Origin of the sequence: Acinetobacter sp. PK01 (genome assembly GCF_022819285.1) — a bacterium.
Taxonomy (GTDB): domain Bacteria; phylum Pseudomonadota; class Gammaproteobacteria; order Pseudomonadales; family Moraxellaceae; genus Acinetobacter; species Acinetobacter tandoii.
Genome location: NZ_CP094643.1, coordinates 2,479,872 through 2,595,214, shown reverse-complemented (window position 1 = coordinate 2,595,214; position 115,343 = coordinate 2,479,872). Strand labels below are relative to the sequence as shown.

Below are 115,343 nucleotides of genomic sequence, written 5' to 3'. Positions count from 1 at the left end.
GATTGCTGTATTGGCAAGCTCGGAGCTGCTTAAAGATTTTTTAACCCGCGAATTTGACAGTGTTTATTTCTATCAAAAAATTCGCCAAGTAAAAAAAGGCAGTAAGTTCTATTACCGTAAAGTGATTGAAACACTGCTCCCGCACCATCGTCGTTCGTTGGGGAAAATTCTCAGAAATAATGACATGCAGCTCGACAGCCAGTTCTTTGATGCCAAATTGAAACAAAGCATTATTCGTCAGTTACTCAGTAATCGTCAGGTCAGTGAACAAGATCTGTTGAAATTGGGTATTCAGGTGAATTTGCCACAGGAAAGTAACAGTCAGTTGTTGGACAGTTTTGGGCATGGTTTAGTATTTAACGTGATTACCCAGAAAATTGAAAGTTATGCGCAAAATGCGATTAACCTAAACCATAAGTTCCTGATTCCGATTTTTGCCAAAGGTACAGGCATGGTACAGATTAGCCTCAACGATGAACGCTATATGATTGCCATGAATGACCGCCATGTGATGAAACTGTTCAAAGAACAGGATGAATTATCTGCGGGAATGCACCCGTTGGTGTTAAAAAAATATAGCGACTATTATTTGCTCAGCTATAAGCAATTTAACCTCAGCAGTGATGAATATGGTGGCAATGACTTTATCGAAGATACGCCTGAAACTGCCAAGTTCATGACTCAACCAGAAGAATCTGAGGAAGCCGAATAAGCTTAAGAATTAAGTGAATCTTATTCGATTTGGATAGCTTGATTTTTAACTAAATTGGTTTAAGATCGAAAGAGTGGATAAAAAATATCCACTCTTTTAAATGTCTCACTTAAGGTCAGGTTGTATGAATAGGATATTTATACCTGCTGTACTTTTGTCTATCTTACTGATCTTCAGTTTTATTTATCTTATCAATCAAGGTCTTGATTTGGCAGTCATCATTTTTGCTAGTGGTGTACTGGTGGTGCTAATGTTGGCCAGTTATGTCTATCAGCAAATTCGGCTTTCTGTCCGTGAGTGTATAAAAGAATCCACAAAATAGTGGATTTTTCTTTTTCTATACATGTATTGAACCAAAACCCGCTTTGGCTTTTAATGAACTGCATACAGATGATGAGAAAAATCAGCAGGAGCACCGAATGAAAGCGGTATTTTTAGATGTAGAGTCTTTAGATCAACATGATCTGGATTTGAGCCCCTTAACTACTGCTTTTGATACACTCAACTTATATCCAGCCACGAGCAGTGATCAGGTACTGCAACGCGTGCAAGATGTTGATGTCATTATCACCAATAAAGTACAGATTTCTGCGCAAGTGATGCAGCAATGTCCGCAGTTAAAGCTGATTTTAATCTCCGCCACAGGCACGAATAATGTCGACTTGGTGCAAGCTAAAGCACAGGGCATCGTGGTGTGTAATTGTCAGGGCTATGGTACTTCAGCGGTAGCACAGCATACCTTGGCGCTGATGTTGGCCTTGGCCACCTCATTATTAAAATACGACCATGCGGTGAAACAGGGTGCATGGAATAACGCCAAACAGTTCTGCTTGTTGGATTTCCCCATTGTGGAGTTGGCGGGTAAAACATTGGGTATCATCGGCTATGGTGAGTTGGGGCAGGCCGTGGCCAAACTGGCACAAGCCTTTGACATGCGTGTCTTGATTGCAACGTTGCCAGACCGTTCACAGCCTGAAGGTCGTTTGCCCTTGGCAGAATTATTGCCACAGGTTGATTTTCTCACGTTACATTGTCCACTAACAGATTCTACCTGTAACTTAATCAGTACGGATGAGTTTGAACTGATGAAAGCCAGTTCCTTTCTGATTAACTGCGCACGTGGTGGGATTGTTGATGAAGCTGCTTTGGCACAGGCTTTGCGTGAAGGGTGTATTGCAGGTGCTGCGACCGATGTATTAACAGTAGAGCCACCGAAAGATGGTAATGTATTGCTGGCAGCAGATATTCCAAATTTAATTATCACGCCACATAGTGCGTGGGGCAGTGTCGATGCACGACAGCGTATAGTGCAGCAGATGGTAGAAAATGTGACTGCCTTTCAGCAAGGACAGCCGATTCGCCAAGTCGCCTAACTAAAGACGAAAAAAGCGCAGTCTTTAGGCTGTGCTTTTATGGTTTTAAAAATAGTGTGATTTAGTTGAGCTGTTCATTCTGAGCGGGAGTAGTGCTAGATTGGCTCAATGGGTGCGATTCAATAGGTGCAGGTGGACTATTAGGATCACCTAAAACACTGGCTTTGGCTTGCTTCCATTTTCTATTGACCGTAGCTGCGGCTTTCTGAGAATTTTCTTTGGCAATTTCTGTTTGTTCTTCGCTATAGATTTTGGTTTCATGCCAAGTTTCAGCCACTTTCGGTTTGACTTTGGCAATGCCTTTTTGCGTGCCACGATCTACTGCATTGGCAGCATCTTGAGCAGTGTCTAAGGTTTTTTGTCCTAAAACTTCAAAAATGTTCGGGTTATCTCGGTAGCCTTTTTTCTTGCTGCTTTCTGCGGCATGGGCAGATAGAGCCATAGCCATGAACATCGTACTGGAAATTAAAACTGCTTTCATCAACTGCATGCACATCGTCCTCTATTGCTGTTCACTATTTTGTAGAAAGCACGCTGTAGGCTGACATGCTTTCTATAGTGTCACTCTCGATGGGATACTTCATCTTCTGCTGTATCCCATCGGACGTCAAGAATTTTCATTGAATGCCCAAGTACTGCTTGGTTTAAAAATGTGTCTACACCAATCGATTGGTAGCATTATTGTGCTGTGTTTACTGCTGTTTGTGATGAAACCCCAAGCTGAGTTTTGGCAACAGGGGTATGTACACCCACCTGTGCGTTCACATCTGCCTGTGCAGTTGTATGGAGTGCAGTTTTGGTTTTGTTCCAAGTTTGTTGAGTCGTTGCTTTGCCTTGACGCATTTTTTGCCCCAAATAGGCTTGGGTTCTCTCGGCTTTTTCCGCACTGGAGTCTTTAGCTTTAGTTGCAGTTTGATTTACATTTTGCGTTTGTTCTGCACTGAACTGTTTAGTGTTATTCCATACTGCTTTACTGGTAGATTTAGTTTTTTGAGCACCATTTTCAATGCCTTGACCGACACGTTCAGATGCTGTGCTGAGTCCCTTTCCAACTTGAGTGGAAGTATGTTGAATGCCATGCCCAACATTTTCTGTCGCTGTGCTTAAACCATTGCCGACTTTTTGGGCGGAAGTCGTTACACCTTTATGAATATTGTGTAATACACCATGAGCATTGCTTTGTGCTTCAGCAGAGGCATTGACCTGTCCATTGACTGCAACATTTGCAAAGACTGAAGCAGAAGCAAAAAATGCGGTGGTTATTAATGCTGTTTTTATCATATTCATGTTGGATCTTCCTCTATCATTGCCCCGTTATTGGGAGGGATGTGAGGCATCATAAACAGATTCAATAGGCATTTTGGCGTTTGAGATGAAACTTACACAGTTCAATACAGCAGCTTAACACTCGCTACAACATTGTAGAGATACACGCCTACTATAGGATATTGATGTATCTGAATACTGCCATTTGTGGATATCGGCAAAGTTGTGTAAGTGCGGGGAAGTTGTGGAAAATGAATTTATGGTTTTGAATTTTAAGGATTATTAAAAAGCTTTGCGTCATATGGACGCAAAGCCGCTATGTTGCTTAATTACATTGTGCAACGGCATCTTTAGCGAAGTTTTTACGTAATTTAATAAAGTTTTGTTGTACTTGGGCATTGTTCAGGTCGAAATTGCTGGCTTGACTGGTGCCATCTTTCGCGAAGGTTGCTGTACCACCTGTAATGAGGGTATTGCCTCTAAAAGACCATTGCTCGACGACTTTGTTGCCGTCTAAGTTCCCTGTAAATTCGATGATGCATTTGTCTACAAATTTGGTCAGTTTGGCTTTATTGTCTGTTGTATCTGGATATACATCTAAGTTTTGAACTTCTTGCAGTACGCCTGTTTCCAGTTGTGGAATTTTAGGAGATGAAGTACATGCTGTAAGTGCTGCGCAAGTGAAGCCCGTAAGTAAAAGTGTTTTTAATTTCATATTAACGTTCTTTCTTGTTGAGTGTTGTTAGCTTGAGTATAGGGAATTGAGTTTAAAAATCCTACCCATTTTAATCATATCTTCATTTTATTGTTTATATTGATTCTGTGAAAATAATTGAATATTTTTAGGTGGGATCAGTAGAGAAGAATTAATACTTTTTGATATGTGGTTATTTTTTAAAAATTATATTAAGAGGGTTGAAAAGCCTTTAAAATAAACTAAATATCTAGGTTTTTTAATAAGAAGATGAATTTTATAGCATCTTCTTATTTTTCATAATATTGTGAGTATTATTGTTCTACTATAAACAATAGACCTTCAAAGGCTTTCCCTTTATTATCTTTTAAAACACCGATACATAAATCATTTGGAGCATCTAAGAAACTTAAATTTTGCCCATCTTTATTGTTCTGACAAGTTTTTTGCTTTATCTCACTAAAAGCATTTAAGTTTAATTGATGTTGGGCATCTAGAAGAAAAGCTTTAGCTAAAACATTAAAAGCTTGATCTGCTTTTTGGTTAAAAAGAGCATTATTATTGGTATCCCATTCACTTAATGGCACATTTGTTTTGCCCATATAACTATAAAAGCGTTTTGCTGAGGATTGATTATCTGCCGAATTTTTAAATTCAGTTTTTAAGCCAAAATTGACTGAAACCAGCGGTTTTTCTTTGAATGAAATACGCGCATACGGTACAACTTTAATTTCCGATGTTTGGTTAATTTGAAGAATTTTTAAAGATGGATCAACGGCATTCTCTTTTTGAGCTTGATTGATTTTAGTATTAGTTAGTTCATCAAACTTGATAGCCTGTTTTAAGCTGCTTTTAGAGATAGCAGAGGCATTTGCACTTTTTTCTATCGTTGTTTGCAATACCTACACCTATTAAACCAAATGCTCCGGCAGCAGGATTAGAAGTTGCTTTACTCGCATCTCCAACAGTAATTTGGCTGTCACTAATAAAATAATCTCCAGCTCCTGATTCGGTCATCGCTGAAATCTGGTCGGATGATACGGAAATAGTTGTGTTTTGACCATTCGCAGGATATTTGATGGATTTTGTAGTGGTGCAGCCTGTGATGATGAGCGTGGTTGTGACCAAAGAAAATATAAACTGAGATTTCATGTAAATTAACTATATTGAAGTTTAAATTGTAAAGTTTATAACTCACTATTTTTAGAGAGTTATATGCGGTCGAATAGTAGAAGTAAGATGATTTAATTGCAATATTATAGTGAATTACTCTTATTGATTTCTCTGAGAGCAAACAAATAAAAAAACCCGCTTTAAAAAAGCGGGTTTTTTTTGTTTTAATTATTCAACTTAGTGCTGCAACACTGAAATATCTGCAACACTTGTAAACAAGCCACGTAACTGCGCCAGTAAACGTAAACGGTTTGCTTTCAGTTCAGCATCATCCGCCATCACCATTACACCATCAAAGAAGGCATCAATTGGCGCGCGAAGGGCAGCGAGTTTAGAAAGCGCTTCTGTGTAGTCTTTCGCAGCCAATAATGGCTCAACCACTGGGGTAATCGCTTGAAGCTCTGCGAATAATGCTTTTTCAGCATCTTCTACTAACTTCGCTTCAACTACCGCATCTTCAGGAGTCGCTTCTTTTGCAAGAATGTTGGCAACACGTTTGTTTGCCGCAGCCAAAGCAGTAGCTTCAGGCAAATTACGGAAGTGGTTGACCGCATTTACACGCTTGTCAAAATCAAGTGGAGATTTTGGTGACAAGGCTTGAACCGCTTGAATCACATCAACCGCAACACCTTGGTCTTCGTATTTCGCACGGTAACGACCTTCTAAGAACGCAACTGCATCTGCCAAAGTCTTGTCGTGATCTTTCAATACATCGCCATAAGCCGCTAGAGCCAACTTGATGAGTGCTTCAATTGAAACATCAAGGTTGTTTTCAGTCACTAAACGCAAAATACCAATGGCAGAACGACGTAATGCAAACGGGTCTTTAGAACCTGTTGGCGCTTGACCAATACCAAAAATACCAGTAAGCGTGTCTAAACGGTCTGCAAGGGCAATGGTCGTTCCTGTTTTAGTTTTTGGTAAAACATCACCAGCGAATTTCGGAAGATACTGCTCACCTAAAGCTTCAGCCACTTCGTCATTTTCGCCTTCAAGACGTGCGTAGTAAGTACCTGCAATACCTTGAAGTTCTGGGAATTCACCCACAAGCTCAGAGGTTAAGTCACATTTTGCCAGAAGTGCTGCTTTTTCAGCATCAGCAACGGTTGCACCTGTAATTGGCGCAAGGGCTACCGCCAATTTGGCAATACGTTCAGATTTGTTCCAAAGCGTACCCAATTGTGCTTGGAATACCATATTCGCCAGTTTTTCTTTACGAGATGCAAGCGGTTGCTTTTGGTCTTGTAAGAAGAAGAACTCAGCATCCGACAAACGTGGACGAACCACTTTCTCATTACCTTCAATAATTTGCGTTGGGTCTTTAGACTCAATATTGGAAACAGTAATGAAGTAAGGCTGTAACTTATTGTCGCTATTTACCAAGCAGAAGTATTTTTGGTTGTCCTGCATAGTCGTGATCAATGCTTCTTGAGGCACAGCAAGGAAACGCTCTTCAAAACTTGCACGAAGCGCAACTGGCCATTCCACCAATGCGGTCACTTCGTCACGAAGATCCGCAGGCACAATCGCAATCGCATTGACTTCATCCGCCAAAGCTTTCACTTGCTGGTCGATGATCGCTTGGCGTTCTTCAAAATCCGCCACAACTTTCGCTGCACGAAGTGCATCTAAGTAAGCATCTGTATTGGCTAAAGTAATTGCTTCAGGCGCATGGAAACGGTGACCATAAGTCACGTTGCCTGCTTTGTGATCCTGAATCGTCGCTTCAACAACATTATTGTCTTTAAGCAACACAACCCATTTTACAGGACGTACAAATTCAGTACGGCTTGCCGCTGAACGCATACGTTTTGCAATTGGAAGGTTATCCAAAGCCGTCTGTAAAATTTGTGGCAAGAGTGCTTCAAGGCTTTGACCTTTCACATCTTTCAAGAAGCAGACTTTTTCAACTTTACCTGCTTGGAATGTCGAAACTTGATCTGCTGTAATGCCTTGACCACGCATAAAGCCTTCTAAAGCTTTGGTTGGTTTGCCTTCTGCATCGTAAGCTGCTTGAACCGCAGGACCATCAAAACGCTTTTGTGTATCCGCTTGTGCAGCATCTACATTGACAATTTTAAGGGCTAAACGACGTGGTGCTGCATAGGCTTCAATCGCGTCAAATGCCAAGCCCGCATCTTTTAAGCCTTTTTCAGTTTCAGCTTTTAAAGCATCACGTAAAGTTTTCAAGCTTTTTGGTGGAAGTTCTTCACAGCCAAGTTCAAATAAAACAGTATGTTTAGACATTATTTGTTCTCCGCTGCTTTTTCAGCTTGAGCAGCTTCTGCTTCAACCTGAGCTTTTAATTGCGCTAAAACTTCATCACGTAAGTGAGGCTCTGCCATTGGGAAGCCCAATTCCGCACGCGCTTGTACATAGCTTTGTGCAATTGCACGTGCCAAAGTACGCACACGTAAAATGTAACGTTGACGTTCAGTTACCGAAATCGCACCACGTGCATCAAGCAAGTTAAAAGTATGTGATGCTTTAACCACTTGCTCATAAGCAGGAAGAGATAATTTCGCTTCGATTAAACGGTTCGCTTCACCTTCATAAAAATCAAACAGTTCAAATAGTTTTTCAACTGGAGCGTATTCAAAGTTATAAGTCGATTGCTCAACTTCATTTTGATGGAATACGTCGCCGTAAGTTACAGTACCAAATTGGCCTTTGGTCCAAACAAGGTCATAAACCGAGTCAACACCTTGAAGGTACATCGCAAGACGTTCTAAACCGTAAGTGATTTCACCTGTTACTGGATAACACTCAACGCCACCAACTTGTTGGAAGTAAGTGAACTGAGTCACTTCCATACCGTTGAGCCAAACTTCCCAACCTAAGCCCCAAGCACCGAGTGTTGGAGATTCCCAGTTGTCTTCTACAAAACGGATGTCATGAACCAGTGGGTCAATACCAATCGCTTTTAATGAGTCAAGATAAAGCTGTTGGATGTTATCTGGGTTAGGCTTCAACACCACTTGGAATTGGTAATAGTGCTGTAAACGGTTCGGGTTTTCGCCATAACGACCATCTTTTGGACGACGTGAAGGTTGTACATAAGCCGCGTTCCATGTTTCTGGCCCTAATGCACGAAGGAATGTAGCAGTGTGGAAAGTCCCTGCTCCCATTTCCATATCGTAAGGTTGTAAAACCACACAACCTTGTTCAGCCCAGTAGTTTTGTAAGGCAAGAATTAAGCCTTGAAATGTATCAATATGCGATATGGCGCGACTCATGGTGCATCCATTAAAAATTAGAGAAAAATTGCCCCTAAGTATAAGGATTTTGCAGGGGAGTGGCAAAGGGTTCAGCTTGAATCATCAATTTAAAATTTATACATGTATTTGCAGCAGCTTGAACACTATTGGATGAACTGAACTGCTGAATTTAGATGCTTTAAATCTGAGTTTTAAGCTTGATGATCAATTGTGTGGATTGGGGGATCGTTAAGCATTTTGTTATAGTGACGGCAATTTATGACAACAAAAGTTGCAAGTTATGCTGAAATTTATTTTAACCACCAGTGCATTGGTTTTTGGTGCTATTGGATTGGCGTGTGCTCAACAGCCGACAACTGAGTCGGATCCGTATAGTGAATGTGTTGAGCAAACCATTCAAGAACAACAACTGGCAGGGATTAACAACAGCGTGGTACAAATTTGTGCGGATCAGGCCAAACAAGGTTATGAAAAGCAAATTGTAGCATTACTCGATCAAATTCGGGTGCAAAGTGCAGAATGGAAGCAGCCCGAACGTTACCAAGCTATTTTAAAGTCACAGCGTTTGTGGAAGGCGTATGTTGATCAAGAATGTGATAATGCAGGGCAGTATATTGGTTCACCCATGTATTCATATTGCCCAATGCAGCATTATGCTGAGCGGGTTGTACAGTTACAGCAATATATTTAACAGGTTATTCAACAGAATTACTCATAAAAGTAAGATATAAAATAAATGCATCTTATTGGTAAGACCACGTATAATTTTGCACCAGTTAAGTGCGAAAAAGTAGAAGGGCGGCTGTGTTTCATATGCAACTTGAATGGTTAAATACCTTAAAACCAAATTTTAAAGTGTTGCCGCTAAAGGAAAGAATACTCTGTGGTTTAGGTGCATTGTTGGGCTTGGCACTTTCCTCGCTCATTAGTTGGTGGGTATTGGGTGATATTAATGTATGGTACATTGCCCCAATGGGCGCCTCTTCTGTATTGCTGTTTGCTGTACCCGCCAGTCCTCTGGCGCAGCCATGGAACATGATTATTGGTAATACTTTGGCAGGTTTTATCGGTGTCACTTGTGCATTATATATGCCGAATTTAACTGAAGCATTCAGTGTTGCGGTGGCGTTTTCGATCTTTTTGATGATGACCACTGATTCTTTACATCCACCCAGCGGTGCAGTCGCTATTACTGCGGTATTGGGTGGTAAAAGCGTACATGAACTAGGTTATGCTTTTATTGCCTATCCTGTGTTGTTGAATTCATTATTGCTACTGATCATCGCTATTATTTTTAACCGAATGTTGGGGCGCCAATATCCGCAAACGGCACAGCTAAACTCACGTTCCATCGATCCAACACCGACTCAAAAAGTCACCATTCAGCCGCAAGATATTCATAATGTGTTGGAGCATCAGCCACAGTTGCTCGACATTAGTGAATATGATTTACAAAAGATTATTCTCAAGGCGCAGGAAATTGCCAACGCACGTGCAGTGAACGAACTAACCTGCCAAGACCTGATGTCTAAAGATGTACTGATGCTGAATGAGCAAGATGATATTCATCTGGCCTTAGATAAATTTAAACAGATTAATTTAATGAGCTTGCCTGTGGTCAATAACGCACGGCAGTTGGTGGGAACTCTAGCACTGTATGAAGTCGTGGAATGGTTTAAACGTGCTGCCGACCCGAAAGCCAGTTGGGAGCATCAGGTGAAACAGATTATGAATCGACAAGTGGTGACGGTACAGCCGAGCCAGCCGATTCAAGATTTGGTGCCGTATTTTGTTGAGCGTTCGTTTAACTACATTCCTGTGGTTGAGCAGCAACAGTTGGTGGGAATGATCAGTCGTGCAGATATGATTGCGGCATTAAACCAGCAATTAATTCAATTGAAAAATCAAAAATAAGTGAGCTAAATAAAAAAAGCTACGACTCTTTGGGGAAAAAGCCGTAGCGACCAAAATGGTAGGTCAAAAGATGTTGTTTTAAAATCTATAATGGCGTCTTGTTGTTATTCACAGTACGTATAGGGCGGTGGTAATTTGATGCATCTGAATCCATCGCTTCTACCCGTTTTGGAATGACGAGCCATAAAATCAAATAAACTAAAATGCCTGGAAATGCGGCACTCATGACTGAAACCAAAAAGAAGATAATTCTTAATAAGTTTGCATTCCAACCAAAACGTTCAGCAATACCGCCCATAACACCTGCAATTATATTTTGGCGATTCGAACGATATAAACCAACATTGGCCATTCAGGTCTCCTTGAAAATAGAATGAGAGATATTTTGTAATCTCATAATTAAGAAATGGTGATGCAATTCAATTTTTAAAGCAAAGCCAGCACGAAAATAGTTAAGTTATGTAAATACATATAGGCGTTCAGCCGAGCTCTACATAAAATGTGATCAAATTTACAGATACCTTTGTTTTTGATAAGTAAATACAGGTACTTGCAATGCTATTGCTGAATTTAAGGATAAATGACGCAATAACATTTTTTACCCTTTGGGTGCTCGGTTAAATAAATGTGGGTTGTGTATTAACGTGATGAAATGGAAAAGTGTACGACTTCATCAGAAGTTCGGAGAGACGTTATTGGGGTGTTTATGCATCAGTCTAATTTTGACAGCATGTAGTCGTTCAACTCCTTCAGATGCTGATCAAACAGCATCTGCTTCTGAAGCACAGCCTACATCTACTGTCCATTCACAACAGTCGGGCAAGAAACTCACAGAATTGGCGGGGCAGGCAAGTATGCCTAACGAGTCGGTATCAAAAGTGCAACAAGATTTAGTCGATGAACAAGCTCCCTATGTCGGGCGTTATCATGTGAAGATTTCCTGTAAAGATGATTTTGTACAATGTTCCGAAGGTTCAGCAGAATATATTCTGACTTTGGCTGCCGATGGTTCTGCCTATCGGAGTATTGTTTATACGGGTAAGCTGTTTAGTGAAAAAATGGCTGAAGACAGCAATATTCGAACCTATCGACGTGATACGTGGTCAGTGAACCCAGAAGATTCCGAATTGGTGGTGCATTTAGAAGAGGGGGCAGAATTTTATTATCGGGTAGATAAACAGCATAATCTTATTTTAGATTTGGATCGAACTTTAGATCTGGACAATCAAATTAATCAGCATTTATTTGCAACGGGCTATCCGATGCCAACACAAGCCTATCGTTTAATTAAAGATAAGTAATTTTTTATATGAAACTTAAAACCAATCTAAATAGCGGTACAAGTAGAATAGCGTTTAGGGAAATATTTTAGATATTTTGCAGTAAATGGTGGGTCGTCCGCGACTCGAACGCGGGACCAACGGATTAAAAGTCCGCTGCTCTACCAACTGAGCTAACGACCCATTTAGAATGCTTTCACATTATGACAGCTTTTAGATAAAGCTTAAAGATGGTGGGTCGTCCGCGACTCGAACGCGGGACCAACGGATTAAAAGTCCGCTGCTCTACCAACTGAGCTAACGACCCATTTAGAATGCTTTCACATTATGACAGCTTTTAGATAAAGCTTAAAGATGGTGGGTCGTCCGCGACTCGAACGCGGGACCAACGGATTAAAAGTCCGCTGCTCTACCAACTGAGCTAACGACCCATCAGGAATCAAAATAAGTGGTGGGTCGTCCGCGACTCGAACGCGGGACCAACGGATTAAAAGTCCGCTGCTCTACCAACTGAGCTAACGACCCATCTCGTTTTGATGGAGCGTATTGTAGCAAGATATCGAACGAGCGCAAGAGAAAAATCGCAAAGTTGTTGATGTTTGATTATAAATACAACAACTTTGCCTGATTTTATGCAAAAAATTGCCAAAATTTCAATTTAGAAGCGATATTGATACTGCTGAATATTGCTGTAAATTTCAGTACTCATATGGCAATAGGCACTGCTATTTGGCAATAAGACCAATATTTGCTCATCGGTTTTTTCTGGATTGAAGGCTTGTTCTTTTAGCTTGTTCTTCTGATATTTAAAGGTCCCTGTGGTTTCTACTTGTTTCTGGACTCTTAAAAATACAGGAATCGCATAGGCAGGTAGACTCTTTTTGAAGCAACTGAGCATGGCTTGCAGGTCTTGTTCATTCAGTTGGGCTTGCTCTGCTAAGGTGATGGCTGCCATGCCTGCACGTCCATTGGTGTGTGGAATTTCCACGCCATACACCACAGCTTCGACAATCTTTGGATATTCACACAACATATTCTCAACTTCGGTGGTGGAAACATTTTCCCCTTTCCAGCGGAAGGTGTCGCCAAGACGATCTACAAACTGTGCATGACGGAAACCAATATCACGGACTAAATCACCCGTATTAAAGTAGGCATCCCCGTTCTTAAACACATTGGACATAATCACAGATTTGTTTTTTTCAGGGTCGGTATAACCATCAAAAGGGGAGCGACGTGTAATTTTACCGATCAACAAGCCGACTTCGCCTTTACTTACTTTTTGGCACCAACCATGTGCGTCTCGAATAGGTTCATTTTTCTCTTTGTCGAATTGAACAATGGCATACGGTGTTGGGGAGAATCCGACAGTATTGTCGAAATTAAATACATTGCTAAAGCCAACGTTACCTTCACTAGATGCATAGAGTTCAAGTACTTCTTCTACACCAAAACGTTGTTTAAATTTGTCCCAGATATTCGGGCGCATGCCATTGCCAATCATTTTTTTGACACGATGGGCATGGTCTAACTCCGATGCCGGTGCATCCATTAAGTAACGGCATAGCTCTCCTACATAGCCAATCGCAGATGCGTTAAATTTTTGCACATCTTTCCAAAACGCAGAGGTCGAATATTTGCGTCGTAATGCCAAAGTCGCACTACTTGCAATCACGCCACACCAGCACACCACAATGCCTGTCGCGTGGTAGAGCGGTAAGGTAACGTACATAACATCGTCACTGTTTAAATCCAGCACGTGTCCATAAGTGCCATAGGCAAGTGTCCAGCGACTATGGGTGAAAATTACCGCTTTCGGTAAGCCAGTGGTGCCCGAAGTATAGATGTAAAATAAGCCATCTTTGCCTTTCACGCTATGTGTAGTTGGCGTGTTAAAGGTCGGAAAGGTGATGATTTCATCGGCTAAATTGAGATAATGTGCGGGAGCTGTACCTGCATGTTGACGTGTTTCTTGGTCGGTAAACCAATGAAAACGCTGCTCAGCCAAGTTAAGCTCTTGACGAATTTCATCTACGGCAGCGCGGCATTCTTCACCGACAATCAGTGCAATTGGGTTGACCAAATTAATACTATGGGCCAAGACTTTGCCAACTTGTGAAGTATTCACTAAAGCAGCAGTTACCCCAATTTTTGCCAAGGCTAAGACACTGGCAACTAGTTCTGGGCGGTTTTCAACCATCACAGCAATGACGTCACCTTTTTGTGCGCCAATCGACAGATAATAATGTCCGATTTGGTTTGCCCAATCATTGAGTTGCTGGTAGGTGTATTTCTGTTCTTCAAATAATAATGCATAACCATGTGGATTACGCTTTACTGCTTTTTCAAACGCAATACCTAAGCCCGCGGGTGAGTTCGGGGTACGTAAATATGCTTGTTTCAACCCTGTAACCAGATGCGGAAGTTTTCCAATAAATTGTGGGATTTTAGCAGCGACGTCTGTAATTCCAATAAGATCGCTCTGTGTGGTTTGGCTCATAAGAATCCTATTTATTTTTCGTGTCCAATACGATGTCTTTGTCTACAGGTTGAACGAAGTAATTTGTACAGTTGTCCTTTTAATCGTTTCTTTCTAGTGCAATCAACCTAATCTGTTCAAAATAACAAAAAAAACCTAGCCATCGAAATGACTAGGTTTTAATTATTTTACAACAATTGGGTAAATACTTACTCTGCTGTAGGTGTGGTTTTTTTCGGTGGGCGACCACGTGGACGACGCGGACGAGCTTTTTCTTTCTCTTCCTTTTCAGCCGCAGTTTCTTCTGTCGCTGTATCTTCGATAACATCTACAGCCAACTCAGTCTGTACAGGTTCTGCTTTCGCTTTGGCTTTCGCAGGCGCCTTTGTTTCAACCGTTACATCTTCTGCTACTACTGGTTCAGCAACAGCTTCGGTTACAGTAACTTCAGTAGCTACTTCGACAGGTTCAACCACCTCAGCAACGTTTTCAACTACTGCCACAGCAGTTGGTTTAGCTGCAACTGGTGCTTCTTCCGCTTGTGCTTGCTTTGCTTGTGCTAGAGCTTGCTCAGCGGCTTGTTTTGCTAAACGACGACGTTCACGCGGGTCATTGGCAACACGCTTTTCTGACTCAGGCTTTGGTGGTGTTAAGTCCAGCACTGGCGCAGGTTCAGCTTCAGGGGTAGCTTTCGCAACTTCGACATCACGCGTGACAGGTTTTTTCTCAACTTCAATGTTTACAGTGCTGGTATTGAGGCTCGCTGCATATTCAGCAGTGAACTTTTCTAATGCACGGTTGAAGGTTGGAATCAAACCAAATTGCTCAATCAGTACGGCACAGTCTTCACCATATACTTGTCGAATTAAGCTACCTACCGTGTATTGTGATAAAGTCGGCACTTGTGATGGATTAAGCTTAGGCGCTTGCACTTGTTTAGCTTGAGCATCACGTTGTTGACGACGACGCATACGCGGGTCATTGCTCGCACGTTTGCCATCAGAGCGAGGTTTTTGCTCCTCTGTTTTAACTTCAGCAGTTGGTGCTTGAGTTTGAACTTCAACTTTTGCTTCAGGTTCAACCGCTACAGGAGTTGCCTTAACCACTTCCGATGTTTCAGTGGTGGTAGGTTTTGCTGCTTCAACGGCCTTTGCGGTTGAGGTCGTGTTGATGGCAATGATTTCACTTTGAGCTTGATCAACATTCACCACAAGTGCTGTCGGCAGGATGTCTTGACGCGGAGCATCAATCACTTCTACCTTGACCTGTTGCTCATCGACCACGACTGGAGCAGGTGCAGCTACCGCAGCTTGCTGTTCATTGAATACGCTTTGGTCGCGATGGCGATTGGGGCGATTTGGACGCTGTTGGTTGTTACGGTCACGACGTGGTACAGCTTGCTCAGCATGAATTTCGTTCTGTTGATCTTGCTGTTGAGGGTGACGTTGTTGCTGACGTTGGCGCTTTTGCTCACGCTGTTCTTGGCGTTGCTCTTGGCGCGTCATTTGCACAACTTCTTCAACCACTTGGTTTTGTTCTTGTGGTTGCTCACGTTGTTCACGTTGCTTGTTGTTGTTACGCTTTTTGTTGTGACGTTGCGATTTTTCTTCTTTCTCAGAATTTTTTTCTACAAAGTCACGTTGCTCCACTTTTTGTGGAGCAGGTGTCGCTGATAAGTACACGTTGTTGCTGGCTACAGGCGTAGGCGCAACAGCAACAGGTGTAGTCACTTGACCAAACTGGCCGCGACTGACAGCACCACCATTCACCATTTGCTCAATTGCAGCTGCTGCATTATTTGCTGTACGTGCTTGATCTACAGTTGCAGCTTGCTTTTGAACAAACAAGTTTTCTAACCATGCACATGGGCTGCTTGATGCAGTTGGTGCAGCAGCAGGGGTTTGCTGTTGTTGTTGAGCCACTTGCTGTGGCTTTTTCTTGCCATGTTTGTCAGCAACTGGTGCAACACTTGGTTGTTGATCGGCATCTTCTAAGTGCCAATCTGAAGCTTCATAACCCAATTCTTTTTCGCTAGAACGAGTTGCTTCAGTACGTTCATAGCTGGTTGGCGCGAAGCCTTCAGGGTTATAAGAAATCTCGTAATGAGGCGTTTCTAAGTGTGGGTGTGGCAATACCGTTACACGCACATTTGACGTTTGTTCTAAGTAAACTAAGCTATGACGCTTTTCATTCAATAAGAATGCTGCAATTTCTACAGGCACTTCAACTTGAACTTCACCATGACGTTCACGTAGAGCTATTTCTTCCACTTTACGCATAATTGAAAGTGAAAGTGAGCGCAAGTCACGCACCATACCAGTACCGTGGCAACGTGGGCAAACATAACCAGTGGCTTCTTCTAAAGATGGACGTAAGCGTTGACGGCTCATTTCCATTAAACCGAAGCGAGACAATTGACCAAACTGAATACGCGCGCGGTCGCTTTGGGTGGCTTCACGTAATTTCGCTTCAACCATACGTTGGTTACGGTCTTTGGTCATGTCGATGAAGTCGATCACTACCAAACCGCCAATATCACGCAAGCGAAGTTGACGTGCAATTTCTTCTGCGGCTTCAAGGTTGGTATTGAGTGCGGTTTCTTCTACATCGTGTCCACGAGTCGATTTTGCCGAGTTAATATCGATAGAAACCAAAGCTTCTGTTTGGTCAATCACGATTGAGCCACCAGAAGGCAATTTCACTTCACGCTCGTAAGCCGTTTGAATTTGGCTTTCGATACCAAAATGAGCAAATAAAGGCTCATTCAAAGTATAGGTTTTTAACTTGTCGATTTGACGAGGCATCACCGCTTTTACGAAGTTATAAGCTTCGTTATAGGCTTGCTCAGAGTCAATTAAGATTTCAGCCACATCATCACGTAAGTAATCACGGATGGCACGTGTCACGACACCTGCTTCTTGGTGCACCAACATTGGTGATGGACCAGAACTCGCTGTATTTTGAATTTGTGCCCAAAGGTCGAGAAGGTGCTGTAGATCGAGTTGTAATTCTTCTTGAGAACGACCAATACCCGCAGTACGTACAATCACACTCATGCCACGAGGCACATTGAGTGATGCCAGCATTTCTTTCAATTCTTCACGAACCGAACCCGAAATTTGACGGCTGATGCCACCACCTTTTGGATTGTTAGGCATGAGGACTAAATAGCGACCTGCCAAAGAAATGAAAGTAGAAAGTGCAGCACCTTTGTTGCCACGTTCTTCTTTTTCAACTTGAACTAAAAGTTCAGTGCCTTCAGTAATCAGTTCACGGATATTCGAAGTCTGACGAGGGTCAGCTTTATAGTATGAATTTGCGATTTCACGCATCGACAAGAAACCTTGACGCCCCGCACCGTATTCAACAAATACGGCTTCTAGAGAAGGTTCAACGCGAGTCACGTGACCTTTATAGATATTCGATTTTTTTTGTTCACGGGTACGATTTTCTAAATCAAAATCGTAAAGACGCTGACCTGTAACCAGTGCAACGCGGATTTCCTCGGCATGTGTTGCATTAATCAACATACGTTTCATGGGTGTAACACCTTATAGTGATACACAGCAAAAAATCGCTATACACGTAGCGAACATCAAACATCACGGATCAAACTCAGATCTCAAATAAACCAATTGTGGTCTGAGGGTTTTCACTGGCCTTTTTAAAGATGGGCTCCAGTTTTGATTCACGTATTGATGATGGCAATACGGCTTCAATCTTTAAACGATTAAAGTCACCTGCACACTTCACTGGCGGACAAGCGGTGCATTGGATGTGAGTAACTTTCACTGTCACATTGCTCGAAGAGCATCCCTACATAAGAGTGTCTTGATACGGAATTATCGTCGTATCTTTACAAATTGTGCAGATCCAATGCATCAGACGCTGTAGCCTGAATGTGGTTTCAGGGTGCGACTAATCTGATGTGTATCAGTTTACGTTTAAAAACCAACTTGAGGTTGGCGACATATTTTTTCAGGCAAACTGATTTATGTACCTGAGGTACAATTAAACGCAACAGTTTGCAGTTTTGCCGATATAATAAGCCTTCGGCGTCGGCATAATTCTTTTGGGACCTTTCCGAGTTTATAATCAAAATTTCAGCCATATTTCAATATGAATATAATTGAAATGTGTTGATGATGATTCACTTACGGTGGTTTCCGTGCGCTGACTATAGCAAACCTTGCATCATCTGCCTATGGGCTAAGCTTACGTTTCTAGTGAAAAGTATAGCCTAAATGATCAGTTTTTAATCAATTTTAGTATTTTTTTAGGTCACAGTATCTGTATGAATTCTACGCAAGAATGGCAAAGTGTCACTTGGTTTGAAGTGGATGAGCATCAAGCGGGTCAACGCATCGATAATTTTTTATTTAGCCGACTCAAAGGTGTACCGAAAAGTCGCATTTATCGTTTGATTCGTGAAGGGCAGGTGCGCGTGAACAAAAAGCGCATTAAAGCCGAAACTAAATTGGCGATTGGTGACCAGATCCGTGTTGCACCGATTCGTTATGAACAAAAAGATGAAACGGCTGCGCCTGTATCGGACAAAGTAGCACAAAGTTTACTGAGTCGTGTGGTGTATGAAGATGAAGGTTTGATGGTGGTGAATAAGCCTTCGGGCATCGCGGTACATGGCGGCAGTGGCGTGGCTTATGGTCTGATTGAAGGCTTACGGGCTGCGACGGGTAAAAAATATTTGGAACTGATTCACCGTATTGACCGTGATACATCTGGCTTGGTGATGATTTCTAAAAAACGTAGTGTGTTAAAAACTTTGCAAGATATGCTGCGTGAACACAAAATTAAAAAGACTTATGCTGCTGTGGTCAAAGGTGTTGTGAGCCTTGATAAACAGTTGATTGATGCGCCTTTACATCGTTATGAACTCTCGAACGGTGAACGTCGTGTGCGTGTCTCTAAAGAAGGGAAAGATTCGAAAACTCAGTGGAATGTCGCTGAGCGTTTTATGCATGCGACTTTGGTGTATGCTTCACCACTTTCGGGTCGTACCCATCAAATTCGTGTGCATGGTTTAAGTATTGGTCATCCCTTGGTTGGTGATGATAAATATGGTCATGAAACTGAGTACAATGGCCCTAAACCGCGTCGATTATGTTTACACGCTATGCGTTTGGATATTCCTGGTTATCCACCAATTGAAGCGCCTTTACCTGAGGATATGCAGAGTATTGTGGCGCAGTTAAGAGCACAGAAAAAGGACTAAACCTTTTCCCTCTCCTTTGGAGAGGGTTAGAGAGAGGTAATAAAATAGGACCTCTTTTGTCGTGATTAACTGGAAATGATGCTGTATTGGTCATTTTTACTTTTCAAAGATGAAAAGTAACAAAAATCTTTTGTTGAGCTGATGGAACGTCCTGAACGCGCTTTAAGCACTGCTTTAAAGCGAAGTGCAAGTCAGCTCAACGGCGACATCCTTGTCGCCATCATGTAGCAAATGCATCGTGTAAATTTTCTTCATAAAAGCAAATATTGGAACCCCAGCATGCAAAAACCTGTAGAACTGATTATCTTTGATTGGGATGGCACATTATTTGATTCAGTGGGGCAAATTGTAGATAGTCTTTTGTTTGCAGCGCAGCAATTTGAACAACCCCTAACTCCTGAAGCGGCAAAAAGTATTATTGGTTTGGGTTTGCCTGAAGTCGCTCAAGTTTTATTTCCGGCAGTGCCTGAATTGCATACTGATCTTTTGAAATGTTATGGCGATCATTATGTTGCGCATTCGAAGGATGATGCTTGGTTTGCGGGTATTGCTGAAATGTTGTACGGACTCAAAAATCAGGGTGCACGACTTGCGGTGGCGACAGGTAAAAGCCGTAGAGGTTTGGATCGTGTGCTGGCTCAAACCAATAGTCATGATTTGTTTGAGATTACGCGTGCAGCAAGTGAAACTAAGTCTAAACCTGATCCGTTGATGTTGCAGGAAATCTTACAGTTCACAGGCTTACGCCCAGAACAGGCAATTATGGTCGGGGATACTTCTTATGATTTGGAAATGGCACAAAATATTGCCATGCCAAGAGTCGGCGTCGCCTATGGTGTACATACTAAAAATATTTTGCAGCAGTTTAATCCGTTGACCATTGCCGATGATGTCGCAAGTTTAGATCAGTTTTTAAATCTGCAAGTCAATGCTTCTGATGTCGCTTAAGCAAAGTTGATTATTTTTCAAGGCGTGTAAGGATATACGCCTAAAATTACTTTTGAATAACAAGAAAATCCGCTATGAGTCGTTCTATTCGATTACTTCATTTATTACAGCATCTTCGTGAACAGCGTTATCCTGTTACTGCGCAACGTTTGGCTGAACATTTACAAATCAGTGTGCGAAGTGTTTATCGAGATATTGAAAGTTTACGTGATCAAGGGGTCAATATTGAGGGAAGTGTTGGTGTAGGATTTCAATTAAAAGAAAACTTTCTTCTTCCACCCATGAGTTTGGATGAATCAGAAATTGAAGCCATGTATTTGGCATTACAATGGGCTAAATCTATTCCTGATCAAGCATTACAACAGGCTTCACATTCGGTATTAAGCAAATTAAGAGCTGTATTACCGCAAAGAAAACAAGAATTTTTAAATGATACCTATCTAAAATCCATTCATTCGTGGATTGAAGTTGATCAAAGCATTGTTGAACAAGTTCGTATTGCCATTCGTTTACAAACTAAAATCCAGATTGATTATATTGATGAACAAAAACAGATTTCACACAGGCAATTATGGCCGTTTGCATTGGGATATTTTAACGACAAAATGTTGTTGGCTGCGTGGTGTGAATTACGGGAAGATTTTAGAAATTTCCGTTTAGATCGAATACAAACGCTCATATTAACTGAACAAGTCTACCCTCAATTTAAACGTCATTTATTTCAGCAATGGTGTCAAAAGGAATTTTCAAATTCATAAAAATGCCTCAACACTACTGACAAAAACTGACACAGCATCGTTCTATTCTAAAAAAACAATAAACACAGAGGATAGAACAATGGCTTTAACTTTATATACAAATCAGCAATCTCGGGGCGTTGTGGTGGATTGGCTGATTCTTGATTTGGGGATTGAGGTTGAACGTATAGAAGTCGCTTATGGCGAGGAAATGAAATCAGCCGAATTTTTACAACTCAACCCTTTTGGTAAAGTGCCAGTTTTGGTTGATGGTGATGTGGTGATTTATGAGTTGGATGCCATTTGTGCATATTTGGCAGATAAATTCTTTGAAAAAGGTTTAGCGCCTGCACTCGATGATCCGAAAAGAGGTTTATATTATCGCTGGTTATTCTTTGGTGCAGGCCCGTTTGCAGCCGCTTCGGACAATGAGCATTTAAAAGTTCAGGTTGCACCAGAGCAAAAAATGTTTATGGGCTATGGTGATTATCAGGATACCTATCAAGCCTTGGTTCAAGGTTTGGAACAGGCAAGCCCGTATTTATGCGGTTCACAGTTTACGGCAGCCGATATTAGTTTAGGGGCAATCATCATGTGGCAATTAAAAATGAATTTATTAAAACCACATCCTGCAATTGACCGCTATGTATCGGCCATACAGCAACGTGAAAGTTTAAAGAAAAATCCTGCTTTGTTTGCAGCATAAGGTCATTTGACTCAAAAAAGCCTCTGATGAAAGAGGCTTTTTTTAGTTGTAGATTTATCCCCAGAGACTGCTCACGTATTATTTTTTAGTCGTAGGTGAAAAAAATTAATCCACTATATAAAGCCCAATTCTGAATGATTTGCACATTTTTCTCTTTGATTTTTCTACACTGTTTATTTTGATGGATAAAACAAAAAAGATTTATAAGTTCTAACTATTGTAAAAAATAAAATAAGTATTGGCGTAAAGCCGTCATTTTTCCGATGCTTGAACTGTTTATACACATACGCGTTTTATAGATGATCAGACAGCGTTTGTCTGTCGCAATTGCTCTAATCGATCTGAGTTTTAAATCTGACTCAATCATTTTTCATCTAAAACAGTATCCGTCCATTTTTGCAGTTTAAGGAAATCTAGATGTCGAATTCTGCTGTTTTTGAATCTGTTGCGCAGGCTTTACGTAACGCTGAGCTTACACAGACTGCGATAGCACCCATTCGCCCACAACTGGGTGCTGAACAAGCAGACGTCGATAGTGCCTATGCGGTTCAGGAAGTAAATACTCAACGTGCCTTAAAAGAAGGGCGTCGCTTAGTCGGGCGTAAAATTGGCCTGACGTCTAAAGTAGTACAAGCGCAACTTGGGGTCGACCAACCTGACTTTGGCATGTTATTCGCAGACATGGCTTATGGGGATGGCGAAGTCATTCCAGCAGGAGTATTGATTCAGCCGAAAGTAGAAGCTGAAATTGCGTTGGTGATTAACAAAGACTTAACCCAAAAAAAACACAGTTATGCAGACATTATCAGTGCAACTGAGTATGCCTTGCCTGCGATAGAAGTCGTGGATAGCCGTATTGAAAACTGGAAAATTTCATTGATTGATACTGTGGCGGACAATGCGTCTTCTGCGGCGTTTGTGTTGGGTTCACGTCCAGTCAAATTAGATCAACTTGACTTGGTCAATTGCAAAATGACCATGACTTGTGGGGATGAAGTGGTTTCGCAAGGCATCGGTAAAGCCTGCTTAGCGAACCCTTTAAATGCCGCAGTTTGGCTTGCCGATGAAATGGTGCGCCGTGGTCGTCCATTGCTTGCTGGCGACATCATCTTAACGGGTGCTTTAGGCCCAATGGTGATTGTACAACCGGGTGATGAATTTAAAGTTGAAATTGAAGGATTTGGTTCAGTAGTCGCTGCGTTTGCTGCGGAATAAATTGGATTTTTGAGAGAGTAGATGCATGAAAAAGATTAAATGTGCATTAATCGGTCCGGGAAATATCGGAACAGATTTATTGTATAAGTTGCAGCGTAGCGAATTCCTTGAGCCTGTATGGATGGTCGGGATTGATCCAAGTTCAGAAGGTCTGACCCGTGCTGCGAGTATGGGGCTAAAAACCACAGCAGAAGGTGTGGATGGACTACTGCCACATGTGCTTGCGGATGAAATTCAAATTGCCTTTGATGCGACCTCAGCTTATGTTCATGCGGAAAATAGCCGTAAGTTGAACGAATTAGGTGTGCAGATGATTGATCTGACGCCTGCTGCGATTGGTCCATTCTGCGTGCCGCCTGTCAACCTTCAAGAACTCTTGGATGCTGGTGAGTTGCCGAATGTGAATATGGTGACCTGTGGAGGTCAAGCGACCATTCCAATGGTTGCAGCGATTTCCCGTGTACAACCTGTGAGTTATGGTGAAATTATTGCAACCGTTTCAACCAAGTCGGTTGGCCCTGGTACACGTAAAAACATTGATGAATTTACGCGTACTACTGCGGGTGCAATTGAAAAAGTGGGTGGTGCAAAACAAGGTAAAGCCATCATCATTATTAACCCAGCCGAGCCACCATTGATGATGCGTGATACGGTGCATTGCTTGGTTGAAGGTGAGCCAGATCAAGCAGCAATTACAGCATCTGTGCAAGCCATGATTACCGAAGTACAAAAATATGTACCTGGCTACAAATTAGTGAATGGTCCAGTATTTGATGGTAACCGCGTATCAATGTTCCTTGAAGTGGAAGGTTTAGGCGACTTTTTGCCGAAGTACGCAGGGAATTTGGATATTATGACTGCGGCAGCTGCGCGCACTGCGGAAATGTTTGCGGAACGTTTATTGGCTACGGCTGAAGTATAAGGAGCAACCCATGTCTAAGATTATTGTGCATGATATGACTTTGCGTGATGGGATGCATCCTCAGCGTCATCAAACTACTGTTGAGCAAATGATTGCCATTTCAACCGCTTTGGACGATGCAGGTGTGCCACTGATCGAAGTGACGCATGGTGACGGTTTAGGTGGTTCATCGGTGAACTACGGTTTTGCAGCAGCAACGGATGAAGAGTATTTGTCTGCTGTTGTTCCGCGTATGAAAAATGCCAAAGTTTCAGCATTGCTGTTACCTGGTATTGGTACAGTCGATCATTTGAAAATGGCCCATGAAATTGGGGTGTCGACCATTCGTGTGGCAACTCACTGTACCGAAGCGGATTGTTCAGAACAGCATATCACTGCTGCGCGTCAGCTTGGAATGGACACTGTAGGTTTCTTGATGTTGGCACACATGGCATCACCTGAACGTCTTTTAGAAGAAGCGAAAAAGATGGTGTCTTATGGCGCGAACTGTATTTATGTGACTGACTCTGCGGGTTATATGCTGCCGCAAGATGTGACGGACCGTGTTGGTTTGCTGCGTCAAGAACTGGACAGCAGTATTGAACTGGGTTTCCACGGGCATCATAACTTGGGTATGGGCGTGGCAAATACAGTAGCTGCAGTTGATGCAGGTGCAATTCGTGTCGACTTGGCATCTGCGGGCTTGGGTGCTGGCGCGGGCAATACACCATTAGAATTGTTCATTGCAGTCGCCAACCGTATGGGCTTAGAGACAGGTGTGGATCTGTTTAAAGTACAGGATGTGGCAGAGGATTTGGTGATTCCAATGATGCTGAACCCAATTCGTGCTGACCGTGATGCAGCCACTTTAGGTTATGCAGGTGTCTATTCATCGTTCCTATTATTCGCAAAACGTGCAGAAGCCAAATATGGTGTGTCAGCACGTGAGATTTTATTGGAATTAGGTCGTCGTGGTACGGTCGGTGGTCAGGAAGACATGATTGAAGATTTGGCTTTGACTATGTCGAAAGCGAAGGCTGCTTTGGTTTAATTTATTAATTAAAGTGAAGAATCGAAAGCATTTAATGTCTATAAGTTAAGGAGTTTCTCGTAAACTCCTTAACTTTTTTCTTTTCATAATTTTATTGAGTCCCTCAAGAATCATATATTGGGAGCTCGTATGTTACTTTGGATAAGCCCAAAGTAACCAAAAGCATTTGTCATTCGCAAAACTCGTCATATAGTTGTTATTAAATAATGACTCGCAGAAACTTTACTTGCAAAATACAGTTTGCCTCAAACAATTGCGAATGCCATTTTCGCGTATCAAATAAAAATGAGGATTCCAAAGGAAAGCTAATTTTATTTTTAACGAATTCACAATGAACCAAGTCATGATTGTTAAATAAGCTAGTATGAAAAATACATTTCTTCCTTGATCTAATTGCATATTCATCAGGTTTTTAGGCTGTTCCTTACACGCTTTTAAATATAGAAAAAATCTGTGATATGAGCGCTTTTTCTTATAATTCTGCAACTAACTTAGAAAATATGATCTTAAAATTTAAACAAAAAAACACTTAAGAATTGCCGTAATTCAGAGAATAAATCAGATTTGGCGAATAAAAACGTTATAGATTCAATCTTTCATCACATCTTGCGAAATCTGCTAAAGAGTGAGTTATTGTAATTTTATCTTAATCAAAAAAATGCGAGGTCTATTCAGTGGGTTAAGTCGGGTTGAAGCGTATTTTCTTAAGACTGTGGTCGGATTTTTTCTCTTCGATGAGTTCCGCATGATGGTGTCATAGTTTAATGTGATCATTGGAATGAATATCATGCGTCGTCAAACTTTATGGACAGCCATCTGTGTTGCAATTGCAGCATTAGGTACAACTGCAACGAATGCAGAATTTATCGACGATAGCCAAGTCCAGTTAAAATTCAGAAATTTCTACTTAGACCGCCAGTATGAAACTGTGCCACAAAACAACTGGGGCAGTTGGTCACAGGCCATCACCTTAGATGCCAAATCAGGATATGCCGAATTAGGTGGCTTGCAATTGGGCGCCGATCTTTTGGTACAACATGCATTTCGTCTAAATGGCCGTGACAAAAATGCGGATTGGGTACTTCCGCATAATGGACAGGAACAAGCCAGCAATTTTGGCAAAGTGGGTGCGACTTTAAAAGCCAAAGTGTCACAAACAGAATTGAAAGTGGGTGAGTTATTGCCTGTTTCTCCAGTTTTAGTATTTGATCCATCGCGTCAGTTATTGACCACGTATAGCGGTGCATGGTTGGAGTCTAAAGAGCTGAAAGGTACCAAACTGAGTTTGGCCTATATTGATGGGATTAATGCACGTTATGACAATCAGTTTCAGGACTTAAGTTTATTTCCGAATAATAACCCAAATACTGCTAAAGCCGCGGACGGGATGTATATCGCAGGGATTGATCATCAGTTTAATCCTGCGATTGGAGCAAGCTATTGGTATGCCGATGTCAAAGACATTTATCAGCAGCATTATGCAGGTATCAATTACAACACCACGCTGGGTTCGAAGACTAAGCTGACCAGCCATGTTCGTTATTTTGATAATTCTGAGTCAGGCGATAAATTGTATGGTGAGATTGATAACCAAGCCTTGTCGATTGGGGCAAAATTCAATCATGGTGCACATACGTTTGGTCTGGGCTATCAACAAATGTTTGGGGAAAATAATTTCCCAACATTGGCAGGTTGGGTACCACAGCCTTATTTGGTAAATTGGTCTGTTGCAACCTTTACCAATGCCAAAGAGAAATCTTGGAATATCTCCTATGGGTATGACTTTACCGAATTGGGGCTAAAAGGCTTAAATGCCAATGCCATTTACTTTGCAGGCTTTGATGCCAAAGCGGGCGGAAAAACGAATCAGGACGAACAAGAGCTGAACTTGATTGTGAATTACACGGTACCTGAAGGCAAATTCAAAGGTTTGGGCGTTCAGGCAATGTATATCGATACCGATTATGACTGGAAAAGCGACCTGAAAGAGTACCGTATCGCGACCACCTATAGCTATAAATTCTAAGTTTAAAACTGCCATCGAGCGATTTGGTCACACATCGCTCTTATTATTTCAGTGTAGCGTAAACTGTTTACTGTGAGCTGACGATTCGTTTTTAATTAAAAATATTGTTTTAAAACATAATGTTAAATAATCGTTTTTTTATAGTATGTGATCGAAAACAAGTATCAGTACAAGGCTTTTGAACAGGTAAGATGGAGCAGTAAAACCTGTCGAAATGAATGAATTGACCTGTCCTGAACACAGAACATCAGACAGGTCTTAGGCTGTACGAGGAGTATGTATGAGCACGGTCCAAATCCCGAATTACACCACTGACCCATTTTTTGGCTTGGAAGATAAATGGATTGAAACGGCTGAAGGTGAGTTAACCCATTACCATGAAGTGGGTCAAGGAACGCCGATTTTATTTTTACACGGCTCTGGAACGGGTGTTTCAGCAGCAGCAAACTGGTGGTTGAATTTACCGCAAATTGGTGAACAAGCCCGTTGTATCGCCATCGATTCGATTGGCTATGGTCAAACAGTGGTGGCGGATGGTACAGCGTATGGCATTCGCGCATGGGTTGATCATGCGGTGCGTACCCTCGATGCGTTGGGCATTGAAAAAACGTGGCTAGTCGGAAATTCATTGGGCGGTTGGTTAGCCTTCCAAATGGTGTTGGATTATCCTGAACGTGTGTTGGGCATTGTATCGATGGGTACAGGCGGTGCGAAGCAAACTGCTGCACTCAAAGCACATGCCAACCCAGTGTTGACCGAAGAAGGCATTAAAAACACCTTGTCGATGTTTGTGGTGGATAAGAGCCTGATTACCGATGAATTGGTCAAAGTCCGTTATGAAGCTGCGAAAAATGATTATGCTTCAGATCGTTTAATGGATGTCGTGGGTGCACGTGACCGAGACCGTTTTGAATTCCCGCTCGATTTTGAAAAAATGAAAGACATCCAAGTGCCTGTATTGTTGATTCATGGCGTTCAGGATGTGGTAATTCCCGTTTCACGCACATGGGATATCTTAAATACTGTTCCATTTGCCGATGCACACATTTTTAGTCAGTGTGGACACTGGTCGCAAGTGGAAAAAGCCGAAGAATTTAATACGGTGATTAAAGATTATTTGACCGCGCGTGGCGTGAAATAATCTGATCGAAAAGAAAAGGGATGCTTGAGTCATCCCTTTTTTATGTCAGAAATTTCATCGTAGTCAAACAAATTTATAGTGTGATAAAACCTGCGGCAACATTAATGCTGATGGCTAAAATGGAAGTGTTAAAACCATAAGCCAGAATAATATGCACAATATTTAAAATCCGCATGGAGCGGGAAGTAATCGAAACATCCGCAGTTTGCGCAGAGGTACCAATCACATAACTAAAGTATAAGAAGTCGGGATAGGTCGGATATTGGGTCTTAGGAAAATCGAGTCCCGCATCTTGAGCATCATCTACAGCAAGGTAATAGTCATGTGCATAATGAATCGCGAAAATGGTATGCATAAAAAACCATGCGCTGATAATGGTCAGCAGTGAGAGTAATAGATGCCCAAATGTCAGTGCAGTATTATGCGGTAGATGCGTAAGTTCAATGACGATTGCGATCAGACACATTCCTAGCGTCAAAATCACCAGCAATAAAATAATCCATTTACTGGCATCCTGTTGTTGAGCATGTTGCAGAATATGCTGATGATCTATAGACCAAAGAGTGGTCATGGTTTTAATGAGATAACTGGAAACGGCAATATTCCAACTGATGAGTAAACTGGTTGACCATGTCCAGTTGGTAAACAGCGTGAGTAAGCCGAACAATAGTGCGGTCAGCAAAAAAGTAATAAAAAAGTAAGGGCGAAATTGCATCCCAGTTTTTAAGCGATGTAAGGTGGGCATAGGCATGATTTTCTCCTTTTTAGTTTTACTTTTTTGTGCAACTCAGGCATTCATATTTATTTGAATATAAGTTTAAGTTTAGACTTAAGTTGTAGGTAAAACCTGACAAAAAATTGGCTTGTGATTAGTATTCTTTTGCTTGAAAAGCAGGCAAAGTAAAAACGTGGAATACGATGCGCATTACTTAACACAAAAGGGCGAAAATTCGCTGGCGATATAGGGTATTTTGCCATGAAAAAGGCACACTATTATTTATTCAGGAAATAATGGTGCGCCAAATTGAGCAATTCATCTGGACCGTATGTGGATTTATTCGCGATTAATATCTAAATAAAAAACTCGGGTCAGCAATTCTAAAAATTTATTTACTGCCAGTGAAGAGTTGTTTTTACGATAGCTCACATACAAATCTAAATAGGGTAGCTCAACCTCAAGTGGACGAATTACCGTGTTGCTCATGGTCAGTGGGGCAATGTAACCGGGTAAAATGGTACAACCAAGCCCCATGCCAATAGAGTTGATATTAAACAAAATGTTGTCAGCTTTTTGCACGATGTTAAATTCGATATTCTGTGCCTTGGCAAACTCTAAAATGGTATGGTGCAAGGTCTGTGATTGCTCGACTGCAGGAATAATAAAATCAATACCATTTAAAGCCTTAACAGGGATGCGTTCGTACTTTGCTAGAGGATGATCTTTCGGAAGCAGAAAGATGAGCGGCTCACGCAGTACAAACTGACTTTCGATTTCATCACTATGAAAATTATGTCGAGTAAAGGTAATGTCCAGTTCACCTTTCTTGAGCAAGCGCATTTGCTCGGTATTGTTCATACTGAGCAATTCAATTTTTAAGTCTGGGTTTTGTACCCGCAAATTCGGCAGGACATAAGGGAAAATTTTCATTTCTGCGACGGGGACAAAACCAATGCGTAGCATTTGCTGCTTGGCTTGTGACACCTGACGTGCCATAGCAATTGCTTTGTCTGCTTGTGCTAAGGTTAGGCGAGCCTGTTCTAGAAAAATCGCCCCTTCTTCTGTGAGTTCCACTTTTCGCTTGGTTCGATACAGTAACTGTACCCCAACATCTTCTTCGAGGTCTTTGATTTGCTGACTTAAAGAGGGTTGGGCAGTATACAGTTTGAGTGCGGCCTTACTGAAGTTCAGTTCTTCAGCAACGGTAATGAAATAGCGAAGGTGTCTAAGTTCCATATAAATAACCCACAGAGTAATCCAAAAAATGTCTTACCACGACTACGGCAAAGTATAATCTATAAACAACTATGCCGTGAAGATGATTCAAGTATTTAGAAAATAAATGGTCTTGAACCGAGTGCGGAGATTTTAATATAAGAAATAGCTTTTCCAATAATTGCTAAAACGTATTAATTGAAACAAAAAAAATATTTCCCTAAAACCGTCTAAAAAATCATGATGCCTCAAAAGTTGAGTCTATTTACGTTGTGCCGTGTATTGGTCGCAGGAGAGCTTTTCATGAGTGGAAAAATTGATGTGCGTGAAATCGACGCTTTGGTCGATGCACAAAATGGACGTATCTCGCCATCCATCTATACAGACCCAGATTTATACGAATTAGAACTGGAACGCGTGTTTGGGCGTACATGGTTATTTCTATGTCATGAAAGCCAAATTCCAAAGGCAGGCGACTTTTTCAATACTTATATGGGTGAAGACCCGATTATTGTCGTACGTCAAAAAGATGGCTCAATCAAAGCACTTTTAAACCAGTGCCGTCACCGTTCTATGCGTGTCAGCTTTGCTGATTGTGGCAACACCCGTGCCTTTACCTGCCCATATCATGGCTGGTCTTATGGAGTTGATGGTTCACTCAAGGATATTCCCTTAGAAGATCGTGCTTTTCCACAGGGCGCATGTAAAGAAAAATGGGGTTTGATTGAAGTTAACCGTGTCGAAAGCTACAAAGGTTTAATTTTCGGTTGTTGGGATGAATCTACGCCTGACCTCGTTGAATACATGGGTGACATTGCTTGGTATTTAGATGGTGTACTTGACCGTCGTCCTGGCGGAACGGAAATTATTGGTGGGGTACACAAATGGGAAATCGAGTGTAACTGGAAATTTGCTGCGGAACAGTTTGCATCGGACCAGTACCATGCATTGTTTTCACATGCTTCTGCCATTCAAGTTTTGGGTGCAAAACCCGACGATGACTCATCTAAAAAACTCGGTGCAGCACAAACCGCACGTCCAGTTTGGGAAACCGCTAAAGATGCCATTCAATACGGTTCACGTGGTCATGGTTCAGGCTTCTTCTTTACAGAAAAGCCCGATGCAAACGTCTGGGTGGATGGTGAAGTAGCGAACTACTTCCGTGAAACCTTTGAGGAAGTTAAAGAGCGTTTGGGTGAAGTACGTGCACTACGTCTTGCGGGGCATAACACCATGTTCCCGACCATGTCATGGTTAAATGGAACGGCAACGCTTCGAGTATGGCATCCGCGTGGTCCAAATAAAACTGAAGTCTGGGCGTTCTGTATCGCCGACGCCGAAGCTTCTCAAGAAGTGAAAGAAGCCTTTGAACGTTCCGCAACGCGTGCTTTTGGACCTGCAGGTTTCCTTGAGCAAGATGACTCGGAAAACTGGATTGAAATCCAAAAAGTACTCCGTGGTTATAAAGCGCGTAACAATCCGTTGATCATGGAAATGGGCTTGGGTAATGAAAAAGTCCGTGAAGATGGCATTCCAGGCATCACCAACTACATTTTCTCTGAAACAGCAGCACGAGCAATGTACCGTCGTTGGGCAGATTTGTTGATTCATGAAACATGGGAAGAAGTCGAAAAAGCCGCGGAAGACTATGAAAAGGAGTTGATGAAATGAGTCAGATCAGTTTAGAACTTCAACATCAGATCAGTCAGTTCCTTTATCGTGAAGCAAAATTGCTCGACGACTGGAAATTCCGTGAGTGGTTGGATGTCTTGGCAGATGATATTGCCTATACCCTACGCACCACACCGAATGCGCAAACTCGTGACCGTCGTCGTTCGGTTGAACCACCGACGACGTGGGTATTTAACGATACTAAAGACTTGTTAGAACGTCGTGTCGCGCGTTTGGAAACAGGGATGGCATGGGCAGAAGAACCTCCATCACGCACTACGCATATGGTTTCTAACATCATGGTAGAAGCGACTGAAGTCGAAGGTGAGTATGACGTTTACGTGACGTATTTACTCTACCGTACCCAGAAAGAAAAAGATGTCACCATCTACTGCGGTAAGCGTCATGACAAGATTCGCAAAGTGGATACTGAGCAGGGTTTCCAGATTTTTAACCGTAAAATCACTTTAGACCAAGTGACTTACAACTCCCATAACCTGAGTGTGTTCTTCTAATGAATAAGATTTTTGTTTGCCAAATCGATGAATTAGATGAAGGCGAAGCATTGAAAGTGGACTGCGGTGTGAACGGTATCGAAGCACTGGCTGTATTCAACAATGGTGGTGAGTTCTTTGCCATGAATGACCGTTGTTCACATGGCAATGCATCCATGTCAGAAGGCTATTTGGAAGAGGACGGCACGGTGGAATGCCCATTACATTCTGCGCGTTTCTGTCTAAAAACAGGTCAGGCTTTATGCCTACCTGCGACCGATTCTATTCAGACCTTTCCTGTGATTGTGGAAGATGGGCAATTGTTTGTTGAAATGACAGGGGGATAAGCATGGGCTGGCTACAAGGTGAAGTTGCCCTGATTACGGGAGGCGGTTCTGGTCTGGGTTGGGCTTTGGTTGAGCGCTTTTTAGCAGAAGGTGCACAAGTGGCTGTTCTACAGCGTTCACAAGCCAAAGTTGAGGCATTACAGGCACATTTTGGTGATCGCATTCTTGCCATTGCGGGTGATGTGGCTTGCTATGAAGACAATGTCCGTGCCGTGAATGCCACGCTTGAGCGTTTTGGCAAACTGGACTGTTTTGTCGGTAATGCAGGTATTTGGGATCATTATGCCGATATCGTCAATACTTCGGGTGAGCAGTTAGACAAAGCCTTTGATGAAATTATGGGCATTAACACCAAGTCGCTCATCTTGGGGGCAAAGGCTGCACTGGATGCATTGATAGCTTCTGAAGGTTCTATCATATTTACTTTGTCTAATTCAGCCTTGTACTCAGCAGGCGGAGGTCCCGTATATACAGCCTCTAAGCATGCAGGGGTAGGTGTGATGAAAGAATTGGCCTATGAACTTGCGCCTAAAGTACGAGTGAATGCGGTGGCGCCGTCAGGTATGAATGTCAATATCAAAGGGGCGGCATCTTTAGGTCAAGAAAATTTGGGGCTACTCGATGCACGTGACCCTGAAAAGATTGCTCGTGGTATGCCACTGAATTTCTTGCCTGAACCTGAAGAGATGACGGGTTCATACGTTTTATTGGCATCGCGTCAAAACAACCGTCCACTGACTGGTGTTCTGATCAATGCTGAATGTGGTTTAGGCATTCGTGGTTTACGCCAACCTCGTGCAGGGTTCTTTGATGAGTGATTTGGGTGTGCTGCTTTGTTTTTGATTAGCCCAGATTTAAATTAAATGAAGCACAGCCTCAAATAAATGCGAAAGTTTAGATGGTTTTTCGGAGGCATTTCCTTACTTTTGACGGATCAAAAGTAACAAAAATCCATTGTTGGGTGAGAGGTTCATCCCTGAAACCTCCACCCAACGGCGACGTCCATGTCGCCAACCGTGATAGTGAATAGCATCGTGAATTCTATATTTCATTTGAAACCACTCACAATGATTTAAGCCATTTGCTAAAGACTTTACTGGGCAGCTGTCTTTTTAGTAGATATTTTTATTTTGGAGTCACACATGGCCGTTAAACTCATTTGTGCATCGCACAGTCCCTTAATGGAATTTGCTTCACCGCAAGAACAGCGTAAAGAACAGATTGTACGTGATACTTTTGCCCAACTTTCAGCAGAAGTCAAAGCGTATGACCCAACCCTCATCATTACCTTTGGTCCAGACCATTTTAATGGTTTTTTCTATGATTTGATGCCAAGTTTCTGTGTGGGTATTCGTGCAACTGCGGCAGGTGATTGGGACTACGGCAAAGACAACGACAAAATTAATGTCCCTGAAGACACTGCGATTGTTTTAGTGCGTCGTGTACTTGATGAAGGTGTCGATGTTGCCTATTCCTACCGAATGCAAGCCGACCATGGCGTGACGCAACCACTACATTTCCTGTGTGATGGTCAGCTAGATCGTTATCCAACCATTCCGATTTTTATTAATGGCGCAGCGGCACCGATGCCCACCACCAAGCGTACTGTTGCTTTGGGACGTGCCGTTGGACAGTTTATTCAGTCATTAAATCTTGAAAATGAACGGGTGTTAATTTTAGGAACAGGTGGGCTTTCACATGATCCTCCGACACCACAAATGGGCGCTGTACCGCCAGAAGTGGAAGAGTTTTTGATTTGTGGACGTAACCCATCTGTAGAGTCGCGGAATAACCGTCAAGCCAAAATTATTGCTGTTGGGCAGAAATTGGCTGCGGGCGATCAATCTGTTGCTGTGCCACTCAATCCAGAATGGGATCGTGCATTGCTTGAAACATTTGCCAAAGCAGACTTCGCCACAATTGAAGCGATGACTGAAGCAGACATTCGCCGTGATGGTGGGCGTGGTGGTCAGGAAGTCCGTTCTTGGATGGCGGCATTTGCTGCATTACATGAACTCGGTGAATACGAGATGACCACGCATTGTTATGAAGACATCAGCGAGTGGATTGCGGGCTTTGGTATTGTATCGGCAGAGTTAAAAGGGTGAATCAAATGAGCAATATTGAAACGGTTGTCATCGTCGGTGCCGGACAGGCGGGTGCGAGTGCGATTTTAGAACTTCGCGGTAACAAGTATGAGGGCAACATTATCCTGATTGGGGATGAAGTTCATTTGCCTTATGAGCGTCCACCTTTATCCAAAGATGTGATTTTAAAGCCTGAAGAAACCAAGGTTGAGATTTTGTCTGAAGAGAAATTGGCGACCTTGGGTGTAGCTCATATTCGTGGCAATGGCGTAGTCAAAATTAACCCAGAGGCAAAAACCGTTGAATTGCAAAAGGGTGATGTTGTTGCTTATGACAAACTGTTGCTTGCCACAGGGGGCGCAGCGCGCCGCTTGCCGAATTTCGATGCTTTAGGTAAACACGTTTATACCTTACGTAATCTGGAAGACTCTCAAGCACTAGTGCCTGTGCTACAAGCTGGACAGCGAATTGTCTTGATTGGTGGAGGGGTAATTGGATTAGAACTGGCTTCCTCTGCGCGTTTTAAAGATTGCCAAGTGACCGTGATTGAAATGGAACCAATGGTAATGGGGCGTTCATCCCCGCAGATTTTGAGTGAGTTTTTATTGGCACAGCAACGTCTTGCGGGTGTCGATGTGCGTTTGAATAGCGCCATTAATCACTGTCATTTAGATGGTGAAACTGTGGTAATTACCCTTGCAACAGGGGAAGAGTTACGTGCAGATGCCGTGATTTATGGCATTGGCATTGTCCCGAATGCACAGCTCGCGCTAGATGCTGGCTTAGCAGTGGAGGGCGCGATTCAGGTCAATCAAAACTGCCAAACTTCACATTCCGATATTTATGCCGCAGGTGATGTCGCGACTCAATTACGTGATGATGGGCATTACCGTCGTGTGGAAACATGGGAAAATGCCAATTTACAGGCTGGAATTTTTGCACGTCACGTGATGGGTGTGGAGCATCCAAAACCAAATCCTGCATGGTTCTGGACGGATCAGCTCGATATTAACTATCAGTTTGTGGGTGATATGCAGGCAGTAGAATGGCATGTTCGCGGTGAAATGGATGCCACTTTAGGTTCAGCTTGTTCTTGTGTGCTGTTTGGTGTAACCAATGGCATCATTGTGGGGGGGATTACAGTAAATGCAGCCAAAGAGATGCGTCACTTGAAAAAGTTGATTGCTAAAAATGCAGCATTTGACGCAGAAAAGTATTTAGATCAGGGTTTAGATTTACGCAAAATTGCTTAAATTTCTGGGTTTACAACCTCGGCAGACTGGGCTGAATTCCAGTCTGCCGCTTTTTTTTCATCAAATTTTGGTATGACCACGCGCGTTACTATCTCACCCGACGCCATCGAAGACTAAGGCGTATATTTTACAGTTTGGCTTGAATTACCAAACAGAGTATCTACAATAAGAAACACGCCAATCTCGACATTCATGTTATTGCAGTGAATGTGATATTTCTTATAGATAATGACAGTACATGAAGCAGAACTTAGAACAACCACATTTTCAGATTAAAACCCAAGAGTGTTGGTCACATACTTGGCGTAAACCCGCTTTTCAGTATCTTGAATCTGCCCACTTTAACGGCACGCGTTTTTCGAATCCTTTGCATGCACCAGAGGGGCGTAGTCATTTTGATTTGTTCAAGTGGTTGTTAAAACGAAAGTCATCGACTTGGGACAAAGAAACCCCATTAGATGCTGCTTCTACCACCCCACGTGTATTGCCACAAAGTCGTCCCAATGCAGCACTGAATGATTGGCAAGTCTGGTTTGTGGGACATGCCACCGTGTTATTACAGATTGGCCCTTATAATTTTCTCACGGATCCTGTTTGGGCTGAATTTGTCAGTCCGAAACAGGGCCGTGGGCCGAAGCGGTTTTGTCCCGCAGGGATTGCGCTAGAAGAATTACCGCCTATTCATGCTGTTTTACTCAGCCATAATCATTATGATCATATGGATTTGGCAAGCCTGAACTGGTTGCATGACAAGTTCGCCATGCCGATTTACACAGGCTTGGGTAATGGCTGGTATTTACCGAAAAGTATGCATGTGATTGAACTGGACTGGTGGCAATCTGCACAGTTTCATGAACTGGAATTGATTTATACTCCCGCACAACATGGATCTGGTCGTGGAATACGTGATCAGAACATGGCGCTTTGGGGTGGTTTTGCAGTTAAACAGGGACGTGAATATAGTTTCTTTGCGGGCGATACAGGCTATTCACCCCATTTTAAGGAAATTCATACCCGTTTGGGGCCTCCACGCATTGCCTTATTGCCGATAGGTGCTTATGAGCCACGTGAGTTGATGCGTTATATGCATATGAACCCTGAAGATGCTTTTCAGGCACATAAAGATTTGCATGCCAGATGTTCATTGGCCATTCATTACCGTAGTTATCAATTGACCGATGAAGCACGTGAGCAGCCTGAACATGATTTACATGTAGCGATGCGTGGTTCGTCAAAATTAATGAATCCGTTTTATTGCATTCGGGAAGGTAAGCGTTTAATTGTTTAAAGCATCACCCGTGTTTTAAAGTGTTTATTCTTGATCTTTTATGAGGCGAATGGCGGTTAAGGACAAAGCCAGCATTGCAATATTCATCACAAAGGGATTAAAGGCTTGGGTGAAATAGTGTGGGTCGACAATCAAAATTAAAAGGCTTAATCCGAGCATACCGACAATATTGAGATAATGGAGCGCTAAGGTTTTATAACCCGTTAAAAATAATGCTCCGAAGATGATTTCGATTGCGCCAGAACATTGCATCAGGCTAATTGCAGCTTGATCATTAAATCCCTGTAACATCCAAATACGGCGTTCATCATCGGCTTGAAATAGAATTTTGGGAATCAGACCTTGATAAATCCACAGTATTGCTAGGCTCATATGAATGGTTTGAAGCGTCTTTTTATTGAGTCGTTGACTATTCACGGATGACCTGTTCTAGAAAATGATGTTTATTTTCTTGGGATGGAATGAGGCAATGATCAGTTTTACCAAAAAGGGTATAGCGATTGAGTGCAACCCGACGATACAAAAAATCCCGAAATGGTCGTGGAATAAGATAACCCGTTTTCATCAGAGAGAAAGGCAGACCGAGTCGAGCCAGTACTTTTAATAAGGCGGTAGATTCTGTAAATAATTGCCCATCGATAATCACAATCATAGTGGTGTAATGTGTGGTCGACATCCCATAATATTCAAGAATTTTTTCTCCCAAAAGGGACTGGGCTGAAGCGAGTTTGAATTGAGCCTGCGGATCATGTTGGATGAGAAAACGTGCCCAACCATTACAGATAACACAAATGGCATCAAATAAGATGATGTCATATTGTTGAATGATGTGATCGAGATCATTCTGCATTTTTTATATTCTAAAGTTCTCATCTGTTCAAAATAACAGAAATTACTGGCTATATGTAGCCTATATTTTATTCAAAATCATGCTGTTTGAAATGCTAAATGGTACGAGTGTTACGAAGCCCACAGACATCAAATGTGTGTCTATAGCCATTTAAAAATCTTTTTTTCTTCAATGCTTATATAGAAGAATTCGATTGTTTTGATTAGTAAATACCGCTTTAGCTTGTCTAGAAAAAAGGCTATGTTGATAGTCGAACACTACTTTTACACGGTTCAATAATAAACATTGAAAGACTTGAGTTTGGAGACATAACATGGACAATAATTCGCAAGCCTCGTCAGGTAAGTGCCCATTTTCACATGGTGCCAATACCTCCGCTGCCAGCTCAAATACCGATTGGTGGCCAAATTCACTTAATTTAGACATCCTTTCACAACACGATACCAAAACCAATCCGCTCGATCCTGACTTTAATTATGCTGAAGCCTTCAAATCTCTCGATTTAGAAGCCGTTAAACAAGATATTCGCGACCTGATAAACAGTAGCCAAGATTGGTGGCCATCAGATTATGGCAGCTACATCGGGATGTTTGTACGTACGGCATGGCATTTGGCGGGTTCGTACCGTAAGCAAGATGGCCGTGGTGGTGCCAACACGGGTAATCAGCGTTTTGCCCCACTGAATAGCTGGCCAGATAACGTTAATACGGATAAAGGCCGCCGTTTACTTTGGCCAATTAAGAAAAAATATGGCAACAAACTGTCTTGGGGCGATTTAATTGTTCTTGCAGGGACAGTAGCGTATGACGTTGCGGGATTAAAGACCTTTGGTTTCGGTGGTGGTCGTGTTGATATCTGGCATCCTGAAAAAGACATTTACTGGGGAGAAGAGCATGAATGGTTGGCACCAACCGCGAATCGCTATGGCAGTGACCAAGACCGTAAATCATTAGAAAATCCTTTGGCTGCGGTACAAATGGGCTTGATCTATGTAAACCCTGAAGGGGTGGATGGTGTGCAAGATCCATTGCGTACCGCACAAGACATGCGCGTGACCTTTGACCGTATGGGAATGGACGACGAAGAAACCGTTGCGCTCACAGTCGGTGGTCATACTGTTGGTAAAGCACATGGTAATGGTAAAGCTGAATTACTCGGTAAAGATGTGGAAGGGGCTGATGTTGAATTCCAAGGCTTAGGTTGGCATAACCCAGAAGGCACAGGTAACGGCCCTAATACCATGGTGAGCGGTTTAGAAGGAGCATGGACCACGCATCCAACCAAATGGGATAATGAATTCCTTTATCTACTATTCACTTATGAGTGGCAAAAAACCACCAGCCCTGCTGGGGCAAAACAATGGGAACCCGTCAACATTAAGGAAGAAGACAAGCCTGTTGATGCGCATAACCCGAATGTACGCCGTAACCCAATGATGACCGATGCGGATATGGCTCTCAAAATGGACCCTGAATACCGCAAAATTGCAGAAGGTTTTTATAAAGACCCTGCACGTTTGGCAGAAGTCTTTGCCCGTGCTTGGTACAAGTTGACCCATCGTGACATGGGGCCAAAATCTCGCTACTTGGGTGCAGATGTGCCCGAAGAAGATTTAATTTGGCAAGACCCAATCCCGACTGTAGATTACACGTTGTCTGAAGCAGAAATTGATGAGCTGAAAGTAAAATTGCTGAATAGTGGTTTATCTAGTAGTGATCTCATTACCACCGCTTGGGATAGCGCAAGAACTTATCGTGGTTCAGACTTCCGTGGTGGTGCCAATGGTGCTCGTATCCGTTTATCTCCTCAAAAAGACTGGATAGGCAACGAGCCTGAGCGTTTGCAACGAGTGCTCGCAAAGCTCGAAGAAATTCAGGCAGTGTTAGCGAAGAAAGTGAGTATTGCTGATCTGATTGTATTGGGAGGTACGGCTGCGGTAGAAAAAGCAGCGCAAGCCGCAGGTGTGAATGTGAAAGTGCCATTTACGCCTGGGCGTGGTGATGCTTTACAGGAACAAACCGACGAATATTCTTTTGCCGATTTGGAACCAACCCATGACGGTTACCGTAACTGGCAAAAACAAGATTATGCGGTGCAGCCTGAAGAAATGCTGTTAGATCGTACCCAATTAATGGGTTTAACCGCACCTGAAATGACTGTATTAATTGGTGGTATGCGTGTGCTCGATACCAACTACGGCGGTGCAAAAGAAGGCGTGTTTACTGACCGTGTCGGCGTACTCAGCAATGATTTCTTTGTCAATTTAACTGACATGAACAATACGTGGAAACCGGTGGGTAAAAACCGTTATGAAATTCGAGACCGTGCGACTGGTGCAGTGAAATGGACGGCAACTCGTGTGGATTTGGTGTTTGGTTCAAACTCGATTTTACGTTCTTACGCTGAGGTGTATGCGCAGGATGATAACAAAGAGAAATTTGTACATGACTTTATTGCTGCTTGGAATAAAGTGATGAATGCTGACCGTTTTGATGTGAAGTAAGCTTCGCATAATAAAAAACCGCTCGAAAGAGCGGTTTTTTATGGAATGATGCTTTTTCATTTAAACTTAAATGAGTTGTACAAATAATGCTTTTTACACCTTAAGATATTTGAATATCTACGTTGTGAATTACCTTTCTTAGACGGTGTATTATGTTAATTTTAGATTTTATTTAATATATGGTATGAAATGATTGAAGATATTAGATATTTAATAGTTTTTGCAAAAATTGCTGAAATAGGCTCTATTAGCAAAGGAGCTAAAGCGATAGGCTTATCTAGTGCAACCGCTAGTCAACACCTTACAAAATTAGAAAAAAATTTGGGGTGTGCTTTATTCTATAGAAATACTAGAAAAATAACTCTCACTCATGATGGAGAAAAGCTTTTAGAAACCGCTAAATCCATATTAGAAACTTATGAGCAAGGTATTAACGATTTAAGAAAAAGCTCAATCATCGGAAATAAAAAATTAAACATCTCAATTCCTGCTATTTTTATTTATGGGGAATTTATGAATCATATTACTGATTTTATAAAGGATTTTCCTGATTTAATTTTAAATATTACTTGTGATGATGAAAAAAATGACATTGTTTTTGAAAATATAGATGTAGCTTTTAGAATAGGAGAGCCTTTGGATAGCTCTCTAAAAGCTAAGTATTTATTTGATTTACCAAGAAGTATTGTTGCAACTAAAAACTTTCTTAAGACCTACGGTGAACCGAAAATACCATATGACTTAGAAGCAATGAAATGGATTGGTCTAAGTATGCGCCCACATTCAAGAATATTGAAAAACAACGAGAATGGTGAAGAAATAAAAATTTCATATAATCCAAATATTTGTGTAAATAATGTAGAAGCATCTTATCAGCTAGCAAAACTTGATGCTGGTTTGGCTGCTCCTCCTGATTATTTAATTCAAAATGACATTGTTAAGGGGGATATTGTAAAAGTTTTACCTCAATGGGAACTACAACCTTTAAACGTATATGCAATTTGGCCAGCCAATTTACCCATCAATAGTATTGCCTATTCATTAATTAATAAAATTTATAGCTCATTTAACAGTGAAAATATTAAATATCATATATATAGAAATGAAGATTAAAGAAAAGCCCATCAATCTGTTGAACAATAAAATACGCTTACTATTACTCAATGCAATAGATAGTTTTTCACCTAAAGCTCCCCATATAGCTAAAGATAAATAACAAATTAGAAAGTAAATACAGATAAATACTATAAGCGGAGTGTTGGTATTCTGTGCTGAAAATAAAGCAGTACCTGAAGCACATGCAATCCATGCTTTAGGATTTAACCACTGCAATAAGAATCCATCGATGAAATTGGGTATAGAGCTATTATGATTGACTTCAATTTCTGGTTTAGAGGATAGTATTTTATAGCCTATATAAATAATAAAAAAAGCGCCTAAAAACTCTAATAATCTAAAGATGATAGGATAAGTATTTATAATTTTATAAAATCCGAATCCTACGGATATTAAAAGCAATACGAACCCAATAGTTGCTCCTGATATAAAAGGAAAAGTTTTAATAAAACCATGATTTAAACTTGTTGACAGTATTGTTATATTCACAGGACCAGGCGAAATAGACATACTTAGAGAGAACACGAACATGCTTAAAATTATTGCTAATGACATTTTTACGATCAATTTATAAATATCTATGTAGCTCAAGGTTACTATCATAAAACATATAGAATTAGCCTGTTTTTATCAAAAACAGTTTTAGAAATTTCGGCTATTTAATATCATAGATATGATGTAAAGTTAAATTTATTTTTTATTTAAATATTAAATACTTAGTTGTTTATTTATTGCTAAAGAGTACACGAAAAACCAATTTTTAAACAAGTCGGATTTTTTGAAAGTAGTTCAGTTTTATTTTGCCAATCGAAGATGGTTACTTCGCGTATAAAATTTTTTTATTAAAAATTAAGTTTCTACAAACTTTGGCGAATATCCTTTTCGAGTTGATCCCACTCCATAAACTCTGGCTCGACCAACAAGCTCTGCGACACAAAACCATAACACACCCGTTGCACATTTAAACTGATGACCTTGAGTTGAGCTTCATCCTTAATATAAGGCTGAAGGATGCTGTACCACATCTGCACCATCATGGCATAACTTTTACGGTAACTTTCAATGTTCGAAACCTGCCGTTCGAGCAAAAAAGCCTGTGCCCAAAGAAACTGCCGAGCCTGAATCTGTTCAAGCTGAAAGTGGATAATCTGCTGTAAATAGTCTGTAAAACTTAATTTTGTGGATAACTCCATCAGACTTTGTGCATAACTTTTTAGCTGTTCTGCATTACCTTTCACATGTTGATGAATGGTCAATGCAATCAAATCTTCTTTCTTGGAAAAGTACTCATAAAAGGTGCCTAAACCAACGCCAGCCATATCCGTAATTTCACGAATGGTGATTTCATGCGCATGACGCTCATGTAAAAGCCGAACAAAGCTTTCTTGTAGGGCTTCTTGCGTGAGCTTGGCCCTGGATTGGCGTGGTCTACGGCGCACTTGGACTTCAGGATTTTTCATGGCACAAAGCTGAACATATCAAGATGAATTTTTCTCTATACTGAAATGAAAAGCGAACTAGAACAAGAGCAAAGTTGAAATGATCAATACATGGACGACCCATCAAATCAGTAACCAATTTGATGAAAAACAGGACTATAATCTATTTAGCACCGATCAAGTTCTACAAGAAATATTGACTCGGTATGGCAGTCAGGATCAAGCCGCTTTGGCAGAGTTGGGACAAGTCGCTGGCTCGGCAGAATATTATCAATATGCCGATCAAGCTAATCAGCATCCCCCCATTTTACATGCCTTTGACGCACGTGGACGTCGGAAAGACTTTATTGAGTTTCATCCCGCGTGGCATCGGTGGATGGCATTAAATCGCAACTATGCACTACATGCTCATCCATTTTTAGTCCAGCAACCTAAAGCGGCATGGGTGGATTGGGCGGCGCGTTTTTATATGAGTGGACAAGTCGAATGTGGCAGTTTGTGTCCCACCGCGATGACGCTCGGCAGTATTCCATTGCTGCAACGTGAGCCTGAACTGTGGGAAAAAATCGGTACTAAGTTATTATCAACCGAATACGATGAGCGTGATGTGCCAATTAGTCAGAAAAAATCAATTTGGTTGGGTATGGGCATGACCGAAAAGCAGGGTGGTTCAGATGTACGAGCCAATCAAACCCTAGCAAAACCTGTTGCTACTGCGGGACGAGGACATGCTTATTTGCTGACTGGTCATAAATGGTTTTTCTCTGCCCCCATGTGTGATGCACATTTGGTGGTGGCACAAACTGAACAAGATGGTTTGGCATGTTTCTTTGTACCGCGTTGGCTAGAAGATGGCAGTAAAAATGCCATACAGGTACAGCGTTTAAAAGACAAAGTTGGAAACCGTAGTAATTCTAGTTCTGAGGTTGAGTTTAAAGAGGCGTGGGGAATTATGATTGGTGAGGTGGGACGTGGTATTCCCACCATTATTGAAATGGCAAATTACACCCGACTCACTTGTTCGGTAGGCAGTAGTGCTATGTTGCGGCAAGCTTTGGTGCAATGTCTTGCTTATACCCGACAGCGTAAGGCTTTTGGAAAACATTTGTCTGATCAACCGTTGATGCAAGCCGTTTTAGTCGATGTAGCTTTGGAAACCGAAGCCGCAGTGCAACTCAGTTTCCATTTGGCACATTGTTATGATCAAGATGATGCTTTATCGGTGGCATGGAAAAGAATAATGACACCTGCTACCAAGTTCTGGATTTGCAAACGTGCGGTGGAACTCTCTGGTGAAATGATGGAAGTTTTTGGTGGTAATGGTTACGTCGATGCAGGAATTATGGCGCGAATTTTTAAAGAAGCGCCTGTAAATACCATTTGGGAAGGTTCAGGCAATGTCATGTGTTTAGATGTATTGCGGGCGATTCAACGTGAGCCAGAATCCATGCAGCTGTTGTTGCAGTCTTTCGCGGATGCAAGCCATCAGCAGCCATTATTAAAAACAGAACTACGACAATTGCTACAGTTATTCCAGCAAACGCCTGAGCAACTGCAATTTATGGCTCGTAGTTTGGTTAGTCGATTGGTCATCTTGGCGCAAGCTTGTTTATTGCAACAATATGCTCCAGCGTTTATTGCAGATGCATTTATTCAATCTCGTTATCAGGCATTTCATGGTCGTGTTGTGGGCATGCTTGAAATACAATCGAGCGATGTTGATAAAATTTTGGAGCGCGTGTTGGCGATTTAAAGAGTTGTTATTAGCCTTAATTAGTGCAAGAAGTTTATTTTTTAATCAAATGTGTAAGCTATAACGTACAAGTAATGAAGGATTTTGCGTATAGGCAATTTTTTTGAAATCACCTATCATGCATTTCATTCAGGAACAGGATGTTCCAGAACATTCAAGGATTGAAATGTTCTAAAGCAAGGATCGTTTTGGTGCAACAGGAAGTTATACCGAGCAACGAATATGGAAAAAGCCCGACAGGATGTTGGGCTTTTTTTATTTGCTATATCACCATCTTTTTAAGCAACTAAGCCCTTTAAATCCAAAGTAAATTAAATTCATGTGGAGCTAAAACTTCACAATCAAGGTACTCATCACCTCTTCATTGAAGTATTGAATTAATGCTTCGGGTAAATGGGTAAAGCCATCAATCAGATGCACCTGATACGTAATTTTCCCTTGCGTTAAATATTCTGCCATCACTCGATTTGATTCATTCATAAATTCTAAATAAGGGCTTAGCATTGTGCCATGTATGCTTAAATAGCGATGCTGAATTTCCTTGCAAGATAGTGCAGGGTGAGAAGTTTGATGATGTGTCGATTGCTTATCTAATACGATGACACGTCCGAAAGGATTCATCTGCGGATAAACCAGCTTTTGCAGCGGTTCATCTTTATTATCAAAAAAGATATCTATACCGTCTGGGGTTGCACTGCTTAATTGCGTTGCGGAATGTGAGTTATTCACATGAATGGCTGCATCAAACCCCAATTGATTCACCAAGTGCTGGCATTTCTTATTGGAGTCTGAACAGCCAATAACTCTCAGCCCTTTGGCTTTTGCGAGTTGACCGAGTAATGCGCCTAATGTGCTTGCTGCATTGGCAATCAAGAGCGTTTCTCCTGCTTTCGGTTGAGCAAGCTTGATTAACCCAATATAGGCCGTAAGCCCAGTAAAATAGAAGAGAGCAAGGATGGCTTCAGCAGGTAGGCTAGAATCGACAATATACATTTCAGAATGGCCCAAAACATATTCATGCCAGCCTGTAATTCCCACCACCTGAGCTCCTACAGGAAATTGAGGATTTAAGGACTCAATGACCTCACCTACGCCATAAGATTGAAGACTTTCGCTATATTGCGTAGAGGTAAATGAATTGTAATGTCTTTGGTGTAACCAATAAGGCATGACAGGGTCTAAGCAGATATGCGTCTGCCTAACCAAAAACTCACCCACAGTTAAATTTGGTAAAGACAAGGGAACCATATCAAATATATCCATACTCAATTTTCCTTGTGGATATTTAAACAAGCTAAATGCTTGATTCCTTTTTTTATTATTATCCTTTTACAGTTGCTTTCTTCGGATTGATATTGCACGGATTAAGCCAAAGCATTGGATAAAAAAGATTGTTAATCTATTGTTCTTGTTGATACCTGCTTAAAGGATTAAATAGCTTTAACGCTCATTCTTTTTATTGATTGGATGAGGCCTTTATCCTGTCTGTTTTTTCCTTAGAACGTTGGGTGATTAAGGTGGTATCCAAGCTGAATGACCCAACGACAGGGTCGATGAATAGATTGACGAATTTTCAGTATTTTTAAAGCCGAAAAGTTTGTCAGAGGGTGTAGATAAATTCATGTGCTAGATTGATTTTAAAATGTACAGCGATAGTATTTCAATCTGAATTTGATCCATTTTCTGTATTATTGTTCTTTCAATTGAGCACGTAAGTGGTTGAGTTCCTCACGCAACTGACTCACTTGGTCGGGTGCACATTGAATAGCTGCCAGAATCTGTTCAGGAATAGGCATGACGGCTTGTTTTAAAGCACGTCCTTCAGTTGTTAGATAAATCAGGACACGTCGTTCATCTTCAACCGAGCGTTTACGTTCAATAAAACCCAAACTTTCTAGCCGTTTTAATAAAGGGGTAAGGGTAGAAGATTCTAAAAAAATCCGCTGTCCAATTTCTGAAACAGTCAGTTGATCTTGCTCCCATAAAATCAGCATCACCAAATATTGTGGGTAGGTGATGCCATGAGGTTGTAATAATTTTCGATAGTACTGATTCAGCGCAAGATGAGTTGAATATAAAGCAAAACAAAGTTGATTATCGAGCTTTAATAACTCCTCTTGATTTGACATTTGGCGATACCAATCTATGAAATGATTTCTATTATAACTTTAAGCCAGCATGGCCGACATAGTTATCTGCACATTCAGATGCTTAGACGAAATTTTAATGAGATTACTTCTATTGAGGTTATGGGTGTGGAACGCTAGGAAAGACGTCTATTCTCACCTAAATCTGCTTGTAAAATAGTCAGAAAAGCGTATGATCATTTTCCTGCTATAAATGCAGAAAAATTGAAAAGTCTGTATTCAAAAGGTGAAAAAATGGCCAAACAGAAACGACAAGCAGAACTTGTCATACATAACTTTGTGGCAAAACACATGCATGAAGTCAACAAAAGCCAAGTTTTTGTAGATCGAAAGAAAAATGCAAAACGAGGTTATAGCAAACATAAGCAAGGGCGATATTCTGAAGATTATCGCTCTTTTTTATTGCCACTCTTTACGGCAGGATTGGTGTATTAGGCACCTACAATACGGGTACTCGATTTCACCATATCGGCTAAACCGTGAGTTTTGAAATAATATTCCATCCAGCTTTTCACCATGAGTGGATTACTCATTTTTAAAACACGATCGAGTTGTTCTTGAGCATCAGACATCGGAACATGACAAATCGCTTTGCGTACACGTAAGATGTTACTTGAACTCATCGATAGCGTATTAAAGCCCATTGCCATAAGCAGGACGGCAGACAGTGGATCCCCCGCCATTTCACCACAAATACTGATAGGCTTATCGTATCTATGGCACTCTTGGACCAAACGCGTCAAAGCTCTTAAAATCGAAGGGTGAAAGTGCGAGTAAACATTGGCAACGCGAGGATTATTACGGTCAACCGCCAATAAATATTGGGTTAAGTCATTCGAACCCACCGAAAAGAAATCCACTAATTCCGCAAACTCTTCAATTTGCAAAAGCACACTTGGGACTTCGACCATAATACCGATTTTCGGTTTATTGATTTTAACCTGTTCTTCTTCTTGCACCGCTTGCCAGTCACGATCGAGTAAGTATAGGGCTTCCTCGACTTCACTGACACTGGTCACCATCGGCAATAAAATATGCAGATTATTTAGCCCAATGCTGGCTTTAAGCATGGCACGAATTTGTGAAGAAAAAATTTCGGGATGATCTAAGGTAAAACGGATACCTCGCCAGCCCAAAGCAGAGTTTTCTTCTTCAATCGAGAAGTAAGGTAAATCTTTATCCGCACCAATATCGAGGGTACGCATCACCACAGGTTTGTTGGCAAAGTGGCTGAGCTGCTGACGGTAGATGGCACGTTGTTCCTCTTCCCCAGGGAAGCGGTCACGGAGCATAAACGGAATTTCAGAGCGATATAAACCTACGCCTTTGGCACCACGTTGTACACCACGCACTACATCAATCATCAGACCTGTATTCACATAAAGAGGTACAGCAACACCATCAGGCGTCATCGCATCTTTGGTCTCATATTGTTTGAGATCTTTGGCAATTTGCTCTTCTTCTTTTTGAATTTCTTTATAGCGGGTACGTAAACGACGTGGCGGATTAATAAATACACGACCCTGATGTGCATCGACTATCATTTCAGCATCATCAAGGGTATTAATTGGTAGTTCAGTCACCCCAACTACGGTTGGAATTCCCAGTGCACGTGCCACAATAACCATGTGCGAATTCATCGCCCCTTCACTGGTCACGATGGCTGCAATTTTGTCGACAGGCAATTCAACCAAAGCAGCGGTCGAGATTTCCTCACCAATTAAGATGCTTTCATCTGTCAGTTCACGGTGGCTAGAATCGGCTTCTTGTAAAAATGCCAAAATACGTCGGCCTAAATCTTTCAGATCCGCCACACGTTCACGTAAATAGTCATCTTCCATTTGTGCAAATAGCGCAATATGGTTTTCAATGACAATACGGACGGCACCTTGTGCCCAATTACCATCACGAATTTCCGATTTAATTTCAGCAGGAAGGGCATTTTCGTCCAACATGCGCAAGAATACGCTAAACAATGCACGTTCTTCTGCCATTAAGGCATCTTGCATTTTATCGTCTAGCGATTGAATTTCTTCTCGAACAGATTTGAGTGCGCTATCTAGTAAAGCCAATTCTTCGCTGATGTCATCTGCTTCACGGTCAGGTACTGCCGATAAATCGGCAGGAGGATATAAAATGACAGCACGACCTAAGGCAATTCCGCCTGAGCCAGACACCCCTTGGAAGGTTTTATAAGCAGGCAGGTTGCTTGGTTTACGGAAGACATCAATATTGCCAACAGCATGTGCGTGTGCGATTACGCCTGAAAGCTGCGCGCAGAGTGTGACAAGAAAGGATTCAGCGGCTTCACTAAAATCTTGTTTATCTTTATTTTGGACCACCAAGACACCCATCACCTTGCGGCGGTACATGACAGGTACACCAAGGAAAGAATTATAGATTTCTTCCCCAGTTTCTGGTAGGTACATAAAGCGTTCATGCTTGGGTGCATCATCTAAGTTGACGATTTCTTCACGTTGTCCTACCAGACCCACCAAACCTTCACCTGTATGTAAGGAGACATGTCCAACAGATTCTGGGTTTAGACCTTTAGAGGCCATGAGTAGGTAACGTTGGTTACGTTCATCTAAAAGGTAGATCGAGCAGACATCTACATGCATCGCTTCAGCGACCTGATTGACCATAATGTCGAGTGATTCATGCATACTGGTGGACGCATTGATTTCTTGAACAATACGTCTAAGGGTATCCAGTTGCATGTTCGACATAGAGTCTGCTCCCAAAAAAAGTGTAAATTAGTTTTATTTATAGCAATAGTGTCTTAAAAAATCTGCATATTTATACAATTTTTTTAAGGTTTTTTAATGGGTAATTGATTGCACAATTCCACCATAGCTTTACGATAAACATCTCGCTTGAAATTCACCACCTGTCCTAAAGGATACCAATAGCTAACCCATTGCCATTGGTCGAACTCAGGTGGATCGGACAAATTCAATTGAATATGCTGTACCGAAGCGGTTAACTTGAGTAAAAACCACTTTTGTTTTTGACCTATACACACGGGGTCTGAATCCGCACGTATATACCGATGTGGCAAACGATAGCGCAACCACCCTTTAGTTTGCGCTATGATTTCGACGTGTTCGGGCAGTAAGCCAACTTCTTCTCTCAGCTCACGATAAAGTGCCTGTTCAGGGGTTTCTCCATATTGGATACCTCCTTGTGGAAATTGCCAAGCATTGTGTCCAATGCGTTTTGCCCATAAAACCTGTCCAAAGTCGTTTGCCAAAATGATCCCGACATTGGGTCGGAAACCTTCAGAGTCGATCATTTGGCTACCTAAATTTTGTGTAATATTGTGGCTTCGCGTTCGGGGAGTGTTATTTCTTTATCCAACTCGAACTAAAACAAAGCTAAAATGTTAAAATTGCTATGATCTTAACGAATTTCTATCGACTAGCGGAGATAGATTTACAATTTTTTTCTTAAATTTCAGTTTTTACGAGTATTTTCATGAAATTGGCGCTATTTGATCTCGATCACACCTTACTGAATACCGATTCAGATCATTCTTGGGGAGAGTTTTTAGTCAATGAAGGACTGGTCGATCCCATCCGCCATCGTCAAATGAACGACAAATTTTATGAAGACTATAAGGCCGGGCAATTAGACCCGATTGCCTATAATGAATTTGTATTTGAATTTTTGACCCAGCATGACAACCCGTATTTGACCGAATTACATGAATTGTTCATGCAGAAAGTGATTCGTCCTCAAATGCGCCCTGAGGGTTTCACTGCTATTGAAAAGCATCGTGAAGCAGGCCATGCCTTGGTCGGAATTACTGCCACTTCAGATTTTATTACTGCACCGATTTTTCGTGAATTTGGTATTACTGAAATTATTGCCACCAATGCAGAAGTGGTTGATGGGAAGTACACAGGTAAAGTGATTAATATTCCTTGCTACCAAAAAGGCAAATTGGCGCGTCTAGATTTATGGTTGGCAGGTCGTGAGGTGAGTGAGTCTTGGGCTTATTCAGACTCCATCAATGACCGTTTTTTATTGGAATATGCAGACCACGCCATTGCCGTCAATCCAGATGATCGCTTAGAAGTCTTGGCGAAAGAACAGGGTTGGGATATTCAAGACTGGTCGATTGTCTAAATCATTATCATCAGATATTGATGCTAAACAGCAGCGGTTGACTGAAATCTGCCTCTGCTTTTTTTGTATTCATGTTAAAGATATTTAACAGTTTTAAGCTGTTTAAGTTGTTATGCTGGTCTAGAAAATAAGAAAATTAAAGGACATGAGTATGAATCAAGTTCGACCAAGAATGACACATTTATTTGAACAACTCGGTTTAGATGCGAGTGAAGACGCAATAGCGTTATTTATAGTGACCCATCAACTAAACGCACAGACACATATTGTACAGGCAGATTATTGGAGCGAAGCGCAACGTCAATTTTTAGAAGAAAAAATTCAGTCTGATGGCGAATGGGCGATTGTCGTGGATCAGTTGAATGAATCCTTGCATGAAGAGTCGGTGATAAAAAATAAGATATAATTAAGTTGTGGCGATGAAAGGTTTTTGCGCCACACAATAAATGAATAAATTAAGAAGAAACATATGTCTTTAGATCAACAATTTGTTTTACCCTCGGCATCCTTAGATAATTCGAATTCAATCTATCAACTTGAGCAAGATCGAACCATGTTTGTTGGTGCGAAATATCAATCTTATTATCAAAAACAATTTGAAAAAATCACCCCAAAGAAACAGTATGCAGGTTTTAATATTGCGGCCTTTTTCTTAGGGGTGATTTGGTTATTTTACCGAAAAATGTATAGCTATGGCTTTATGGCAATCGCTTTGATTCTTGTGATTGGGGTGATCGAAACACTCTTGGGAATTGAAGGTTCTGGTTCAACGATTGGCTTAAGTGTGGCATTCGGTATGTTTGGAAATACTTTGTATAAGTATTATGTGGATAAACAGATTGCCAAGATACGACAGTCGGGTAATGCTGACATCAGCACCGAATTAGAAAACCGTGGTGGAACCAATTTGATTGCTGGTTTAATTCTGTTTTTGATTGTACTGGGGCTGATTGCGCTTCAAATCTTTGCATCTTAATACAGGGTTAAGATAAAAAAAGCCATCCTTAAAGATGGCTTTTTATCATTTTAGAATTTTATTTCATCATTTCAATCAGTTCTAACACTGCTTTTGACTGTGTCCGCCCAGGGTGCCAAACCATACCCAATTGACGATTCATTTCAAAACGAATGTCGAGTTGCTGTAAATCTTGATTGAGTAAAGTTTGTGGTAAGACAGACCACCCCAGACCAATTGAAACCAACATTCGAATAGATTCTAGTGGGTTATTGCTCATGGTAATTTTAGGCTTTAACCCCTGTTTTTCAAATTCAGCCAAGGTTATTTGGCTAGTATAAGTTTGGGCAGAGGGCAAAAGACTAGGATAGGCAATCAAATCTTCCAATTTCAGATTTTTCTTTTGAGCCAAAGGATGAAAGGGGGCAGCAACAAACACCAGAGGATCATTCCAAATGGTGACATAATTGAGTCGATCATCACCTTGTGGAGGCAGTGTCAGAAAAGCCAGTTCTAAATCACCTGCAAGGACTTGTTCATGTGCTTGTTCAGAATCGACAAAATGTACATCCAAGGTGACTTGTGGAAATTGTTGTACATAATTGCGTAAATGATGAGGGAGATGATGCAGACCAATATGGTGACTGGTGCCAATCTTGAGTTTACCTTGTACCTGTCGTTGTTCATGGCTCAGGGTATGGTGAATATCGCCGAGTTCATTTAGCCAGTTTTTAACTTTCGGTAATAAAGAATGTGCGGCATGGGTCGCTTGAACGCCACGTCCTGCCGATTCAAATAATTTCACCCCAAAATAATCTTCTAAACTATGAATACGTTTGGTGACCGCAGGTTGGGTAATGAACAGTTGGTCTGCTGCCAAAGAAATTGAACCTGTTTCCATGACTTTTACAAATGCTTCAAAGGCAGCCAGATTCATAGAAATAATCCATAAAGTTTTTTTATATGTAATCTATTATTTAGAAACTTTTAGAATTTATCAAATAAAAAAAGCACCCGTAGTCCGAGTGCAAAGAGGGAAGCATGCTCAAGTTCATATAAATTAGACTGAATTTTTTGGAACTAGTGTGCTTTGATCGTCACTTTTATCCCAGACTTTTTCGTGGAAGAAAAAGGCAAATGCTTGAACCGTTGGTTCGAGTAAACTTAAAGTGATGGCCATGATCAGGCTACCAGTCACAAAGTATCCGACCAACATCGCGACACTTATATGCATAATGTAGTAACTAAGGGTTTTCTTTAAAGTGCGTTGATTGTGTTGAATAAAATGATAAAGATGTGCCATGAGATAGTCCTTGAGCTGCGCTGTATATGCAAAGAATAATGATTTTCATTAAATCTGTAAAAACGAATATTTTTTTTAAATTAATCGAATAATTAGATGGTGAGTCGGTATTTAAATTATTCCAAAAAGTTTTTAAATTTATAAAAATGATAAATTAGATTTATATTATTTCAGCGTTATAATCACCTAAAGTAAAGCAATTACCCAGTTCTATGGAGCGCGTCGACATGGCAGGCAAAACCTTATATGACAAATTGTGGGATGACCACTTAGTAAAACAACGTGATGATGGTTCGTGCTTACTTTATATCGACCGTCATTTATTGCATGAAGTGACTTCACCGCAAGCCTTTGAAGGTTTACAACTTGCTGGGCGTCAACCTTGGCGTTTAAGTGCGAATGTCGCGACTCCTGATCATAATGTACCGACCTCAAAGAAAGAGCGTGAGCAAGGTATTGCAGGGATTGAAGATGACACTTCACGTATTCAAGTGCAAACTTTGGATGACAACTGTGAAGCCTTCAATATTGTTGAATTTAAAATTAATGATATCCGTCAAGGGATTGCACATGTCGTTGGACCCGAACAAGGTTTAACTTTGCCGGGCATGACCGTGGTATGTGGAGATTCACATACGGCAACACATGGTGCTTTTGGCTGTTTGGCGCATGGGATTGGCACTTCAGAAGTTGAACATGTATTGGCAACCCAATGCTTGGTTCAAAAGAAAATGAAGAACATGTTGGTTCGCGTGGATGGTACTTTAGGCCAAGGTGTTACACCAAAAGATGTGGTGTTAGCGATCATTGGTAAAATTGGCACAGCGGGTGGTACAGGTCATGCGATTGAATTTGGTGGTCAGGTATTCCGTGACATGTCGATTGAAGGCCGTATGACCGTGTGTAACATGGCGATTGAGGCGGGTGCACGTGTGGGTATGGTTGCTGTTGATGACAAAACCATTGCCTATGTGAAAGACCGTCCTTATGCACCAAAAGCGGAACAGTGGGATGCTGCGGTTGAGTATTGGAATACTTTACATTCTGATCCCGATGCTGAATTTGATACCGTCGTAGTATTGCAAGGCGAAGAGATTGAGCCACAAGTGTCTTGGGGAACTTCTCCAGAAATGGTGATTCCAGTATCACAAGCGGTACCAACTTTGGCACAAGCGAAAGATGACGTGCAGCGCAATGACTGGACACGTGCTTATAACTACATGGGCTTAGAAGCGGGTCAAGCATTGTCTGATATTCAATTGGATCGTGTATTTATTGGTTCATGCACCAATTCACGAATTGAAGACATTCGTGCAGCGGCAGAAGTGGTAAAAGGTCGTAAAGTTGCTGCTAGCATTAAACAAGCGATGGTGGTTCCGGGTTCTGGTTTAGTCAAAAAACAAGCTGAAGAAGAAGGTTTAGATCAGGTTTTTCTTGAGGCAGGTTTTGAATGGCGTGAACCAGGTTGCTCAATGTGTTTGGCGATGAATGCAGATAAATTACAGCCAGGTGAACATTGTGCTTCGACTTCAAACCGAAACTTTGAAGGTCGTCAGGGCAATGGTGGGCGCACGCATTTGGTGAGTCCAGCAATGGCAGCCGCTGCGGCAATTGCAGGTCATTTTGTTGATGTTCGTACATTCTAATTGGACTAAGGGGAGCAAAACATGAAAGCTTATACCGTTGAACAAGGTATTGTTGCACCATTAGACCGTGCCAATGTCGATACAGATTTAATTATTCCAAAGCAGTTTTTAAAATCAATTAAACGCACAGGTTTTGGTGATAATTTATTTGATGAATTACGCTATTTAGATGAAGGTTATCCAGGGCAAGACAATTCAAAACGTCCGAAAAACCCAGATTTCATCTTAAATCAACCACGTTATCAAGGCGCTTCTGTACTCATTTCACGTGCCAATTTTGGTTGTGGTTCTAGCCGTGAGCATGCACCTTGGGCATTGGAAGAATATGGTTTCCGTACCGTGATCGCACCAAGTTATGCTGACATTTTCTTTAATAACAGCTTTAAAAATGGCATGTTACCTGTGATTCTCTCTGAAGAGATTGTGGATCAGTTATTTAAAGAATGTTTTGCGACCGAAGGCTACCAGCTCACGATTGATTTAGATGCACAAGAAGTTCGTACACCTTCAGGTGAAGCGTTCAAATTTGAAGTTGATCCTTTCCGTAAGCATTGCTTATTGAATGGTTTGGATGACATTGGTTTAACTTTACAAGCACAAGAGGACATCCGTGCTTATGAAGCGAAAACTAAACAATCACGACCTTGGGTTTTTCAAGAAATTCAAGGCTAAAGGTTGCATATTTAGTCATGACAACACCGCCCAACTCTTGCTAACATCAGGGGCATCATCAACATGATAAATGCTTTATTACGCAAGGTTGGGCTAGCAAAATGACGAAAGTTTTCGGTCAATGTGTCGTTGCGGGATTGTTGTGCAGCGCACTGAGTGCATGTCAGTGGGTAGATAGTGCACGTATTAAGCAAGTGGAATATACCGAAAGCCCATCATCAAATGCTTTGATTTATTGTTCTGGAACACACAATTGTGAATTCGAGCGTTTAGGCAATATTTTTATTGTCGATGAGCGAACCCATCGGGTCAATCCTGAGGCAATTAATAAAGGTCTAGTGCGTTTGCAGGCAAAAACCTTGAATAAGCCGAATGCTTTGTATTTATCTGCACCTGCGAAACAACAAGAGTTGGTGATTCGATTTTATCCGATTTCACCCGATCGGGCAGAAACTTTACATGTGATTCATGCCTTTAAAGCCAAACAAACTTATACCTTTAAAATGTATCGCGATCGGACTCGGCAACATGTCAGTTTATTAAATGCTTCTGCTCCAGATCCGCTATGTGTCGATTTGCAGCAAGAACAAAAAACAATTCGTCGCTTTTGCAGACCCTATGACCCGCAAACAGGGTTAGGTGAGTTTGTAGAGCAAAAAATTTAATCTCTAAACAGTCCTAGTACTGATGAAATAATGGAAGTTCTCATGTCTAAACAAATTTTGATTTTGGCGGGTGATGGTATCGGTCCTGAAATTGTCAAGGCCGCGGAGCATGTACTCGATCGAGTCAATGAAAAATTTAATTTAGGTCTCACATGGGAACATGGCCTATTGGGTGGTGCAGCAATTGATGCGCATGGTGAACCATACCCAGCGGTAACTGCGGAACAAGCAAAAAAAGCCGATGCAATTTTGTTAGGTGCTGTGGGCGGTCCAAAATGGGATACAATTGAGCGCTCAATACGTCCAGAACGCGGTTTATTAAAAATCCGTAGTGAATTGAATTTATTTGCAAATTTACGTCCTGCGATTCTTTACCCACAATTGGCAGATGCATCGAGCTTAAAACCTGAAATTGTGGCAGGTTTAGATATCTTAATCGTGCGTGAATTAACGGGTGGTATCTATTTTGGTCAGCCACGTGGTATTCGTGAACTCGAAAATGGTGAGAAGCAAGGCTTTAACACTGATGTATATTCAGAGTCAGAAATTAAGCGTATTGCTAAAGTTGCTTTTGAATTGGCAGGTTTACGCGGTGGTAAAGTTTGTTCAGTGGATAAAGCCAACGTACTTGAAGTGACTGAACTTTGGAAGCAAACCGTTACTGCATTAAAAGAAGAGCAATACCCTGAGATTAATTTGTCACACATGTATGTCGACAATGCAGCCATGCAGTTGGTACGTGCGCCTAAGCAGTTTGATGTGATTGTAACGGGCAACTTGTTCGGTGATATCCTTTCTGATGAAGCCGCAATGTTAACTGGTTCAATCGGTATGTTGCCATCTGCTTCCTTAGATGAAAATGGTAAGGGTATGTATGAGCCATGTCATGGTTCGGCACCAGATATCGCTGGTCAGAACGTCGCGAACCCATTGGCAACTATTTTGTCGGTTGCCATGATGTTGCGCTATACCTTCCGTGAAGAAGTGGCTGCACAAGCCATTGAAGACGCAGTAGGGCAAGTTTTGGATCAGGGTTTACGTACTGCTGACATTATGTCAGACGGGATGAATAAGGTAGGTACAGTTGAAATGGGACAAGCGGTAGTTGCTGCACTCGCATAATCTCCCTATCATGTAAAAAAACGCAGCCATCGCTGCGTTTTTTATGGGGTAATCGGAATTCATCTAACACGTACCTTGGCTAACTTGTACAGAAGTTGCTCTGTTCTCTTTCAGTTGAAAGCGGATTATGCAGGAAAGCTCGGTGGAATATTGCTGTGAACTGTTACTAGGAACGTAAATTGGCGCTTGCCCTGAGTTATTCGGAGCTTGAGGGATTGGAAGAGGAATGCTCATTTTGCGAGGAATACGATAGATCAGGACATTTTGATCGTGTTTGATTAGTTGAGCTGGGGTGTAACCTAAAGCGCTCAGATCAAGTGTTTGTTGAATGCTTTGACTAGATTGCCCGATGTAGTGCTGTAAATACTGTTCAAGTTGTACGTTTGAGGGTAGGGATGTTGTGCAGGCTGCTAGAAAGAAGCAGAGACTCATTAGAGTGTGTCGCATCAGCTTCATAGGTCTATCCTATGCGGTTGATCATCTTTTTATTATAAGCATACATGGTTGATGAAATTGCAGAACTCGATAAATGGCATCTTACCTGCATTTAGACAACAAAAAAGCCACATCATGTGTGGCTTCATTTGCATTCACTAATTAGCGTGCACGGTACGTGATACGACCTTTAGTGAGGTCATAAGGGGTCATTTCTACCTTCACACTGTCGCCAGTCAAAATGCGGATATAGTGTTTACGCATTTTACCAGAAATGTGGGCAATTACTTCGTGACCGTTTTCTAAACGTACACGGAACATCGTATTAGGAAGCGTTTCGGTGACAACGCCTTCGAACTCAATGAGTTCCTCTTTATTGGCCATAGCCTACCTGATGATCAAATTGGAAAGGGGCAAATTATAGTCAATTTTTTATAAAAAATCAAGAATCAAACCCCTGCGAGTGAGTTAGCTGGCAGTAAATTAAGCGAACTGGTGGTTTCAAAAAATTCCTGAAAAATTTGACTATAGATGTTGTCAGTTTGGTCAATCGCAGTTAATCTAAATTTATTGTTTTAGGTATAAATGAATCACATACAAGGAAGGTCATTGCGTGGGTCAGCTAACGGATGCATCGGTTGTACTACGATTGGGCTATCAGGCGATTCGTCGTTCAGGATTACCAACCGAAGAAATTTTAACAAAAGCAGGGGTGGCCTTAAATCAAGTTCAGGCCAATGATCGTACCCCATTAAATGCACAGTTTGCTTTTTGGACAGCAGCCGAAGATGTCAGTAAGGACCCTGATATCGGTTTGCATTTGGGTGAGCATTTGCCTTTATATCGTGGGCAGGTGATTGAGCATTTATTTATTAGCAGTGAAAATTTTGGTGAAGGACTTAAGCGTGCTCTGGCTTATCAGCGTTTAATTAGCGATGCTTTTCATGCCCGTTTGATTGTTGAAGATGATCGTTGTTATTTGACCAATGGTGAACAACCGTGGGCAGAAAATTTAATTAATCGTCATTTCTCTGAATGTGCCATGTCAGGGATCCTGCGCTTCTTTAAGTTTATTACAGAAGGGCGTTTTCAGCCGTTGTATATCGACTTTAACTTTTCTCAAGGTGCGCCAGATGACGAATATTTCCGTGTCTTTGAGTGCCCTGTGAGCTTGGGTCAAAAAGAAACGCGGCTGTATTTTGATCCAGCGATTTTGGATTATCCGTTGTGGCAAGCTGAGCCTGAGTTATTGCAATTGCATGAGCAACTAGCAATTGAAAAACTACAAGAGCTAGCACGTTATGACTTGGTAGGCGAAGTGCGCCGTGCGATTGGTTCAACGTTAGAAAGCGGTGAAACGACTTTAGAAACGGTTGCAGCACATTTAAATATTACGCCACGTCGTTTACGCACTCAACTGAGCGAAGCGAATACCAGTTTTCAGCAGATTCTTTCTGATTATCGATGCCGCTTGGCCAAGAAACTGTTGGCAAATACCAGTGAGAGTGTAGAACGGATTGTCTATTTAACAGGTTTTTCAGAGCCGAGCACGTTTTATCGTGCATTTAAGCGTTGGACCAATGAAACGCCTGTTGAATATCGCAAGCGTAAGCAGCGTTAATCTAAAAGTTAAAAAACCTCCCATGTGGAGGTTTTTTATTATGCGTGCCACATTAGTCTGGCATGTTTAACCAATGCGGACCTAAAGGTACTTTGGGTAAATCGAACTGCGCTGGATAGTCGGCATGAATAAAATATAAACCATCGGGTGGGGCTGTTACGCCTGCCGCTTTACGATCTTGTGCCGCAAAAATTTGGTCAATATGGTCAATGTCATACATACCTTGTCCAATTTCCAGCAAACAGCCCATAATGTTACGCACCATATGGTGTAAGAAGCCATCTGCTTGAATATCAAGCACCAAATAAGCACCATGTCGAATTAAGCGACAATGACTCACATGGCGTACAGGTTGATTGGACTGACAAGCCGCAGCACGAAAACTCTCAAAATTATGCGTACCTTCAAACTTTTTTGCAGCCGCAATCATTTTGTCTACATCTAGTGTGTAGTGAGCATGAGTCACTTGTTTATGCAGTAAAGCCGGGCGTTGTGGATGGTTATAGACCACATAGCGATAACGACGCGCTTGAGCCTTGAAACGGGCATGAAACTCATGATCCATCTCCTTAATCCACTGGATGGCAATATCTTTAGGCAGTTGACTATTGGCACCCATGAGCCAGCCGCGTAAAGGTCTAGTGGCATGCGTATCGAAATGCGCCACCATATTAGTTGCATGTACACCTGCATCGGTACGGCCTGCACCATGCAGCAAAATCGGTTCGGCTGCGATCTTACTCAAGACAGTTTCAAGCGTTTCTTGCACACTAATTACACCCGCTTGTTGGGTTTGCCAACCTCGATAACGTGCGCCTGAAAATTCGATGCCAATGGCAAAGCGTTGCATAGATCTATTTACCTTTGATTAAACCGAGTCATGCCAGTGGCTAAAGCATTGATCTATGGAGTCATGCTTCAGATACATCAACAGTGCTTTGGCATATAAATCAGCATGGCTGATACAATCACTCACCATCACGCCTGCTTCCTGAATCCAACTGCTAATCGCATAGCGTTGGTCGGTTTTGCCAAAGCTGACCTGAGTGGTAAGCAACACCATACATCCTTGCTGGCGAAGCTGTTGAAAGAGTTCTATGCATGCGGCATTGACTGCCAGATTGCCCGTACCAAACCCTTGCAAAATAAGAAACTGAGGAGGATGCTGCGCGATAGTTTGTAGATTCAGTAATTGCTGATCTAGAGCAATTGGCTGCATCATTAAATTTAGACAATTGAACTGATCTGCTTTGATTAGATCTTCTGCTTTTACTAAGTACGCCGAGCAGGGTTGAGGCAGTTCCTGTTGGCTATTTAAACCAGCAAAGGCATCTAATTCCGTGGTGTGTTGCTTTAATACACTGCGTCCATGTAACAGTTGTTGATGGAAGGCAAGATACACGCCAACAGGTTGGGTGTGAACTGCATGCAGTGCGAAATTCAGGTTATCGATAGCATCAGTAAATTCACGTGTGTCACTGCCCTCAACATTGAGTAAAGGGTATTGACTACCTGTGAGTACGACATGTGCAGATTGACCTAAAAATCTGGAGAGAATCGCACTGGCATAGCTGAGAGTGTCCGTACCATGAATAATGACAAAATGCTGAAATTGTTGTAATTGCAGTTGTTGTATAAATTGAACCAATTGCAACCAATCAGCAGGTGTACAGGCACTACTGTCTTTAATGACAGGTGCAACCATGCATTCAATAGACAGATCTAGTGGTAAAACCTTCTCTAGCTGTGGCAGAAACGCTGCTGCAGGCATTGGACTAAGGGGTTCACCTACACAGCCAAAGGTACCACCCATATAAATCAAAGCAATTTTTTTCATCATAAAAAAAGCAGTCAAGTATGACTGCTTTATAGTAGAGGGAAATGCTTTAAGATGCTATTTGATTCAGTAACTGTTCCGCGCGATATTGTTGTTCCGTCGAAAATTTATCCGAATTTGCAGCCAAGAGTTGGCGGGCAGCCTCATAAGAACCAAATTGGATATATCGCTCGGCTAAATCGAGATCTAGCGTGGTTTCACTGATTTGGCCGAGTTCAGGGAAAGACTGAACCAGTGGGTCTTGTAGATGAACATCTGCTTGTAAAGCAGGAGTCGTAAATTCAGTTGTTTCTGTAATGTCTTGAGGAATTGAATGTGCTGTTGCAAGATCAGTCTTTGGTGATTCTAAATCAAAGGAAATTGCTGGCGCTTCAGATTGAACCTCGATCTGTGATGTTGATTTATCGGCATTCGATTGTTCAAGATCAAAAGAAAATTTGAATTCTGGTTGATCTTCAGATTTCTCTGCTATTGGTGCCGTAACAGTTTCAACAACTGCTTCGGTTACTGGGGCTGGATCGAGATTAAAAGAAAACTCTAAATCTTTAAGCTCAGTAACGGGTAGTTCATTTTTATCTTGAACTTGAGCAGGTTCTTCAACTTGGGGTTTCAGCTCAACTAAATCATCAAATTTCAGAGAAGGAGCATCTGATTCTGGCGTCGCTTCTACGGTAGGTTCAATGATTTCATTGCTTACATTGAAAGACTTAAACTCTAACGGCTTTTCTTCAACAGGAGTGATGCTAGGTGTTTCCGCCTGCAACAAATCAAAAGAATTTGATGTTGTGACTTTATTTTCAATGAGTGCATCAAAATCTGATGCGTTTTGTGTCGCAGTGCTTGGTTCAGCATAGTTTGAAAGCGTTTGTGGCTGAAAGTCGATTGTATCTACCGATGAAAGATGCTCTTTTTCGTATTCAGCTTTTTTCTGTTCTGCTTGTGCTAGCGTTTCTTCAAGTTCAAGTGAACGAAGATGGTTGAAGAGTTGGCTAATCGCAAATTCATCTTTTTGTTCAAGATGAATATCCAATAACAATAAATAAAGTTCGTGTTGCGAATTATCTTTATTCAGTGCCTGATTAATTTGAGCTTCTGCTGCAAAGAAATTACGATCACGAATTTGCCCTTGAATTTGGCTACGTAATTCTTCACTGAGTGGAGTTTCCTGTTTCTTTTCAATAACAGGGTCTTCTACCACTTGAACTTTTTGAGGGGCTTTCCGTTTATTTACAGGAGTCTTGGCTTTATTGCGAGCCGTTGCCGTCTTTTTTGGTGCCGTATCGGCTTCTTTACTAGCTTCGCGTTTTTTTAAAACAATTGCCACGACTAACAAAAGTATAAACGGAATCACATAAATCAGCATGTTTTACCCCTTATGAATCAAATGTATGTTTAATTCATTGATTCTAATATCAAAATTATATAACAATTTAGCTGTTTGGCTTTTTCTGTGCTTGTTGTGCTTTCAACTGTTGTTGCAATTGTGCAAGACGAGCATTTAATAATTGAAGTCTTTTGTCCTTTTGACGTAGAGCCAATTCCAGCTGAGTTACGTTTCTCTGTAATTTAACGGTTTTTTCCCGAGATGTCATAACTTTTAATGACAATTCATTTGATATTTGCTCATTCTCAGCTTTCTGCTTCGCCGTTCCATTGGTTGTATCTGGATGCTTTTCCGCCACCAAACTCATTTCTGCTTGATTCAGACGATATTTTGCCTTTCCAGATTGTTTTGTCATTGTGTTGGGCGGAGCCACAATTTTTTGTTGGGATTTATTGCTGGTATTGGTTTGTAAATTTAAGGTGACTCCACGACGTAATCGATTGATATCACCTTGAATAAAGGCGTGTGAGTTTTGAGTTTTAATTTGCTGCATCACTTCGCCAATTGGCCGATTTTGCTCAGAAGCAACTCGTTGTGCAATTGCCCAAAGTGATTCATTATTTTGTACGATATGTTGATTTGGTTGAGCTCTTTTCACCTCAGCTATTGTTGCCGCGGGAGTAGGTTTGATGGCTTGTGATTTAGGCTCATCTGGTAACTTTGGTGTTGAGGGAGTTGCTGCTTTAGCCGTTGTAACAGCACTTTTATCTTCTTTTACACGGTTCTGATACTGCTGAACTTGAGGGTCAGATGACTGTTTTTCTGTTGCATTTACGGCATTTTTTACAATGGTTTTAGCTGGAGCCGTCGATTCAGTTTTAGTTTGCTCAATTCCCTTGGCTTTTTGTACTGGTGCACTTGCTGTATTGACACTAGAAACGACAATAGGGGCTTCATTTGACTCCGTTACCGCTGCCAATTTTGGCGGTTGTATCGTTTTAAGTTTAAGCGAATCAGCCGAATCGGACACTGGATTTAGTTGAGCTGCTTCAGTTGGCTTAAATTGAGTGCTGGTAGGCAAGTTGAGTGCAATATCCTTTTCACTCACGATCATGATCGGGCTGAGCACTTTTTCGTTGGCTTTGGCACTAAACATTGGTTTTGGCGCAGCTGTACGCTGAATGGGCGTGCGAATATGACGTAAATGTACTGCACTGCCTTCTTGAATACGTACCACGATATTCAGCTCAGATTCGGTCAATGGACGCGATGAAGTAATTGTAATAACGCCTTCACCTGAACTGTTTTGTCGAGAAAAGAAATTAAGATGCCCTGGAGGTTGATGAACAACACCTAAGGTATTGATATCTTCTGGTGTAGCTAGACTGACTTGAACAGGCTCATCGGTTTTTGCATGATGAAACGGAATTTCTGCGTACAGCAACTCCCCAGGCGCAGACTGGATTTGCAATGGATCAATACTAATTGCATGAAGGTTTTGCGATGCAATAATGGCAAGAATAGCAATTTTTAATTTGTTATATACAGTCATCTTAGTTTTGACTCTGGTCATATATTGCAACGAGAGAATTATACATTACCGAGATGTTGAGGAATTGTAAATGGATAACATTCGAGTTACATAAAAAGCCGATCATAATTGATCGGCTTTTGTTTGAAAATCTAAAAATGCTTATGCATTTTTAAAATCAATCAGAATACGGAGCATGCGACGTAGTGGCTCTGCAGCACCCCAAAGCAATTGATCACCCACAGTGAATGCACCGAGGTACTCTTTACCCATATTCAGTTTACGTAAACGGCCTACAGGAACGCTAAGTGTGCCTGTTACTGCAACAGGAGTCAGATCAGTCATTGATGCTTCACGCGTATTTGGAACGACTTTCGCCCATTGGTTCGCGCTACGTAATATATCTTCAATCTCATCCAGCGGTACGTCTTTTTTCAATTTCAACGTAAGTGCCTGTGAGTGACAACGCATTGCACCAATACGGACGCAGTGACCATCAATCGGAACAATCTGCTGATTGCCTAAGATTTTGTTGGTTTCAACTTGGCCTTTCCATTCTTCTTTCGATTGACCGCTTTCAAGCTGTTTATCGATATACGGAATGAGAGAACCCGCTAACGGTACGCCAAAGTTTGCAGATGGGAAACCTTCACCACGTTGTAATTCAGCAATTTTAGAGTCGATGTCTAAAATTGGAGAGCGTGGGTCATCTAATAAATCTTTGGTATTGTTATACAAGTAGCCCATACCTGTGATGAGTTCACGCATATTTTGCGCGCCAGCACCAGAAGCAGCTTGATAAGTCATCGAGGTTGCCCATTCCACAAGGTTATTTTGGAATAAGCCGCCTAAGCCCATGAGCATGAGCGAAACAGTACAGTTACCGCCAACAAATGTTTTAGTGCCATTCACTAAACCATCTTTAATCACGTTCATGTTGACAGGATCAAGCACGATGATGGCTTCATCTTCCATACGCAAGGTCGATGCAGCATCAATCCAATAGCCTTTCCAGCCTTCAGCTTTTAATTTTGGAAAGACTTCAGAGGTATAGTCACCACCTTGACAGGTAATAATGACATCCATTTGCTTCAGACTATTAATGTCTGATGCATCCATAAGTGCTGGGGCAGTCTTACCACCAAATGCAGGGGCTTCACCACCTGCATTACTGGTAGAAAAATAGAATGGCTCAAAGTGAGCAAAGTCATTCTCTTCAACCATACGTTGCATAAGGACGGAACCAACCATCCCGCGCCAACCGACCAGACCTACTTTCATGTCATTTTGCCTCGGTGCGTTAAAAATTTAAAAGGGGTTTGAGTGTATCAAAAGCGACCACAACTGCAAGCACTACATAAGTAAAACATCACTATAATTGAACGAAATAACTTGTTTATGATACATACAAAATTGATAAAGTTTGTCCAGACTTAGTTTACCAAACGGAAAAGATTGAGAAAAATAACATGATTTGGGTGGAAATCTTGGCAATCACGGTGGTGATGCTGACGTTTTGGTCATTGATTCCGCGTGATGAATGGTGGATTCGCGGAGCAGATTTTCCACGACTGCAAATTTTGCTACTGGGGCTTTTAGCCTTTATTTTACTGATTTTTTGGCCTAATCCTTGGGATTTACAGCGTGAGCTGATTTTGGTTGCGTTAATCGCAGCTTTGGCATATCAGTTAAAAATGGTATTGCCTTATACTTTTGTGTGGAAAAAACAGGTTCAGACTGTTTCTCACGAGCAATTGCAGCCAGAACGACAAATTTCATTATTGGTTTCGAATGTACTCACACCCAATACTCAACATCATTTACTCATTGAACAAATTAGCAAATTTAAGCCCGATCTGATTTTGACTTTGGAAACAGATCAGCATTGGCAACGGGCGCTACAGGTGCTTGAAGAGAGTTACCCTTATTGTGTCCCGATTCCGTTGGATAATTTGTATGGGATGCATTTGTATAGTCGCTTGAAACTCATCGATACAGAGGTTAAATTTATTTTAAGTGATGAAATTCCTTCAATTCATACCACGGTACTGTTGCCTTCTGGACAGCCAGTACAGTTGTATTGTCTACATCCGAAACCGCCTAGTCCGACAGAAGCCAAAGATTCAACGTTAAGAGATGCTGAATTGTTGATTGTGGGTGATCAAATTAAAGAGCTCGATCAAAGCTGTATTGTCATGGGTGATTTGAACGATGTGGCTTGGTCACGAACGACACGTCTATTTCAACGAATCAGTGGCTTACTCGATCCGCGAGTTGGGCGGCATTATGTGAATACTTTTCATGCCGATTATCCTTTTTTACGCTGGTCACTCGATCATGTATTTCACAGTACAGACTTTGCACTTATTGAAATGCAGCGTTTACCGCATATAGGTTCAGATCACTTTCCAATCTATGTCAAATTACAAACGGGGCGTGTATTTGAGCAACAGCAAGAGGAATTGGAGCAAACGGATGCAGATGAACAAGAAGCGCAGGCTGCAATACAAGAAGGAATTGAAAAAGCGGAGCGTGAAGAAAAAATAGTGACAGATGAAATTGCACAGGATTATAAAAATGAGAAATAGTAGGCAAACTAAATAAAAAATTGTGTACGAAATTGCTTACAAAGGTTTCGGTCTCTGACGAATGGTAGAACTTTCAGAATTCTTTTATTCTTACTCCATCAGCACAAGGAACAGGGAACGGAACATCCCGCTAAGGAAGACGACGCTGAAGGAAAATCATCACGGAAATGATGGCTGGTTAGGATGACCAAACACTAAAACAAAAATTATGATTGAAAGCACAACCTCATATACCCGAGTTTTGCAGGAAGCAGAACTCGGGTTATGTGTTTTAAGATACTCGAAATTTATTTAAAAATTATGACGAACTTACTATACGTTGATAGAGTGCTAAAGTCTGATCACACATGTCTTGTAAGCTAAATTGCGTGACAGGAGCCACATGTTGAGGCTGTTCAATATGATGTTGGACGACACGAATAAGTTCAGCTTGGTCATCTACAGGAATAAGACCTTGCGGATAAACCGAAGATAAAATTTCAGCAACTCCACCTCTTTTCCAGCCAATCACGGGTGTCCCTACTGACAAAGCTTCTAAAGCCGTACGTCCAAAGGTTTCTGCCTGATTAGACAAAGACAAGACTACATCGCTGTAAGCAAGCCATTCACGAATATCGGAGCGATGACCGACAAAGGTAATCTGATGTTCTAAGCCCCGACTTTGTATATTGCGTTGCAATTCATCTAAATAAGCTGCTTTTTTAGGGTCAGCTCCGCCAACCACAATTGCATGGAGATAGGGAAACTGAGTATGTAATTGTTGTATCAATTCAATTAATGTTTCATGTCCTTTCAGCCGCGTAATACGACCAGGTAAACATAAGAGAAACTTATGCTCGAGCTGAGGAAAGTCTTTTAAAGTTTGTTGAATCCACTGTACTGATGGTTGATACCCATGCGGGAATGCTTTGGAGTCGATACCACGGTAAATACGCACAATATCTTGTGGGGGACAATTTTTATAATGTTCTGTGATGTATTGCACCACACTGTCCGAAACCGCAATGACTTTCTCTGCTTGCGTCATAATTGCACTATAACGATTAATCGAATAGAAACCGTGTACAGTGCTAATCAGATGCGGGCGTTGTGAAGCAGGAATGCCTTTTAAAGCAAAATGCGTCAACCATGCAGGAACGCGTGAGCGGACATGCACAATATCAGGGCGGTGCTGTTGAATAAGTTGGCGTAATGGACGAATCTGCCACAGACTTGATAGTGATTTTTTGTGAATCGGCAGGGTTAAATGGGTAGAACCCTCCGCTTCAAGCTGTGCCACCATTCGCCCACCATTGGAAACGACTAATGATTCATGCCCTTGCTGAATGAGCGCTTTAGCAATTTCGAGTGTGCCACGTTCAACACCACCACTATTCAGTTCAGGAAGAAGCTGCATCACTTTCATTGAGTTTTTATCCTTATGTGTTCTGTTGTGCCGTTCGAGTCACGTATAAAATAAAATTTAGAGCAGGAAATAACATTTCTAGCCAAGATCAACCATCAATAAATTTTTTCATAGCCTTCTGGGCGGGTTTTAAAACGACGGTGAAACCACATGTATTGGGTCGGTGCAATTCGAAGCTGACGTTCAATAATTTGATTAACGCGTGTTGCATCGTCCACTTCATCTTCACTTGGCAAGTTGTCCACCATAGGTTCAATTAATAGATGATATTTGGGATTGGCCACATCACCATGACGGTAGAAATATAGGGGCACAGCAACGGCTTTAGAGATTTTTAATAAACGTCGATGTGCTGTAACAGTTGCGGCGGGCACCCCAAAAAAGGGAGCCATCACCCCTTGTTTTAAACCAAAATCTTGGTCTGGACTATACCAAATGGCATGTCCATTTTTTAAGTTGCGAATCAGACCGCGCATATCATCATGGTCAATTTGATTGGCATAAATCGTGGCACGACAACGATAAATCAGCATGTCTAACAAAGGGTTATTTTGTGGACGATACACCACATCGGGTTCAAAATATTGTGCACATAAATAACCACCTGCATCTAATAAGGTGGAATGAGTGCCGAGCAGTAAGACGCCCTTACCCGCTGCTTGTGCGGTTTGGATATGCTCTAAACCTTCAATAGTGACTCGATTTTTAAACCATTGTGGGCAGTACCAAGCATTTAGTGTTTCAAAAACCCCAAGCATTTGATCAACAAAGACCTGACGAGCATTGTCTTGGACTTGTTCTGGACTCCATTCTGGAAAACAGACTTCTAAATTGCGCAGCGTAGTTTTACGGCGGGATTTCAGTTTAGTAAATGCTAGATTTCCAAGAAAAGTGGCTAAGCGATATTGAATTGCCCACGGCAAAATTGCCAGTATCATTAAGAAAACGATGCCAAGCCAAATCCCCCAATATTTAGGATGGAGGAATGACCATTGAAATTCACCAGGTGTATAGGTCTGTGCTTGGCTCATAACGATATAATTAGTTTGAAAAAGTTAAGACTGTGCAAAGTGTAGCATGAACTGATTTGGTCAAGGTTATCCACGCTAAAAATCAGGATCAACCTTGTCCGTCACCATCTGCTGGTTTGGGTATGGCAGTCTAACGACGACTTTCCAGAAGAATGCGTACTGCAAGCCCAGCGAGAACTGTGCCCATGAGCCAACGCTGAACATTTGCCCAAAGTGGTTTTCGCTGTAGAAAAAGTGCAATGCTGCCAGCAGAAAAAACAATAACGGCATTTACTGAAACACTGACAAAAATTTGGATCGTACCGAGTTGAATAGACTGCGCTAAAATACTGCCTTGCTGTGGGTGAATAAACTGTGGCAATAAAGACAAATACATAATCGCAATTTTAGGATTCAGCAAACTGGTGAAAAAGCCCATTAAAAATAATTTTAACGGTGAATCGAAAGATAAATCTTTGAGACTAAAAACAGGAGCTGCATTAGGGCGTAAAGCTTTCCATGCCAACCAGAGTAAATAGACAGCCCCTACAATACGAATCGTGTCATAAGCATATGGAGCTGCCACAATGAGCGCTGTGATCCCAAAAGAAGCACAGAGCATGTATAAGACAAAGCCTAGTGCTACGCCGCCTAAAGAAATGAAACCTGCTGTTTTTCCTTGAGAAATTGAACGTGAAATGAGGTAAATCATATTCGGGCCAGGGGTGAGGACCATTGCTAGGCTCACCAAAGCAAATGCGAAAATTTGTGACAAATCCAACATGATCAAAGGCTCAGTTATTCTTATGTTGATAGGTATAGCATATTGCTGTTGATAAATCTGATTTGAGCAGCGAAAGGTTTGCTTTAACAGCTTCAATTTTCATGAAGACCGTAAAAGATTATAAATTTAATATTTTCTACCTTTAGATTTTCTATTTTTACTGAATGAGGTGAATCCAATTGGGGGACCTGTACTTTTTGCTGAGCTATTCTCTTGAAATTAGGCTTAGTCTTAATGGGTTGTGCGATGGAAAAAAAGGAATCTACTTTATCCCCAATGATTAAAGCTTATGGATGTGAAGCAACTTAAAACGGTGGTGTTAGACTAGGGATATATTTCTGATTGATGGCATTTATAGATGAGAAGCCATGCGATTGATACTGCAAAAGCAGGTCTAATTTTTCTGGTGGTGTTGGGGCACTTTCTAGAGCGGATGATTGGTTGGTCACAAGCAACTAGCCAGTTATTGCTTGAAACCATTTATGCCATACATATGCCTGCTTTTATTTTTATTTCAGGTATGTTGTATAAAGATAAAAATTGGTCGAAAAACATCCTCTTTTTTATTGCACTCTATGTCCCTTTCCAACTGTTGTATTTGGCATCGGATGCTTTGATGTCTGGACAATGGCACATTAGCCTGTTTGAACGACCCTATTGGCTGATGTGGTATCTGGTGGGGATGATGGTTTGGATGCTATTTATGCATGTGTTTCATGCCAACCATTTTGCGCTTGTATTTGCGGTACTGATTGCTTTAGGGATTGGTTTTTCGCCGTGGAATAACTATGCCTACTCAATTGGACGAATCTGTGTCTTTTTGCCTTTTTTCGTTTTAGGTTGCCGATATGGTCAGTCCATCATGCAAAAGTTACAACAGCAAAGTCATGCGCTGTTGTGGGCAAGTCTGAGCCTCGCTTTCATGATGTGTATCTTGTATTGGACCCATTTAAGTCAATTCTGGTGGTATGGCAGTTTAAGTTATACCCAACTCAAAGTTGAGCTATGGCAGGGAAGTGTAATTCGTCTAATGTGCTTTATGTTATCCAGTTGGGGGGTGCTGATGCTGTTGGCATTATTTCAGGGTTTGGGAACACGTTTCATACGCTTGGGGCAAAACACTTTGCCTGTGTATTTGTTACATGGTTTTGTGGTGATTTGGCTGGCACGAATGATTCAGCTCAATTTGCCTGTGGCAGTGGAAATATTGATTTGTGTGGTGTTGTCAATTTTGACCTGTTGGTTACTACAACAACGGATTTTTGATCAGACGATCCGCCAATTATCACAGTGGTTGCTGAGACCCACACATAAATTGTGGCAGAAATAACCGAGTCATCGACTGTTGCTTGATTCAATTTTAAGTGTTGTTGGTACAAACAGAGAATATAAAAAAAGCCCGATTGGCTGAATGAATCAGCCAATCGGACAGTTGAAAGTTAAATTAGTTCCCTTTGCTGAGGTTTTCTAATTCATCCCAACGTTCCAATTTTTCCAGTAACTGTTCTTCAATTTCGGCCAGACGCTGTGACGCTTGAGTTGCGGCATTAGCATCTGAAACAAACCAAGAACCGTCTGCTAACTTGTCTGAAAGTTGGGTTTGTTCCATTTCGAGTTTTTCAATCTCAGCGGGGAGTTGTTCTAACTCTCGCTGGTCTTTATAGCTCAACTTCACCTTTTTTGGTGCAGACGTTGCCGCCGCGGCAGCCGCTTCAGCTTTGGCTTGTGCCTTTTTCACATCACTTTTTTGATCAACCACTTTTTGATCAGGACGCTGTTCCAAGTAATCTTGATAGCCGCCAATGTATTCATCAATGTTACCTTTGCCGTCAAACACCCAAGTTGAAGTCACAACGTTATCCATAAAGGCACGGTCATGTGAGATCAACAGTAAAGTGCCTTTATATTCAGACAACATTTCTTCTAACAGTTCTAAAGTCACCATATCCAAATCATTGGTTGGCTCATCCATCACGATTAAATTGGATGGTTTGAGTAACAATTTGGCTAACAGAATGCGGTTTCTTTCACCACCTGAAAGTGCTTTAACTGGCGTACGGGCACGTTCAGGTGAGAATAAAAAGTCTTGTAAATAACTGTAGATATGACGACGGTTACCATTCACATCGACAAAATCAGAACCTTCCGACACGTTGGCCATGACGGTTTTTTCAAGGTCAAGTGCATTACGTAATTGGTCAAAATAGGCAATCTCCAGCTGGGTTCCTGTTTTAACAGAACCCCCATGTTCAATTTCACCTAAAATGGCTTTGATCAAGGTGGTTTTTCCGACCCCGTTATCACCGACTAAACCGATACGATCCCCACGCATGACCAGTGCCGAGAAATCCTTGATTAGCGGTTTGGCATCGTAAGAAACACTGAGGTGTTCAATATCAAAGACCAGTTTTCCAGAACGATTGGCATCTTGGGTGGCCATGCTGACCTTGCCTTGCTGGAAGCGACGCGCTTTAGATTCTTCACGCAGCGCTTTTAAGGCACGAACACGACCTTCATTACGCGTACGACGCGCCTTAATGCCTTGGCGAATCCATGCTTCTTCTTCTGCTAAGCGTTTATCAAATAAAGCATTTTGCTTTTCTTCGGCTTCCATTTGCTGTGCTTTAAGATCGAGGTAGCGTGAGTAGTTACCTTCGTAGCTGCGTAATGTGCCACGATCTAGTTCGACAATACGGGTGGCAATACTGTCTACAAATGAGCGGTCATGCGAAATAAACAATAAAGTTAAATTGTTTTGATCGAGTAAGAATTTTTCTAACCATTCAATGCTTTCAACATCTAGATGGTTGGTCGGTTCGTCTAGAAGCAAGACATCGGGTTGAGTAAGTAAGGCACGTGCTAATAGGACACGACGCTTACGTCCACCCGATAAATCAGCCAAATCTGCATTTGGGTCAAGTCCCATTTTGCTTAGAATAGAATTAACTTTATTTTCTAAAGCCCAACCATCAAGTTGATCTAACTTGTGTTGCAAATTGCCCATGTGATCACAAGCGTTCATATCACCTAAGATGCAGGCATCACTCGCTTCATGGTATGCTTTAAGCACAGTCGCAGCTTCACCTGCACCCTCTGCTACGATGTCTGCAACTTTGCCAGAGTCCATAGGAACGTCTTGTGCCAACATGGACACGGTCAAACCATTCTGAATGGAGACTTCGCCAGAATCGGGGAGTAAACTGCCTTCAATCAGTTTAAGTAGCGTCGACTTACCTTCACCATTACGGCCAATCAAACACACTCGTTCGCCACGTTCTAGGTTAAAATTCGCGCCGTCGAGTAGGGCAGGTCCACCAAATGCAAGTTGGACATCCCTTAACGTAATATAGGCCATAATGTTTCCTGAAATCTCAAATGAGGACTTTAAATGACTAAACAACAAAATCTAGATAATCACGCGTCATTTTCCGCACCCATTGAAGATTTGCAAGTCCGAATTGCATTTTTAGATGATTTAGTTGAACAGTTAAATGAACAAGTGATTCGCCAAAATGCCGAAATCGCTGATTTAAAAAAACAAATGCAGCTTCTTTATCAACGGGTAGAATCTGCTGATTTATCTGAAGGGATCGAAGCTTTTGACCCTTTAAGCAATAGACCACCGCACTATTGATCTAGTTGGGACGCTTGATTGGCATGGTTTATTCTTGTATCTCCAACAAGAGAGAGATGGGCTAGGCTTGACCTTTTGCCCGCTTCCCGTTCTAATGCACGCTCTTTGCTTATCTCTCATGATTTTGTATTTATGTCTGCTAAAGCGGTTTTGTTCGATCTAGAAAATAATATGCCAACGGCAAAAATGCTACGCGATTTGGTGCAGCATTATCCGACGTTGTATTTGTTTAATTGCAAAGGGCAGTTTGCGTATACGCTGGAAGATCTGACTGAATTTGCGATGTGGGTCAATACAGGGCAAGTGGTGATTTTAGACACGGCTCAAGCTAAAGAGAAAGAGTTTGAATATGCGGTAGTCGTTGGGCAGTTAATGGCTTTACTCGAACCCGACACCCATGTAGAAGTCATTTCGGCAGCAAAAACCAGTGCTATTTTAATTGAATTAATGCGCGGGTCGGCACTGACTTGTAGCTTGACTCTAATTCAAGATGCAGCTGAAATTAGCAAACCCAAATATAAAATTCCAAGCTTAGATGTCATTCAACGTAAACCGTACTTAAAAATGGTGAAGCAGTATTGTGATGCTTTGGCAAACATGTCAGGCAAACCCAATACAGTGGATGCATTAAAAAATTCTGTCATGAACATTCTTCAGCTAGTGCCAGAGAAAGCGCAGCACGTGGTCGGTATGTTGATTAACCTGAAAATCGTCAAACGTTATGATGAGCAGATTAACTTTCGTAAGAAAGTATTAAAGCAGTGGGCGCAGCTACATCTTGAACAAGACCAAGCAGAGTTGGTGCCCTCAACCAACCTAGCGCAAGCAGTAGAGCAGTTACAGATTTCGGCCGAATTACCCTCTGCGGAACCAGATTTGCAAAAGGCACAAGATGCTTTGTTTAAAGATTTTGGAAAAATTGACCCTGTACAGCTTGAAGTGGCGAAAAAGCTACGCGAATTGAAAAATGATAAGCCGAAAGACATCTACGCCTTACGTGATTTATTAGAGCAAATGTTTCCCAAAGCGGATGTACGTTTGTTACTCAAAGAGTTGATTGAGAAAGGTTATATTTATTGGAACGGACATGAAGTCTTATATAGTCATGAAATGTTCCTAAATTAATTTCATCGTTCCAACTTGCGTTTTATATTGTGCTTATGCAACTCTAATAAAAGACAAAAAAGGTTTTGCTATGGAAAATACAGGAATTTGGGTTGCTGTTGTCATTATTGTATTTGTGCTCGGGTCAATTTTAGGACTCCGTGTTAGCCCTAGAGAAAAAGCATTGGGCATAATGCGCGAAAAAGCACGAAAAATGGGGTTACACCCACGCTTAGTGGCAGCACCAGATTGGACTAAAATTCCGTTGGCATCTTCAAATCGTGCCAGTATGGTCGCATATTATAGTGTCCTGATTCCAGATGCACGTTTGCCGCTGATGCGTGCCCGTGTTGAAGATCAACAGCTCAAGTTAGTGCATGGTGATGAAAAATTTAATAATTTTCCAATTGCATTAAAAGGCATTTATGCTATTGATATGCAGGCAAACTGTGTAGGACTCTATTGGGATGAAGAAGCTGATTTAAAAGCAACCCAATTAGAAGATATCAAAGCATACTTACATGCTTTGGCTGAAGTTTAATTTTAAGATTTACTGAAATAGGAAAAACGGTTAACTATGGCGAATGCTCCTCGATCCACATCCAAAAGCACAACAGCAAAAGCTTCTGATGCTGGGAATAAACGTGCCTTAGTGATTGTGGAGTCGCCTGCAAAAGCGAAAACAATCAACAAATATTTAGGTTCAAATTACATTGTAAAATCCTCTGTAGGTCATGTACGTGACTTGCCGACGGGTGGTTCAGGTAAAACTGCGGATAAAAAAACCACAGCAACTCGCACCAAATTGACCGAAGCACAAAAAGCGGAGAAAGCACAACAAGCTTTGGTTAACCGTATGGGGGTTGATCCTGAACATGACTGGAAGGCACATTATGAAGTGCTACCAGGCAAAGAAAATGTGGTCGCTGAATTAAAAAAACTGGCATCGCAAGTCGATGAAGTTTATCTCGCAACGGACTTGGACCGTGAAGGAGAAGCGATTGCTTGGCATTTAAAAGAAGTGATTGGCGGTGATGATTCGCGTTATCAGCGTGTGGTATTTAACGAGATTACCAAAAATGCCATTCAAGAAGCCTTTAAGCATCCAGCACGTTTAGACACCAATAAAGTCAATGCACAACAGGCGCGTCGTTTCCTTGACCGTGTGGTTGGCTTTATGATTTCTCCTTTATTGTGGGAGAAAATTGCCCGTGGTTTATCTGCAGGACGCGTTCAGTCTGTAGCCGTCAAACTGGTGGTAGAACGTGAGCGTGAAATTCGTGCCTTTGTTCCTGAAGAATATTGGCAGGTGTTTGCAGACACCAAATCTTCAAGCGATGAAATTCGTTTAGAAGCGGTGAAGCAAGCAGGTAAGACGCTCAAATTACGCAATAAAGCAGAAACTGATGCTTTATTGAAAATTTTGAAAGATGCCGATTATAAAGTTTCAGCACGTGAAGATAAACCGACCAAGGTCAATCCAAGTGCGCCCTATATCACCTCGACTTTACAGCAAGCAGCCAGCACGCGTTTAGGTTTTTCAGTCAAGAAAACCATGATGTTGGCGCAGCGTTTGTATGAAGCAGGTTTTATTACCTATATGCGTACGGACTCTACTTTTTTAAGTGACGATGCGGTGAATATGGTGCGTCACCATATTGAAACTGAGTTTGGCGGAAAATACCTTCCTGCGAAACCAAATCGTTATGGCAATAAAGCGGGTGCACAAGAAGCTCATGAAGCGATTCGTCCATCCAATGTCGGTTTAAAAGGCGATAGTTTGGCGGGTGTAGAGCGTGATGCACAGCGTTTGTATGATCTGATCTGGCGTCAGTTTGTGGCATGTCAGATGACACCTGCCGAATATTTATCTTCTACAATTTTGGTCGATGCCAATGGTGTTGAACTGAAAGCCAAAGGTCGTACCTTGGTATTTGATGGCTTTACCAAAGTTCGTGGTCAAAACAAATCCGATGATGATGTGCTCTTGCCTGCGGTGAAAGTGGGTGAGGTATTAAATCTGGAAAAACTCGACCCTTCACAGCACTTTACTAAGCCACCTGCGCGTTTTACTGAAGCGTCATTGGTGAAAGAGCTTGAGAAAAAAGGTATTGGGCGACCATCAACTTATGCTGCAATTATTTCGACTATTCAAGACCGTGGTTATGTGAAACTGGAAAATCGTCGCCTATTTGCTGAAAAAATGGGTGAGATTGTCACTGACCGTTTGGATGAAAGTTTCAATAACCTGATGAACTATGACTTTACTGCGGACTTAGAAGGTCAACTGGATAAAGTTGCGGAAGGTGAACGGAACTGGAAAGAATTACTGGATAGTTTCTATGGAGACTTTAAGAAACGTTTAACTACAGCTCAGGGTGACAGCGGTATGCGCCGCAATCAACCTGTAGAGGTGGATGCGGTACATTGTCCAGAATGTTCTCGACCAATGCAGATTCGTACAGGCACGACAGGTGTCTTCTTGGGCTGTTCAGGCTATAACTTGCCACCGAAAGAACGCTGTAAAGGTACACTGAACTTAACGCCTGTGGAATCTTTGGCTGCACTTTCTGATGATGATTCTGCAGAAACAGCAGATTTGATGTCGAAAAAACGCTGCCCGATTTGTGGCACTGCAATGGACAGTTATGTCATCGATGGCGGGCGTAAACTGCATATTTGCGGTAATAACCCTGATTGTGCTGGTTTTGAGCTAGAAGAAGGTGAGTTCAAAATCAAAGGTTATGATGGTCCAACCATTCCATGTGACAAATGTGATGGCGAAATGCAACTCAAGACAGGTCGTTTTGGACCGTACTTTGCTTGCATGAGTTGTGACAATACCCGAAAGGTATTGAAAAGCGGTCAGCCTGCGCCACCGCGTGTCGATCCAATCAAAATGGAACACTTGCGTTCCGCCAAGCACGATGATTTCTTTGTATTACGTGATGGGGCAGCAGGTCTATTTTTAGCAGCGAGCAAATTCCCGAAAATCCGTGAAACGCGTGCGCCAAAAGTGTCCGAGTTACGTTCTGTTGCTGATCAACTTGATCCAAAATACCAATTTATTTTGCAAGCGCCCGATGTTGACCCAGAAGGCAATCCAACCTTGGTAAAATTTAGCCGTAAGAACCAAGCACAATATATTGGTTCGGAAACGCTTGAAGGAAAACAGACCAAATGGTCTTTGGTTTTCCAAGATGGAAAGTGGGTTGAAGCTTAACCACATCAATGCTTGAATAGAAATGCTCACTTCGGTGGGCATTTTTTATGTCACAATGATTTATATAAGAAAGTAATATTATTTTTTTGGGGGAGTTGTGGACATTCAAACGAAAAAGTTTGCCGTATTAATTGATGCAGATAATTCATCTATTGGTGCCATTTCATCTGTTCTGGAGGAAGTAGCTAAATACGGGATTGCAAGCGTAAAGCGAGTCTATGGTGATTGGAGTAATGAAACTCTGAAGAAATGGAGAGATGTTTTATTACCTCATGCAATTACTCCCGTTCAGCAATTTGCTTATACAAAAGGTAAAGATGCGACGGATATGATTTTAATTATTGATGCAATGGACTTACTGTATGCAGGTGCATTAGATGGTTTTTGCATTGTGTCTAGTGACAGTGACTTTACACCTTTAGCATCGCGTATTCGTGAAAATGGTTTAAGCGTTTATGGCTTTGGTAAAAAATCTACACCAGAAGCCTTTAGAAAGGCTTGTGATAAATTTATTTTTATTGAAAATTTGATTTCGGAAAATGAACTTAAAAATTCAGAAGATGAAGAAGTAACGAACGCACAGGTCAGAAAAATATTCGATTCTAGTAAAACATCTGATTCAAAACTTGCGAATCAATTGAAAGATAATATCGTGATAGATGTTATGGATCGTGGCACTTTGAACCTGATTTATAAAGCAGTAAAAGACAATGCCGATGAGAATGGGTGGGCAAATTTAGGTATGGTTGGGCTATATATTAGTGCGGTGAAACCAGATTTTGATTCTCGCAATTATGGTAGAGCAAAACTCTCAGGTTTAATTAAAACATTAAATCTTTTTGAAACAAAAGTAGAAATGAGTCAAATGTATTTAAGAAAAATGAAGAAGCAGAGTGCTTAAAAGAAATGTGGAAAAAAATTAGAATCTTGTGCTTATTGCTGATTTTGCTAATTGTGGCGGTAAACGCTTGGCGTGATCAAAATCAGAACTGGGATAAACCGATTATTGTATTGCTGCATCCTATTAATGCCGATGATCAAGCTAGTACACAACAGTATATTCAACAATTATCTTTAAGTGATCTTGCGGCTGTGCAGCCTTATCTCCAGCAAATGTCAGCACATTATCGTGGTCAACCTATACACGTTTATTTAAATTTAGGACGTGAATTAACCCAAAAACCACCAAAGGTACCAGAGCAGGCAAACATGCTCGATATCATATTGTGGAGTCTCAAATTCCGCTTTTATGATTGGCAACAGCATGAACGCAGTGATGGTACTTCTGCAGTTACGCTGTATTTAAATTATTACGATCCCGAACGTACACGTGAATTAAAACACTCTACTGCTTTGGAAAAAGGCCGTATTGGTGCAGTGAATTTGTATGCCAGTAAAAAACAAAATGAGCAGAATCAAATTGTTTTGGTACATGAGTTATTACATGCCTTTGGTGCAACCGATAAATATGACGTTGCGACAGGACAACCGCTCTATCCTCAAGGCTATGCTTATCCGAAACAACAGCCTTTATTTCCACAAGCCAAAGCAGAGTTAATGGCGGGGCACATTCCTGTTTCTGCCGATAAAAGTAAAATGCCAGACCATTTACAAGATACGTTACTCAACGAAATTACAGCACTGGAAATTGGTTGGATTAAATAAAGCTGTGTATAAGTGTTTTTTTATCCACAGAAGGGAAGACTAATGTGGATAAAAAAGATGCAGATTGATAACAGACAGTTACGGAAAAAAAGACCACAATAATTGCATTCCATTGTAAGTACTTGAGAAAAATTATGAAAACAGTTGGAAATGATCTTGTTCGTCATCAATTACATGAAAATCGGAAATGGTACTTGGTTTTAGGGGTGCTCCTGACTTTATTTGGTCTAGTCTTATTAGCATCTTTACCATTTGCCACCTTATCTGCAGTTTATTTGTTTGGTCTTTTGATGATGATTGGTGGGGTACTCCACTTTATTGCAGCTTTTAAAATCTTTGAAGGTGGTTATCGCTGGCTTTGGGCTGCTTTTGCCATTTTCTATCTGATTGCGGGTTATTATGCTTTTACCACACCAGTAAAAACTGCAATTGTATTGACCAGTTTCTTGGCTATTTTTTTGGTGATCGCAGGGATTGTACGAAGTATTAATGCTTTTATCTTCAGGCCTTTGGCAGGTTGGGGCTGGACACTGTTTTCAGGAGTTCTTACCTTTATGACAGGGGTGATTATCTTAATGTCACCAACAGCGCCGTTTTGGGTGTTGGGTATGTTTTTGGCGATAGATATTCTATTCCAAGGCATTAACTATTTAACTTTGGCCTCTTATATTAAGCATGAGGTGCCAAAAAGTTCAGCTGATGTGTAATTATTACAGCTGATTAAGTGGATCAAGAGTGCTATATGCACTCTTTTTTATTGCGTATGATTGAGTATAGTCCATCTTAAAAAGCACAATTGCGATGCCTAAAACCTTTGTACTTGCTCCAGACTCTTTTAAAGAAAGTATGACTGCACAACAGGCTTGCCAAGCCATGCAACGTGGCTTACAACATATTTTTCCAGATGCTCAATATCTCCATGTCCCGATGGCAGATGGCGGTGAGGGAACAGTGGATGCTTTGATTGCGGCTGCGCACGGTGAGATGGTGAGCTGTAGTGTGTCAGGGCCTTTCATAGAACAGAAAGTCGAGACATATTTTGGCTTGATTGATGAAGGGCAAACGGCTGTGATTGAAATGGCGAAAGCCAATGGCATTCATTTACTGGAGCCTTCGGAGCGAAACCCTGCTTTAACATCGACCTTTGGAACGGGGGAAATGATTCAACTGGCTCTTGATCATGGAGTTAAAAAAATCATTATTGGACTCGGTGGCAGTGTTACCAATGATGCAGGCATGGGTATGGCTCAAGCACTTGGTGTCCGATTTTTAGATGTTACTGGCAAAGAGGTGGTTCAGGGTGGCGGGCAATTACATCAGATTAGCCAGATTGATTTATCAAATTTAGATACTCGATTGGCACACGTTGAGATGCTGATTGCCAGTGATGTGAATAATCCACTCTATGGTGAATACGGTGCGGCTTACGTATTTGCTCCACAAAAAGGGGCAAATCCAACCATGGTGGAGCAATTGGATCAGAACCTAAAATATTTTGCTGGTTTGGTTAAATCGCAACTCCAAGTGGATTATGCTCATATTGCTGGCGCGGGTGCCGCAGGTGGTTTGGGTTTTGGCTTAATGGTATTTGCAGGAGCAACCCTTCGTTCTGGCGTGGAAATTGTGATTGAAGAGACACAATTGGCTGAAAAAATCAAACAGGCCGATTTTGTCTTTACTGGAGAGGGTGGGATAGATTTCCAGACTAAATTTGGTAAAACACCGTATGGTGTCGCACAAGTTGCCAAAAGGCTGAATACGCCTGTGATTGCTTGTGCAGGTTATGTGGGTGAGGGCATAGAGGAGCTCTATGCAGAAGGTTTTACTGCAATTTTCGGCATTGTAGATCGGGCATGTGATTTGCAAACCGCTTTAGAAAATGCTGAGAAGAATTTGGAACGAACCTGTCAGAATGTTGCTAGGATCTTAACCCTAAGGCCGTAATATTCACAATAAATTTAAATACTTTTTGTGTAGGGAATACCTTACTTTTCAAGGATGAAAAGTAACAAAAATCCTTTGTTGGATTGAGGATATATCCTTATACCTCAATCCAACGAACGGCATCCATGCCGTTTTGTCTCGTATCAAATTTTTTTTTGAAATTAAAAATTGGCGTATCAGTCGGGACAAATTTTATAAATTAAATCCAGATATTTTTGTTGATTTAATGCTTATTCCATTGTCATGGTTATTATTGATCTGTAATGATTTATTTTGATCGGCTCATTTTTTATAGATCAAACGATGTCGTGATCATCAGGCTAAAATTCATAATTCATCTATAGCTCTGTTAAACTACCCATCTCCCCAGCACGATGAGACATTATGAGTTTAGCCAGCCTAATTGATGAATTAAACCCGCAACAAAAACAAGCTGCCACGACTGCGTCGCAACACAGTCTGGTGCTCGCAGGGGCTGGCTGTGGTAAAACCAAAACCATTGTGGCGCGTGCGGCTTATCTCATTGAGCAAGGGGTTCCTGCCAATCAAATTCAAATTTTAACTTTTACCCGTCGTTCAGCCAGTGAAATTGTGGCGCGGGTCGAGTTGGCTTTGGGGGAGCAAGCTCAAGGACTACGTGCATCGACTTTTCATACTTTTTGTATGTACCTGCTGCGCCGTGTACCGAAAGCCTTTGGCTTAGAGCAATTCTCGATTATTGATCGGGATGATCAACTGATGATGTTCCGCCTGATTCGCGGTAAAGATGACAAGAAGAATCCAAATCAACTTCCAAAGCCACAAGAGCTATGTGATTTGTATTCTTTTGCGCGTAATACTCGCCAAAAATTGAGCGATGCTTTAGAAAAGCAACATCCTGAATATTTGGCATTTAAAGATCAAATCGCCAAGATCATGCAAGAGTATGAGACACGCAAGCGTGCACGTAGCTTTCTGGACTATGATGATATTTTGGCGATTGTGGCCTCAGCACTCGATCAATCTGAAGGCTTGGTTGATTATGTCGCATCGATTTGTAAGCACATGTTGGTGGATGAGATGCAAGACACCAATCCCTTACAGTGGGCATTGCTTGAACCCTTGAAAGATCAAGTGAGTCTGTTCTGTGTTGGCGATGATGCGCAGTCCATTTATGGTTTCCGCGGTGCCGATTTTGAAAATATTCATCATTTTAAAGAGCGTGTGCCGAATGCCCAAGTGTTTAAACTTGAGCAAAACTATCGTTCCACGCAAGAAATTTTAGACCTCTCCAATTGGTTGCTCGATCAATCTGAAATTCAATATGACAAGCGTCTTGATGCCTATCGAGGTGAGGGAATTAAGCCGCGCATGCATATTTTCCCGAATGAGTTTGATGAAGCCAAATGGATCGCAATTGATATTAAAGAGCGTCATTATTTGCAGGGGCATAACTGGTCGGATCATATGGTCTTGGTCCGTTCTAGCTTTGCTGCGCGGCATATTGAAGCGGCATGTATTGCAGCCAATGTCCCGTATCGCTTTATTGGGGGGATGAAACTGCTTGAAACAGCACATGTAAAAGATTTACTCAGTTTATTGCGTGTGATTGCCAATCCTTTGGATGATATTGCATGGATGCGCTTTCTTACCCTATGGAATGGGGTGGGTGATGTGGGGGCAAGTCGTCTGGCACAACAGTTGTTACTTCAACCTGAATTCGAACTGATTTTTAATCAATTAGAACAATTTGGACGTATTCCTGTTGAAACCTTATTGATGATGAAACAGATGATGGTGCTGAAGCAGGAAGTACAAGCGTGTGTTAGTTTGGGTATTCAAGCAATTGAAGCACAATTGGCCGAGAACTATAAAAAAGACTGGAACCGTCGCCAAGGTGACTTTGAGTTGGTTAAACAATTGGCATCCAAACATGGACAATTAAGCGAATTTCTTGAGGAATATGTACTTGACCCTGTTTCCATTTCTGAAATTGAACGTCAGTCGGATACAGATGTAGTCACATTAATTACCATTCACTCTGCCAAAGGTACGGAGCAGAAAGTGTGTTACGTTGCAAATGTGACGGCTGGTCAGTACCCACATGCGCGTGCTCAGGGGGACTTTGACGCGGTCGAGGAAGAACGTCGGGTGCTCTATGTTGCGCTGACTCGTGCACAGAATGAACTTATTCTTACCAAGCAAAATCTGAATCTGTGGGCGCGAGATGTGGTGGATGAGCAAGGGCGTAAAGTTGAAAGTTACTTCTTAAATGATCTCACCCGAAATTTATGTACCTTGGAAACGCATCATAAACCCCGCCAGCAAACGGTAAAAAGCGCCTTAATTGAACGACAGTCGATTAATTTAGATTTTGGGATTAATCTCGATTAAACTAAGCAAATTACATTGTGGTATTTGATGTGCAATGTTCAGAAAGTAGCGTAGGCGATTGCTTTTTGATGATTTTGCCTATTTTTGAAGGTTGTTAAATGAAAATTTTAGTTCGTAATTTAGAACGTACGGTCACAGAAGCTGAGTTACTGAAACTGTTTCAACAATATGGCACAGTAGAAACCTGCCAATTGGTTTTAGATGCTGAAACAGGTAAATCTAAAGGCTTTGCTTTTGTGGAGATGCCACATGGTCGTGAAGCGGTGAAAGCTATTAAAGGTTTAAATACTTTGCGTTTACATGGGACAGGAATTCGTGTAAAGCAGGCTGAAGATAAGCCACAGGCTTAAAGGAGAGGAGCAGAGTATGCTCCTTTTTTTATGGGAAAATCATGAGAAGAATTTATCCTGCTATATCGATTGTTGCGCCATCGGGAAGCTATATTGCTGAAGGCATAAAAACCTTGGAAATTCGTTCATGGCGCCCCAATGAGCTTCCTCTGAAGGATTTGGTTATTGTTGAAAATGCACATTATCTGAATCGGGATGGAGATGAGGAATTAGGTCGAGCGGTTGCATGGGTGGATATTTCATCTGTTCATGCTTGGCAGAAAAGTGAGATTGAACAGGCTAAAGTAAACTATTGGGAAGATGGCTATTGGGCTTGGGTCATTGAAAATGTTAGGCCTATTCATCCTCCTGTGGATATACCAGCTCGAAGAAAAATTTATTGGGTAGAATTGGATGCGGTGTAATTTTTTATTGTGCATTGAATTCAATTAAGTTTAATCTTAGGCCTGTAACACATGCCAAGAAATTAGGAAAATTGTATGTCTCGTGTAGCTCGCTTTCATGCCGACCGAACCAACCAGAAATTATATTTTGCACGTTTGTCGTGTCAGCAAGCAGAGCAAATCGATCATATTCAACAAGCCCAAGCTTACCGTGAAGCTGCGGTTTTTCATTTGCATGGGGCAGTGCTTGCGTTCTTGCAGGAGTTGGTGCGTTATTACCGTTTAAATGACTTACAGCCGACGTTAAAGTCAATTGAAGAACAAATGGCTGCCAAGGGGCAGGTTTCTCCTGAGGTGGTGGTTATGCAGCAGCTCTCTAAAGATGGCTTTATTGCAGAGCTGAAACGCGCCTATCGCATGTGCCAGTACGCACCAGAACCCAGTGCACCAGAACCAGAAGATGAAACATCGTCTAATTTGATTATTAAGGTTACCCAGACCCCTCAGGCATGGTTGCCAGATACCAAAATTCTACGTGAGTGGCATCGTGATTTAACCCAATTGATTGATGGCTTTCGTAATGAAATGGTCGAATTTTAAGGAAAAAATAGCGTGCGCTTGAAGTTTAGATTTTTGACCCGATATTAATTAGTCTAAGCAATGCAAAGTGCAACAGGTCTTTGCCACCATGTTGAACATGGAGGAACATATGTCTATAGAGCAATTGAAAGAGTTATTTGGGAATCAGGAAGCGGTTCTAGAGTTGGTTCAACTTGAAGGTGGTGAGTTGGCGTTGCGAAATGCAGGCTCAGAAAAAGAACCTTTGGTCAAAATTCAGTTTAACGATGAAGTTAAAGCGTTATTGGGTGACCAAACAGCCGTGATTGCACAGCACATGATTCAGGCAGCTTTATTTGGCTTGCTTGAAAAACAAGTGAATGAATGGCAAGCCGAGGTTGTGGACGAAAAACCACAGTTTATGAGCTAATCCATATTGGCTAAAAAGCGCACATGAGGTGCGCTTTTTTTATGTTTAGAATGAAGTGGTAGCTTAATGGCTGGGTGCTTGATGATGAGCAATTTCAATTTGATTAAGAATATGATTGCTCATATTTTTCGCCATTTCTTCTTTGGCAAAATAGACGTCGCCGATGTTTTCCTTGCGAATCACTTCGGCTTCTTGTTTGCTTTCTGCACAAATTAAGACCTGAATTTGTGGATTTAGGGTTTTGGCAATATCAACAATTTTATGGATATCAATAATATCCATAGGAGATAACACCAATAATCGCGCATGTTGAATATGGGCTTGAATCAGTACGCCAGGTTCGGTCGCCACACCAGAGACAGCAGCGATGCCTTTTTCACGTAGGTTTTCTACGATTTCGCGGTTTTCTTCCGCAATCACTACTTTAATGTCTTCTGCCATCAGGGTTTTGGTGATGCGACGTCCGACTTCGCCATGTCCGACAATCACGACTTGATCACGCAGATAATCTTGTGAAACTTCATCAGGTAACATCGCCAGAGGATCACCACTACGTTCTAGCAAACGTGCCAGTGAAGAGCGCTCGCGAATCCAGTTTTGAAGGGGTTCGATTGCAGAGAAAATAAAAGAGTTTAAGGTAATGGAGATGAGTGCCCCTGCCAGAATCAAATTCTGTCCTTCGAGGGAAAGGAGTTTTAAGGACAGTCCCAAAGTGGCAAGAATAAAGGAGAATTCTCCAATTTGCGCCAAACTCGCACCCACGGTTAGGGCGGTATTGATCGGATAGCGGAAAAACAGCACCAGTGCCATCGCTGCAATGGTTTTACCAATCATGATAATTGCAACGACCGCCAAGACATGTTCAGGCTGTTCCCATAAAATACGCGGATCAAACAGCATACCAACCGAAACGAAAAATAGAATCGAGAAGATTTCACGTAAAGGTAGAGTTTCCTCTTCGGCACGGTGGCTAAAGTCGGATTCTTTAACGACCATACCTGCAAAGAATGCACCAAGTGCCATAGAAACGCCAAAGACTTTATAGGCACCAAATGCAATCGAAACAGCCGCAGCAACCACGGTGAGGGTAAACAACTCACGTGAGCCTAAACGGGCAACAAACTGCATAATCAACGGGACAAGACGTTTACCCACAATCAGCATAAAGGCGATGAAGCCTGCAACTTTTAATAACGTCAGTCCTAAGGTAAGCCAAATGTTATCGTTGCCACCATGAGTAGTCATGGATTCACCACCCAGCAATACTGCTGTTGCAGGCAGTAACACTAACACTAAGACCATGACCAGATCTTCAACCAAGAGCCAGCCTACTGCAATTTTACCATTGACCGAATTGAGTAGACCTCGATCACCTAAGGCTTTGAGTAATACGACTGTACTGGCACAAGATAAACTCAGACCAAACACCAGTGCGGAACCAAAGCTCCATCCCCAAAGCATGGAAACCCCAATGCCTAACAGTGTTGCGACTGCAATTTGTAAAATGGCACCAGGCAGTGCGATGCGTCGGACTTGTAGGAGATCATTTAGTGAAAAGTGCATGCCGACCCCAAACATCAGGAACATGACACCCAGTTCGGCAAGTTGGTTGGCAAGTTGAATGTCCGCAACAATTCCTGGGGTGTTCGGACTAATAATAATACCTGCAATTAAATACCCAATCAGCGGAGGGAGGCGTAAACGAGCCGCAAGGTAACCAAAAACAAGTGCAAGTCCAAATCCAAAAGCCAGTAATATGATGAGGTCTACATTATGTGGCACTAAAAACTCCTTAAACAGAAAGTTAAGGGTGAAAAGAAATAAGCACAAAGAATGCCAAAAATTTATTTAAGTTTATCAAGATGCATAAAAAAAATGCAAAAAAAAACGACCTAAGATTAGGTCGTTTTCTTTTAAGAAACCAAAATTATTTGATTTTAGCTTCTTTAAAAATTACGTGTTGACGGATTTTTGGATCAAATTTTTTGATTTCCATTTTTTCCGGCATAGTACGTTTGTTTTTAGTAGTGGTATAGAAATAACCTGTACCAGCTGTAGAAACTAAGCGAATCTTATCACGCATTGTCCTGACTCCTTACTTAGATCTTTTGACCTTGAGCACGAAGGTCAGCAACAACCTTTTCAATGCCCAATTTGTCGATAATACGCATACCTTTAGTGGTTAAACGAAGACGTACGAAACGTTTTTCGCTTTCTAACCAGAAACGGTGGTGATGCAGGTTCGGCTCGAACCGGCGCTTAGTTTTGTTGTTGGCGTGTGAGACGTTGTTACCAACGACTGGACGCTTGCCGGTAACTTGGCAAACCTTAGACATGGTGTAACTCCATTGATTTAGCCAACAGCAAATCTGTATGGCCAGTCAAAAATAAACGGATTGAATTCATTCAAGGGGCGTTTTATATCAAAAATGCGCTTAAAAGACAAGCGATTTTTGATAAAACGGGACATGACCCAATGCGATAGATCATGCCTTGATCACTTAGCGAAGAAGAGTTTTCAAAATCAATTTGTGAATCGGCTTATTAAACGGTGGGAGAATGTATTTAAAGCTGTACAGCTTTGGATTCGACATCATAGACCGTTCATGCGACAAACTGAAGAAACCTTCTGGACCATGATACTTACCCATTCCTGATGCACCAACGCCACCAAATGGTAAATCGTCTTGTGCAACATGGGTTAATACCGTGTTTTGTCCAAAATGCCCTGAATGGGTACGCTGTGCGACATAATCCGCACGCGCCTGATCAAAGTCGAAGTAGTATAAAGCAAGTGGGCGAGGACGGCTATTAATAAAGTCGATTACATCATCAATTTGATCATATTCCATGATCGGTAATAGGGGACCAAAGATCTCATTCTGCATAATCTGCATGTCTGGCGTCACGCCTGCGACAATGGTTGGTGCAATTTTACGTACTTCGTGTAAATCTTCATGCAATGGGTTAATCGCAATAATTCGTGCGCCATGCGCTTGAGCATCTTCTAAATAACCTTGAATACGTCGGTATTGCTTATCATTAATAATAGAAGTGTAATCCTGATTATCTTTGAAATGTGGATACATCTCTAAAACACAAGCTTGAAACTTTTCAATAAACTCTTGGGTTTTGCCTTTGGGTAGAAACATAAAGTCAGGTGCAACACAAGTTTGACCTGCATTCCACAGTTTGCCGACAGCAACGCGCTGAGCGACATCTTCTAAGTCAATAGACGGGTGTACCAATACAGGGGATTTACCGCCCAGTTCCAGAATCACGGGAACTAAATTTTCTGAAGCGGCTGCCATCACAGTTTTGCCAACATTGGTGGAGCCTGTAAATACAATTTTATCAAAAGCCAGATGACTAAAGGCATCTGAAATGGCACCACCGCCATTTATAACAGCCACCAACTCTTGTGGGAAAATTTCAGATAAAGCCAGCTCAAGTACACGTCCAAAGTTAGAGGATGAGCTTGAGACTTTAATCATGGCATGGTTGCCCGCAGCTAAAGCACAAATGAGAGGACCAACCGAGAGCAATAAAGGATAGTTCCAAGGCGCAATAATACCAATGATACCTAAAGGTTGATATTGCACCCAAGCTTTAGCAGGTTGATGGATGATTCCGACGTGTCGCTTGGAGGGCTTCATCCATTTTGCTAAATGCTTGCTATAATACTTAATCTGTTCAAGGCAGGTGAGTAATTCACCGATTTTGGTTTCGGCAATAGAACGGTTACCATAATCGAGGTCGATTGCTTCTGCGAATTGATCTTGGTACTTAACCAAGATACGCTTAAGCCGTGCTAAACGATCAATACGTTCCTTTGCTGTTGGTAAAGGATAACGTTGGTAAGCATGCTTTTGTTGTTCAAGTACGTCGTGTAAGTATTGAAGATCAAAAGCATGTGGTGTCATTGCTGTTGTTTTTGTTTGACTGTTCATGACGCACTACCAGTTACATTAAAGCGGATAATTAATTTTTTAGAGCAAATGCTCTAAATAGTCAAGTCACTTACTGTGTTAGTTTTCTAACCCATTGAATATATGGTTACTTTAGGATGTCTCACTCCAAAACGGTGAAAACCAAAGAACGCATTTTGCAATTGAGTTTGCAGTTGTTTAATGAACGTGGTGAACGCTCGGTCACAACCAATCATATTGCTGCTGAATTGGGCATGAGTCCAGGCAATTTGTATTACCACTTTCGCAATAAAAATGAAATTATTAAAGAGTTGATGGAGCAGTACCAGAAAGAAACGCTGGAAATGCTCGCGCTACCCGATGACCGTGCTTTGGATGTGAATGACAAAATTAGTTATTTTCAAGTCTTAAGTAACCAGTTGTGGGCTTATCGCTTTTTGCACCGTGATGTTTATCACTTGGTTGAAAATAATGAAGATTTCCGAAAAATGTATCCACGTTTTGCAGGACAAGTCATGCAACAAGGTCAGAAAATTTATCAAGCCTTTGTAGATGCAGGTTTAATGCAAATGACGTCTTCAGAAATTGAAGCCTTGGTCATCAACTTGTGGATTGTACTGACCAACTGGACCAACTTCTTATATATGTCTGGGCACATCAGTGATTCTAACCATCTGGAAGAAAAGTGGGTGTGGCAAGCTTTACGTCAAATGGTGTTCCTTGAAGGGGCCTATTTACGTGGTGAAAGCCGTGAAACCTATGAGCGATTACTGGAAAGTTTTGGCCCTTCTGAGCTATTTGCCAGTCTCTCACATGTGAAAAACAATTGAAGCTGAAACCAGCTATTTAGTCAGCGTGTAAAACGCGCTAGAATACTCGGCTTATTTAAATTAGGTGTAACAAGAACCAACATGAACATGACAACTGCCAACACAGCACGCTTACTGATTACTTGTGAAGATAAGCCAGGGATCGTGCAGGCTGTATCGAGCTTTTTGTATCATCAGGGAGCAAATATTACCGCACTTGATCAGTACGCAACGGAAGCTTCGGGCGGGCGTTATTTCATGCGTGTTGAGTTTGAATTAGACCATTTGCAAACACGTAAAGAAAGTTTGATCCAGACTTTTGCGGTAAATGTTGCAGAACGTTACGCTATGCAATGGCGCTTGACCTTGGTTAGCGATGTGAAAAAAGTAGGTATTTTGGTCTCTAAAGTCGACCATGCTTTGCTTGAACTGTTATGGCGTCATGCGCGTGGTGGTTTACCATGTGAAATCACGAAAGTAGTTTCCAATCATCCTGATTTACGCGAAGCTGTTGAAAACTTCGGCATTCCGTTTGAAGTGGTTCCAGTGACCAAAGAAAACAAACGTGAAGCCTACGCAAAAATTGATGAATTGATGCAAGGCAATGATTTGCTTGTTTTAGCGCGTTATATGCAAATTCTGGATGAAGAGTTTGTGAAGCACTGGGAAATGAAAATCATCAATATTCACCATTCTTTCCTACCTGCTTTTGTCGGGGCAAATCCATACAAACAAGCACATGAGAAAGGTGTGAAACTGATTGGTGCTACGGCTCACTATGTCACTGCTGATTTAGACCAAGGTCCAATTATTGAGCAGGATGTGGAGCGTGTAAACCATGACTTTACTGTTGAGCAATTGCGTGAATTGGGTCAAGACGTTGAACGTAATGTTTTGGCGCGTGCAGTAAAATGGCATTTAGAAGACCGTATTATTGTCGATGGCAATAAAACAGTTGTTTTCCAATAACTATTTTTAGCCTATGCGAAAAAGGACCAGTTTTTTAACGGTCCTTTTTTTATTTTGATTCAAAAAACTCATTAAAACAGTGAAATTAATAGTTGCAAATGAAAACACTTCTCATTTATTATTGCGATACTTTAATTGTACTAACCGATGAGCTTGATTGTTAAATCCACGATTAAACTGTCGTGAGCAGTCGCTTCTTTTAGGTCATAGATTCTAATGAGTCAACTTTCTACCCCCTCTATGCAAGCTCCTAATCCGATGAAAAAGAAAATCATCTCAGCCTTAATTGCAGTTGCCATTGGGCATGTTGGGGTATTGTGGGCGGTCAGCCAAATGAAAGCGCCTGAACTTCCTAAAGTGGAAAAAGAGCCATTAAAAGTACGATTTGTCAAAATTCAAGAACAACCGAAACCTTTACCGCCAAAGCCAAAAGCTGAACCGAAAAAAGAACAGCCGAAGCCAAAGGAAGTAAAAGAGGTCAAAGTGGTGGAAAAACCTCAGCCACAACCTCCAAAGAAGGTGGAAAAAGTTCAACAAGTTAAAAAAGCAGAAACCGTTAAACCTGTTACACAGCCTACAGTACAGCCGCAGAGACCAGCAGTGGTGACTACTCCAGCGGTTGAAACCAGAGTGGTGAGTAGACCTGCACCTGTAGCTCAACCAGTGGTGGAAAGACCTGCGCCAACACCAACAACCAGAAATGTTTCAATTGGTGGTTCAGGGGTGCAATGGAGTCGTTCGCCAAAGCCAAGTTACAGCAACAGTGACTTAAAGGGTGAGACACGTAGCATCATCATCCTCATTGAGGCCGATGAAAAGGGTAAAATTACTAATGCGCGTGTGACCAAGTCGACAGGTGTTTCCGCTTTAGATGAAAAGATTTTACGCTCTGTGCGTAATGCAAAATTCAAACCGTACAAGGAAAATGGTGTTGCTTACCCTATTCGAGCAGAGCAACCATTTGAATTGACATTGAATCCTAACGGCTAACTATTTCAGGAGTTCGAGTATGAACTTTTCAGTTTATTGGCAACATGCGGATGCGGTGAGTAAAACCCTGTATTTCGTATTATTGGCAATGTCTATCGCAACATGGACGATTTTTATTTTACGTCTGATGGGCACACGCCAACTTAAACAACAAGCACATGCTCAACTTGCAGCAGCACTCACTAAGCTGAAAGCAAAATTGGCACCTTTAAGTTTTGAACAGCGTAAAGCGGTTGCAGAACAAGCGTTATTGCGTCAAATTTCGGTTGAAAAAGCCAATGCTGAAAAAGGCGTATCTGTTTTAGGTACAATTGCCTCAATTGCACCGTTCGTGGGTTTGTTTGGTACAGTTTGGGGTATTTTCCATGCTCTGGTTGCTGTAGGTAAAAGCGGTCAAGCCGGTTTAGCTCAAGTGGCAACCCCTGTAGGTGAAGCACTGATCATGACAGGTTTAGGTTTGGCTGTTGCGATTCCTGCAGTATTGGCGTACAACATTTGTGTACGTGCTAATCGTACTTTGTCTAATGAACTGCAAGATCAAGCACACAGCTTATTGATCGACACCATGTTGCAACAAGAAACAACAACGCAAAAAGTTGAAGTAAAAGCAGCACAACAAGGTTTAGTTGGAGGTCAAGCTTAATGGCTTTTCAATTGGGGGAAGACAACGATTCGGGCATGAATGAGATGAATCTCATTCCGCTCATCGATATTATGTTGGTATTGATGATCATCTTCTTGGTGACTGCGACCGTTGCCAACCCATCAATTCCATTAACCTTGCCAAAAACCACTGCGGATATTGTTGATCCACCACCTGAAGCAATTACAGTCAGTATTAATGCCAATGGTGAAGTGGCGTGGAATGACCAAATTATTAGTTTAGATGAGTTACAGACTCGTTTTAATGATGCAGGTCAAGCCGCACAGAAGCCAACGGTACAATTACGCGCAGATAAAGAATCACGCTATGATACTGTTGCACAAGTGATGTCACGTGCGAGTGAAGCCGGACTCAGTGATATTGCTTTTGTCAGTGAAAATTAAGCATTGATGATGCGAGAAAAGCGACCATATTGGTCGCTTTTTTTTATTGCTGACTTATTCAGTTTTTAGCAGTGATTGGAACTTGCTGTGTAATTTCAGCAGTTTTGGCGGTATAGCGAAATTACAGTAACCTTGGGTTGGGTTCCGAGCAAAGTAATTTTGGTGATACTCTTCGGCAGGGTAAAACTGTGGTGCAGGGGTCACTTCGGTGACAATATTGATGCCTTGGGCTTTTAATTCCTGAATGATTCGTTCAGCCGCTTGTTGTTGCTCTGGGTTGAAGTAATAAATCACTGAGCGATATTGTGTACCAATATCATTGCCTTGACGGTTTAGTGTTGTTGGGTCATGCGTTGCAAAAAATACTTCAAGCAATTGTGAGTATTGAATTTGGCTTTCATCAAAATCAATCAGGATGACCTCTGCATGTCCTGTATTGCCTCGGCAGATGTCTTCATAGCTTGGATTTTCTGTTGTGCCACCAGCATACCCACTGACCACCTGAGTCACCCCTTTTAATTGAAGAAATACCGCTTCAACACACCAAAAGCAGCCACCACCCAATAATGCTTGTTGCATGACAATTTCCTTAATTCAATCTTGCTCGCCACTATAAGAGAACATTGTGGCACCAAGATGTAATGTTTGTTATATAAATGAAAAAAGGTCTGTAATACAGACCCTTATCTTAAAATTTTAACGAGGTTGTTTTGCACTCTTAAATTCAACCAATAGGTTGCCATTGCGATCCAGTAATTTCAGGGTGTTGTTATACACCTGATAGTTGGTCACATTCGCTAGTGCAGTGTTAAATTGATTCGGCAGGGTATTATCAATACATGCCATTTTAGTAGATGCCATTTGTGAAAGTACCAAGGTATTGCCCGTGGCTTGATAGGTGCCCATCAAACGGTTACAACCATCGGCACCAGAAACACGTTTTGTTGCTTCATCAAACTGGAGTGCGGGAATATTACGTGCGCTTGGATTGGTTTTGAGCATTTGCGAACCAATTTGAGTTGCAATCCACGTACGGTTTTGTAGTGTTTGTAAGTTATTGACCTCGGCAGCAGAAGAGCTTGGTGTGGACTGGCAGCCAGCGAATAGTAATGCTGAGCCGAGTAGGGCAACACTTAAGGTCTTTTTTAACATGTTGTAATTCCAATTTTTTTAACTTTATTTTTTATTTTATAAACAAAGCAGATTTAAATTTCTAGTTGATTATCGTATTTCTTCTTGTACTTTTACCTTGTGAAGACAGAACGCAGCACCTAATGGGTTGGTAGTCTTTGACGAATGGTTCTGGAATAGTCTTGGATTGACGCTAAAGATTGAACCTTGGGATTGACGTGTGCCTGACGATACCATTCACGCATACTGTAATGGTGTGAAATTGCATTCAAGTCGTAGAGGTAGTTAGGCAAATAGCCCGAAGCCAATAGGCGGTAATCTACAGGCAGTGGTTTTTGTGTGACGGCCTGAATCATGTCAAATACTAGCGTGGTGCAGTTACTGCTCAGCGTATTATACCATTTGGGTTGTTGTGCCAGTTCACTGGCTTTATTCAGATACTCGAGAAATAAAGCTTGGCTTTGTGCTTTTGACATCTTGATCGGGAAAAAATAGACCTGTTCATGCCGAATATTACTACGGGTATAGATGATGTCAGTTTCATTGGCAGCAACTAAATTCAGTTCATACTTACGGAAAAAGCCGCCAATTGCGGAAAATTCTTCACCTTTTTCCTTGCGAATTTCGATGGAAAAAGTGAGCGGGGCGGTATCGGCAAAATCAAAACTGACCAAAGTATGGGCAATCTGTGGGCCTGTCCAGTACGAGGTAATAATGTTTACCCCAGTAATTTGATTTAAATCTAAAACTCGCGTTTGCCATGCAGCGCTATAACTGCCATCGGCATGCCAGTGAAAGTCTCGAACATTGTGCAAAGTGACTTGATGCCCGTTAATTTGATAACTCAGCAAACGAGAAACTTCGGGATTCCAATCACGGTCTTGTCGAGCTTCTAAGCCAAAGTACCATGCTAATGCCAATACAAAGCCAAAAAGATACAGCAGAATATCTTTATTGCGACTGATGAGGTGCTGACTAAAATAAATGCCTAAGATACTGAGTGAAAAACAGGCCCACGCTAAAATGAGGGTATAAGTCACAACAGCATGAATAGGTTGTTGAATCCAGAGCGCAAGGCATAGCCAAATTGAAGATAACAGTACAAACAGGCTGAAAATACAGTGGATCAACCATTGCAGTGTTTTGAACAACAATGTACCTGATCCTTTTTGCTGCATACTCAGCCACTCATTTTTGAATAGTTATTTGGTATAGGTTGCAAACTCAAACACGATCCCAGTATTTTCATCTCGATGTTTTTCCGAGCTTACTTTTTTAAATTCAGTCGGAATTTCAGGATAATACGCATCACCTTGTACATCAAGTTCAACGTGGGTCAATTCCAGACGGTCTGCAATATTCATGGTTTGTTTAAAAATTTCACCACCGCCAATAATAAAGATGCTTTCAGGCTTTTCTGAAGCTTGTACATCTGCTATCACGTGTGTGAGTGCTTCCTCAATGCTATAGGCTACCTTTGTGCCTTCAAAAGACCAGTTTGGATCACGGGTAATGACCCAATTAACACGTTTAGGCAAGGTGCGTCCCATAGACTCTAAGGTTTTACGCCCCATGACCACCACGCCACCTTGAGTGATGGCTTTAAAGTGTTTAAGGTCGGCAGGAATATGCCAAGGTAAATCATTGGCTTTGCCGATACAGCGTTGCTGATCCATCGCCACGACATGCACAACTTCTAAATTCTGGAATGTCATTAATCACTAGCCTGTGGAAATATTTGGAAAAAAGATGCTCTCTGTGCAGAAAGCATCTGTCCTGAAGCTTAAACGGCAACAGGGGCTTTAATTGCAGGATGCGATTCGTAGCCGACAATTTCAATATCTTCGAATTTAAAATCGAAAATATCTTGAATTTCAGGATTGAGTTTTAATTGACACAGACCGAGCGGTTCACGGCTCAGTTGTAGTTTGGCTTGCTCAAAATGGTTGGCATAGAGGTGGGTATCGCCACCTGTCCAAACAAAATCACCCACACCTAAACCACACACTTGCGCCACCATATGCGTCAGCAAGGCATAGCTGGCAATGTTAAAAGGCACGCCTAAAAACACATCGGCACTACGTTGATATAACTGACAAGACAATTTGCCATCTTGGACAAAGAACTGGAACAAGGTATGACATGGCGGCAGCGCAACTTGTCCTGCTTCTTGTGGATTCCAACCAGACACAATTAAGCGACGTGAATTTGGATTGGTTTTAATTTCATTGATCAACCATGAAATTTGGTCAAAACCATCTTGCTCATACAATCCATTTTCAAGTTTGGTTGCACCAAAGTTTCGCCATTGATGGCCATAGACAGGACCGAGTTCACCTTCAGGGCGACCAAAACGAGCCGTTTGTTCTGCGGTTGACCATTCATCCCAAATGCTGACTTTGTTGTCTTGTAAATATTTTACATTGGTGTCGCCTTTAAGGAACCACAACAGTTCAATCACAATCGAGCGGAAATGAACTTTTTTGGTGGTCAGTAAAGGAAAGCCTTGATTTAGGTCAAAACGCATTTGATGACCAAATACCGAGCGCGTACCTGTACCAGTACGGTCGCCTTTATCACCACCGTGATCGAGGATGTGTTGTAGCAGGTCTAAATACGTCTTCATAAAACTCTCAAATAAGCCATTTGGGCAAGCAAATCTGTCACGGATTAGCTTAATCTTCCCAATATAAATTCTAAAATATGCGGATGATTATACTGAATTGTGTACTAGAACGCACCCAAGATTGGTGTGGTCATTCAGGATGACCAATCCGATAAAAAGTTATGTGAAAAGTATTGAATCAAGCAGATTACAAGCGGTTTCGAGCGAGAAGTAAATTAGAGTGTTGATTATTTTTTGTTCAAAAAGATTGACTAAAGCCGCCATGCAATTTCTAAAAAAAGAGTAAGTTAACGGTTGCTCAGTTACATGTTTATATTTTTTTACATTTTACGTGTGAAAAATTAAGTTTCACGGGCTACTATCAGCACTCAGTTTTTTGTGTTTGATGTAAGAAGTTTGAGGTTTTAAGGATGATTTATGATGTTAATACGGGTATGAGTGATGTTCATGCTCCTGCCGAAACACAAATCATTATTCGTTCCAATGCGCAACAAAGACCAGATAACAAACGCTCAAACACAGAACGCAGCCGTAATTATACGTCAAGCAATGCTCAGCGTGTTGATATTGATAAATTCACGCAGAAATTAAGCAGTATCACGCGCCGTACCAGCACCCAGAAATGTGCCAAGAGCATTCGTCTGGCATTACAGTCTGCGGGTGCAAATGTACAGGGTCATCCTGTTGCTGCTGCGGATTGGGGCAATACACTCGAGCGATTAGGCTACCGTCGTATTAGCCCATCGTTTGACCAACCGAAAAAAGGCGATATCTATATTATTGACCGCACCAAAGGTCATACTTATGGGCATATTGCAGGTTATTCAGGTTCAGGTTGGGTCTCTGACTTTAAACAAACGGGTTACGCCGTTTATAAAAATGCCAATGTGCAATATAGTTATTACCGCTTAGATCACTAAATAACAGCGTGATAAGCATAAAAAAAGACCATTTATTATATCGAGATAAACGGTCTTTTTTTATGGGGATAATATGAGGTTCCATCACTATTCATCATGCTAATCATAACGTTTGGCACGGTTGATATAGATTGAAACCAAGAATAAGCCTAGTGCATGAAAGCCTAAGCATTGTAACCACAGCACCCATTTATGCGGTTCTGGTAATAGATAAATCAAGCTTAAAAGTGCAAACAATTGGAATATATAAATTCCATTACGAAGCGTGATTCGATAAGGATGTGAAGTTGCTAATTTGAGATATTGTGTAAACAGGATATGCATCAGCATTCCCGACAACAGACTTAATCCTACCCATAGTGGTGCAAGTTGCGCAATGCGAGAACAGAAATAAATACTGATGCATACCCCAATACTACAAATGAGTCTGATTTCACGGGAGCAGCGTTCTGAGTACCAAAATTCGAGCATTTTGGCGTTAATCCTGTTGATGTTGGTTGAGCAAGGATAGGGGCGAAAATAGACAGATGGATAACACCATAAAGCCTATACCCTGTGCACCAGGAATGAGAATGTCTCCAGTTTTTAAATGCATAAAGATCAGTGCTAAAAGCAATGCCAATGGAATCCATGTGAATAAACGATACAGTAGCCCGGCAGGATTGCTACTAGCAAAATGGGTTTTGCAATAGCGGCAGATCAGAAACACAATTCCTGTTCCCATGAACATTAAAATGGCATCGAGTGTTAAAGGTTGCATCCAATACAGCCCAGCGGTTACCAAGCCAATCAGTACAAACAGTGTCAGTTTTTTGAACACTGCAATTTTAGGATCAAACCAGAATTCGAGCATAAATTTTAAGAGGGGGTAGCAAGAGAATTGAAACTTTAGCACAAGCTAGAGCACGATGCACGGATCGTACTCTAGGGCAAAGACATACAGAATTAATTATTTTTAAGGGGTCCCCAGTCGTAGACTTTCTTCTGATAGGCATACCACATCATCCAGAAGCCAATCAGAATCATTGGGATGGTTAGGAATTGTCCTTTACTCATCCATGCAATAAATAATTGACCATTGTCAGGTTCGCGGAAGAACTCGACCACAAAGCGCGCAATGCCATAACCAATCAGGAACAGTGCAGATACCGCCATACGAGGACGAGGTTTAGAGCTGAACCACCACAGGACAATAAACAGAATCAGTCCTTCACATAGCGCTTGGTAAAGCTGAGAGGGGTGGCGAACTAGTTGTAGCGGGTCAGTCGGAAAAATCATTCCTAAAGCAAAGTTAGGGTCAGAGACAGGGCGACCATAAAGTTCACCGCCAATGAAGTTACCAATACGACCAAACATTAAGCCTGTCGGGACACATGGTGCAATAAAGTCTAAGGTTTGGAACCACGTCATTTGGTACTTTTTACACCAAAGTAACATGGCAATCATCACTCCAAGAAAACCACCGTGGAAACTCATTCCACCCGTCCAGACTTGGAATAACCATAAAGGATTGGCAAGAAATTGTTCAAAGCCATAAAAGAACACATAACCGACACGACCACCAATCACGACCCCAAGCGCGCCATAAAAAATCAGATCGGAGACCATGTCTGAAGTCCAGCCCGTTCTGAGTTTGGCACGATATGTGGCGAGCCCCCATGCAAAAAGGAAAGCCAATAAATACATCAGTCCATACCAATGGACTTGTAAGGGGCCCAATGAGATCGCAATCGGGTCAATATTTGGATAGGTGAGCATTCCTGTTCCTAGTCATTATGTTTTGTAGAGATTTTAGCGGAATACAATGAAAAATGTTGTACATTCAATGTGTAAAGATATAGAGCGAAAGTTATGTGTATTGTGGCACTCGCATGGCATATTTTAGAGCAAACGCCGTTATGCCTAATTTCAAACCGAGATGAGTTCTATCATCGTCCTACACAAGCCTTGTTTCAATGGTCAGATAGTCCCGTCATCGCAGGCAAAGATCTGCAATCGGGTGGGACTTGGATGGGCGTAACTGCAACAGGTCGTTGGGCGGTTGTGACCAATTTTCGAGACGGACGAGATCAGCAAAGCTATCCAACTTCACGTGGGCATTTGGTACAAGAATTTTTAGAATCAGATTTGGCACCAATTCGCTTTGCAAAACAGCTAGAACTGCAACAACGCAAATATGCAGGTTTTAATTTGTTTTTGGGAGATCGGGAGCAAGCGATTTATATGAGTAATCGTGGTGAAGCACCGCAAGTGCTCGCCAAAGGCGTCTATGTGGTGTCGAATGGCTTGATGACAGAGCATTGGGAAAAAACTCGGCATTTGCGTAAGCGCTTTACCCAAGAATTATTGCCGATGTTGCAGCGTAGAGAAAGTTCAGAAGCGGAACTGCAATATGCGGTATGGGATATTCTCGAAGATGAGCGCAAAATTATTCCTGAACTTTTACCAGATACGGGCATTAGCCCTGAGATGGAGGCACTCTTGTCTTCCACCTTTATTCAGAGTCCTGCCTATGGTACGCGTTGCTCTAATTTCTTAAGAATGAGTAGTGACAGTTGGAACTGGTTGGAAAAGTCACAACAGGGTGAGTTGCAAGGGCAGATTGTGCAAGTACAAATGCCTTTATATGTAAGCAATCAAACATAAAAAATGCCGACATTAAGTCGGCATTTTTTTATTATTCTGGATTATGCACCTGCGATGACGCCACCGTCTTTACGGGTAATGACAACCGTTGCAGAACGTGGACGCGCTGTGCTGTTCTTTGGATCCGTCTGTGTGGCTGGCCAATGGCTAGTTGCTGCATCATAGCTAGCTGAATCTTCACCAGGGTGCTGTACATTAATGAAGATGGCTTTGTAATCAGGTGTCATGGCAATCCCTGTAATTTCGCACTCTTTAGGTCCGACTAAGAAACGACGTAAGGTTTTATCCGTGACTTGAGCACCCGCAATGGTGGCTTGACCATTGATAGCTGTGGTTGCTGCACCATCTCCAATTTGTCCAGGTAATGCTGCTAACATCATGCAGTTCGTTACGTCTGTATAGGCACCATCATCGGTTTGAATCCACAGTACACCACGTGGGTCAAACCACATACCATCAGGTGAAGATAAATCATTATTATCTGTCAAGCCTGACAAGTTAATATTGGCTGCCATAGCGGCTTCAGAGCCAAATAGGTAGATGTCCCACGTAAAGGCTGTTGCTGTGGTTTTATTATCGGTTTCTTTAAAACGGATAATGTGACCATTGACGTTTCCTTTACCACCTTCAGGATCAGCGTAGTTACGCGGGTTGGCAGCGTCTGTTGGGTAGTCAAGTCCACGCTTAGAGTTGTTGGTCAGCGTAACATAAACTTCACCATTGACAGGGTTCACTGTTGCCCACTCAGGACGGTCCATTTTGGTTGCACCCACAGCATCGGCTGCAAGTCGCGCAAAAGTCACGACATCGGCTTGTGAGCTAAATGGATACACGCTATTGGATGCATCTAAACCATTCTTACCATAGCTGAGTTCTAACCATTGCCCCGAGCCATCGCTATTGAATTTAGCGACATATAAGGTCCCGTTATTCATGTATTTGTCACCAGCGGTATAACCACCGTTAACATCCTTGCTATCCCAGTTGGCAGCGGAAACAAACTTATAGATGTATTCACCACGTGAGTCATCGCCCATATAGAAGGCTAAAGGTTCACCTTGTACAGCACGACAAGCACTATCTTCATGGGCAAAACGACCTAAAGATGTACGTTTTACAGGGTTTTGACCACGGTCAAAAGGATCAATTTCGACCATCCAACCAAAAGTGTTCGGTCCATTACGATAGTCTGCTGTCGCCTGATCAGCCACAACACTGGCATTCCAACGGTCATATAAGTCTTGCGATTCAAGTTGTCCGAGCGCAGTTTCCCAACCATAACGGGAGCTTGAACCTGCTTTTAGACCATAACGTTTCAGTGCGACAATTTCGGCTGCACTACGGTTGGCATCATCCGTTGCACTACGCGCAAAATAACCAATGAAGTTTTCTTCCGTGGTGAGGTAAGTACCCCAAGGAGTATAGCCATTACCACAGTTGTTGTGCGTACCACGAGTTTGCTTGCCCGCAGGAGAGAACTTGGTTTTGACCAAATCTGAACTTGCTGCAGCACCCGCAAAATCCATCACCGTTGATGCTGTAATACGACGGTTAAAAAGCGAATTTTTCACAATCTCTACTTTTTGCGTAGCGTTGTCTTTTTTAATATGTACAACCGATACGCCATGCGCATTGGTTTCACGAATGACCTCTTCTTCTGGGCGACGACCATTGACTTTAGTGGCGCCTGTAGGATGTAGGAAAGTTTGGTTGATATATTCGTGGTTCATCACCAGCAAACCTTCCGTCGACACCGTGTCATCAAATTTGCTGCTACTGTTTAAACCAAAATAGTGCATACCATCATGACAATCTCCAGAACGGAACTGGAAGCTTGGGCCTGAAGGAATATTGTTATCATCCCAATCGGCATAGCTTGGATTGATCGAGTCACCTAGTGCATACAGTACAGTGGCTTGATAGCCTTCTGGTACAGTCACAATATCATCTAAGTTTTTATTCACTACAGAGAAGGTGAGTTCTGTTGGTTTTTTATTAGAATCTACAGGTTTGCTTGGCGGTGTTGCATTATCGTTATCATCATCACTACACGCAGTTAATGATGATGCTAATGCAAGTGCTACAGCACCACTTGCAGTTTTACCAATAAGACTGCGGCGTGTCATACGCTGTTCTAAAATGTCACTGAAGTGAACATTATCAGAGGTGTTGTTATCTAGTTCCTGATCTTCATGATATGGCGTCAGCTCGGTCATGTTTTTTCCTAATTCGTCAATAAGTTATAAAGTCGTCATTAACTTAGGAAATTAATGTGACAAGACTTTTACCAAATAGTGAAAATCTGGTGAAAAAATGAAGTCATTTTGATGAAAAAAAAGCAGACCGAGGTCTGCTGAGTTAAACCGATTGTTTTTATGCAATACTTCGTTTCTTTTCAATCAGTTTGCCAAAAAACAAACCCAGTTCGAACAGGATCCACATGGGAACTGCCAGCATAATCATGGATAAAGCATCGGGTGGAGTGATGAACATGGAAATAAAAAAGCATCCGACCACAATAAAACGCCGTTTTTCCACCAACTGCTGTGTCGATACCAAGCCAATCAAAATCAGCAATAAAGTAATTACTGGAATTTCAAAGGTTAGACCAAAGACCAGAAACAGTTTTAAGCAAAAGGTGAGATAGCTGTTGATGTCGGTCATGGGTGCAACCGTTTCAGGCGTTACACTCATAAAGAAATGCAAGATTGAGGGCAAAGCCACATAGTAGGCAAAGGCAATTCCTGCATAGAATAAACCAATGCTACCGACCAGTAAGGGCAGTGCGAGCGTTTTTTCTTTTTCATACAGTGCAGGTTTAATAAAGGCCCAGATTTGATAAAAAATAAATGGCATGGCCAACATCAGCGCCACAAAAAAGTTCAGCTTAAAAGGGGCCATAAAAGTCGCAGTGACATCTGTCGCAATCATTGATGATGAAATAGGCAACTGCGCACGCAATGGCTCGGACATGAGTTGATAGGTATGATTGGCAAACGGCAGTAGGCAAAAAAATAGCACAAGCAATAAACCAACAACTTTGAACAAATGCTGTCTTAATGCAACTAGATGTTTGGTGATTGGCATTTCTTCTAGTGGTGCTTGTTCTTGCTGTAATGAACTTGGCAAGTGACTGGATTCTATAGGTATATTCATACCGCCACCTTTAATTCGGGTAATTGTTCAAGACAATCCACTACAGTAGCCCCCATTTTATTCGTACAAGGCATTACTGAAGGTAATGGATGTCGATATAGCATTGAATATTTTTGCTGTGTGAGTGGAATATAAGTCAAAAATAAATTTTTATTTTCAGTAACGCTGTTTTGCTGTTGTTGTTCGATCGCGCTATGACTTTGTTGTTGTAATTCTTGCATCTGAGCCTGCATTTTAAGCTCAAGTTCTTGAATCCGTTTCATCTCATTTTGCATTTGTTCACGTAACTCAGACATGCGTAATTCGCGATCTATGTCATTTTGAACATTGCTGATCATACGTTTGAACTTGCCGTACCATTTACCTGCAAAACGTGCCGCTTCAGGCAGTTTATCTGGTCCTAGCACCAATAATGCAATGATGCCGAAGGTCAACAGTTCAGTCATTCCAATATTGAGCATTGGGTAAATACCTGTGGCTTATGATCGTGTTGACGTTTTAACTTCCGCGGTACTTTGGTGTTCTAAAGTACGTGGTTCATTGAGTGATGAGGTTGTCTCATCTTCTTTAACCGACTTTTTAAAGTCTTTAATGGCACCGCCGACATCTTTACCTAAGTTTTTTAGTTTAGACGTACCAAATAATAAGATCACGACAATTGCAAAAATTAGCACATGCCAAATCGATAAACCTGCCATCTTGTTTTCCTCTTTTCTATTTATGCCATATCTCAACAGTTCAACATGACAGCGGTGTGACGATAGGATTGCAATTTCAAGACAGTCGATTTTCTGGAAAAAAAACCGATGAGTGTTATGATGATTAGGTGAAATTTCAAGGAATATCGATGTGGCTTTGTTGTTGCCGCTATTGGCATTTTTAACAGGTTTACTTCTTGCCACAACGCCAGTTGCTACGCAATTAAAAACAATACTATCTAGTTTATTGGCCCGGTGTTTTATTCCTATTGTGATTATTTACAACATGGTGTTTTATCAGGTAGGTAGCCTTAGCTTGATGCTATTTAGCTTTTGCGTCGCTGTTCTATTGTTTTATTTTTTCCTCTATTTTTCAAAGAATAAGTTGAATGCCTTGTGTTTTAGTTATGTCAATATGGCATGGTTAGGCTTTCCTTTTGCGATTGCGCTATTCGGCACAGAAATCAGCCCTGCCATGGTGGCGTTGTATGTCGGTGGCTCTATTTTTGGTAACCTTTGGGCAGTCACTGCTGTGAGTAAGACGCCTCAGCCACTTAGTATGATTCTGAAAAAAGTCATGTATTCACCGCCAATCGTTGCTTTAAGTTTGGCTGCATTGTTTTGGTTGTTGGGTATACAGCACTGGCTACAACAGTATGGTATTGATTGGATATATGCTGCTACAAAGTTGGGCATGACCTTTTCGGGTATGTGTGTGTTGGGCATGTGGCTCAGGCACACCAAAGTTCATAGAGCAGATTTATGGCAAAGTACGCAAACCGCAGGCTTGAAATTACTTTGTGGTTTAGTGTTATGTGGGTTAGCGTATCGCTTTTTGCCTATACCACATATTGAACAATCGATTGGGGTCATGTTCTTATTGTTTTGTTTACCACCTGCGGCAAATATAGTGGCTTTAGAAACGCATTATCAGGGGACAGGAACTTCGGCAAAATATATCGCTTCGGGGACAATTGTCAGTTGTGTTGTGGTCAGTTTGTATGGCGTATTATTGCATTTGTTTATATAAAAAGGCTTTTGCTCTCTCCCTAAAGAGAGAGCAAAAAGTCTCAGTTACTTTTCTAAACTGTGTTTAAAAAGTTGCATGGCTTGACCACGATGACTGATTTTATTTTTTTCTTCTTTGCTCATTTCAGCACTAGAAATGCCCAGCTCAGGTAACCAGAATAGTGGGTCATAGCCAAAACCATTTTCACCACGTGCTGCTTCTAATACTTCACCTTTCCAAATGCCTTGGAAAATTTGTGGGAGTGGATCTTCGGCATGTTGTACCAAAGCTAATACGCATACAAACATGCCTTCAATGGTTTCACCATCTTTACGCAATGGTTTTAATTTCTCTAACAGCTTTTGGTTGTTGGCGGCATCATCGCCGTGTTCACCTGCAAAACGGGCAGAGTAAATGCCTGGTGCACCACCTAAAACTGGGACACAAATACCCGAGTCATCGGCAATTGCAGGTTTACCTGAAATACGGCTAGCATGACGGGCTTTAATAATGGCATTTTCAATAAAACTGAGCCCGTCTTCCACGGCATCTTCAATATTGAGTTGACCTTGCGGTACAACGTTGACTGGAAGTAGGAGTTCGGCAAAAAGTTTCTCAAATTCAGCAATTTTACCTTTGTTATTACTGGCAAGTACTAATGTGCCTTGAGATAACCATGCATTTGCAGACATTGTATTGGTGCTCATGAATTGAAAATAATGGTCTATATTTTAACTGAATTAGATTGTATAAAAGCAGCATAATCTATGAAGATTAAAAGCAACAACTGACTTTAAATAAGAACAAGAGATAAATGAATATGATTCGTCCAGCCACCCATACAGATTTAGGACAAATTGAAAAATTAATTCAACCTTATATTGCTGACTTTGCCATAAGCCGTGAAGGTGAAGAAAAATTTTCTTCAGCCTCTATTTTAAAATTATTAAACACCGAACAGGTTCATTATTATGTATATGAACAGAATGAAGCAATTCTAGGTATTATTGCTTATAAAGAACCTGCCCATCTCGTACATTTTTTCGTGGATATTGCTGTACAACAGCAGGGGATTGGTCGAAAGCTGTGGAATTATGTTGTTGCTGAACTACAGGAAAATATCACCGTGATCAGCGTAAATTCAAGTTGTTATGCGCAGCCTATTTATCAAAAATTTGGCTTTAAAGCTGTATCGGAAGTGATTGAAGCACATGGTTTAAGGTTTGTGATGATGCAAAAAAATACAACTGCCGAAAATAAAAAAGCACCCGAAGGTGCTGTCTAGCGTCAGTGCAATATTATTGCGCTTGAATCCATTTGTCTGCACGATCACGTGCCAAACGAATCTGGTCTTGGGTCAGGTTCGCTGCCAAAGCCGTCTTTTTACCTTCTGACATGGTAATGACTTTATTGTCGAGCATGCCATCACGCGTTGAAAGTTCATACCATTGGTAAGCACCAATATAGTTTTTCTTTTGCTCTTCCATCATGGCAAGATTGAAGCTGGCACGGTTGTCACCATGGCTGGCTGCCTTTTCAAAGTATTGGCGAGCCAAAGTTTCACTTTTGGCAACCCCAACGCCATCGGCATACATACGACCTACATTTAACTGTGCAGGGGATAAGCCCTGATCAGCAGCAGCTTTAAACCAAGCAAATGCCTGACGGTCATCTTGCTTTATGTCTTTACCCGTTTGGTATTTGGTACCTAAGTAAAACTGTGCAGCAGGTTGACCTGCTTTTGCAGCTTTAATTAAGTTATCAATATCCATGGTTGAATATTGGGCAGCTTGACTAGAAATGGAAGTAGATGGCGAAACGTACTCAGCATGAGACTGAATGCTAAAAAGTCCAAAAACTAGTGTGCTTAATAATAATTTTTTCATAGCGCGCTCACTCGATAAATTGCGACTTCACCAAACAGATTTGGGATATGTTTACTCAGTAAACTACCTTGCTGATCCCCATTCACGGCGAGTCGATTAATTATTCGGATGTTGTTTTCTGCACAAAGTGCTTCAAAATCTCGAAAAGTACATAAGTGGATGTTTGGAGTATTATACCACATATAAGGTAATGCTTCTGAAACTGGCATCATTCCTTTCAAAGCCAAGAAAGAACGGGTCTTCCAATGTGCAAAGTTTGGAAAAGTAATAATCGCCTGTTTCCCCACACGCACCATATCACGTAATAATACGTCAGGCGCATCTACAGCTTGCAAAGCTTGTGCCATCACCACATAGTCAAAAGACTGGTCGGCAAAGCGACTTAAACCTAAATTTAAGTCCTGCTGAATAATATTTAACCCTCGGCTGATCGCAATTGCAATCTTTTCCTGATCAATTTCTAAGCCATATGCACGAATATTGTGCTGTTTACTCATATGAGCCAGCAATTCACCATCACCACAGCCCAAATCGAGGACTTTAGAGTCGGGTTTAATCCATGCTTCAGCGAGTTGATGATCGATACGCATTACACAACCTCCTTAGCGGTAGATTTAAGCTGTTCTTCACCACCTAAAAATGCACGTAATGATTTTACATAAAGCGGAATCGGGAATAAGAATGAATCATGACCTTGTTCAGCATCAATATCCAGATAACTCACAGGCTTGTGATTACTAATCAGTGCATCCACAATTTCTTGTGAGCGTTCAGGAGTAAAGCGCCAGTCCGTGGTAAATGACACCACCAGAAACTTACATTTGGTCTGAGACATCGCTTGAGTCAGTGAATGTTCATATTCACGTGACGGATCGAAATAATCCAGTGCCTTGGTCATAATTAAATAGGTATTGGCATCAAAGTTTCGGCTGAACTGTTCACCTTGATAACGCAAATAACTTTCGACTTGGAACTCAACATCAAAGCCATACATAAATTTGCCTGACTTTAAGTCACGACCAAACTTTTGTTTCATGGCTTCTTCTGACAGATAGGTAATATGGCCGACCATACGTGCCAAAATTAAGCCGCGTTTTGGATAGCTGTCATGTTCTAAGTAGCGACCTTGATGGAAGTCGGGGTCAGACAAAATCGACTGACGTGCCACTTCGTTAAAGGCAATATTCTGTGCAGAGAGTTTTGGTGCGCTGGCGATGATCACACATTTCTGTAAACGCTCAGGATAATCCACCGACCACTGTAAAGCCTGCATGCCTCCCAAAGAACCACCGATCACTGCATACCAAGTTTGAATGCCTAAGCGATCAGAGAGCATGGCTTGGGTTTTAACCCAGTCACGCACGGTCACTAAAGGAAAATCTGGCCCATAAGGACGATTGTCATTTTCAGGATTTGGTGAGGTTGGACCTGTCGAGCCGCTACAGCCCCCAATGTTATTTAAGGCAACGACAAAAAACTTAGAGGTATCAATTGCTTTTCCAGGGCCAATACATGCATCCCACCAACCTGCTTTTTTATCATCTTCATGATGATAACCAGCAGCATGATGATGTCCCGATAAAGCATGGCAAATGAGAATGGCATTCGAGTGATCTGCGTTGAGCGTGCCGTAAGTTTCAACCATCATTTCGAAACGTGGTAAAACACGACCACATTCTAGTTCTAACGGCTCTTCGAATTGGAACTTTTGTGGGGTTACGAGACCCACTGAGTCAGCTGGAAAAGACACAGAAATACTTCGCCTTTAATTTTTTAGAACAATAAACAAAAGGATACCACTTGAGGGTATCCTTCTAAAGTCATTTTAGTGCTAATTATTATTGCTAATACTTATACCGCAGCAGCAATCACTTGGTCAGTGCTAAGTACACCTTGATCAATTAAACGGTTGGTACACGCAAGGATCGCTTCAATTGACGAGGTGACGGTATTGTCATGAACACCCGCACCAAATGAACCTTTACCCGTACCTTTTACTTGAAGTTCAATTAAGGTTAAGGCTTTGGCATGTGCACCTGAACTAATACTACGTTCTTCATAGTTCAATACGTCAATTGGTAATTGAAGCGCATTCAAGAATGCAGAAATCGGTCCATTACCTTCGCCACGTAAATGTTGAATTTCACCATCAAGTTCTATGTCTAATTCAATGACTTGGTTGCCATTTTCATCAGACAAACGGTAATTTTTTGCTGAATAATGCGCATTTTTGGTTTCTACATACGTATCTTTGAACAAGCTCCAGATTTGCTGTGCTGAAACTTCGACACCTTCTTCATCCGCGACTTGCTGAACCACTTGTGAGAATTCGATTTGTAAACGACGCGGTAATACTACGTTGTAGTTTGATTCTAACAAGTAGGCAATCCCGCCTTTACCAGATTGGCTGTTGACACGAATCACCGCATCATAGTCACGACCCAAGTCTTTCGGATCGATTGGTAAGTATGGCATGTCCCAGATTTCTTCGTTTTTCTGGTATTCAAAGCCTTTCTTGATCGCATCCTGATGTGAGCCTGAGAATGCCGTGAAGACCAAGTCACCTGCATAAGGATGACGAGGATGTACAGGTAAACCTGTGCATTCTTCAACTGTCGCAATCACTTCATTAATGTTCGAGAAGTCTAAGTTTGGTGCAACACCTTGGGTGTACATGTTCAAGGCGATTGCAGCAACGTCCACATTACCTGTACGCTCACCATTACCAAACACACAACCTTCTACACGGTCAGCACCTGCCATAATGGCCAATTCAGAAGCCGCGATACCACAGCCACGGTCATTATGGCAGTGCACAGAAATGATCACGCCATCACGACGTTGAATATTACGATGCATCCATTCGATTTGGTCTGCATAAACATTTGGAGTTGATACTTCAACAGTTGCAGGCAAGTTTAAAATCACTTTATGGTCTGGACGTGCATCCCAGATTTCAGTCACAGCATCACAGACATCTTTAGCGACTTCTAATTCAGTTGCAGAGAAACATTCTGGGCTGTATTGGAATACCCATTCAGTTTCTGGTTGTTGCGCTGCATATTCTTTAACTTTTGTCGCTGCGTTAATCGCTAATTGTTTTGCCCCTGCAATATCCACATTTAATACTTTTTGGCGGAATGTTGGCGAGTTTGAATTGTAGATATGTACAATTGCACGTTTTGCACCTTGTAAAGATTCAAAAGTACGTTGAATCAAGTGATCACGTGCTTGAACTAAAACTTCAATGTAAACGTCATCTGGAATATGACCTTCTTCAATCAATTTACGGGTGAAGTCAAAGTCAATTTGAGACGCAGAAGGGAAGCCAATTTCAATATGCTTAAAGCCAATTTTGACCAACATTTGGAACATCTTAAACTTCTGTTCCATGTCCATTGGTTCAAAAATTGCTTGGTTACCGTCACGAAGGTCGGTACTCATCCAAATCGGCGCTTGGGTAATTTCGTTGTTTGGCCATTGACGGTCAGGCAAGTCTACACGCTGGTACATGCGACGGTATTTTTTACTTGGATCAGCCAACATCATGAGGAACTCCTTGTGTAGTGCCCGTTGCTCAGTATTATTAAAATGCAACGCACTACTTATATATGGTATCTATTTCAACAAAATTAAAGGGATATTCAGGGGGTTTTGCTCAAAAAAGCAAAAATTTTTATACGCGCGCGTGGCGCAGCATCAGGAGATTCATTTGAGGTTGAGCGTGAGTCGGAAAAGCAAAAATATCATTCGTTTTCATCATGTAACCATCAAGATCAATAGGGTAATTTTACTTGTGCAAGCATTCGCAGAGTACTTGATTGAGTCTAGGCGAAAATTGCATGCAGTGCAAAAAGTTCATAATTTATTCTAATAGGATTGTAAGGGAAATGTTTTTCTAATTTTGCAGTATTATTTGAATATTAGAAAAAATTTCCCAAGATAGATTTATTTTTTGAAAAATATAATAACAAAGTGAGCTAACTAATTATAATTCTGACCACATTCGTATCAAGTTGTGATAAATGTTGGTCAGTTTCATGACTTCAGGATAAGCATCATCATGATCCTTACGTAATTGACGAATACTTTCATCAAGATTGAAGAGTAGATGGCGTTTCTGGTCATCACGAATCAAACTTTGTACCCAGAAAAATGAAGCAAAACGTGTACCGCGAGTAATGCTACTGACTTCATGCAAACTGGTTGCTGGGTAGAGTACGACATCGCCAGCAGGTAATTTCACTTCATGATAACCATAGGTGTCTTCAATCACCAAATCACCACCATCGTATTCTTCGGGTTCACTTAAAAATAATGTACAAGATAAATCTGTACGCATTTGTTGTGAAGTTCCACGAATCAGGCGAATTGAGTTATCAACATGAAAACCAAAACTTTCATGTTCATCATAACGATTAAACAGTGGGGGAATAATTTGATGTGGCAATGCAGCGGCTTGAAAAACTGGATTTTTCCAAATGGCTTGAATCACCAACTCACTTAGGTGATGGGTGAGGGGATCATTTTCCGAAAGTTGTTGATTTTGTTTGACTGAGGCAGAAAGGGTACCTGCTGTTACTTTCCCACCTACCCAATTTGCTGTTGCCATTAATTGGCGAAATTCAGCGACTTGTTCTTTGGATAAAACATTTGGAATGTGATGAATCACAGCCTATATCCTTCTAAATAAATGGTTATAAAAATAGCCTCTGAGCAGAGGCTATTTTATCTTAATTTAAGTTAATTCCATAATTAATTTATGGGATTAAATCTTAGTATTTAAAGTTAATGGCTAATACGGCATTGCGGCCATTGCCTTCAAATGCGTAGTGAGCTGCGTGTGCGCTCGTGAAATAATGTTTATCAGAAATATTATTCACGTTAAGCTGAACATTTACATTGCGGTTCACATCATATTTTGCCATGGCATTGTAGATGGTATAGGTCGGTAAGTATTTTGGTGCAGTTGTGTTTACATAAACTTGATCACGATATTCAGCACCCGCGCCCAAAGTTAATTTCGGCATAACACGATAAGTTGACCATAAAGTTGCGCTGTTTTTTGCAACGAATGGCAGTGGCTTACCTTCTTGTGCAATTGAATTGTATGCCGCTTTGGTAATTTCACTGTCTAAATAGCTATAACCTGTTGAAACTTCCCATTTGTTGGTGATTTTACCGTTTAAGCTAACTTCGAAACCATCAACACGGCTTTCACCTGCATTAGCAGAAGTAGTTGAATCAATTTGAATGCGAGTATTTTGCTTTTCAGTACGGAAAATTGCAGCAGTTAAGTTTGCACGATTATTAAATAAGTCCCATTTGGTACCAATTTCAAAAGTACGAGCTTCTTCTGGCTTGAGGGCATTGATGATATCCGTTGTACCTAAAGCGTTGTCACTGCTATCGCCTTCTGCAAGAACACCTACAGGGTTTGCAGAGGTTGCAAAACTGGTATAAATGCTACCATTTTCAGTTGGTTTATAAACTAAACCAGCTTGATAAGTGAAAAAGTCTGAATCACTTTCATATTTTGTCCCTTTAGGAATAGAGACTTCAGAAGTATAGGCACCATCTTTAGTTTTATAGACATCTTGATTATATTTTTTCTCGGTTTCAAATTTATCCCAACGGATGCCTAGGTTAAGCAACCATTGTGGGTTAAATTCAATACTGTCTAAAGCATACACAGACATTGTTTGACTACGCGTTGTAGACTGACCTTTAATACTGCCAATTGTATCGGTAAACAAACCATTACTTGGGTTGTTTAAGCCAGTACACCAACCATTCAGTGCAGCAGCGCTTGCATCACATGAATTGATATTAGATGTTAAGATTGTAGACGTAGTTTGACCAGCTGCATTGGTAAATGTGTGCATGCCTTGATCCGTTTCTTGTAGGCTCCATTCGGTTCCGACGTTAAACGAGTGATTTAATGCACCAGTATTGAATTTACCGCGTAATGACAATTGGTCACTATACGCATCGGTCTCTAAAATACGACTTAACGCACGTCGTGCAACAGTACCACGGTAAATGTTTCCTTTAGAGTCATCGGCATTGGTATAGATATAATCAGATTTAGATTTGTTATATGTAGCAATGTTTGCCAAGGTCAGATTTTCATTGAAATCGTGTTCAAGCTTAAACGTACCAATTTGGTTTTCACGTTTGTCAAAGTCACGTGCTTTCCAGCCATAGTAAGTTCCAGCTTTGACGCTTACAGGTTTACCATCGCCAGGATTAACAGTTACACCAGGAGGAGGTGTTGTTGGCTTTGCATTATTGAATGGAATACCCGCATCTGGTTCATCATTGCTACGCAAATAGTAATAACCAACAGAACCACGTGTGTCAGAGCCTAGACCAAAGGCGAGGCTAGTTGCGATACCAGCACGTGCAAATTCGGCTCCATCACTTTGTCCAGCTTTTTCATTTTCGTGCCCCATTACAATGACACGGCCAGCCATACCGTTACCGAAGTCTTTGTTGGCATCTAATTGAATGTGTTTATAGTTGTCGGTTCCGCCTTGAACGCTGCCTTGATAAGTATCGCCTTCATGAGCAACTTTAGGAATCAGGTTAATGCTTCCGCCAACGCTACCACCACCACCAAGGGCAGATGAAGAACCCTTAATAACTTCAACTTGTTCGATGGCAAACATATCGCGGCTTTGTGAAGTGGTATTACGAACACCATCCACATAAATAGAAGATTGACCGCTATAACCACGGATATAAGGCATATCTGTAAATGGTGTACCACCTTCACCTGCACCTAAAGTGATTCCTGGTTCATAACGCAATGCTTCTAATAGCGTATTAGAGTTGGTATCTTTTAAAAGTTTTTGCGAAAGAACAGAAACGGATTTAGGTGTATCTTTTAGAGGCGCGACAAATTTAGCATTTGCAGATTGATCAACTTTTAAAGACTCTTCTTGAGTTGCTTCCGTGTGAATGGTTGGCAACTGAGCTGTTTCTTCTTGAGCAATAGCCGTAGTCGCAACAACTGATAATGATGAGGCAATTGCTGCCGACACTAATTTTTTCCGCGTTTTAATAAATGACATTTCTGAACTCACAAAGAGTAGTAAAAATTCTTATGCGAATAATAATAATTCTTATTTATTTTACCAATTGTAAATGATTGGAATTGCCGATTAATGACTTTAAAGAAAATGTAAAAAATAATGATATTGTGTAACGATTTGTATATAAGTGCATGATTTTATATAAATATAGAAAAACCCTGCTAAGGCAGGGTTTTTTATTGGGATTTTGAATTTTAGAAATCGTAAGAAATAGATAACCAGTAGTTACGCCCAGAGATATACGTTCCAGACATAGCAGATCCTATCGAAAGGTATTTATATGCTTGTTGTACATCACCATTTAGGTCGTAATAGTCCATGTATTCGGTAAAGTCTTTATCTAGCAAATTATTTACAGCCGCATTAATACGTATCTGATCATTGAGCTGATAACTACCACCCAAGTTAAATAGGTTATAGCCAGAGAACTCATTATCGGTTTGCTTTTGAATATTCAATGCATCACCTGTTTGGCTTTCTAAGTAGCGGGGACGACCAGACTGATATTCATGTTGTAACCATAGATCAAATGCATCATTGATGTGCCATGTCGATGTGAGGTTGAATAAATGTTTAGCCGTTGACTCAAGTGCATAACCTTTGTTTTCGCCTTTGATAATCTCAGATTCGGTAAAGGTATAGGCAGCTTTAATATCCCATTCGGGAATGATTTGATATTTTAATGAGGTTTCGAGGCCATAGATTTCTGCCTCATCTGCATTAAAGCTCTTGGAATAAGATGTTACACCGTTGCCCAATCCAGAACAGTCACTGATACTGCAATTAAAT

At 41.5% G+C, this 115,343-nt stretch carries 113 protein-coding genes, 4 tRNA genes and 1 pseudogene (2 of these 118 cut by a window edge); 58 read left to right on the top strand and 60 right to left on the bottom strand.

Going from position 1 to position 115,343, the window contains the following annotated elements; all coding sequences use genetic code 11:
• The 3 genes from MP622_RS12235 to MP622_RS12225 form a co-directional block, all read left to right on the top strand.
• On the top strand, window positions 1-712 hold the 3' portion of the coding sequence (locus MP622_RS12235) for a hypothetical protein (RefSeq protein WP_243791171.1). The gene continues 572 nt to the left of window position 1, outside the view; only the last 712 of its 1,284 coding nucleotides appear in the window; its start codon lies off the left edge, out of view; it ends in the stop codon at window positions 710-712.
• A gap of 124 nt (window positions 713-836) precedes the next feature.
• Entirely contained in the window at window positions 837-1,034 is a 198-nt protein-coding gene (locus tag MP622_RS12230; protein ID WP_243791169.1) for a hypothetical protein, read from the top strand.
• A gap of 97 nt (window positions 1,035-1,131) precedes the next feature.
• Entirely contained in the window at window positions 1,132-2,085 is a 954-nt protein-coding gene (locus MP622_RS12225; protein WP_243791167.1) for a 2-hydroxyacid dehydrogenase, read from the top strand.
• 61 nt (window positions 2,086-2,146) lie between these two features.
• Here the strand turns inward: MP622_RS12225 and MP622_RS12220 are convergent, their stop codons facing one another.
• The 6 genes and pseudogenes from MP622_RS12220 to glyQ form a co-directional block, all read right to left on the bottom strand.
• Window positions 2,147-2,575, bottom strand: a complete 429-nt coding sequence (locus tag MP622_RS12220; protein WP_243791165.1) for a hypothetical protein — start codon at window positions 2,573-2,575, stop codon at window positions 2,147-2,149.
• A 188-nt stretch (window positions 2,576-2,763) separates the two neighbouring features.
• Window positions 2,764-3,372, bottom strand: coding sequence for a hypothetical protein (locus MP622_RS12215; RefSeq protein WP_243791163.1), 609 nt, complete (start codon window positions 3,370-3,372; stop codon window positions 2,764-2,766).
• 304 nt (window positions 3,373-3,676) lie between these two features.
• The gene (locus MP622_RS12210; RefSeq protein ID WP_044740561.1) at window positions 3,677-4,066 is read right to left on the bottom strand and encodes a hypothetical protein; all 390 of its coding nucleotides are present in this window, start codon (window positions 4,064-4,066) and stop codon (window positions 3,677-3,679) included.
• Between the two features lie 293 nt (window positions 4,067-4,359).
• Window positions 4,360-5,197, bottom strand: a pseudogene (locus MP622_RS12205) (hypothetical protein).
• Window positions 5,198-5,395: 198 nt separating this feature from the next.
• Entirely contained in the window at window positions 5,396-7,465 is a 2,070-nt protein-coding gene (gene glyS / locus MP622_RS12195; protein ID WP_243791158.1) for a glycine--tRNA ligase subunit beta, read from the bottom strand.
• Entirely contained in the window at window positions 7,465-8,454 is a 990-nt protein-coding gene (gene glyQ, locus MP622_RS12190; RefSeq protein WP_243791156.1) for a glycine--tRNA ligase subunit alpha, read from the bottom strand. The genes glyS and glyQ overlap by 1 nt, the downstream gene beginning before the upstream one ends.
• A 262-nt stretch (window positions 8,455-8,716) precedes the next feature.
• On the opposite strand from glyQ, the gene MP622_RS12185 reads away from it, so the two are divergent.
• Both MP622_RS12185 and MP622_RS12180 read left to right on the top strand, forming a co-directional pair.
• Complete coding sequence (locus MP622_RS12185) at window positions 8,717-9,127, top strand: lysozyme inhibitor LprI family protein (RefSeq protein WP_243791154.1); 411 nt, start codon at window positions 8,717-8,719, stop codon at window positions 9,125-9,127.
• A gap of 113 nt (window positions 9,128-9,240) precedes the next feature.
• Window positions 9,241-10,350 carry an HPP family protein gene (locus tag MP622_RS12180; RefSeq protein WP_243791152.1) on the top strand — a complete coding sequence of 370 codons (1,110 nt, stop codon included), beginning with the start codon at window positions 9,241-9,243 and terminating at the stop codon, window positions 10,348-10,350.
• A gap of 85 nt (window positions 10,351-10,435) precedes the next feature.
• Here MP622_RS12180 and MP622_RS12175 read toward each other — a convergent pair whose 3' ends face one another.
• Window positions 10,436-10,702 carry a PspC domain-containing protein gene (locus tag MP622_RS12175; protein ID WP_243791150.1) on the bottom strand — a complete coding sequence of 89 codons (267 nt, stop codon included), beginning with the start codon at window positions 10,700-10,702 and terminating at the stop codon, window positions 10,436-10,438.
• Window positions 10,703-10,997: 295 nt separating this feature from the next.
• Between MP622_RS12175 and MP622_RS12170 the strand changes: the two genes are divergently transcribed.
• The gene (locus tag MP622_RS12170; RefSeq protein WP_243791149.1) at window positions 10,998-11,651 is read left to right on the top strand and encodes a hypothetical protein; all 654 of its coding nucleotides are present in this window, start codon (window positions 10,998-11,000) and stop codon (window positions 11,649-11,651) included.
• A gap of 86 nt (window positions 11,652-11,737) precedes the next feature.
• Here the strand turns inward: MP622_RS12170 and MP622_RS12165 are convergent.
• From MP622_RS12165 to MP622_RS12140, 6 genes are all read right to left on the bottom strand, one after another.
• Window positions 11,738-11,813 (bottom strand) — tRNA-Lys (locus MP622_RS12165).
• A 48-nt stretch (window positions 11,814-11,861) separates the two neighbouring features.
• Window positions 11,862-11,937, bottom strand: a tRNA-Lys gene (locus tag MP622_RS12160).
• A gap of 48 nt (window positions 11,938-11,985) precedes the next feature.
• A tRNA-Lys gene (locus MP622_RS12155) sits at window positions 11,986-12,061 on the bottom strand.
• Window positions 12,062-12,079: 18 nt separating this feature from the next.
• Window positions 12,080-12,155 (bottom strand) — tRNA-Lys (locus tag MP622_RS12150).
• Between the two features lie 133 nt (window positions 12,156-12,288).
• A complete protein-coding gene (locus tag MP622_RS12145) occupies window positions 12,289-14,130 on the bottom strand; it encodes a long-chain-acyl-CoA synthetase (protein ID WP_243791147.1) in 1,842 nt (613 codons plus the stop codon).
• 188 nt (window positions 14,131-14,318) lie between these two features.
• Window positions 14,319-17,648 carry an Rne/Rng family ribonuclease gene (locus MP622_RS12140; protein WP_243791145.1) on the bottom strand — a complete coding sequence of 1,110 codons (3,330 nt, stop codon included), beginning with the start codon at window positions 17,646-17,648 and terminating at the stop codon, window positions 14,319-14,321.
• A 755-nt stretch (window positions 17,649-18,403) separates the two neighbouring features.
• Here MP622_RS12140 and MP622_RS12135 point away from each other — a divergent pair.
• From MP622_RS12135 to MP622_RS12095, 9 genes are all read left to right on the top strand, one after another.
• Window positions 18,404-19,342 (top strand): RluA family pseudouridine synthase, encoded by a 939-nt coding sequence (locus tag MP622_RS12135; protein WP_016168327.1) that lies wholly within the window; start codon window positions 18,404-18,406, stop codon window positions 19,340-19,342.
• A gap of 279 nt (window positions 19,343-19,621) precedes the next feature.
• Window positions 19,622-20,290, top strand: a complete 669-nt coding sequence (locus tag MP622_RS12130) for an HAD-IA family hydrolase (RefSeq protein ID WP_243791144.1) — start codon at window positions 19,622-19,624, stop codon at window positions 20,288-20,290.
• 74 nt (window positions 20,291-20,364) lie between these two features.
• Window positions 20,365-21,048 carry a YafY family protein gene (locus tag MP622_RS12125; protein WP_243791142.1) on the top strand — a complete coding sequence of 228 codons (684 nt, stop codon included), beginning with the start codon at window positions 20,365-20,367 and terminating at the stop codon, window positions 21,046-21,048.
• Window positions 21,049-21,127: 79 nt separating this feature from the next.
• On the top strand, window positions 21,128-21,733 hold the full coding sequence (locus MP622_RS12120; RefSeq protein WP_243791140.1) for a glutathione S-transferase family protein: 606 nt from the start codon (window positions 21,128-21,130) through the stop codon (window positions 21,731-21,733).
• Between the two features lie 417 nt (window positions 21,734-22,150).
• The gene (locus MP622_RS12115) at window positions 22,151-22,948 is read left to right on the top strand and encodes a fumarylacetoacetate hydrolase family protein (RefSeq protein ID WP_243791139.1); all 798 of its coding nucleotides are present in this window, start codon (window positions 22,151-22,153) and stop codon (window positions 22,946-22,948) included.
• Between the two features lie 25 nt (window positions 22,949-22,973).
• Entirely contained in the window at window positions 22,974-23,870 is an 897-nt protein-coding gene (locus MP622_RS12110) for an acetaldehyde dehydrogenase (acetylating) (protein ID WP_016168321.1), read from the top strand.
• Window positions 23,871-23,880: 10 nt separating this feature from the next.
• On the top strand, window positions 23,881-24,900 hold the full coding sequence (dmpG, locus tag MP622_RS12105) for a 4-hydroxy-2-oxovalerate aldolase (protein ID WP_016168320.1): 1,020 nt from the start codon (window positions 23,881-23,883) through the stop codon (window positions 24,898-24,900).
• Window positions 24,901-25,687: 787 nt separating this feature from the next.
• Entirely contained in the window at window positions 25,688-26,926 is a 1,239-nt protein-coding gene (locus tag MP622_RS12100) for an OprD family outer membrane porin (RefSeq protein ID WP_243791137.1), read from the top strand.
• A gap of 280 nt (window positions 26,927-27,206) precedes the next feature.
• A complete protein-coding gene (locus tag MP622_RS12095) occupies window positions 27,207-28,067 on the top strand; it encodes an alpha/beta hydrolase (RefSeq protein ID WP_016168318.1) in 861 nt (286 codons plus the stop codon).
• A gap of 73 nt (window positions 28,068-28,140) precedes the next feature.
• On the opposite strand, the gene MP622_RS12090 is transcribed toward MP622_RS12095, so the two are convergent.
• Window positions 28,141-28,818, bottom strand: a complete 678-nt coding sequence (locus MP622_RS12090) for a DUF1345 domain-containing protein (protein WP_243791135.1) — start codon at window positions 28,816-28,818, stop codon at window positions 28,141-28,143.
• A 303-nt stretch (window positions 28,819-29,121) separates the two neighbouring features.
• Complete coding sequence (hcaR, locus tag MP622_RS12085; protein ID WP_243791133.1) at window positions 29,122-30,021, bottom strand: DNA-binding transcriptional regulator HcaR; 900 nt, start codon at window positions 30,019-30,021, stop codon at window positions 29,122-29,124.
• 282 nt (window positions 30,022-30,303) lie between these two features.
• Here hcaR and hcaE point away from each other — a divergent pair, with 282 nt between their 5' ends.
• From hcaE to MP622_RS12050, 7 genes are all read left to right on the top strand, one after another.
• Window positions 30,304-31,671 carry a 3-phenylpropionate/cinnamic acid dioxygenase subunit alpha gene (hcaE, locus tag MP622_RS12080; protein WP_044740120.1) on the top strand — a complete coding sequence of 456 codons (1,368 nt, stop codon included), beginning with the start codon at window positions 30,304-30,306 and terminating at the stop codon, window positions 31,669-31,671.
• Entirely contained in the window at window positions 31,668-32,186 is a 519-nt protein-coding gene (gene hcaF / locus MP622_RS12075) for a 3-phenylpropionate/cinnamic acid dioxygenase subunit beta (RefSeq protein ID WP_044740119.1), read from the top strand. Before hcaE ends, hcaF begins: the two co-directional genes overlap by 4 nt.
• Entirely contained in the window at window positions 32,186-32,512 is a 327-nt protein-coding gene (gene hcaC / locus MP622_RS12070) for a 3-phenylpropionate/cinnamic acid dioxygenase ferredoxin subunit (protein ID WP_104441154.1), read from the top strand. Before hcaF ends, hcaC begins: the two co-directional genes overlap by 1 nt.
• Before the next feature lie 2 nt (window positions 32,513-32,514).
• Entirely contained in the window at window positions 32,515-33,330 is an 816-nt protein-coding gene (gene hcaB, locus MP622_RS12065; RefSeq protein ID WP_016168312.1) for a 3-phenylpropionate-dihydrodiol/cinnamic acid-dihydrodiol dehydrogenase, read from the top strand.
• A gap of 324 nt (window positions 33,331-33,654) precedes the next feature.
• Window positions 33,655-34,620, top strand: a complete 966-nt coding sequence (locus MP622_RS12060; RefSeq protein ID WP_243791132.1) for a 3-carboxyethylcatechol 2,3-dioxygenase — start codon at window positions 33,655-33,657, stop codon at window positions 34,618-34,620.
• Between the two features lie 5 nt (window positions 34,621-34,625).
• On the top strand, window positions 34,626-35,852 hold the full coding sequence (hcaD, locus tag MP622_RS12055; RefSeq protein ID WP_243791130.1) for a 3-phenylpropionate/cinnamic acid dioxygenase ferredoxin--NAD(+) reductase subunit: 1,227 nt from the start codon (window positions 34,626-34,628) through the stop codon (window positions 35,850-35,852).
• A 238-nt stretch (window positions 35,853-36,090) separates the two neighbouring features.
• Window positions 36,091-37,140, top strand: a complete 1,050-nt coding sequence (locus MP622_RS12050) for an MBL fold metallo-hydrolase (RefSeq protein WP_243791128.1) — start codon at window positions 36,091-36,093, stop codon at window positions 37,138-37,140.
• A 24-nt stretch (window positions 37,141-37,164) separates the two neighbouring features.
• Here the strand turns inward: MP622_RS12050 and MP622_RS12045 are convergent, their stop codons facing one another.
• Together MP622_RS12045 and MP622_RS12040 are read right to left on the bottom strand one after the other, a co-directional pair.
• The gene (locus MP622_RS12045; protein WP_347881054.1) at window positions 37,165-37,557 is read right to left on the bottom strand and encodes a DoxX-like family protein; all 393 of its coding nucleotides are present in this window, start codon (window positions 37,555-37,557) and stop codon (window positions 37,165-37,167) included.
• Complete coding sequence (locus MP622_RS12040; RefSeq protein WP_243791126.1) at window positions 37,550-37,990, bottom strand: DCC1-like thiol-disulfide oxidoreductase family protein; 441 nt, start codon at window positions 37,988-37,990, stop codon at window positions 37,550-37,552. Before MP622_RS12040 ends, MP622_RS12045 begins: the two co-directional genes overlap by 8 nt.
• Before the next feature lie 313 nt (window positions 37,991-38,303).
• Here MP622_RS12040 and katG point away from each other — a divergent pair, with 313 nt between their 5' ends.
• Together katG and MP622_RS12030 are read left to right on the top strand one after the other, a co-directional pair.
• On the top strand, window positions 38,304-40,493 hold the full coding sequence (gene katG, locus MP622_RS12035; protein ID WP_243791124.1) for a catalase/peroxidase HPI: 2,190 nt from the start codon (window positions 38,304-38,306) through the stop codon (window positions 40,491-40,493).
• A 189-nt stretch (window positions 40,494-40,682) separates the two neighbouring features.
• Window positions 40,683-41,606 carry a LysR family transcriptional regulator gene (locus MP622_RS12030; protein WP_243791123.1) on the top strand — a complete coding sequence of 308 codons (924 nt, stop codon included), beginning with the start codon at window positions 40,683-40,685 and terminating at the stop codon, window positions 41,604-41,606.
• Here the strand turns inward: MP622_RS12030 and MP622_RS12025 are convergent.
• Together MP622_RS12025 and MP622_RS12020 are read right to left on the bottom strand one after the other, a co-directional pair.
• Window positions 41,556-42,164, bottom strand: coding sequence for a LysE family translocator (locus MP622_RS12025; protein ID WP_243791121.1), 609 nt, complete (start codon window positions 42,162-42,164; stop codon window positions 41,556-41,558). The genes MP622_RS12030 and MP622_RS12025 overlap by 51 nt on opposite strands.
• 302 nt (window positions 42,165-42,466) lie before the next feature.
• Entirely contained in the window at window positions 42,467-43,069 is a 603-nt protein-coding gene (locus MP622_RS12020) for a TetR/AcrR family transcriptional regulator (protein ID WP_243791119.1), read from the bottom strand.
• Window positions 43,070-43,148: 79 nt separating this feature from the next.
• Here MP622_RS12020 and MP622_RS12015 point away from each other — a divergent pair, with 79 nt between their 5' ends.
• Complete coding sequence (locus MP622_RS12015) at window positions 43,149-44,801, top strand: acyl-CoA dehydrogenase family protein (RefSeq protein WP_243791117.1); 1,653 nt, start codon at window positions 43,149-43,151, stop codon at window positions 44,799-44,801.
• A 327-nt stretch (window positions 44,802-45,128) separates the two neighbouring features.
• Here MP622_RS12015 and MP622_RS12010 read toward each other — a convergent pair whose 3' ends face one another.
• Both MP622_RS12010 and MP622_RS12005 read right to left on the bottom strand, forming a co-directional pair.
• Window positions 45,129-46,064 carry an NADP-dependent oxidoreductase gene (locus MP622_RS12010; protein WP_243791115.1) on the bottom strand — a complete coding sequence of 312 codons (936 nt, stop codon included), beginning with the start codon at window positions 46,062-46,064 and terminating at the stop codon, window positions 45,129-45,131.
• Window positions 46,065-46,489: 425 nt separating this feature from the next.
• Entirely contained in the window at window positions 46,490-46,930 is a 441-nt protein-coding gene (locus tag MP622_RS12005) for a MarR family transcriptional regulator (protein WP_044740108.1), read from the bottom strand.
• A gap of 252 nt (window positions 46,931-47,182) precedes the next feature.
• Here MP622_RS12005 and MP622_RS12000 point away from each other — a divergent pair, with 252 nt between their 5' ends.
• On the top strand, window positions 47,183-47,383 hold the full coding sequence (locus MP622_RS12000; RefSeq protein WP_151504554.1) for a hypothetical protein: 201 nt from the start codon (window positions 47,183-47,185) through the stop codon (window positions 47,381-47,383).
• Here MP622_RS12000 and ptsP read toward each other — a convergent pair.
• Together ptsP and MP622_RS11990 are read right to left on the bottom strand one after the other, a co-directional pair.
• Complete coding sequence (gene ptsP / locus MP622_RS11995) at window positions 47,380-49,677, bottom strand: phosphoenolpyruvate--protein phosphotransferase (protein ID WP_243791113.1); 2,298 nt, start codon at window positions 49,675-49,677, stop codon at window positions 47,380-47,382. The genes MP622_RS12000 and ptsP overlap by 4 nt on opposite strands.
• An 83-nt stretch (window positions 49,678-49,760) precedes the next feature.
• Window positions 49,761-50,243, bottom strand: coding sequence for an RNA pyrophosphohydrolase (locus tag MP622_RS11990; protein WP_016168296.1), 483 nt, complete (start codon window positions 50,241-50,243; stop codon window positions 49,761-49,763).
• 182 nt (window positions 50,244-50,425) lie between these two features.
• On the opposite strand from MP622_RS11990, the gene MP622_RS11985 reads away from it, so the two are divergent.
• From MP622_RS11985 to MP622_RS11975, 3 genes are all read left to right on the top strand, one after another.
• Window positions 50,426-51,079 carry an HAD family hydrolase gene (locus MP622_RS11985; RefSeq protein ID WP_243791112.1) on the top strand — a complete coding sequence of 218 codons (654 nt, stop codon included), beginning with the start codon at window positions 50,426-50,428 and terminating at the stop codon, window positions 51,077-51,079.
• A gap of 151 nt (window positions 51,080-51,230) precedes the next feature.
• Entirely contained in the window at window positions 51,231-51,485 is a 255-nt protein-coding gene (locus MP622_RS11980) for a DUF2789 domain-containing protein (RefSeq protein WP_016168294.1), read from the top strand.
• Window positions 51,486-51,548: 63 nt separating this feature from the next.
• Window positions 51,549-52,055: a DUF2628 domain-containing protein gene (locus MP622_RS11975; protein ID WP_243791110.1), complete on the top strand. Its 507-nt coding sequence runs from the start codon at window positions 51,549-51,551 to the stop codon at window positions 52,053-52,055.
• A 58-nt stretch (window positions 52,056-52,113) separates the two neighbouring features.
• Here the strand turns inward: MP622_RS11975 and MP622_RS11970 are convergent, their stop codons facing one another.
• Window positions 52,114-52,971: a LysR family transcriptional regulator gene (locus MP622_RS11970; RefSeq protein WP_104441140.1), complete on the bottom strand. Its 858-nt coding sequence runs from the start codon at window positions 52,969-52,971 to the stop codon at window positions 52,114-52,116.
• Window positions 52,972-53,094: 123 nt separating this feature from the next.
• On the bottom strand, window positions 53,095-53,337 hold the full coding sequence (locus MP622_RS11965; RefSeq protein ID WP_016168291.1) for a DUF2061 domain-containing protein: 243 nt from the start codon (window positions 53,335-53,337) through the stop codon (window positions 53,095-53,097).
• 227 nt (window positions 53,338-53,564) lie between these two features.
• Between MP622_RS11965 and leuC the strand changes: the two genes are divergently transcribed.
• From leuC to leuB, 4 genes are all read left to right on the top strand, one after another.
• A complete protein-coding gene (gene leuC / locus MP622_RS11960) occupies window positions 53,565-54,983 on the top strand; it encodes a 3-isopropylmalate dehydratase large subunit (RefSeq protein ID WP_044740102.1) in 1,419 nt (472 codons plus the stop codon).
• A gap of 21 nt (window positions 54,984-55,004) precedes the next feature.
• The gene (gene leuD / locus MP622_RS11955) at window positions 55,005-55,655 is read left to right on the top strand and encodes a 3-isopropylmalate dehydratase small subunit (protein ID WP_016168289.1); all 651 of its coding nucleotides are present in this window, start codon (window positions 55,005-55,007) and stop codon (window positions 55,653-55,655) included.
• A 101-nt stretch (window positions 55,656-55,756) separates the two neighbouring features.
• Window positions 55,757-56,320, top strand: coding sequence for a hypothetical protein (locus MP622_RS11950; protein WP_044740101.1), 564 nt, complete (start codon window positions 55,757-55,759; stop codon window positions 56,318-56,320).
• Window positions 56,321-56,362: 42 nt separating this feature from the next.
• The gene (leuB, locus tag MP622_RS11945) at window positions 56,363-57,442 is read left to right on the top strand and encodes a 3-isopropylmalate dehydrogenase (RefSeq protein ID WP_243791108.1); all 1,080 of its coding nucleotides are present in this window, start codon (window positions 56,363-56,365) and stop codon (window positions 57,440-57,442) included.
• A gap of 63 nt (window positions 57,443-57,505) precedes the next feature.
• Here the strand turns inward: leuB and MP622_RS11940 are convergent, their stop codons facing one another.
• Together MP622_RS11940 and infA are read right to left on the bottom strand one after the other, a co-directional pair.
• Entirely contained in the window at window positions 57,506-57,898 is a 393-nt protein-coding gene (locus MP622_RS11940) for a hypothetical protein (RefSeq protein WP_052662104.1), read from the bottom strand.
• A gap of 141 nt (window positions 57,899-58,039) precedes the next feature.
• Window positions 58,040-58,261 (bottom strand): translation initiation factor IF-1, encoded by a 222-nt coding sequence (gene infA / locus MP622_RS11935; RefSeq protein WP_001284370.1) that lies wholly within the window; start codon window positions 58,259-58,261, stop codon window positions 58,040-58,042.
• A 229-nt stretch (window positions 58,262-58,490) separates the two neighbouring features.
• On the opposite strand from infA, the gene MP622_RS11930 reads away from it, so the two are divergent.
• Window positions 58,491-59,498, top strand: coding sequence for an AraC family transcriptional regulator (locus tag MP622_RS11930; protein WP_044740099.1), 1,008 nt, complete (start codon window positions 58,491-58,493; stop codon window positions 59,496-59,498).
• 52 nt (window positions 59,499-59,550) lie between these two features.
• Here the strand turns inward: MP622_RS11930 and truA are convergent, their stop codons facing one another.
• The 5 genes from truA to asd all read right to left on the bottom strand — a co-directional run bounded on the left by truA (window position 59,551) and on the right by asd (window position 65,471).
• The gene (gene truA, locus MP622_RS11925; RefSeq protein ID WP_243791106.1) at window positions 59,551-60,348 is read right to left on the bottom strand and encodes a tRNA pseudouridine(38-40) synthase TruA; all 798 of its coding nucleotides are present in this window, start codon (window positions 60,346-60,348) and stop codon (window positions 59,551-59,553) included.
• Window positions 60,349-60,366: 18 nt separating this feature from the next.
• On the bottom strand, window positions 60,367-61,338 hold the full coding sequence (locus MP622_RS11920; RefSeq protein ID WP_243791104.1) for an asparaginase domain-containing protein: 972 nt from the start codon (window positions 61,336-61,338) through the stop codon (window positions 60,367-60,369).
• A gap of 46 nt (window positions 61,339-61,384) precedes the next feature.
• Window positions 61,385-62,698, bottom strand: coding sequence for a hypothetical protein (locus MP622_RS11915; RefSeq protein WP_243791102.1), 1,314 nt, complete (start codon window positions 62,696-62,698; stop codon window positions 61,385-61,387).
• Window positions 62,699-62,765: 67 nt separating this feature from the next.
• Window positions 62,766-64,211, bottom strand: coding sequence for a hypothetical protein (locus MP622_RS11910; RefSeq protein WP_243791101.1), 1,446 nt, complete (start codon window positions 64,209-64,211; stop codon window positions 62,766-62,768).
• A 141-nt stretch (window positions 64,212-64,352) separates the two neighbouring features.
• A complete protein-coding gene (gene asd / locus MP622_RS11905) occupies window positions 64,353-65,471 on the bottom strand; it encodes an aspartate-semialdehyde dehydrogenase (RefSeq protein ID WP_151504545.1) in 1,119 nt (372 codons plus the stop codon).
• A 188-nt stretch (window positions 65,472-65,659) separates the two neighbouring features.
• Here asd and MP622_RS11900 point away from each other — a divergent pair, with 188 nt between their 5' ends.
• On the top strand, window positions 65,660-66,778 hold the full coding sequence (locus MP622_RS11900) for an endonuclease/exonuclease/phosphatase family protein (protein ID WP_243791099.1): 1,119 nt from the start codon (window positions 65,660-65,662) through the stop codon (window positions 66,776-66,778).
• Window positions 66,779-67,076: 298 nt separating this feature from the next.
• On the opposite strand, the gene MP622_RS11895 is transcribed toward MP622_RS11900, so the two are convergent.
• The 3 genes from MP622_RS11895 to MP622_RS11885 form a co-directional block, all read right to left on the bottom strand.
• Window positions 67,077-68,183 carry a glycosyltransferase family 4 protein gene (locus MP622_RS11895; protein ID WP_044740093.1) on the bottom strand — a complete coding sequence of 369 codons (1,107 nt, stop codon included), beginning with the start codon at window positions 68,181-68,183 and terminating at the stop codon, window positions 67,077-67,079.
• A gap of 95 nt (window positions 68,184-68,278) precedes the next feature.
• Entirely contained in the window at window positions 68,279-69,214 is a 936-nt protein-coding gene (gene lpxL, locus MP622_RS11890) for an LpxL/LpxP family Kdo(2)-lipid IV(A) lauroyl/palmitoleoyl acyltransferase (protein WP_044740092.1), read from the bottom strand.
• Between the two features lie 130 nt (window positions 69,215-69,344).
• Window positions 69,345-69,977: a LysE family translocator gene (locus MP622_RS11885; RefSeq protein ID WP_044740091.1), complete on the bottom strand. Its 633-nt coding sequence runs from the start codon at window positions 69,975-69,977 to the stop codon at window positions 69,345-69,347.
• 358 nt (window positions 69,978-70,335) lie between these two features.
• On the opposite strand from MP622_RS11885, the gene MP622_RS11880 reads away from it, so the two are divergent.
• Complete coding sequence (locus MP622_RS11880) at window positions 70,336-71,307, top strand: acyltransferase family protein (RefSeq protein WP_243791097.1); 972 nt, start codon at window positions 70,336-70,338, stop codon at window positions 71,305-71,307.
• Window positions 71,308-71,421: 114 nt separating this feature from the next.
• Here the strand turns inward: MP622_RS11880 and MP622_RS11875 are convergent, their stop codons facing one another.
• The gene (locus tag MP622_RS11875; RefSeq protein ID WP_151504539.1) at window positions 71,422-73,332 is read right to left on the bottom strand and encodes an ATP-binding cassette domain-containing protein; all 1,911 of its coding nucleotides are present in this window, start codon (window positions 73,330-73,332) and stop codon (window positions 71,422-71,424) included.
• 33 nt (window positions 73,333-73,365) lie between these two features.
• Here MP622_RS11875 and MP622_RS11870 point away from each other — a divergent pair, with 33 nt between their 5' ends.
• The 13 genes from MP622_RS11870 to MP622_RS11810 all read left to right on the top strand — a co-directional run bounded on the left by MP622_RS11870 (window position 73,366) and on the right by MP622_RS11810 (window position 85,641).
• Window positions 73,366-73,611, top strand: a complete 246-nt coding sequence (locus MP622_RS11870; protein WP_016168273.1) for a SlyX family protein — start codon at window positions 73,366-73,368, stop codon at window positions 73,609-73,611.
• Between the two features lie 132 nt (window positions 73,612-73,743).
• The gene (locus tag MP622_RS11865; RefSeq protein ID WP_104441129.1) at window positions 73,744-74,736 is read left to right on the top strand and encodes a hypothetical protein; all 993 of its coding nucleotides are present in this window, start codon (window positions 73,744-73,746) and stop codon (window positions 74,734-74,736) included.
• A 70-nt stretch (window positions 74,737-74,806) separates the two neighbouring features.
• On the top strand, window positions 74,807-75,256 hold the full coding sequence (locus MP622_RS11860) for an ammonium transporter (protein ID WP_044740087.1): 450 nt from the start codon (window positions 74,807-74,809) through the stop codon (window positions 75,254-75,256).
• Window positions 75,257-75,292: 36 nt separating this feature from the next.
• Window positions 75,293-77,938 (top strand): type I DNA topoisomerase, encoded by a 2,646-nt coding sequence (gene topA / locus MP622_RS11855; protein ID WP_243791096.1) that lies wholly within the window; start codon window positions 75,293-75,295, stop codon window positions 77,936-77,938.
• A gap of 97 nt (window positions 77,939-78,035) precedes the next feature.
• Entirely contained in the window at window positions 78,036-78,839 is an 804-nt protein-coding gene (locus MP622_RS11850; RefSeq protein ID WP_243791094.1) for an NYN domain-containing protein, read from the top strand.
• Between the two features lie 5 nt (window positions 78,840-78,844).
• Window positions 78,845-79,603 (top strand): hypothetical protein, encoded by a 759-nt coding sequence (locus MP622_RS11845; protein WP_243791092.1) that lies wholly within the window; start codon window positions 78,845-78,847, stop codon window positions 79,601-79,603.
• 134 nt (window positions 79,604-79,737) lie between these two features.
• The gene (locus MP622_RS11840; RefSeq protein ID WP_016168267.1) at window positions 79,738-80,310 is read left to right on the top strand and encodes an HdeD family acid-resistance protein; all 573 of its coding nucleotides are present in this window, start codon (window positions 79,738-79,740) and stop codon (window positions 80,308-80,310) included.
• 94 nt (window positions 80,311-80,404) lie between these two features.
• Window positions 80,405-81,547 carry a glycerate kinase gene (locus MP622_RS11835; RefSeq protein ID WP_243791090.1) on the top strand — a complete coding sequence of 381 codons (1,143 nt, stop codon included), beginning with the start codon at window positions 80,405-80,407 and terminating at the stop codon, window positions 81,545-81,547.
• 384 nt (window positions 81,548-81,931) lie between these two features.
• Window positions 81,932-83,920, top strand: a complete 1,989-nt coding sequence (locus MP622_RS11830) for an ATP-dependent helicase (protein WP_243791088.1) — start codon at window positions 81,932-81,934, stop codon at window positions 83,918-83,920.
• A 98-nt stretch (window positions 83,921-84,018) separates the two neighbouring features.
• A complete protein-coding gene (locus tag MP622_RS11825; protein WP_004943769.1) occupies window positions 84,019-84,270 on the top strand; it encodes an RNA-binding protein in 252 nt (83 codons plus the stop codon).
• Window positions 84,271-84,311: 41 nt separating this feature from the next.
• The gene (locus MP622_RS11820; protein WP_243791086.1) at window positions 84,312-84,674 is read left to right on the top strand and encodes an ASCH domain-containing protein; all 363 of its coding nucleotides are present in this window, start codon (window positions 84,312-84,314) and stop codon (window positions 84,672-84,674) included.
• A gap of 75 nt (window positions 84,675-84,749) precedes the next feature.
• Complete coding sequence (locus tag MP622_RS11815) at window positions 84,750-85,253, top strand: DUF6586 family protein (protein ID WP_016168263.1); 504 nt, start codon at window positions 84,750-84,752, stop codon at window positions 85,251-85,253.
• Window positions 85,254-85,362: 109 nt separating this feature from the next.
• Window positions 85,363-85,641, top strand: a complete 279-nt coding sequence (locus MP622_RS11810) for a hypothetical protein (RefSeq protein WP_016168262.1) — start codon at window positions 85,363-85,365, stop codon at window positions 85,639-85,641.
• 63 nt (window positions 85,642-85,704) lie between these two features.
• Here MP622_RS11810 and MP622_RS11805 read toward each other — a convergent pair whose 3' ends face one another.
• From MP622_RS11805 to MP622_RS11790, 4 genes are all read right to left on the bottom strand, one after another.
• On the bottom strand, window positions 85,705-87,423 hold the full coding sequence (locus MP622_RS11805) for a cation:proton antiporter (RefSeq protein WP_016168261.1): 1,719 nt from the start codon (window positions 87,421-87,423) through the stop codon (window positions 85,705-85,707).
• A gap of 145 nt (window positions 87,424-87,568) precedes the next feature.
• Window positions 87,569-87,724, bottom strand: coding sequence for a 50S ribosomal protein L33 (rpmG, locus tag MP622_RS11800; protein WP_003654787.1), 156 nt, complete (start codon window positions 87,722-87,724; stop codon window positions 87,569-87,571).
• 16 nt (window positions 87,725-87,740) lie between these two features.
• Complete coding sequence (gene rpmB / locus MP622_RS11795; protein ID WP_000048256.1) at window positions 87,741-87,977, bottom strand: 50S ribosomal protein L28; 237 nt, start codon at window positions 87,975-87,977, stop codon at window positions 87,741-87,743.
• 165 nt (window positions 87,978-88,142) lie between these two features.
• Entirely contained in the window at window positions 88,143-89,591 is a 1,449-nt protein-coding gene (locus tag MP622_RS11790) for a coniferyl aldehyde dehydrogenase (protein WP_104441122.1), read from the bottom strand.
• A gap of 116 nt (window positions 89,592-89,707) precedes the next feature.
• Here MP622_RS11790 and MP622_RS11785 point away from each other — a divergent pair, with 116 nt between their 5' ends.
• The 5 genes from MP622_RS11785 to MP622_RS11765 all read left to right on the top strand — a co-directional run bounded on the left by MP622_RS11785 (window position 89,708) and on the right by MP622_RS11765 (window position 93,385).
• The gene (locus MP622_RS11785; protein WP_016168259.1) at window positions 89,708-90,400 is read left to right on the top strand and encodes a TetR/AcrR family transcriptional regulator; all 693 of its coding nucleotides are present in this window, start codon (window positions 89,708-89,710) and stop codon (window positions 90,398-90,400) included.
• Window positions 90,401-90,481: 81 nt separating this feature from the next.
• Window positions 90,482-91,348, top strand: a complete 867-nt coding sequence (purU, locus tag MP622_RS11780; RefSeq protein ID WP_026440903.1) for a formyltetrahydrofolate deformylase — start codon at window positions 90,482-90,484, stop codon at window positions 91,346-91,348.
• A 216-nt stretch (window positions 91,349-91,564) separates the two neighbouring features.
• Window positions 91,565-92,338 carry an energy transducer TonB gene (locus MP622_RS11775; RefSeq protein WP_243791084.1) on the top strand — a complete coding sequence of 258 codons (774 nt, stop codon included), beginning with the start codon at window positions 91,565-91,567 and terminating at the stop codon, window positions 92,336-92,338.
• Window positions 92,339-92,357: 19 nt separating this feature from the next.
• Window positions 92,358-92,981, top strand: a complete 624-nt coding sequence (locus MP622_RS11770; protein ID WP_243791083.1) for a MotA/TolQ/ExbB proton channel family protein — start codon at window positions 92,358-92,360, stop codon at window positions 92,979-92,981.
• A complete protein-coding gene (locus tag MP622_RS11765; protein WP_016168255.1) occupies window positions 92,981-93,385 on the top strand; it encodes a biopolymer transporter ExbD in 405 nt (134 codons plus the stop codon). Before MP622_RS11770 ends, MP622_RS11765 begins: the two co-directional genes overlap by 1 nt.
• Window positions 93,386-93,439: 54 nt before the next feature.
• Here the strand turns inward: MP622_RS11765 and msrA are convergent, their stop codons facing one another.
• The 5 genes from msrA to thyA form a co-directional block, all read right to left on the bottom strand.
• Window positions 93,440-93,964 carry a peptide-methionine (S)-S-oxide reductase MsrA gene (gene msrA, locus MP622_RS11760; protein ID WP_016168254.1) on the bottom strand — a complete coding sequence of 175 codons (525 nt, stop codon included), beginning with the start codon at window positions 93,962-93,964 and terminating at the stop codon, window positions 93,440-93,442.
• Between the two features lie 117 nt (window positions 93,965-94,081).
• A complete protein-coding gene (locus MP622_RS11755) occupies window positions 94,082-94,537 on the bottom strand; it encodes an META domain-containing protein (protein WP_016168253.1) in 456 nt (151 codons plus the stop codon).
• 119 nt (window positions 94,538-94,656) lie between these two features.
• Window positions 94,657-95,694 (bottom strand): DUF4105 domain-containing protein, encoded by a 1,038-nt coding sequence (locus tag MP622_RS11750; RefSeq protein WP_016168252.1) that lies wholly within the window; start codon window positions 95,692-95,694, stop codon window positions 94,657-94,659.
• 24 nt (window positions 95,695-95,718) lie between these two features.
• Window positions 95,719-96,231 carry a dihydrofolate reductase gene (locus MP622_RS11745; RefSeq protein ID WP_044740075.1) on the bottom strand — a complete coding sequence of 171 codons (513 nt, stop codon included), beginning with the start codon at window positions 96,229-96,231 and terminating at the stop codon, window positions 95,719-95,721.
• A gap of 68 nt (window positions 96,232-96,299) precedes the next feature.
• Complete coding sequence (gene thyA, locus MP622_RS11740; RefSeq protein ID WP_044740074.1) at window positions 96,300-97,142, bottom strand: thymidylate synthase; 843 nt, start codon at window positions 97,140-97,142, stop codon at window positions 96,300-96,302.
• A 410-nt stretch (window positions 97,143-97,552) separates the two neighbouring features.
• On the opposite strand from thyA, the gene MP622_RS11735 reads away from it, so the two are divergent.
• Entirely contained in the window at window positions 97,553-98,062 is a 510-nt protein-coding gene (locus MP622_RS11735) for a peptidoglycan amidohydrolase family protein (protein WP_044740073.1), read from the top strand.
• A 99-nt stretch (window positions 98,063-98,161) separates the two neighbouring features.
• Here MP622_RS11735 and MP622_RS11730 read toward each other — a convergent pair whose 3' ends face one another.
• The 3 genes from MP622_RS11730 to lgt all read right to left on the bottom strand — a co-directional run bounded on the left by MP622_RS11730 (window position 98,162) and on the right by lgt (window position 99,820).
• A complete protein-coding gene (locus tag MP622_RS11730; RefSeq protein WP_243791081.1) occupies window positions 98,162-98,533 on the bottom strand; it encodes a hypothetical protein in 372 nt (123 codons plus the stop codon).
• 7 nt (window positions 98,534-98,540) lie between these two features.
• Window positions 98,541-98,915, bottom strand: a complete 375-nt coding sequence (locus MP622_RS11725; protein WP_044740071.1) for a hypothetical protein — start codon at window positions 98,913-98,915, stop codon at window positions 98,541-98,543.
• Between the two features lie 92 nt (window positions 98,916-99,007).
• Window positions 99,008-99,820 (bottom strand): prolipoprotein diacylglyceryl transferase, encoded by an 813-nt coding sequence (gene lgt, locus MP622_RS11720; RefSeq protein WP_016168246.1) that lies wholly within the window; start codon window positions 99,818-99,820, stop codon window positions 99,008-99,010.
• A 93-nt stretch (window positions 99,821-99,913) separates the two neighbouring features.
• Here lgt and MP622_RS11715 point away from each other — a divergent pair, with 93 nt between their 5' ends.
• Complete coding sequence (locus MP622_RS11715; protein ID WP_151504528.1) at window positions 99,914-100,708, top strand: NRDE family protein; 795 nt, start codon at window positions 99,914-99,916, stop codon at window positions 100,706-100,708.
• A 41-nt stretch (window positions 100,709-100,749) separates the two neighbouring features.
• On the opposite strand, the gene MP622_RS11710 is transcribed toward MP622_RS11715, so the two are convergent.
• From MP622_RS11710 to tatA, 4 genes are all read right to left on the bottom strand, one after another.
• On the bottom strand, window positions 100,750-102,924 hold the full coding sequence (locus tag MP622_RS11710; protein WP_151504527.1) for a PhoX family phosphatase: 2,175 nt from the start codon (window positions 102,922-102,924) through the stop codon (window positions 100,750-100,752).
• A 157-nt stretch (window positions 102,925-103,081) separates the two neighbouring features.
• Window positions 103,082-103,864 carry a twin-arginine translocase subunit TatC gene (gene tatC / locus MP622_RS11705; protein ID WP_044740068.1) on the bottom strand — a complete coding sequence of 261 codons (783 nt, stop codon included), beginning with the start codon at window positions 103,862-103,864 and terminating at the stop codon, window positions 103,082-103,084.
• Window positions 103,861-104,325 carry a Sec-independent protein translocase protein TatB gene (gene tatB, locus MP622_RS11700; RefSeq protein ID WP_243791079.1) on the bottom strand — a complete coding sequence of 155 codons (465 nt, stop codon included), beginning with the start codon at window positions 104,323-104,325 and terminating at the stop codon, window positions 103,861-103,863. Before tatB ends, tatC begins: the two co-directional genes overlap by 4 nt.
• A gap of 18 nt (window positions 104,326-104,343) precedes the next feature.
• Entirely contained in the window at window positions 104,344-104,562 is a 219-nt protein-coding gene (tatA, locus tag MP622_RS11695) for a Sec-independent protein translocase subunit TatA (RefSeq protein ID WP_016168241.1), read from the bottom strand.
• Between the two features lie 151 nt (window positions 104,563-104,713).
• Here tatA and MP622_RS11690 point away from each other — a divergent pair, with 151 nt between their 5' ends.
• Window positions 104,714-105,592, top strand: a complete 879-nt coding sequence (locus tag MP622_RS11690; RefSeq protein ID WP_243791078.1) for a permease — start codon at window positions 104,714-104,716, stop codon at window positions 105,590-105,592.
• A 44-nt stretch (window positions 105,593-105,636) separates the two neighbouring features.
• Here MP622_RS11690 and rdgB read toward each other — a convergent pair whose 3' ends face one another.
• The gene (rdgB, locus tag MP622_RS11685; RefSeq protein ID WP_243791076.1) at window positions 105,637-106,263 is read right to left on the bottom strand and encodes an RdgB/HAM1 family non-canonical purine NTP pyrophosphatase; all 627 of its coding nucleotides are present in this window, start codon (window positions 106,261-106,263) and stop codon (window positions 105,637-105,639) included.
• Between the two features lie 122 nt (window positions 106,264-106,385).
• Between rdgB and MP622_RS11680 the strand changes: the two genes are divergently transcribed.
• A complete protein-coding gene (locus MP622_RS11680) occupies window positions 106,386-106,856 on the top strand; it encodes a GNAT family N-acetyltransferase (protein WP_347881053.1) in 471 nt (156 codons plus the stop codon).
• 13 nt (window positions 106,857-106,869) lie between these two features.
• On the opposite strand, the gene MP622_RS11675 is transcribed toward MP622_RS11680, so the two are convergent.
• The 7 genes from MP622_RS11675 to MP622_RS11645 form a co-directional block, all read right to left on the bottom strand.
• Window positions 106,870-107,457 carry a tetratricopeptide repeat protein gene (locus MP622_RS11675; RefSeq protein ID WP_044740063.1) on the bottom strand — a complete coding sequence of 196 codons (588 nt, stop codon included), beginning with the start codon at window positions 107,455-107,457 and terminating at the stop codon, window positions 106,870-106,872.
• Window positions 107,454-108,047, bottom strand: a complete 594-nt coding sequence (gene metW / locus MP622_RS11670; RefSeq protein ID WP_016168236.1) for a methionine biosynthesis protein MetW — start codon at window positions 108,045-108,047, stop codon at window positions 107,454-107,456. The genes MP622_RS11675 and metW overlap by 4 nt, the downstream gene beginning before the upstream one ends.
• On the bottom strand, window positions 108,047-109,207 hold the full coding sequence (locus MP622_RS11665) for a homoserine O-acetyltransferase (protein WP_243791074.1): 1,161 nt from the start codon (window positions 109,205-109,207) through the stop codon (window positions 108,047-108,049). The genes metW and MP622_RS11665 overlap by 1 nt, the downstream gene beginning before the upstream one ends.
• A gap of 101 nt (window positions 109,208-109,308) precedes the next feature.
• Window positions 109,309-111,006 carry a 2-isopropylmalate synthase gene (gene leuA, locus MP622_RS11660; protein WP_243791072.1) on the bottom strand — a complete coding sequence of 566 codons (1,698 nt, stop codon included), beginning with the start codon at window positions 111,004-111,006 and terminating at the stop codon, window positions 109,309-109,311.
• A gap of 439 nt (window positions 111,007-111,445) precedes the next feature.
• Window positions 111,446-112,129 (bottom strand): Fe2+-dependent dioxygenase, encoded by a 684-nt coding sequence (locus MP622_RS11655; RefSeq protein ID WP_016168233.1) that lies wholly within the window; start codon window positions 112,127-112,129, stop codon window positions 111,446-111,448.
• Between the two features lie 103 nt (window positions 112,130-112,232).
• Window positions 112,233-114,533, bottom strand: a complete 2,301-nt coding sequence (locus MP622_RS11650) for a TonB-dependent siderophore receptor (RefSeq protein ID WP_151504522.1) — start codon at window positions 114,531-114,533, stop codon at window positions 112,233-112,235.
• Between the two features lie 215 nt (window positions 114,534-114,748).
• Window positions 114,749-115,343, bottom strand: partial view of a TonB-dependent receptor gene (locus tag MP622_RS11645; protein ID WP_243791070.1) — the final stretch only. 1,553 nt of this gene lie beyond the right edge of the window; 595 of the gene's 2,148 nt are visible here — the last part of the coding sequence; its start codon lies beyond the right edge, outside the window — the gene reads right to left on this strand; its stop codon occupies window positions 114,749-114,751.

Coding starts and splice junctions, on each gene's coding strand:
- MP622_RS12230 (WP_243791169.1), top strand. CDS start 837: ATGAATAGGATATTTATACCTGCTGTACTTTTGTCTATCTTACTGATC.
- MP622_RS12225 (WP_243791167.1), top strand. CDS start 1,132: ATGAAAGCGGTATTTTTAGATGTAGAGTCTTTAGATCAACATGATCTG.
- MP622_RS12220 (WP_243791165.1), bottom strand. CDS start 2,575: ATGCAGTTGATGAAAGCAGTTTTAATTTCCAGTACGATGTTCATGGCT.
- MP622_RS12215 (WP_243791163.1), bottom strand. CDS start 3,372: ATGAATATGATAAAAACAGCATTAATAACCACCGCATTTTTTGCTTCT.
- MP622_RS12210 (WP_044740561.1), bottom strand. CDS start 4,066: ATGAAATTAAAAACACTTTTACTTACGGGCTTCACTTGCGCAGCACTT.
- glyS (WP_243791158.1), bottom strand. CDS start 7,465: ATGTCTAAACATACTGTTTTATTTGAACTTGGCTGTGAAGAACTTCCA.
- glyQ (WP_243791156.1), bottom strand. CDS start 8,454: ATGAGTCGCGCCATATCGCATATTGATACATTTCAAGGCTTAATTCTT.
- MP622_RS12185 (WP_243791154.1), top strand. CDS start 8,717: ATGCTGAAATTTATTTTAACCACCAGTGCATTGGTTTTTGGTGCTATT.
- MP622_RS12175 (WP_243791150.1), bottom strand. CDS start 10,702: ATGGCCAATGTTGGTTTATATCGTTCGAATCGCCAAAATATAATTGCA.
- MP622_RS12170 (WP_243791149.1), top strand. CDS start 10,998: ATGAAATGGAAAAGTGTACGACTTCATCAGAAGTTCGGAGAGACGTTA.
- MP622_RS12145 (WP_243791147.1), bottom strand. CDS start 14,130: ATGAGCCAAACCACACAGAGCGATCTTATTGGAATTACAGACGTCGCT.
- MP622_RS12140 (WP_243791145.1), bottom strand. CDS start 17,648: ATGAAACGTATGTTGATTAATGCAACACATGCCGAGGAAATCCGCGTT.
- MP622_RS12135 (WP_016168327.1), top strand. CDS start 18,404: ATGAATTCTACGCAAGAATGGCAAAGTGTCACTTGGTTTGAAGTGGAT.
- MP622_RS12130 (WP_243791144.1), top strand. CDS start 19,622: ATGCAAAAACCTGTAGAACTGATTATCTTTGATTGGGATGGCACATTA.
- MP622_RS12125 (WP_243791142.1), top strand. CDS start 20,365: ATGAGTCGTTCTATTCGATTACTTCATTTATTACAGCATCTTCGTGAA.
- MP622_RS12120 (WP_243791140.1), top strand. CDS start 21,128: ATGGCTTTAACTTTATATACAAATCAGCAATCTCGGGGCGTTGTGGTG.
- MP622_RS12115 (WP_243791139.1), top strand. CDS start 22,151: ATGTCGAATTCTGCTGTTTTTGAATCTGTTGCGCAGGCTTTACGTAAC.
- MP622_RS12110 (WP_016168321.1), top strand. CDS start 22,974: ATGAAAAAGATTAAATGTGCATTAATCGGTCCGGGAAATATCGGAACA.
- dmpG (WP_016168320.1), top strand. CDS start 23,881: ATGTCTAAGATTATTGTGCATGATATGACTTTGCGTGATGGGATGCAT.
- MP622_RS12100 (WP_243791137.1), top strand. CDS start 25,688: ATGCGTCGTCAAACTTTATGGACAGCCATCTGTGTTGCAATTGCAGCA.
- MP622_RS12095 (WP_016168318.1), top strand. CDS start 27,207: ATGAGCACGGTCCAAATCCCGAATTACACCACTGACCCATTTTTTGGC.
- MP622_RS12090 (WP_243791135.1), bottom strand. CDS start 28,818: ATGCCTATGCCCACCTTACATCGCTTAAAAACTGGGATGCAATTTCGC.
- hcaR (WP_243791133.1), bottom strand. CDS start 30,021: ATGGAACTTAGACACCTTCGCTATTTCATTACCGTTGCTGAAGAACTG.
- hcaE (WP_044740120.1), top strand. CDS start 30,304: ATGAGTGGAAAAATTGATGTGCGTGAAATCGACGCTTTGGTCGATGCA.
- hcaF (WP_044740119.1), top strand. CDS start 31,668: ATGAGTCAGATCAGTTTAGAACTTCAACATCAGATCAGTCAGTTCCTT.
- hcaC (WP_104441154.1), top strand. CDS start 32,186: ATGAATAAGATTTTTGTTTGCCAAATCGATGAATTAGATGAAGGCGAA.
- hcaB (WP_016168312.1), top strand. CDS start 32,515: ATGGGCTGGCTACAAGGTGAAGTTGCCCTGATTACGGGAGGCGGTTCT.
- MP622_RS12060 (WP_243791132.1), top strand. CDS start 33,655: ATGGCCGTTAAACTCATTTGTGCATCGCACAGTCCCTTAATGGAATTT.
- hcaD (WP_243791130.1), top strand. CDS start 34,626: ATGAGCAATATTGAAACGGTTGTCATCGTCGGTGCCGGACAGGCGGGT.
- MP622_RS12050 (WP_243791128.1), top strand. CDS start 36,091: ATGAAGCAGAACTTAGAACAACCACATTTTCAGATTAAAACCCAAGAG.
- MP622_RS12040 (WP_243791126.1), bottom strand. CDS start 37,990: ATGCAGAATGATCTCGATCACATCATTCAACAATATGACATCATCTTA.
- katG (WP_243791124.1), top strand. CDS start 38,304: ATGGACAATAATTCGCAAGCCTCGTCAGGTAAGTGCCCATTTTCACAT.
- MP622_RS12030 (WP_243791123.1), top strand. CDS start 40,683: ATGATTGAAGATATTAGATATTTAATAGTTTTTGCAAAAATTGCTGAA.
- MP622_RS12025 (WP_243791121.1), bottom strand. CDS start 42,164: ATGTCATTAGCAATAATTTTAAGCATGTTCGTGTTCTCTCTAAGTATG.
- MP622_RS12020 (WP_243791119.1), bottom strand. CDS start 43,069: ATGAAAAATCCTGAAGTCCAAGTGCGCCGTAGACCACGCCAATCCAGG.
- MP622_RS12015 (WP_243791117.1), top strand. CDS start 43,149: ATGATCAATACATGGACGACCCATCAAATCAGTAACCAATTTGATGAA.
- MP622_RS12010 (WP_243791115.1), bottom strand. CDS start 46,064: ATGGATATATTTGATATGGTTCCCTTGTCTTTACCAAATTTAACTGTG.
- MP622_RS12005 (WP_044740108.1), bottom strand. CDS start 46,930: ATGTCAAATCAAGAGGAGTTATTAAAGCTCGATAATCAACTTTGTTTT.
- MP622_RS12000 (WP_151504554.1), top strand. CDS start 47,183: ATGGCCAAACAGAAACGACAAGCAGAACTTGTCATACATAACTTTGTG.
- ptsP (WP_243791113.1), bottom strand. CDS start 49,677: ATGTCGAACATGCAACTGGATACCCTTAGACGTATTGTTCAAGAAATC.
- MP622_RS11990 (WP_016168296.1), bottom strand. CDS start 50,243: ATGATCGACTCTGAAGGTTTCCGACCCAATGTCGGGATCATTTTGGCA.
- MP622_RS11985 (WP_243791112.1), top strand. CDS start 50,426: ATGAAATTGGCGCTATTTGATCTCGATCACACCTTACTGAATACCGAT.
- MP622_RS11980 (WP_016168294.1), top strand. CDS start 51,231: ATGAATCAAGTTCGACCAAGAATGACACATTTATTTGAACAACTCGGT.
- MP622_RS11975 (WP_243791110.1), top strand. CDS start 51,549: ATGTCTTTAGATCAACAATTTGTTTTACCCTCGGCATCCTTAGATAAT.
- MP622_RS11970 (WP_104441140.1), bottom strand. CDS start 52,971: ATGAATCTGGCTGCCTTTGAAGCATTTGTAAAAGTCATGGAAACAGGT.
- MP622_RS11965 (WP_016168291.1), bottom strand. CDS start 53,337: ATGGCACATCTTTATCATTTTATTCAACACAATCAACGCACTTTAAAG.
- leuC (WP_044740102.1), top strand. CDS start 53,565: ATGGCAGGCAAAACCTTATATGACAAATTGTGGGATGACCACTTAGTA.
- leuD (WP_016168289.1), top strand. CDS start 55,005: ATGAAAGCTTATACCGTTGAACAAGGTATTGTTGCACCATTAGACCGT.
- MP622_RS11950 (WP_044740101.1), top strand. CDS start 55,757: ATGACGAAAGTTTTCGGTCAATGTGTCGTTGCGGGATTGTTGTGCAGC.
- leuB (WP_243791108.1), top strand. CDS start 56,363: ATGTCTAAACAAATTTTGATTTTGGCGGGTGATGGTATCGGTCCTGAA.
- MP622_RS11940 (WP_052662104.1), bottom strand. CDS start 57,898: ATGAAGCTGATGCGACACACTCTAATGAGTCTCTGCTTCTTTCTAGCA.
- infA (WP_001284370.1), bottom strand. CDS start 58,261: ATGGCCAATAAAGAGGAACTCATTGAGTTCGAAGGCGTTGTCACCGAA.
- truA (WP_243791106.1), bottom strand. CDS start 60,348: ATGCAACGCTTTGCCATTGGCATCGAATTTTCAGGCGCACGTTATCGA.
- MP622_RS11920 (WP_243791104.1), bottom strand. CDS start 61,338: ATGATGAAAAAAATTGCTTTGATTTATATGGGTGGTACCTTTGGCTGT.
- MP622_RS11915 (WP_243791102.1), bottom strand. CDS start 62,698: ATGCTGATTTATGTGATTCCGTTTATACTTTTGTTAGTCGTGGCAATT.
- MP622_RS11910 (WP_243791101.1), bottom strand. CDS start 64,211: ATGACTGTATATAACAAATTAAAAATTGCTATTCTTGCCATTATTGCA.
- asd (WP_151504545.1), bottom strand. CDS start 65,471: ATGAAAGTAGGTCTGGTCGGTTGGCGCGGGATGGTTGGTTCCGTCCTT.
- MP622_RS11900 (WP_243791099.1), top strand. CDS start 65,660: ATGATTTGGGTGGAAATCTTGGCAATCACGGTGGTGATGCTGACGTTT.
- MP622_RS11895 (WP_044740093.1), bottom strand. CDS start 68,183: ATGAAAGTGATGCAGCTTCTTCCTGAACTGAATAGTGGTGGTGTTGAA.
- lpxL (WP_044740092.1), bottom strand. CDS start 69,214: ATGAGCCAAGCACAGACCTATACACCTGGTGAATTTCAATGGTCATTC.
- MP622_RS11885 (WP_044740091.1), bottom strand. CDS start 69,977: ATGTTGGATTTGTCACAAATTTTCGCATTTGCTTTGGTGAGCCTAGCA.
- MP622_RS11880 (WP_243791097.1), top strand. CDS start 70,336: ATGAGAAGCCATGCGATTGATACTGCAAAAGCAGGTCTAATTTTTCTG.
- MP622_RS11875 (WP_151504539.1), bottom strand. CDS start 73,332: ATGGCCTATATTACGTTAAGGGATGTCCAACTTGCATTTGGTGGACCT.
- MP622_RS11870 (WP_016168273.1), top strand. CDS start 73,366: ATGACTAAACAACAAAATCTAGATAATCACGCGTCATTTTCCGCACCC.
- MP622_RS11865 (WP_104441129.1), top strand. CDS start 73,744: ATGTCTGCTAAAGCGGTTTTGTTCGATCTAGAAAATAATATGCCAACG.
- MP622_RS11860 (WP_044740087.1), top strand. CDS start 74,807: ATGGAAAATACAGGAATTTGGGTTGCTGTTGTCATTATTGTATTTGTG.
- topA (WP_243791096.1), top strand. CDS start 75,293: ATGGCGAATGCTCCTCGATCCACATCCAAAAGCACAACAGCAAAAGCT.
- MP622_RS11845 (WP_243791092.1), top strand. CDS start 78,845: ATGTGGAAAAAAATTAGAATCTTGTGCTTATTGCTGATTTTGCTAATT.
- MP622_RS11840 (WP_016168267.1), top strand. CDS start 79,738: ATGAAAACAGTTGGAAATGATCTTGTTCGTCATCAATTACATGAAAAT.
- MP622_RS11835 (WP_243791090.1), top strand. CDS start 80,405: ATGCCTAAAACCTTTGTACTTGCTCCAGACTCTTTTAAAGAAAGTATG.
- MP622_RS11830 (WP_243791088.1), top strand. CDS start 81,932: ATGAGTTTAGCCAGCCTAATTGATGAATTAAACCCGCAACAAAAACAA.
- MP622_RS11825 (WP_004943769.1), top strand. CDS start 84,019: ATGAAAATTTTAGTTCGTAATTTAGAACGTACGGTCACAGAAGCTGAG.
- MP622_RS11820 (WP_243791086.1), top strand. CDS start 84,312: ATGAGAAGAATTTATCCTGCTATATCGATTGTTGCGCCATCGGGAAGC.
- MP622_RS11815 (WP_016168263.1), top strand. CDS start 84,750: ATGTCTCGTGTAGCTCGCTTTCATGCCGACCGAACCAACCAGAAATTA.
- MP622_RS11810 (WP_016168262.1), top strand. CDS start 85,363: ATGTCTATAGAGCAATTGAAAGAGTTATTTGGGAATCAGGAAGCGGTT.
- rpmG (WP_003654787.1), bottom strand. CDS start 87,724: ATGCGTGATAAGATTCGCTTAGTTTCTACAGCTGGTACAGGTTATTTC.
- rpmB (WP_000048256.1), bottom strand. CDS start 87,977: ATGTCTAAGGTTTGCCAAGTTACCGGCAAGCGTCCAGTCGTTGGTAAC.
- MP622_RS11790 (WP_104441122.1), bottom strand. CDS start 89,591: ATGAACAGTCAAACAAAAACAACAGCAATGACACCACATGCTTTTGAT.
- MP622_RS11785 (WP_016168259.1), top strand. CDS start 89,708: ATGTCTCACTCCAAAACGGTGAAAACCAAAGAACGCATTTTGCAATTG.
- purU (WP_026440903.1), top strand. CDS start 90,482: ATGAACATGACAACTGCCAACACAGCACGCTTACTGATTACTTGTGAA.
- MP622_RS11775 (WP_243791084.1), top strand. CDS start 91,565: ATGAGTCAACTTTCTACCCCCTCTATGCAAGCTCCTAATCCGATGAAA.
- MP622_RS11770 (WP_243791083.1), top strand. CDS start 92,358: ATGAACTTTTCAGTTTATTGGCAACATGCGGATGCGGTGAGTAAAACC.
- MP622_RS11765 (WP_016168255.1), top strand. CDS start 92,981: ATGGCTTTTCAATTGGGGGAAGACAACGATTCGGGCATGAATGAGATG.
- msrA (WP_016168254.1), bottom strand. CDS start 93,964: ATGCAACAAGCATTATTGGGTGGTGGCTGCTTTTGGTGTGTTGAAGCG.
- MP622_RS11755 (WP_016168253.1), bottom strand. CDS start 94,537: ATGTTAAAAAAGACCTTAAGTGTTGCCCTACTCGGCTCAGCATTACTA.
- MP622_RS11750 (WP_016168252.1), bottom strand. CDS start 95,694: ATGCAGCAAAAAGGATCAGGTACATTGTTGTTCAAAACACTGCAATGG.
- MP622_RS11745 (WP_044740075.1), bottom strand. CDS start 96,231: ATGACATTCCAGAATTTAGAAGTTGTGCATGTCGTGGCGATGGATCAG.
- thyA (WP_044740074.1), bottom strand. CDS start 97,142: ATGAAGACGTATTTAGACCTGCTACAACACATCCTCGATCACGGTGGT.
- MP622_RS11735 (WP_044740073.1), top strand. CDS start 97,553: ATGATTTATGATGTTAATACGGGTATGAGTGATGTTCATGCTCCTGCC.
- MP622_RS11730 (WP_243791081.1), bottom strand. CDS start 98,533: ATGCTCGAATTTTGGTACTCAGAACGCTGCTCCCGTGAAATCAGACTC.
- MP622_RS11725 (WP_044740071.1), bottom strand. CDS start 98,915: ATGCTCGAATTCTGGTTTGATCCTAAAATTGCAGTGTTCAAAAAACTG.
- lgt (WP_016168246.1), bottom strand. CDS start 99,820: ATGCTCACCTATCCAAATATTGACCCGATTGCGATCTCATTGGGCCCC.
- MP622_RS11715 (WP_151504528.1), top strand. CDS start 99,914: ATGTGTATTGTGGCACTCGCATGGCATATTTTAGAGCAAACGCCGTTA.
- MP622_RS11710 (WP_151504527.1), bottom strand. CDS start 102,924: ATGACCGAGCTGACGCCATATCATGAAGATCAGGAACTAGATAACAAC.
- tatC (WP_044740068.1), bottom strand. CDS start 103,864: ATGAATATACCTATAGAATCCAGTCACTTGCCAAGTTCATTACAGCAA.
- tatB (WP_243791079.1), bottom strand. CDS start 104,325: ATGCTCAATATTGGAATGACTGAACTGTTGACCTTCGGCATCATTGCA.
- tatA (WP_016168241.1), bottom strand. CDS start 104,562: ATGGCAGGTTTATCGATTTGGCATGTGCTAATTTTTGCAATTGTCGTG.
- rdgB (WP_243791076.1), bottom strand. CDS start 106,263: ATGTCTGCAAATGCATGGTTATCTCAAGGCACATTAGTACTTGCCAGT.
- MP622_RS11680 (WP_347881053.1), top strand. CDS start 106,386: ATGAATATGATTCGTCCAGCCACCCATACAGATTTAGGACAAATTGAA.
- MP622_RS11675 (WP_044740063.1), bottom strand. CDS start 107,457: ATGAAAAAATTATTATTAAGCACACTAGTTTTTGGACTTTTTAGCATT.
- metW (WP_016168236.1), bottom strand. CDS start 108,047: ATGCGTATCGATCATCAACTCGCTGAAGCATGGATTAAACCCGACTCT.
- leuA (WP_243791072.1), bottom strand. CDS start 111,006: ATGATGTTGGCTGATCCAAGTAAAAAATACCGTCGCATGTACCAGCGT.
- MP622_RS11650 (WP_151504522.1), bottom strand. CDS start 114,533: ATGTCATTTATTAAAACGCGGAAAAAATTAGTGTCGGCAGCAATTGCC.